The 113,450-nt window shown below is 60.1% G+C and carries 105 protein-coding genes (2 of these 105 running past the window's edge); 52 read left to right on the forward strand and 53 right to left on the reverse strand.

The window, feature by feature from the left end:
* A protein-coding gene (gene blaOXA, locus HYX42_RS03455; RefSeq protein ID WP_293399593.1) for a class D beta-lactamase crosses the window boundary here: on the forward strand, positions 1-366 show its 3' portion. The gene continues 447 nt to the left of window position 1, outside the view; the window shows 366 of its 813 coding nt (coding positions 448-813); its start codon lies beyond the left edge, outside the window; the stop codon is at positions 364-366.
* Between the two features lie 56 nt (positions 367-422).
* Here the strand turns inward: blaOXA and HYX42_RS03460 are convergent, their stop codons facing one another.
* From HYX42_RS03460 to HYX42_RS03485, 6 genes are all read right to left on the reverse strand, one after another.
* The gene (locus HYX42_RS03460) at positions 423-1,124 is read right to left on the reverse strand and encodes a DUF899 family protein (RefSeq protein ID WP_293399596.1); all 702 of its coding nucleotides are present in this window, start codon (positions 1,122-1,124) and stop codon (positions 423-425) included.
* Positions 1,125-1,651: 527 nt separating this feature from the next.
* A complete protein-coding gene (locus tag HYX42_RS03465) occupies positions 1,652-3,391 on the reverse strand; it encodes a bifunctional protein-serine/threonine kinase/phosphatase (protein WP_293399599.1) in 1,740 nt (579 codons plus the stop codon).
* Between the two features lie 67 nt (positions 3,392-3,458).
* A complete protein-coding gene (locus HYX42_RS03470) occupies positions 3,459-4,271 on the reverse strand; it encodes a formate/nitrite transporter family protein (RefSeq protein ID WP_293399602.1) in 813 nt (270 codons plus the stop codon).
* 297 nt (positions 4,272-4,568) lie between these two features.
* A complete protein-coding gene (locus tag HYX42_RS03475) occupies positions 4,569-6,002 on the reverse strand; it encodes a type II toxin-antitoxin system HipA family toxin (RefSeq protein WP_293399604.1) in 1,434 nt (477 codons plus the stop codon).
* Positions 6,002-6,373: a helix-turn-helix transcriptional regulator gene (locus HYX42_RS03480; protein WP_293399607.1), complete on the reverse strand. Its 372-nt coding sequence runs from the start codon at positions 6,371-6,373 to the stop codon at positions 6,002-6,004. The genes HYX42_RS03475 and HYX42_RS03480 overlap by 1 nt, the downstream gene beginning before the upstream one ends.
* A gap of 155 nt (positions 6,374-6,528) precedes the next feature.
* Positions 6,529-7,437 carry a 2-dehydropantoate 2-reductase gene (locus HYX42_RS03485; RefSeq protein WP_293400020.1) on the reverse strand — a complete coding sequence of 303 codons (909 nt, stop codon included), beginning with the start codon at positions 7,435-7,437 and terminating at the stop codon, positions 6,529-6,531.
* Positions 7,438-7,637: 200 nt separating this feature from the next.
* On the opposite strand from HYX42_RS03485, the gene HYX42_RS03490 reads away from it, so the two are divergent.
* Together HYX42_RS03490 and HYX42_RS03495 are read left to right on the forward strand one after the other, a co-directional pair.
* Complete coding sequence (locus HYX42_RS03490; protein ID WP_293399610.1) at positions 7,638-8,582, forward strand: rhodanese-related sulfurtransferase; 945 nt, start codon at positions 7,638-7,640, stop codon at positions 8,580-8,582.
* 8 nt (positions 8,583-8,590) lie between these two features.
* A complete protein-coding gene (locus HYX42_RS03495; RefSeq protein WP_293399613.1) occupies positions 8,591-9,247 on the forward strand; it encodes a glutathione S-transferase in 657 nt (218 codons plus the stop codon).
* A 190-nt stretch (positions 9,248-9,437) separates the two neighbouring features.
* Here HYX42_RS03495 and HYX42_RS03500 read toward each other — a convergent pair whose 3' ends face one another.
* The 6 genes from HYX42_RS03500 to icd form a co-directional block, all read right to left on the reverse strand.
* Positions 9,438-9,707 carry a hypothetical protein gene (locus HYX42_RS03500; RefSeq protein WP_293399616.1) on the reverse strand — a complete coding sequence of 90 codons (270 nt, stop codon included), beginning with the start codon at positions 9,705-9,707 and terminating at the stop codon, positions 9,438-9,440.
* A 321-nt stretch (positions 9,708-10,028) separates the two neighbouring features.
* A complete protein-coding gene (sbcB, locus tag HYX42_RS03505; protein ID WP_293399619.1) occupies positions 10,029-11,495 on the reverse strand; it encodes an exodeoxyribonuclease I in 1,467 nt (488 codons plus the stop codon).
* Between the two features lie 244 nt (positions 11,496-11,739).
* The gene (cls, locus tag HYX42_RS03510) at positions 11,740-13,197 is read right to left on the reverse strand and encodes a cardiolipin synthase (RefSeq protein ID WP_293399622.1); all 1,458 of its coding nucleotides are present in this window, start codon (positions 13,195-13,197) and stop codon (positions 11,740-11,742) included.
* 103 nt (positions 13,198-13,300) lie between these two features.
* On the reverse strand, positions 13,301-15,640 hold the full coding sequence (clpA, locus tag HYX42_RS03515; protein WP_293399624.1) for an ATP-dependent Clp protease ATP-binding subunit ClpA: 2,340 nt from the start codon (positions 15,638-15,640) through the stop codon (positions 13,301-13,303).
* A 76-nt stretch (positions 15,641-15,716) separates the two neighbouring features.
* Complete coding sequence (gene clpS, locus HYX42_RS03520; protein WP_293399626.1) at positions 15,717-16,097, reverse strand: ATP-dependent Clp protease adapter ClpS; 381 nt, start codon at positions 16,095-16,097, stop codon at positions 15,717-15,719.
* 188 nt (positions 16,098-16,285) lie between these two features.
* Positions 16,286-17,539: an NADP-dependent isocitrate dehydrogenase gene (gene icd, locus HYX42_RS03525; protein ID WP_293399629.1), complete on the reverse strand. Its 1,254-nt coding sequence runs from the start codon at positions 17,537-17,539 to the stop codon at positions 16,286-16,288.
* Between the two features lie 209 nt (positions 17,540-17,748).
* Here icd and HYX42_RS03530 point away from each other — a divergent pair, with 209 nt between their 5' ends.
* Both HYX42_RS03530 and HYX42_RS03535 read left to right on the forward strand, forming a co-directional pair.
* Positions 17,749-18,063, forward strand: coding sequence for a cell envelope biogenesis protein TolA (locus HYX42_RS03530; protein WP_293399631.1), 315 nt, complete (start codon positions 17,749-17,751; stop codon positions 18,061-18,063).
* 115 nt (positions 18,064-18,178) lie between these two features.
* On the forward strand, positions 18,179-18,658 hold the full coding sequence (locus tag HYX42_RS03535) for a DUF192 domain-containing protein (RefSeq protein WP_293399634.1): 480 nt from the start codon (positions 18,179-18,181) through the stop codon (positions 18,656-18,658).
* A gap of 112 nt (positions 18,659-18,770) precedes the next feature.
* On the opposite strand, the gene HYX42_RS03540 is transcribed toward HYX42_RS03535, so the two are convergent.
* The 3 genes from HYX42_RS03540 to xseA form a co-directional block, all read right to left on the reverse strand.
* Positions 18,771-21,008 (reverse strand): NADP-dependent isocitrate dehydrogenase, encoded by a 2,238-nt coding sequence (locus HYX42_RS03540; RefSeq protein ID WP_293399636.1) that lies wholly within the window; start codon positions 21,006-21,008, stop codon positions 18,771-18,773.
* 316 nt (positions 21,009-21,324) lie between these two features.
* Complete coding sequence (locus tag HYX42_RS03545; protein WP_293399638.1) at positions 21,325-21,906, reverse strand: Fe-Mn family superoxide dismutase; 582 nt, start codon at positions 21,904-21,906, stop codon at positions 21,325-21,327.
* Positions 21,907-21,951: 45 nt separating this feature from the next.
* Complete coding sequence (gene xseA, locus HYX42_RS03550; RefSeq protein ID WP_293400023.1) at positions 21,952-23,220, reverse strand: exodeoxyribonuclease VII large subunit; 1,269 nt, start codon at positions 23,218-23,220, stop codon at positions 21,952-21,954.
* 391 nt (positions 23,221-23,611) lie between these two features.
* On the opposite strand from xseA, the gene HYX42_RS03555 reads away from it, so the two are divergent.
* The 6 genes from HYX42_RS03555 to adk all read left to right on the forward strand — a co-directional run bounded on the left by HYX42_RS03555 (position 23,612) and on the right by adk (position 27,617).
* Positions 23,612-24,250, forward strand: coding sequence for a MotA/TolQ/ExbB proton channel family protein (locus tag HYX42_RS03555; RefSeq protein WP_293399641.1), 639 nt, complete (start codon positions 23,612-23,614; stop codon positions 24,248-24,250).
* A 70-nt stretch (positions 24,251-24,320) separates the two neighbouring features.
* Positions 24,321-24,749: a biopolymer transporter ExbD gene (locus HYX42_RS03560; RefSeq protein WP_293399644.1), complete on the forward strand. Its 429-nt coding sequence runs from the start codon at positions 24,321-24,323 to the stop codon at positions 24,747-24,749.
* A 28-nt stretch (positions 24,750-24,777) separates the two neighbouring features.
* Positions 24,778-25,803, forward strand: a complete 1,026-nt coding sequence (gene lpxK, locus HYX42_RS03565; protein WP_293399646.1) for a tetraacyldisaccharide 4'-kinase — start codon at positions 24,778-24,780, stop codon at positions 25,801-25,803.
* Positions 25,784-25,966: a Trm112 family protein gene (locus HYX42_RS03570; RefSeq protein WP_293399648.1), complete on the forward strand. Its 183-nt coding sequence runs from the start codon at positions 25,784-25,786 to the stop codon at positions 25,964-25,966. The genes lpxK and HYX42_RS03570 overlap by 20 nt, the downstream gene beginning before the upstream one ends.
* Before the next feature lie 33 nt (positions 25,967-25,999).
* Positions 26,000-26,755: a 3-deoxy-manno-octulosonate cytidylyltransferase gene (gene kdsB / locus HYX42_RS03575; RefSeq protein WP_293399650.1), complete on the forward strand. Its 756-nt coding sequence runs from the start codon at positions 26,000-26,002 to the stop codon at positions 26,753-26,755.
* A 205-nt stretch (positions 26,756-26,960) separates the two neighbouring features.
* Entirely contained in the window at positions 26,961-27,617 is a 657-nt protein-coding gene (gene adk / locus HYX42_RS03580) for an adenylate kinase (RefSeq protein WP_293399652.1), read from the forward strand.
* Positions 27,618-27,646: 29 nt separating this feature from the next.
* Here adk and HYX42_RS03585 read toward each other — a convergent pair whose 3' ends face one another.
* Positions 27,647-28,597 (reverse strand): asparaginase, encoded by a 951-nt coding sequence (locus HYX42_RS03585; RefSeq protein ID WP_293399655.1) that lies wholly within the window; start codon positions 28,595-28,597, stop codon positions 27,647-27,649.
* A gap of 122 nt (positions 28,598-28,719) precedes the next feature.
* Here HYX42_RS03585 and lexA point away from each other — a divergent pair, with 122 nt between their 5' ends.
* The 3 genes from lexA (at position 28,720) to HYX42_RS03600 (ending at position 31,218) form a co-directional block, all read left to right on the forward strand.
* The gene (gene lexA / locus HYX42_RS03590; RefSeq protein WP_293399658.1) at positions 28,720-29,412 is read left to right on the forward strand and encodes a transcriptional repressor LexA; all 693 of its coding nucleotides are present in this window, start codon (positions 28,720-28,722) and stop codon (positions 29,410-29,412) included.
* 43 nt (positions 29,413-29,455) lie between these two features.
* Entirely contained in the window at positions 29,456-29,968 is a 513-nt protein-coding gene (locus tag HYX42_RS03595; protein ID WP_293399660.1) for a hypothetical protein, read from the forward strand.
* 242 nt (positions 29,969-30,210) lie between these two features.
* Positions 30,211-31,218: a D-2-hydroxyacid dehydrogenase family protein gene (locus tag HYX42_RS03600; protein WP_293399663.1), complete on the forward strand. Its 1,008-nt coding sequence runs from the start codon at positions 30,211-30,213 to the stop codon at positions 31,216-31,218.
* 77 nt (positions 31,219-31,295) lie between these two features.
* Here the strand turns inward: HYX42_RS03600 and HYX42_RS03605 are convergent, their stop codons facing one another.
* The 3 genes from HYX42_RS03605 to HYX42_RS03615 form a co-directional block, all read right to left on the reverse strand.
* The gene (locus tag HYX42_RS03605) at positions 31,296-32,660 is read right to left on the reverse strand and encodes a TIGR03862 family flavoprotein (protein ID WP_293400026.1); all 1,365 of its coding nucleotides are present in this window, start codon (positions 32,658-32,660) and stop codon (positions 31,296-31,298) included.
* 536 nt (positions 32,661-33,196) lie between these two features.
* Entirely contained in the window at positions 33,197-36,451 is a 3,255-nt protein-coding gene (locus tag HYX42_RS03610) for an exodeoxyribonuclease V subunit beta (RefSeq protein ID WP_293399666.1), read from the reverse strand.
* A gap of 84 nt (positions 36,452-36,535) precedes the next feature.
* Positions 36,536-39,013, reverse strand: coding sequence for a PD-(D/E)XK nuclease family protein (locus HYX42_RS03615; RefSeq protein WP_293400029.1), 2,478 nt, complete (start codon positions 39,011-39,013; stop codon positions 36,536-36,538).
* Between the two features lie 212 nt (positions 39,014-39,225).
* Here HYX42_RS03615 and trxA point away from each other — a divergent pair, with 212 nt between their 5' ends.
* The 5 genes from trxA (at position 39,226) to HYX42_RS03640 (ending at position 44,978) form a co-directional block, all read left to right on the forward strand.
* Positions 39,226-39,558, forward strand: a complete 333-nt coding sequence (trxA, locus tag HYX42_RS03620) for a thioredoxin TrxA (RefSeq protein ID WP_293399670.1) — start codon at positions 39,226-39,228, stop codon at positions 39,556-39,558.
* A 267-nt stretch (positions 39,559-39,825) separates the two neighbouring features.
* A complete protein-coding gene (rho, locus tag HYX42_RS03625; RefSeq protein ID WP_293399673.1) occupies positions 39,826-41,088 on the forward strand; it encodes a transcription termination factor Rho in 1,263 nt (420 codons plus the stop codon).
* Between the two features lie 213 nt (positions 41,089-41,301).
* A complete protein-coding gene (locus HYX42_RS03630) occupies positions 41,302-41,583 on the forward strand; it encodes a type B 50S ribosomal protein L31 (RefSeq protein ID WP_293399676.1) in 282 nt (93 codons plus the stop codon).
* Positions 41,584-41,838: 255 nt separating this feature from the next.
* Positions 41,839-43,617: a hypothetical protein gene (locus tag HYX42_RS03635; RefSeq protein WP_293399679.1), complete on the forward strand. Its 1,779-nt coding sequence runs from the start codon at positions 41,839-41,841 to the stop codon at positions 43,615-43,617.
* Positions 43,614-44,978 carry an MATE family efflux transporter gene (locus tag HYX42_RS03640; protein WP_293399682.1) on the forward strand — a complete coding sequence of 455 codons (1,365 nt, stop codon included), beginning with the start codon at positions 43,614-43,616 and terminating at the stop codon, positions 44,976-44,978. The genes HYX42_RS03635 and HYX42_RS03640 overlap by 4 nt, the downstream gene beginning before the upstream one ends.
* Here the strand turns inward: HYX42_RS03640 and phoR are convergent.
* From phoR to pstS, 7 genes are all read right to left on the reverse strand, one after another.
* Positions 44,966-46,309 carry a phosphate regulon sensor histidine kinase PhoR gene (gene phoR, locus HYX42_RS03645; RefSeq protein WP_293399685.1) on the reverse strand — a complete coding sequence of 448 codons (1,344 nt, stop codon included), beginning with the start codon at positions 46,307-46,309 and terminating at the stop codon, positions 44,966-44,968. The genes HYX42_RS03640 and phoR overlap by 13 nt on opposite strands.
* Positions 46,306-47,031 (reverse strand): phosphate regulon transcriptional regulator PhoB, encoded by a 726-nt coding sequence (gene phoB, locus HYX42_RS03650; protein ID WP_293399688.1) that lies wholly within the window; start codon positions 47,029-47,031, stop codon positions 46,306-46,308. The genes phoR and phoB overlap by 4 nt, the downstream gene beginning before the upstream one ends.
* 20 nt (positions 47,032-47,051) lie before the next feature.
* Complete coding sequence (gene phoU, locus HYX42_RS03655) at positions 47,052-47,753, reverse strand: phosphate signaling complex protein PhoU (RefSeq protein ID WP_293399691.1); 702 nt, start codon at positions 47,751-47,753, stop codon at positions 47,052-47,054.
* A 19-nt stretch (positions 47,754-47,772) separates the two neighbouring features.
* On the reverse strand, positions 47,773-48,555 hold the full coding sequence (pstB, locus tag HYX42_RS03660) for a phosphate ABC transporter ATP-binding protein PstB (protein WP_293399694.1): 783 nt from the start codon (positions 48,553-48,555) through the stop codon (positions 47,773-47,775).
* Between the two features lie 152 nt (positions 48,556-48,707).
* Positions 48,708-49,589, reverse strand: a complete 882-nt coding sequence (gene pstA, locus HYX42_RS03665; protein ID WP_293399696.1) for a phosphate ABC transporter permease PstA — start codon at positions 49,587-49,589, stop codon at positions 48,708-48,710.
* A complete protein-coding gene (pstC, locus tag HYX42_RS03670; RefSeq protein WP_293400031.1) occupies positions 49,586-50,551 on the reverse strand; it encodes a phosphate ABC transporter permease subunit PstC in 966 nt (321 codons plus the stop codon). The genes pstA and pstC overlap by 4 nt, the downstream gene beginning before the upstream one ends.
* 118 nt (positions 50,552-50,669) lie before the next feature.
* Positions 50,670-51,713, reverse strand: a complete 1,044-nt coding sequence (gene pstS, locus HYX42_RS03675) for a phosphate ABC transporter substrate-binding protein PstS (RefSeq protein ID WP_293399698.1) — start codon at positions 51,711-51,713, stop codon at positions 50,670-50,672.
* 365 nt (positions 51,714-52,078) lie between these two features.
* On the opposite strand from pstS, the gene HYX42_RS03680 reads away from it, so the two are divergent.
* The 3 genes from HYX42_RS03680 (at position 52,079) to HYX42_RS03690 (ending at position 55,275) form a co-directional block, all read left to right on the forward strand.
* On the forward strand, positions 52,079-53,227 hold the full coding sequence (locus tag HYX42_RS03680) for an ABC transporter substrate-binding protein (RefSeq protein WP_293399701.1): 1,149 nt from the start codon (positions 52,079-52,081) through the stop codon (positions 53,225-53,227).
* Between the two features lie 80 nt (positions 53,228-53,307).
* Entirely contained in the window at positions 53,308-54,807 is a 1,500-nt protein-coding gene (gene ppx, locus HYX42_RS03685) for an exopolyphosphatase (RefSeq protein WP_293399703.1), read from the forward strand.
* 114 nt (positions 54,808-54,921) lie between these two features.
* Positions 54,922-55,275: a hypothetical protein gene (locus tag HYX42_RS03690; RefSeq protein ID WP_293399705.1), complete on the forward strand. Its 354-nt coding sequence runs from the start codon at positions 54,922-54,924 to the stop codon at positions 55,273-55,275.
* Positions 55,276-55,380: 105 nt separating this feature from the next.
* Here HYX42_RS03690 and HYX42_RS03695 read toward each other — a convergent pair whose 3' ends face one another.
* The 7 genes from HYX42_RS03695 to HYX42_RS03725 form a co-directional block, all read right to left on the reverse strand.
* Entirely contained in the window at positions 55,381-55,854 is a 474-nt protein-coding gene (locus HYX42_RS03695; protein WP_293399707.1) for a histidine phosphatase family protein, read from the reverse strand.
* A 2-nt stretch (positions 55,855-55,856) separates the two neighbouring features.
* Positions 55,857-57,965 carry a polyphosphate kinase 1 gene (gene ppk1, locus HYX42_RS03700; RefSeq protein WP_293399709.1) on the reverse strand — a complete coding sequence of 703 codons (2,109 nt, stop codon included), beginning with the start codon at positions 57,963-57,965 and terminating at the stop codon, positions 55,857-55,859.
* 52 nt (positions 57,966-58,017) lie between these two features.
* Positions 58,018-59,124: a glycosyltransferase family 1 protein gene (locus tag HYX42_RS03705; protein ID WP_293399711.1), complete on the reverse strand. Its 1,107-nt coding sequence runs from the start codon at positions 59,122-59,124 to the stop codon at positions 58,018-58,020.
* Positions 59,121-60,020 (reverse strand): UDP-2,3-diacylglucosamine diphosphatase, encoded by a 900-nt coding sequence (locus tag HYX42_RS03710; protein WP_293399714.1) that lies wholly within the window; start codon positions 60,018-60,020, stop codon positions 59,121-59,123. Before HYX42_RS03710 ends, HYX42_RS03705 begins: the two co-directional genes overlap by 4 nt.
* The gene (locus tag HYX42_RS03715; RefSeq protein WP_293399716.1) at positions 60,020-60,877 is read right to left on the reverse strand and encodes a GNAT family N-acyltransferase; all 858 of its coding nucleotides are present in this window, start codon (positions 60,875-60,877) and stop codon (positions 60,020-60,022) included. The genes HYX42_RS03710 and HYX42_RS03715 overlap by 1 nt, the downstream gene beginning before the upstream one ends.
* Positions 60,878-60,968: 91 nt before the next feature.
* Positions 60,969-61,205 (reverse strand): hypothetical protein, encoded by a 237-nt coding sequence (locus HYX42_RS03720; RefSeq protein WP_293399719.1) that lies wholly within the window; start codon positions 61,203-61,205, stop codon positions 60,969-60,971.
* A gap of 344 nt (positions 61,206-61,549) precedes the next feature.
* Positions 61,550-62,224 carry an NAD(P)H-binding protein gene (locus HYX42_RS03725; RefSeq protein ID WP_293399722.1) on the reverse strand — a complete coding sequence of 225 codons (675 nt, stop codon included), beginning with the start codon at positions 62,222-62,224 and terminating at the stop codon, positions 61,550-61,552.
* Positions 62,225-62,386: 162 nt separating this feature from the next.
* Here HYX42_RS03725 and HYX42_RS03730 point away from each other — a divergent pair, with 162 nt between their 5' ends.
* The 3 genes from HYX42_RS03730 (at position 62,387) to arsA (ending at position 65,222) form a co-directional block, all read left to right on the forward strand.
* Positions 62,387-62,695, forward strand: coding sequence for a plasmid stabilization protein (locus HYX42_RS03730; protein ID WP_293399724.1), 309 nt, complete (start codon positions 62,387-62,389; stop codon positions 62,693-62,695).
* A 19-nt stretch (positions 62,696-62,714) separates the two neighbouring features.
* Positions 62,715-63,194 (forward strand): SRPBCC domain-containing protein, encoded by a 480-nt coding sequence (locus HYX42_RS03735; protein WP_293399727.1) that lies wholly within the window; start codon positions 62,715-62,717, stop codon positions 63,192-63,194.
* A 255-nt stretch (positions 63,195-63,449) separates the two neighbouring features.
* Positions 63,450-65,222 (forward strand): arsenical pump-driving ATPase, encoded by a 1,773-nt coding sequence (gene arsA, locus HYX42_RS03740; RefSeq protein WP_293400035.1) that lies wholly within the window; start codon positions 63,450-63,452, stop codon positions 65,220-65,222.
* Positions 65,223-65,271: 49 nt separating this feature from the next.
* Here arsA and arsH read toward each other — a convergent pair whose 3' ends face one another.
* Together arsH and arsC are read right to left on the reverse strand one after the other, a co-directional pair.
* The gene (gene arsH, locus HYX42_RS03745) at positions 65,272-65,964 is read right to left on the reverse strand and encodes an arsenical resistance protein ArsH (protein WP_293400037.1); all 693 of its coding nucleotides are present in this window, start codon (positions 65,962-65,964) and stop codon (positions 65,272-65,274) included.
* A gap of 25 nt (positions 65,965-65,989) precedes the next feature.
* The gene (gene arsC, locus HYX42_RS03750) at positions 65,990-66,421 is read right to left on the reverse strand and encodes an arsenate reductase (glutaredoxin) (RefSeq protein WP_293399729.1); all 432 of its coding nucleotides are present in this window, start codon (positions 66,419-66,421) and stop codon (positions 65,990-65,992) included.
* 78 nt (positions 66,422-66,499) lie between these two features.
* On the opposite strand from arsC, the gene HYX42_RS03755 reads away from it, so the two are divergent.
* The 3 genes from HYX42_RS03755 (at position 66,500) to HYX42_RS03765 (ending at position 68,742) form a co-directional block, all read left to right on the forward strand.
* Complete coding sequence (locus HYX42_RS03755; protein ID WP_293400038.1) at positions 66,500-66,826, forward strand: helix-turn-helix transcriptional regulator; 327 nt, start codon at positions 66,500-66,502, stop codon at positions 66,824-66,826.
* Between the two features lie 81 nt (positions 66,827-66,907).
* Complete coding sequence (locus HYX42_RS03760) at positions 66,908-67,408, forward strand: arsenate reductase ArsC (RefSeq protein WP_293399731.1); 501 nt, start codon at positions 66,908-66,910, stop codon at positions 67,406-67,408.
* Positions 67,409-67,452: 44 nt separating this feature from the next.
* Complete coding sequence (locus HYX42_RS03765; RefSeq protein WP_293399734.1) at positions 67,453-68,742, forward strand: arsenic transporter; 1,290 nt, start codon at positions 67,453-67,455, stop codon at positions 68,740-68,742.
* A gap of 11 nt (positions 68,743-68,753) precedes the next feature.
* Here HYX42_RS03765 and HYX42_RS03770 read toward each other — a convergent pair whose 3' ends face one another.
* From HYX42_RS03770 to HYX42_RS03795, 6 genes are all read right to left on the reverse strand, one after another.
* Entirely contained in the window at positions 68,754-69,521 is a 768-nt protein-coding gene (locus tag HYX42_RS03770; RefSeq protein WP_293399737.1) for a hypothetical protein, read from the reverse strand.
* Entirely contained in the window at positions 69,521-70,027 is a 507-nt protein-coding gene (locus tag HYX42_RS03775) for a GNAT family N-acetyltransferase (RefSeq protein WP_293399739.1), read from the reverse strand. The genes HYX42_RS03770 and HYX42_RS03775 overlap by 1 nt, the downstream gene beginning before the upstream one ends.
* A 12-nt stretch (positions 70,028-70,039) precedes the next feature.
* A complete protein-coding gene (glmM, locus tag HYX42_RS03780) occupies positions 70,040-71,371 on the reverse strand; it encodes a phosphoglucosamine mutase (protein WP_293399741.1) in 1,332 nt (443 codons plus the stop codon).
* 92 nt (positions 71,372-71,463) lie between these two features.
* Positions 71,464-72,321: a dihydropteroate synthase gene (folP, locus tag HYX42_RS03785; protein WP_293399744.1), complete on the reverse strand. Its 858-nt coding sequence runs from the start codon at positions 72,319-72,321 to the stop codon at positions 71,464-71,466.
* An 82-nt stretch (positions 72,322-72,403) separates the two neighbouring features.
* Positions 72,404-74,329: an ATP-dependent zinc metalloprotease FtsH gene (gene ftsH, locus HYX42_RS03790; RefSeq protein WP_293399747.1), complete on the reverse strand. Its 1,926-nt coding sequence runs from the start codon at positions 74,327-74,329 to the stop codon at positions 72,404-72,406.
* A 178-nt stretch (positions 74,330-74,507) separates the two neighbouring features.
* Positions 74,508-75,200, reverse strand: a complete 693-nt coding sequence (locus tag HYX42_RS03795; RefSeq protein ID WP_293399750.1) for an RlmE family RNA methyltransferase — start codon at positions 75,198-75,200, stop codon at positions 74,508-74,510.
* Positions 75,201-75,251: 51 nt separating this feature from the next.
* Between HYX42_RS03795 and HYX42_RS03800 the strand changes: the two genes are divergently transcribed.
* The 3 genes from HYX42_RS03800 to HYX42_RS03810 all read left to right on the forward strand — a co-directional run bounded on the left by HYX42_RS03800 (position 75,252) and on the right by HYX42_RS03810 (position 78,623).
* Entirely contained in the window at positions 75,252-75,728 is a 477-nt protein-coding gene (locus tag HYX42_RS03800) for a YhbY family RNA-binding protein (RefSeq protein WP_293399753.1), read from the forward strand.
* A gap of 80 nt (positions 75,729-75,808) precedes the next feature.
* A complete protein-coding gene (locus HYX42_RS03805; RefSeq protein ID WP_293399756.1) occupies positions 75,809-77,860 on the forward strand; it encodes a M3 family metallopeptidase in 2,052 nt (683 codons plus the stop codon).
* Positions 77,861-77,969: 109 nt separating this feature from the next.
* Entirely contained in the window at positions 77,970-78,623 is a 654-nt protein-coding gene (locus tag HYX42_RS03810; protein ID WP_293399758.1) for a glutaredoxin family protein, read from the forward strand.
* Positions 78,624-78,740: 117 nt separating this feature from the next.
* On the opposite strand, the gene HYX42_RS03815 is transcribed toward HYX42_RS03810, so the two are convergent.
* Complete coding sequence (locus HYX42_RS03815; protein WP_293399761.1) at positions 78,741-80,954, reverse strand: hypothetical protein; 2,214 nt, start codon at positions 80,952-80,954, stop codon at positions 78,741-78,743.
* Positions 80,955-81,104: 150 nt separating this feature from the next.
* Here HYX42_RS03815 and HYX42_RS03820 point away from each other — a divergent pair, with 150 nt between their 5' ends.
* The 4 genes from HYX42_RS03820 (at position 81,105) to HYX42_RS03835 (ending at position 85,518) form a co-directional block, all read left to right on the forward strand.
* Complete coding sequence (locus tag HYX42_RS03820) at positions 81,105-82,625, forward strand: 3-hydroxyacyl-CoA dehydrogenase (protein ID WP_293399763.1); 1,521 nt, start codon at positions 81,105-81,107, stop codon at positions 82,623-82,625.
* Between the two features lie 129 nt (positions 82,626-82,754).
* Positions 82,755-83,534, forward strand: a complete 780-nt coding sequence (locus HYX42_RS03825) for an oxepin-CoA hydrolase, alternative type (RefSeq protein WP_293399766.1) — start codon at positions 82,755-82,757, stop codon at positions 83,532-83,534.
* Positions 83,535-83,661: 127 nt separating this feature from the next.
* The gene (locus HYX42_RS03830) at positions 83,662-84,387 is read left to right on the forward strand and encodes a Crp/Fnr family transcriptional regulator (protein WP_293399769.1); all 726 of its coding nucleotides are present in this window, start codon (positions 83,662-83,664) and stop codon (positions 84,385-84,387) included.
* 39 nt (positions 84,388-84,426) lie between these two features.
* Positions 84,427-85,518, forward strand: coding sequence for a phosphotransferase (locus HYX42_RS03835; protein ID WP_293399771.1), 1,092 nt, complete (start codon positions 84,427-84,429; stop codon positions 85,516-85,518).
* 190 nt (positions 85,519-85,708) lie between these two features.
* Here the strand turns inward: HYX42_RS03835 and HYX42_RS03840 are convergent, their stop codons facing one another.
* A complete protein-coding gene (locus HYX42_RS03840) occupies positions 85,709-86,656 on the reverse strand; it encodes a LysR substrate-binding domain-containing protein (protein ID WP_293399773.1) in 948 nt (315 codons plus the stop codon).
* Between the two features lie 119 nt (positions 86,657-86,775).
* On the opposite strand from HYX42_RS03840, the gene HYX42_RS03845 reads away from it, so the two are divergent.
* The 8 genes from HYX42_RS03845 to HYX42_RS03880 all read left to right on the forward strand — a co-directional run bounded on the left by HYX42_RS03845 (position 86,776) and on the right by HYX42_RS03880 (position 94,692).
* The gene (locus HYX42_RS03845; RefSeq protein ID WP_293399776.1) at positions 86,776-87,753 is read left to right on the forward strand and encodes a tripartite tricarboxylate transporter substrate binding protein; all 978 of its coding nucleotides are present in this window, start codon (positions 86,776-86,778) and stop codon (positions 87,751-87,753) included.
* Positions 87,754-87,790: 37 nt separating this feature from the next.
* A complete protein-coding gene (locus HYX42_RS03850; protein ID WP_293399779.1) occupies positions 87,791-89,479 on the forward strand; it encodes an FAD-dependent oxidoreductase in 1,689 nt (562 codons plus the stop codon).
* Positions 89,480-89,513: 34 nt separating this feature from the next.
* The gene (locus HYX42_RS03855; protein ID WP_293399782.1) at positions 89,514-90,512 is read left to right on the forward strand and encodes a tripartite tricarboxylate transporter substrate binding protein; all 999 of its coding nucleotides are present in this window, start codon (positions 89,514-89,516) and stop codon (positions 90,510-90,512) included.
* A gap of 87 nt (positions 90,513-90,599) precedes the next feature.
* Complete coding sequence (locus HYX42_RS03860; RefSeq protein WP_293399785.1) at positions 90,600-91,508, forward strand: LysR family transcriptional regulator; 909 nt, start codon at positions 90,600-90,602, stop codon at positions 91,506-91,508.
* A 120-nt stretch (positions 91,509-91,628) separates the two neighbouring features.
* Positions 91,629-92,642, forward strand: coding sequence for a tripartite tricarboxylate transporter substrate binding protein (locus HYX42_RS03865; RefSeq protein ID WP_293399788.1), 1,014 nt, complete (start codon positions 91,629-91,631; stop codon positions 92,640-92,642).
* Between the two features lie 62 nt (positions 92,643-92,704).
* Positions 92,705-93,442 carry an SDR family oxidoreductase gene (locus tag HYX42_RS03870; RefSeq protein ID WP_293399790.1) on the forward strand — a complete coding sequence of 246 codons (738 nt, stop codon included), beginning with the start codon at positions 92,705-92,707 and terminating at the stop codon, positions 93,440-93,442.
* A 48-nt stretch (positions 93,443-93,490) separates the two neighbouring features.
* Positions 93,491-93,991 carry a hypothetical protein gene (locus HYX42_RS03875; protein WP_293399793.1) on the forward strand — a complete coding sequence of 167 codons (501 nt, stop codon included), beginning with the start codon at positions 93,491-93,493 and terminating at the stop codon, positions 93,989-93,991.
* Complete coding sequence (locus tag HYX42_RS03880) at positions 93,991-94,692, forward strand: dienelactone hydrolase family protein (protein WP_293399796.1); 702 nt, start codon at positions 93,991-93,993, stop codon at positions 94,690-94,692. Before HYX42_RS03875 ends, HYX42_RS03880 begins: the two co-directional genes overlap by 1 nt.
* Positions 94,693-94,791: 99 nt before the next feature.
* Here the strand turns inward: HYX42_RS03880 and HYX42_RS03885 are convergent, their stop codons facing one another.
* The 7 genes from HYX42_RS03885 to HYX42_RS03915 form a co-directional block, all read right to left on the reverse strand.
* Positions 94,792-95,514 carry a class II aldolase/adducin family protein gene (locus HYX42_RS03885; protein WP_293399799.1) on the reverse strand — a complete coding sequence of 241 codons (723 nt, stop codon included), beginning with the start codon at positions 95,512-95,514 and terminating at the stop codon, positions 94,792-94,794.
* On the reverse strand, positions 95,511-95,903 hold the full coding sequence (locus tag HYX42_RS03890) for a nuclear transport factor 2 family protein (RefSeq protein ID WP_293399801.1): 393 nt from the start codon (positions 95,901-95,903) through the stop codon (positions 95,511-95,513). Before HYX42_RS03890 ends, HYX42_RS03885 begins: the two co-directional genes overlap by 4 nt.
* A gap of 3 nt (positions 95,904-95,906) precedes the next feature.
* Positions 95,907-96,752 (reverse strand): fumarylacetoacetate hydrolase family protein, encoded by an 846-nt coding sequence (locus tag HYX42_RS03895; RefSeq protein WP_293399804.1) that lies wholly within the window; start codon positions 96,750-96,752, stop codon positions 95,907-95,909.
* A 32-nt stretch (positions 96,753-96,784) separates the two neighbouring features.
* Positions 96,785-98,452 (reverse strand): bifunctional 3-(3-hydroxy-phenyl)propionate/3-hydroxycinnamic acid hydroxylase, encoded by a 1,668-nt coding sequence (locus HYX42_RS03900; protein ID WP_293399807.1) that lies wholly within the window; start codon positions 98,450-98,452, stop codon positions 96,785-96,787.
* The gene (locus HYX42_RS03905) at positions 98,449-99,231 is read right to left on the reverse strand and encodes an IclR family transcriptional regulator (RefSeq protein WP_293399809.1); all 783 of its coding nucleotides are present in this window, start codon (positions 99,229-99,231) and stop codon (positions 98,449-98,451) included. The genes HYX42_RS03900 and HYX42_RS03905 overlap by 4 nt, the downstream gene beginning before the upstream one ends.
* A 13-nt stretch (positions 99,232-99,244) precedes the next feature.
* Positions 99,245-100,075: a VOC family protein gene (locus HYX42_RS03910; protein WP_293399812.1), complete on the reverse strand. Its 831-nt coding sequence runs from the start codon at positions 100,073-100,075 to the stop codon at positions 99,245-99,247.
* Positions 100,076-100,177: 102 nt separating this feature from the next.
* A complete protein-coding gene (locus HYX42_RS03915; RefSeq protein ID WP_293399815.1) occupies positions 100,178-100,876 on the reverse strand; it encodes a hypothetical protein in 699 nt (232 codons plus the stop codon).
* A 284-nt stretch (positions 100,877-101,160) separates the two neighbouring features.
* Between HYX42_RS03915 and HYX42_RS03920 the strand changes: the two genes are divergently transcribed.
* Positions 101,161-102,015 (forward strand): helix-turn-helix domain-containing protein, encoded by an 855-nt coding sequence (locus HYX42_RS03920; protein WP_293399818.1) that lies wholly within the window; start codon positions 101,161-101,163, stop codon positions 102,013-102,015.
* A gap of 47 nt (positions 102,016-102,062) precedes the next feature.
* Here the strand turns inward: HYX42_RS03920 and HYX42_RS03925 are convergent, their stop codons facing one another.
* Together HYX42_RS03925 and HYX42_RS03930 are read right to left on the reverse strand one after the other, a co-directional pair.
* Positions 102,063-102,977, reverse strand: a complete 915-nt coding sequence (locus tag HYX42_RS03925; protein ID WP_293399821.1) for a hypothetical protein — start codon at positions 102,975-102,977, stop codon at positions 102,063-102,065.
* A 5-nt stretch (positions 102,978-102,982) separates the two neighbouring features.
* A complete protein-coding gene (locus tag HYX42_RS03930) occupies positions 102,983-103,729 on the reverse strand; it encodes a hypothetical protein (RefSeq protein WP_293399824.1) in 747 nt (248 codons plus the stop codon).
* A 228-nt stretch (positions 103,730-103,957) separates the two neighbouring features.
* On the opposite strand from HYX42_RS03930, the gene HYX42_RS03935 reads away from it, so the two are divergent.
* The 5 genes from HYX42_RS03935 to HYX42_RS03955 all read left to right on the forward strand — a co-directional run bounded on the left by HYX42_RS03935 (position 103,958) and on the right by HYX42_RS03955 (position 110,021).
* Positions 103,958-105,157: an FAD-dependent monooxygenase gene (locus tag HYX42_RS03935; protein ID WP_293399827.1), complete on the forward strand. Its 1,200-nt coding sequence runs from the start codon at positions 103,958-103,960 to the stop codon at positions 105,155-105,157.
* 201 nt (positions 105,158-105,358) lie between these two features.
* A complete protein-coding gene (locus tag HYX42_RS03940; protein WP_293399830.1) occupies positions 105,359-106,546 on the forward strand; it encodes an ABC transporter substrate-binding protein in 1,188 nt (395 codons plus the stop codon).
* 59 nt (positions 106,547-106,605) lie between these two features.
* Positions 106,606-107,481: a branched-chain amino acid ABC transporter permease gene (locus HYX42_RS03945; RefSeq protein ID WP_293399833.1), complete on the forward strand. Its 876-nt coding sequence runs from the start codon at positions 106,606-106,608 to the stop codon at positions 107,479-107,481.
* Positions 107,474-109,333, forward strand: coding sequence for a branched-chain amino acid ABC transporter ATP-binding protein/permease (locus HYX42_RS03950; RefSeq protein WP_293399836.1), 1,860 nt, complete (start codon positions 107,474-107,476; stop codon positions 109,331-109,333). Before HYX42_RS03945 ends, HYX42_RS03950 begins: the two co-directional genes overlap by 8 nt.
* Positions 109,326-110,021, forward strand: coding sequence for an ABC transporter ATP-binding protein (locus tag HYX42_RS03955; RefSeq protein WP_293399839.1), 696 nt, complete (start codon positions 109,326-109,328; stop codon positions 110,019-110,021). Before HYX42_RS03950 ends, HYX42_RS03955 begins: the two co-directional genes overlap by 8 nt.
* Before the next feature lie 41 nt (positions 110,022-110,062).
* Here the strand turns inward: HYX42_RS03955 and HYX42_RS03960 are convergent, their stop codons facing one another.
* Positions 110,063-110,989, reverse strand: a complete 927-nt coding sequence (locus HYX42_RS03960; protein WP_293399842.1) for a LysR family transcriptional regulator — start codon at positions 110,987-110,989, stop codon at positions 110,063-110,065.
* A gap of 145 nt (positions 110,990-111,134) precedes the next feature.
* Between HYX42_RS03960 and HYX42_RS03965 the strand changes: the two genes are divergently transcribed.
* The 3 genes in view from HYX42_RS03965 to HYX42_RS03975 are tightly spaced (at most 35 nt apart) and all read left to right on the forward strand, a layout consistent with a single transcriptional unit that may run on beyond the window.
* A complete protein-coding gene (locus HYX42_RS03965) occupies positions 111,135-112,133 on the forward strand; it encodes a tripartite tricarboxylate transporter substrate binding protein (protein WP_293399845.1) in 999 nt (332 codons plus the stop codon).
* A gap of 35 nt (positions 112,134-112,168) precedes the next feature.
* A complete protein-coding gene (locus HYX42_RS03970) occupies positions 112,169-113,206 on the forward strand; it encodes an amidohydrolase family protein (protein ID WP_293399848.1) in 1,038 nt (345 codons plus the stop codon).
* A gap of 18 nt (positions 113,207-113,224) precedes the next feature.
* Positions 113,225-113,450, forward strand: partial view of a glutathione S-transferase family protein gene (locus tag HYX42_RS03975; protein WP_293399851.1) — the start only. Its footprint extends 740 nt past the window's final position; 226 of the gene's 966 nt are visible here — the first part of the coding sequence; the start codon lies at positions 113,225-113,227; its stop codon lies off the right edge, out of view.

Genomic DNA, 113,450 nt, shown 5'->3' on the forward strand with positions numbered 1-113,450 from the left:
ATCTCGTCACTGAAAATTTCACCCATAGAACAGACCGTTTTTCTGCGCAGGCTGGTCAACCGCCAACTGCAGGTCACGCCACGGGCATTTGACATGGTCGGCAGAATCGTTGAAACCCTCCCCGCTGCTGCTGGCGGCTTCACGGTACAAGGCAAAACCGGCATGGCCTACCCCCGCAAGGCCGACGGCGAGTTCGACGAGGCGCGGGCGTATGGCTGGTTTGTGGGTTGGGCAACGCAGGGCAGCCAGAAGGTGGTCTTCGCCAGGCTCGATCAGGACAGCAGGAAAGAAACAACATCAGCCGGCTTGAGGTCGCGTGATGCCTTTCTTGCAGAACTGCCATCGCTCTTGGCGGCGAAGCACTGAACGGCGTCCTCCCAGGCCCTGTCGCGTGCAGACTGTTCGTGATTCAGCGATGGCGCTCAGTGGCCGTAATCCAGCTTGGGGTACCAGTCGCTCCCCCGCCCCGACGGCGTCAAATCCAGAATATTCCACAATGGCGTCGGGTCAGGTGCCCCACGCACATCCTGGCCGGGGTCTTCCGTGCCAGCCAGCTCGGCGGCCCAGAAATGGTGCACCTTGCTGCCGCGCTTGACCCAGACGTCCATGGCAGGCGATTCGTCACCATTAGGGGCCAGACCCCGATAGTCTTTCGGGAAACCGTCACCCAGGCATTGATAAAACTTCAGGTTGCGCCAGCCGCGCTCGCGCGCAAAGGCCAGTTGCCGCTGAATCGGTGAACGACCTATCACGGCAAAGGCCAAGCGCTGCGAAATATCACGAACGGGGATGTCCATCGCGCCCAGCTGTGCCGTACACATGGGGCAAGGCTGCTCGCGCTGGGGCCCATACATCCAGAAATAGGTGATGAGGGTGTCATGCGTGCCGAACAGTTCTCCAAGCGCCAAGGTCTTTCCGGTTTCATCAAGAAATGAATAGCCCGACGCCTCCCCGCCCAAGGGAAGTGTCCGGCGTTGCGCCGCCACCCGCTCCATATGGCGCCGCAATTCGATCTCCTCTTTCAGGAGAGAAGCGCGCGCCTTGCGGTATTCGGGGCTGTCGTGCGGATAAGGTCTGGCCAGTACGCCATTGGCCATGTCGATGGCGGGTCTCAATCGGGGCATGGGTGCTTCCTGTTTGAGTGGGGCAGTCAAATGCACTGCCGGAAAATTCAAACCTTAGCCCCGTGCAACAGGATGGGCAACACACATAGGCGCGTTGTCGCGTAGGCCTGCGCCTGCCCGGGCCTGTCGCCTCAGGCTCCCTCATCACCAGTGCCCCAGGCCCGGAGTTGCTTGCGGCTGTCAATGCTGCATGCAGCAGGCAGCAAACCCTTCAAGGGGACGGCCGGCAGCGGCAGGCAGATGAGATGACTGCTGATCCGGGGCGTGATGGGGAGGGTCAAGGCCCCGGGACACGCCCGTCGCATGTGCAGACGTACAGCCTGTCATGGGTGCACGCCAACCCTCAAAACACTATCAAATCAATAGCTGCTCACGTACGTATTTATTGGTCTGTAGCCCGATTCGATGCCTGAAAATGGCCCTTTTTGCCCATTTTTTGATCTTTTTCGCCTTCGCCAGCCGTCCGAGTCGGTCTGGAGCGAAAAATTGAAACCTGCGTTAAATTTTTAATGTATACGTCAAATTAGCTATTTAAAGGTGCGCAGCGCCAGCAAGGCCACCACTGCCAAGGCCAGCACCAGCGACAAGCCCTTCCAGAAGGCCACAGGGTTGCGGTCCAGCAGCGGCTGGCGCGTCTTGCTCAGGAAGGCTGCGTTGGGGTGGCGCAGGTCATATAAAAAGCCGGAAAGGTCTTCATAACGTTTGGCCGGGTTGGGGTGCACGGCCTTGCGCAGCACGCCGTCTATCCAGGCGGGGATGTCGCGGTCTTCATGCAGCACCGAGTCATAACGCAGGCCGTTCTGCGCGGCGCGGGTGCGGCTTTTGGCGACCTCGGCGCCATAAGGCAGCCGGCCGGTGAGCATCTGGTAAGTGATGACGCCCAGCGAGAACAAATCAGACCGCGTGGTGCCGCCCTCACCCAGGAAATATTCGGGCGCCGAGTATTGCACCGTCCCAAGGATCTGCGACTCCTCGCCTCTGGGTGCGGACTCCAGCAGGCTGGCCACGCTGGCCGAGCCGAAGTCTATGATTTTGACCGTGCCCGTGCTGTCGATCATGATGTTCTCGGGCCGCAGGTCCTGGTGCAGCATCTCCAGCCTGTGGAAGGCGCGAAGCCCCTTGGCGATCTGCTCGACGATGCCGCGCACTGCCTCAAGGCCGGGTTTGGGGTTGTCTATCATCCACTGGCTGAGCGTCTGGCCGTCGATGAACTCGGTGACAACATAAACGAAGTTGCGCTTGCGGTTAGGCAGGCAGGGCCTGAGCACATGGGCGCTGGAAATGCGGCGGGCTATCCATTCCTCCGTCAGGAAACGCTCTATATAGGCCGCGTCACCCTGCAGGTCTATCGAAGGCGTCTTCAGGATGACGAGCGTGCCGGTCTCCACATCTCTCGCCAGATAGATATGGCTGCGGCTGCTGCCATGTACTTCGCGAATGATGGTGTAGCCGTCGAACTCCATGCGCGCCTGAAGAATGGGCGGCAGCGGCAGGCCGGAGAGCTGCTGCACCATCTCGCCGGCGGCACGCTGGGGCAAGGCATCGATGCGTATGACCTGGGCCGTGAGGTTGTCAGTGCTGCCGTGTTTATAGGCCGTGCAGACAATTTCCTTTGCAGCATCGTCAAGATGGCCGCCGCTGTCGTTGCACGCGTGGATGATGCGGGCCAGGGCCTGCTCGCCGATGTGCTCGTACACGCCGTCGGTGGCGAGCAAAAAGACATCGCCCAGCTCTATCTGCTGGGTCTGGTAATCAATCTCCAGTTGCGGCTTGATGCCCAGTGCACGGCCGAGGTAACTCTGGCCTATGGAGATCCAGATGCGGTGATCCGTGGTGAGCTGCTCCAGCGACTTGCCGCGCAGCCTGTAGATGCGTGAATCACCGACATGAAAAATATGCGCCGTCGTCGACTTGATGACCATGGCGCTCAGGGTGCAAACGTAGCCCTTGTCCTTGTCGTAGCGGTACTGGCTTTTTTGGGTCTGGGCGTAAAGCCACGAATTGGTGGCGCTCAAAATGCGCTGGGCCGATGTCTTGACCGTCCACGCGTCCGAGGTGCAGTAGTAGTCTTCCAGAAACCCCGTCACCGCGTACTGGCTGGCCACATCGCTGACCGCACTGCTGCTGATGCCGTCGGCCAGCGCAATCGCAATGCCCTTGGCCGCCAGTTGCGCGCCCTGGGGAACGCAGATGCCGTGGAAATCCTGGTTGGTCTCCTTGCGGCCCTTGTCGGAGTACTGCCCCGCCGATATCTTCAATTCACCCATGCGGTCTCCCCCACCCGGCGCCCGAACCGACGCCGGACCGGGGCTGGTTTCTTATTTTGATGCCATTTCAGCTGAAGTTGCGCTTGGGCGCGGTCCTCACGTGGGTGGCGTACAGCGTCAGGCCGGTGAAGGCCAGGCCGCCGACCAGGTTGCCCAGCACGGTCGGGATTTCGTTCCAGATCAGGTAGTCCATGATGGTGAAGTGCGCGCCCAGCAGCAGGCCGGACGGGAACAGGAACATGTTCACGATGGAGTGCTCGAACACCATGTAGAAGAACAGCATGATGGGCATCCACATGCCGATCACCTTGCCGCTGACCTGGGTGGAAATCATTGCCCCAACCACGCCGGCCGAGACCATCCAGTTGCACAGCATGCCGCGCACGAACAGCGTGAGCATGCCGTTGGCGCCGTACTTCTGGTAACCCAGCGTGCGGTTCTCGCCAACCACGCCTATCGCTTTGCCCACCGCGCTGGGCTCGGTAGAAAAGCCATTCGTGACGTAAATCGCCATCATCACGGCCACCGTGAAAGCGCCCAGGAAATTGCCGGTGAACACCAGGCCCCAGTTGCGCAGCACGCCCTTGAGCGTGACACCCGGGCGCTTGTCGATCAGCGCCAGCGGGCACAGCACGAACACGCCGGTCAGCAGGTCAAAACCAAAGAGGTAAAGCATGACAAAGCCGACCGGGAAGAGCACGGCGCCCAGCAGCGGCTGGCCGGTCTGCACGTTGATGGTGACGGCGAACCAAGCCGCCAGGGCCAGGATGGCGCCCGCCATGTAGGCGCGAATAATCGTGTCGCGCGTGGACATGAATATCTTGGACTCCCCTGCATCCACCATCTTGGTCACAAACTCTGTCGGCACCAAATAAGCCATACAAACCTCTCCTCAAACTTTTCGACAAGCCAAAAAAAAATCCACCTCCAGAAACCTCCCCAAAAAAGGAGGCCCGGAAGTGGACACCGTTATCCGTTCAATTGATCGGGCTATGCCTGAAGCATCGCCCTGTTCAGGCCGTCATTGGCCTGATCTGCGGTAATGCAAGCAGGTTTCATGCCACCAAAATGAGGCATAAAGCGACCTGGCTCGCGTTCTGGAGCACTGAAACTTGCCTTACCTGCCCCAGACTTGGGCGGCAAGCTCCGGGCAGTGGCGCGTTTTGGTGCCCGGTTCCTAGAAACCGGCAAGCCGCGGCTGGTAGACCTCAGGTGAGGCCGGGGTTTGCAGTGCTGCATCCCATGCGGCCGCCAGCACCGGGTTCTTGAGCGCATTGATCGCCTGCCGGATGTGCAGGTGATTGCCCAGCCGCTCCAGCAGCACGCGGCGCTGGCGCGGCGTGATGTCTGCGGACTGGATGGGCTCCAGCCAGGTCGCAGCGGCCTGCCTGGCCACCTCGCGCAGCATTCGGGCGACCTGTTTCTGGGGAATGTCGAGTGCGCTGGTGAAGCGCAGCACGGATTGCGGCGTCAGCAGCGGCTTTCGGTGATCGTCTTTGGCCTTGCGGTCCGGCTTGCCTTCTTCGAGCAGGGCCAGCGCATGCCCCTGGGTGCCAAGGTAGACGTGGGTGCTGAGCAGGTCATAGGCCGGCGCAAGTTCGGCCTGCCGGGCATCACGATAAAGCAGGCCGAGGTTCTTCAGGTGCATGTCTGCATTGCCCAGCAGGTCGTTCACTTCAATTCGGCGCAGCAGCTCATGCACGGCCGGCACACCGCAGCCAGGCAAGTCAAGCAGGGTCTGGGCAATGACCAGGTAACTCTGGCTGTATTTGTTTTCGGGCGAGACGCCCAGTACCTGCGCGAAATCCTCAAAATGCACGCGGCCGGCCGGCCCGCGGTCGAAACGAGTCACAGCCAGAAAGCGGCCCTGCACCTCTTCGCCCAGGTCATAACGGTGGCCGGCGGCCAGCGCCTTCATGTCGGCCAGCTCAAACTCGCAGGTATCCACCCCGGCCAGTTTCGCCAGGCGCATGCAGAGGTCTTCCATCTGCGGCATGCGCGGGTATTCAACCGAGGGGAGCTTGGCAATGATGGCGGTGTCGTGATGTTTTGTGCGCCCGCTGAAGCGGCCGTCTGCGTCGCGATTCACACCCAGCTTGGGCTGCACGCCGGAGATCGAAATGGCGTCCTGAAAGGGCTCGGACCAGACCGTGACCTCCAGCGCATCCTGCCCCTGTGTCACCAGGTCCTGCAGGGCGGCCTTGCCTATGTTCTCCCACTCGGCTGTGACGGCGCCCGGCAAATCCCTGCCGCAGGCGGCCAGCATGCTGAAGTTGTTGGCAGGGTCTATACCTGCCGCATCGGCCACGTGTTTGCGGAAGGTGCCCTCCGGCAGCAGGTTCTGGAAGAACGCAGGCAACTGGATGTCGCCTCTCAGCCCACGGACGGAATTAAAGCCCGGCGAGACGCGGTTCAGCCAGAAGGACTGCTGCTGCGCAGGTTCCGCGGCGCGGAAGGATTCGGACAGTACAGGCTCGGCGCCAAAGGCCTCGCGAGCATAGGCCTCATCGACTGCGAAGCGGATGATGGGCTCGGCATTCTCGGGTGCAAACTCAAACAGCATGCCCACCCGTCGGCCATGCAGCTTGATGACGAGGACGGGAATGTTCATCAGTGGGAGGTCTGAAGCTTGCCTTGCAGCCGGGCAGCACGCGCAGCGACGGCAGACATGGGGCCAGGTGCAGCCTCACGCTGGCGGTTTTTTTCCTGTGCGAGCGTCTTGCGAGTGGCGGCAGATATGCCAGACAGGCCGTCAGCCGTGTCAGGCATGAGCCGGGCCACGTCGGTACGCATGGCCAGCAAATCCAGCCCCAGCAGATCAGTGACAGAGAGCAAAGTCGTGAGCTGCACATCACCGCCCTTGAACAGACGGTAGATGGCGGCCCGGCTCACACCTGTACGTTTGATGACCTCGCTGATGGTGAGCGCCTGACGCTTGCGCTCGTTATCAAGGATGGCGGCCAGTTCAAAGCTTGTGGTCATGAAGTATTTAAATCAATACAAAATGACATTTTATCTTTTTTAAGATACTAATACCAATAAATATAGTATTTTATTAAATACATATTCAAATTTAGTATTTAATAAAATACACACCAATTATTGAGCATTACCCTGGACTGCAGACCTTCTAACGCTCAGGACATGCGTGATTCCAGCAGTTTCACCAGCGCCCAAAGTACGCGGTTGGCAGGCGTCGGAACATTCAGCGCGTGGCCACGCCGCACCACAAAGCCGTTGAGGTAATCAATTTCGCTGTGTTTGCCCCGGGCCAGGTCCTGGGCTGTCGATGAAAACTGGTCGGGCATGGTCTCGGCAATCTTGCGTACCGCTGCTTCCACATCGCCCGGCACAGTGACGCCGTCGGCTTTGGCCACCGCAAGGCATTCGGCGACCACATCCCGCATCACGTCTGTCACGCCCTCGCCCCGTACGGTCTGGCCGTAAGGCATCTGGACAATCGCCGATACCGCGTTGTAGGCGCAGTTCAGGATCAGCTTGGCCCAGAGCGCGCCGCGCACGTTGTCCAAAATCTCAACGGGCACACCCGCCCCCATCAGGGCCAAGGCAGCCGCCGCGCTCGAAAAGCCCTGGCCCCTTGACGGCTCGATGACCAATTCACCCCGTCCGTTGTGTTTGACGTGCCCGGGGCCGGCCATCTCTGTGGCCACGTAAACAACGGCGGCCGCCACCTCATGCCGGGGCAGTACAGCACGCAGGCGGTCGGCGTTGTCCACCCCGTTTTGCAGGCACAGCACCAGCGCGCCGGGTGCCAGGTGTGGGCGAATCAGTTCGCCCGCAGATTCGGTGTCTGTGGACTTGACGCAGAAAAGCACCAGATCAGCGCCCTCAACAGCGCTGGGGGCTGTGCTGGCTGAAAGGCGCACATATTCATCAAACGCGGCCGTCTGCACGCGCAGGCCATCAAGGACTATCGCCTCGACATGCTGCGCCCGGGCGATCAGCACCACCTCGTGACCGGCGCGTGCCAGCATGCCACCGTAATAGCAGCCCACAGCCCCTGCGCCCATCACGGCGACCTTGATGCGGGTTTTGTTCTCGGACTGGGGGCTGGTCATGGTGGTCTTTCGGGCGTGAAGAGCGGGAAAGCATGATATCCGTCAAGCCCGGTAAAGCGCCTCAGCCGATAAAATGGGCCCTCCCCGCCGCAAGAAGCGCCGTCGGCTGTTGATCTGGCTGCGATTTGACAGCGAATTTCCTGCCTCCGTCGGGGGACCACAAACCCATGCCCTTCCTCACCGCCGCCCTGTACAAATTTGTCGAACTGCCCGACCACGCGTCGCTGCAGGCGCCCTTGCTGGCGCGCTGCGAGGCCAATGGCGTCAAGGGCACCCTGCTGCTGGCCGCAGAAGGCATCAACGGCACGATCAGCGGCCCCGAAGCCGGCGTGCGCGCCGTGCTGGCGTACCTGCGCAGCGATGCACGGCTCGCAGCGCTTGAGCACAAGGAAGCCTGGGCTGAACAATTGCCGTTTTACCGCATGAAGGTACGGCTCAAGCGCGAAATCGTCACCCTGGGTGTGCCCGACGTACACCCCGCCCTCAACGCCGGGCAGCATGTCAAACCAGCGGACTGGAACGCGTTGCTGGCCGAACCCGATGTGGTGCTGGTCGACACACGCAATGACTATGAGGTGTCCATAGGCACGTTCGAGGGCGCCATCAACCCCGCGACCTCAAGCTTTTCAGAACTGCCCGGCTGGGTGGAGCGCGAGATGGCCGAAGGCGGCAAACTCGCGCCCGTTGACGGCAAAAAGCCGCGTGTGGCCATGTTCTGTACCGGCGGCATACGCTGTGAAAAATCAACCGCCTTCATGCGCGCCAAGGGTTTTGACGAGGTCTACCACCTCGAAGGCGGCATCCTCAAATACCTGGAAACCGTGCCTGAGGCGCAAAGCACCTGGCAAGGCGAGTGTTTTGTGTTTGACGAACGTGTGTCCGTCGGCCACGGGCTGCAGCCCGGCGCCTTCACCCTGTGCCGCTCCTGCCGCGACCCGCTCAGCGAAGAAGACCGCCAATCGCCCCTGTACGAGCTGGGCGTGAGCTGCGCGCACTGCCACGCCGCCACCACAGAAGAACAAAAAGCAGGTTACCGCGAGCGCCAGCGCCAGGTAGAACTGGCCGAAAAACGCCAGGCTGCACATATCGGCCTGCGCCAGCCCGGCGCGTGAATATGCAAATGACTGGCGCTCTGCCCGTCCTGTATTCCTTCCGCCGCTGCCCCTATGCCATGCGCGCGCGGCTGGCCCTGGCTGTGAGCGGCGTGAAGCATGAACACCGCGAAGTCGTGCTGCGAAACAAACCGGCAGAGATGCTGGCTGCATCTCCCAAAGGCACCGTGCCCGTGCTTGTGTTGCCCGAGGGCAAGGTGATTGATGAAAGCCTGGACATCATGCGCTGGGCGCTGGGTCAAAACGACCCGGCTCACTGGCTGCCCCCGGAAGGCGAAGCACTTGATGACATGCTGGCCCTGATCAGCGTCAACGACGGCGCCTTCAAACGCAATCTGGATCGTTATAAATACCCCAACCGCTATCCGCTGGAGTCAGGATCTGACGCCCATGCATTTGCACTGACGCAAAGGGACTTGGGCGCACGATGGCTTGATGAGCTGGAGTCAAGGCTGGAAGGCGGCTGGCTGTTCGGCGCTTCTGCTTGCCTCGCCGATATGGCCACGCTGCCCTTTGTGCGGCAGTTTGCGCATACCGATGCGGACTGGTTTGAAGCGCAACCGTGGCCCAGGCTACAGGCCTGGCTTGGCAGGTTTGAGGCGAGTGAGCTGTATATGGGCGTGATGGGCAAGTATGAAGCGTGGGAATCGCTCTCAAGAGACTAGACGCTACATATTTGATAGCTGCTCACGTGCGTATCTATTGGCCTTGAGCCCGATTTGATGCCCCCAAAAGGCCTTTTTTGGCCGATTTCAGGCACCTGAATTCGGGTAAACCGGCTTTTGGCACGCAAATGTTAAGTTATATATTAACAATTGCTGTTTCCCCAGCAATGGCCCACTTGACGCCTGAAGCCTAACGCGTCACACGCGAAGCCTGCATCACACGGTTGATCGCCAGCGCGGCCACTTCGCCGGCGGTTTCCAGCTCCATGCTCTGCAGCTTGAGGTTGTATGCCACGCCCAGCATGGTTGCCTTGGTGGTGTCGGGCAACACTTCCCAATTGCGGGCCAGTTCGTCAATGAGCAGGTTGGCAACTATGCCCTCGTCATAGTCCCAGCGGGTGGCCTTCCCCGCGCGGGTAAAGATGCTGAGCATGATCTGGTTTACGCCTTCACGGGTCATGGGGCACTCCTTTTGAACGGTTATGTCCATGGTCGCAATATGCCCGGGCCCGGGCTGTAGGTGGAGTGGCCTACGGGAAGTACGCGGTGGCGCTTTGCGGCTGACAGCCGGGCGCCGGGAACTGGCACTTATCCAGTACAGAGTCAGCGGCCGTGGGCATATACCGTTCGCAACCCGCTCTTTCTGTCATTGCGGACTTGATCCGCAATCCATCTGAAACGAAGCGGGGATGGATCCCGGATCAAGTCCGGGATGACAGAAAAGTACCAAACGGCAACCACCGGTCTGATCTCGAAAGGAAAGTCTTCTTTGTGTGGCTATTCAAACCTCTGGCGTCACAAGCTCGGCATATTCATAAAGCGCCTCAAGCACGGCCTGTCCTTTCTCATCCGCAGCCTCGGCAAGCACATCGATCTCGGCAAACAGTGCATCCACATTGCGCGCCCCGCCCTCACCTTCGAGCAGGCGCGCAGCGCGATGCGCCTCCCAGCGTTCTGCATCTTCGGGCGACAGGGTATCTGCAAAATTCCGGGCACGGTACCTGAACACGATTTCCTCCAGCCGGTCATCGTCAAAACCGATACGCGCATGGGCCAGCTCTGCGGGCGACAGGTCACGCAGCTGGTTGAGCCGCCTGCGGTCGGTGTTGTTGACGAAGCCGCCATAAAGATCTTCATCCACGTCGGGCGTGGCCTCTTTCGGGCGCTGGAAGACCTCAGGCCAGATGGCACTCATGTCCGGCAGGCAAGCGGCCTTTTCTGCGTTGGCCATCGCGGCGTCGATGTCTATGCCCCACTTTGCGGCCATCCCGTCGCTCAGCGTCCTGAGCTTGCGTACGACCATGGGCGACTTGTTCAGGTGGACCGACTTGATCGGCAGCCGCTGCACGCCTTCGGGCAGGTCCGCCGTCTTGCTGAAGAGACGCTGGCGCAGGGTAGCCACGTCGAGCAGTGGCAGTTCGCTGGGGTCATGGGCGAGGTCCCACGCGAGCAGTTCGTTCTTGTTGGTCGGGTGCGTGGCCAGTGGCCACATGATGGCCATGCAGCCGCGCTCGGGGGGAAACATGCCGGAAACATGCAAAAACGGTTGCGCGTTCTGCGCTGTTGCGGGCAGGCCCAGTTCCATCGCGACGCGGTCTTTCTTGTGCAGGCTGAGGCAAAAGTCAAACAGCTTGGGCTGGGTGGTCTTGATGAGCCTGGCCAGTGCGATGGTCGCGCGTACGTCGGACAGCGCATCATGCGCAGCCTCGTGCAGCAGGCCGTTGGCGCGGGCCAGGTCTTCAAGCTTGAAGCTGGGGCGCAATGCCGTGGCGTCCGCACTGCGCTCATCAGGTTTGGTGGGCCAGGTGATGCCTTCTGGCCTGAGTGCATAGGCCATGCGCACGACGTCAAGCAGGTCCCAGCGGCCGCAGTCGTTCTGCCATTCCCGGGCGTAGGGGTCTATGAGGTTGCGCCAGAACATGAAGCGCGTGACTTCATCATCAAAGCGGATGGTGTTGTAACCGACGCCAATGGTGCCGGGCTGGGCCAGCAGTGACTCAATTTTTGCAGCGAAGGCGTGCTCGGGCAGGCCACGCCCCAGGCACAGCTGCGGCGTGATGCCGGTGATGAGGCAGGACTGCGGATCGGGCAGGTAGTCGTTGGCGGGCTGGCAATAAATCATCACCGGCTCGCCGATCTCGTTCAGGTCGGCGTCGGTGCGTATGCCGGCAAACTGGCAGGGCCGGTCGCGGCGGGTATTCAGGCCGAAGGTCTCGTAGTCGTGCCAGAGAAAGGTGTGGGGCAGCATGGAAACCTAGAAACAGTGGTTGGATGGGCCCGAGTGTGCCGCGCGCGTTGTGCCAGGCAAGGCGCGACAACGCTGTGGGCTAATGCCCACAAGGCGGAGCAACGCAGTACGGTGCAGCGTGCGCGGTGCAATCGGGTACATAGCGCTGTCACCCGAACGATAACCATGAACGAAGAAGAGGAGGTGGGTGCTCATGCGGCTTTCTTGAAATTTGCGAGCGGTCAACCGCTGTTTTTAGGTTACATCAAAGTAAGGGAGAAAAAAGGCGTGCCGTGGCGTCCATCAGGCGCATCAAAAACTTTTGCGGCCTGTTAACACGAACCCAGGAAGCACTGTGCAGATCGGTCTCGAATTGTGCGGCCAGGGGGTCCACCAGCGTCGGGCCGTAGACCACCGCCATCACCTCAAAATTCAGGCGGAAACTGCGGTTGTCGAAGTTGGCCGTGCCTATCATGGCGCAGTTGTCATCCACCACCAGGGTCTTGGAGTGCAGCATGCGGGCCTTGTACTCCCAGACCTTGACCCCGGCGGCGATGAGCTCGTCATAGTAGGAACGCGCTGCAGCACTGACGATAAAACTGTCGCTAAGGCGCGGCACAAGAAGGCGCACATCCACCCCACGCAGCGCAGCGCTGGTCAGCGCCATCAATGCCGGCTCGCCCGGCACAAAGTACGGCGTGGTCAGCCACGCGCGCTGGCATGAGGCATTGATGGCTGCCACGTGCATGCGGTGTATGGCTTCGAGCTCACTGTCGGGGCCGCTGCTCACGATCTGTACGGGGATGTCTCCGGCCTCGGCCTCGGGATCAAGGTGCGGCAGCAGGTTGGGCAGCGACTTGTGGGTGTCCTGCGGGGACTCGCCGGTGGCGTAAACCCAATCCTCCAGGAAAGTGGTTTGCAGCCAGCGGACAGCACTGCCCTCGATGCGCAGGTGCACGTCATGGTAGGCATCGGCGCGGGTGCGCATGTCTTCTTCATCCGTGATATTGACGCCGCCCGTGAAGCCGACAACGCCATCGCACACCACGATCTTGCGGTGGGTGCGGTAATTGCTGACCGGTCGCAGTCGCCGGCCTATCCGCGAGTCGTGGAACAGCCCAACCTTGACACCGGCTTCCAGCAACGGAGCCATGAACTTGCTTCCCAGTCGTTTGGAGCCCAGCGCATCAACCAGCAGGCGTACGGCCACTCCCTCCCCGGCCTTTTGCACCAGCAGATCGCGCAATGCGGCACCTATGCGGTCCGGCTCAAATATGTAGTACTCCAGATGAACGTGGTGGCGAGCGCTTCTGATCGCCTCAAAAATACTGTCGAAGGTTTTTGCACCGCCCACGAGAAGTTCGGCAGAAGTGGCACTCGAGACCGGCAGGCCACACGCCGCTGTGCCCAGCGCGGCCATCTGACGCAGGGCTGGAGGGGCTTTTTCGGCAGCACCGCGCAGCAAGGCCATGTCGGCATCGCCGCGCTCACCGGCGCGGCTGCGCAGTCGCCGGAGGCGCTGCTTCTTCAGCCGCTGCGGGCCGAGGAAGTAATAGATCACAAAGCCTGCAAAAGGCAGCAAGGCCATCGACAGTATCCAGCTCATGGTGGACACCGGTGCGCGCTTTTGCAGCACTATCCAGATGGACAGAATGGCGATGTAGGCGCTCCAGGCCAGGGAAAGGCCTGTGCTCCATTCGTCGCTGAGTTGGGGAATCGTCAAGATAGGAGGGAACCTGGTAATTTCAGGCCAAAAGAAAAAGGCCGATAGCGCAATGCTACCGGCCTTTTTGGGAGAGGCTTGTTTAAGCCGCGGCTCCGCTGGATTAACTCGCCTCAGCCTGCTCGGCTTCGGGCTTGGCCTTGCCTTCCTTCTTGGGCAGCGGCGTGATGTCGAGCTGAACTTCACCGGTCTCGACACCTTTCTCATCGGTGGTGACTTTCATGTCCACCGTCAGGCGGCCGCCATCTACCAGCCTGCCGAACAGCAGCTCGTCGGCCAGCGCACGACGGATCGTGTCCTGGATCAGGCGCTGCATCGGGCGTGCACCCATGAGCGGATCGAAGCCCTTCTTGCCGAGGTACTTGCGCAGCGTGTCGGTGAAGGTGACTTCCACCTTCTTCTCGGCCAGTTGCGTCTCGAGCTGCAGCAGGAACTTGTCGACCACACGCAGGATGACGGTTTCATCCAGCGCCTTGAAGCTCACTGTCGCATCCAGGCGGTTGCGGAACTCGGGCGTGAACAGGCGCTTGATGTCTGCCATCTCGTCGCCGGCTTCGCGCGGGTTCGTGAAACCGATGGTCGCCTTGTTCATGGTCTCGGCACCGGCATTCGTGGTCATGACAATGATCACATTGCGAAAATCCGCCTTGCGCCCGTTGTTGTCCGTCAGCGTGCCGTGGTCCATGACCTGCAGCAGCACGTTGAAGATGTCCGGGTGCGCCTTCTCGATTTCGTCGAGCAGCAGCACGCAATGTGGCTTCTTGGTGACAGCTTCGGTCAGCAGGCCACCCTGGTCGAAACCGACATAGCCCGGGGGCGCGCCGATCAGGCGGCTCACGGCGTGCCGTTCCATGTACTCCGACATGTCGAAGCGGATGAGCTCTATGCCCATGATGTAGGCCAGCTGTTTCGCAGCTTCCGTCTTGCCGACGCCCGTGGGGCCGGAGAACAGGAAGGAGCCAATCGGCTTGTCGTCCTTGCCCAGGCCGGAACGCGCCATCTTGACGGCGCCTGCCAGCACTTCGAGGGCCTTGTCCTGGCCGAACACGACACTCTTGAGGTCGCGCTCCAGCGTCTGCAGTTTGCCGCGGTCGTCGTTGGAGACGTTGGCTGGCGGAATGCGGGCGATCTTGGCCACGATCTCTTCGACCTCGGCCTTGGTGATGATCTTCTTGCGCTTGGACGCAGGCAGGATGCGCTGGGCAGCGCCTGCCTCATCAATCACATCGATGGCCTTGTCTGGCAGGTGACGGTCGTTGATGTACTTGGCGCTCAGCTCGGCCGCAGCCTGCAGGGCCGCCACGGCGTACTTGACGCTGTGGTGCTCTTCAAAGCGCGACTTCAGGCCCTTGAGGATGTCGACAGTTTCCTGCACGGTCGGCTCGACCACGTCCACCTTCTGGAAGCGGCGTGAAAGCGCCGCATCTTTCTCGAAGATGCCGCGGTATTCGGTGAAGGTGGTCGCACCAATGCACTTGAGCTGGCCACTGGAGAGCGCAGGCTTGAGCAAATTGGACGCATCCAGCGTGCCGCCCGAGGCCGCACCGGCACCGATCAGGGTGTGGATTTCGTCTATGAACAGGATGCCGTTGGGCTTGTCTTTCAGGGCCTTGAGTACGCCCTTCAGGCGCTGCTCAAAGTCGCCACGGTATTTGGTACCGGCGAGCAAGGCACCCATATCAAGCGAGAACACCTGGGCTTCGGCAAGGATTTCAGGCACGTCCTTCTGCGTGATGCGCCAGGCCAGGCCCTCGGCAATCGCGGTCTTGCCCACACCTGCCTCACCCACCAGCAGCGGGTTGTTCTTGCGGCGGCGGCAGAGGATCTGGATGACGCGCTCGACCTCATAGTGACGGCCGATCAGCGGATCAATCTTGCCGTCCTTGGCGAGCTGGTTCAGGTTGACGGTGTACTGCTCAAGCGGAGAAGCCTTTTCGTTCTTCTCACCGCCGCCCTCTTCGTTCTCGGCTGCGCTCTCGCCTGCCTTGGTAGGCTCGGGCGGGTCGCTCTTCTTGATGCCGTGCGCGATGAAGTTCACCACATCCAGGCGTGTCACGCCCTGCTGGTGGAGGTAATACACCGCATGAGAATCTTTTTCGCCAAAGATGGCGACCAGCACATTGGCGCCGGTAACTTCCTTCTTGCCGTTACCTGTGGACTGCACGTGCATGATGGCGCGCTGGATCACACGCTGAAAACCCAGCGTGGGCTGGGTGTCGACATCGTCGGTACCGGCCACCTGCGGGGTGTTGTCCTTGATGAAGTTGGCCAGCGACTTGCGCAAATCATCCACATTGGCAGAGCATGCGCGCAACACTTCGGCCGCGCTGGGGTTGTCGAGCAGGGCAAGCAGCAGGTGTTCCACGGTGATGAACTCGTGGCGCTGCTGGCGCGCTTCGACAAAGGCCATGTGCAAGCTGACTTCTAGTTCCTGGGCAATCATTGATTTTCCTTTCGGCTTGCTACGTTGGTGGACGGGTATCTGTTTGAACTCATGAATTCAATATTGGCCGCATTTTTCATAATTCAATGGGCTCGCTGACGCACTGAAGCGGGTGGCCATTCTTACGCGCAGCCTCGGTGACCTGGTCGACCTTGGTCGCAGCCACGTCTTTTGAAAACACACCGCATACGCCTTTGCCGTCGAGATGTATCTTCAGCATGATGCCGGTGGCGGTTTCGCGGTCCTTGTTGAAAAACTCCTGGATGACCACCACCACAAACTCCATGGGGGTGTAGTCGTCATTGAGGAGCACCACCTGGTACATCTGCGGCGGTTTGGTTTTCTGCGGCAGGCGCTCCAGTACGACTGAATCGCTGCCCCGCCCGTCTTCAGGCTTGAACGCCGGCGTTTGCGGCTTCACCGGGGTTTTGGGAGTCTTCGGAGGTTGGGTGGCCATGAAAATCATTCTAGCGACTGGAAATCGTCTGTGTGCCCGATAGGGGAATGCAAAAGAAGTGGTGGCGGGAACGCGACATTCAAGCGGCGATCATTGACATTTTTAACGATATGACAAATTCGGGAAAAAATAAAAGCCGCCGGGGATTACCTCCCTCGGCGGCCGACAGGCGCAAGAAAGATGCTGCGTCACATGTGGTCGATCATGACCTGACCAAAACCGGAGCAACTGACCTGGACCGCGCCCTCCATCAGCCGGGCAAAGTCATAGGTGACCTTTTTGGAAGCGATGGATTTTTCCATGGCGCTGATGATCAGGTTTGCGGCTTCTGTCCAGCCCATATGACGAAGCATCATCTCTGCCGACAGGATTTCTGAGCCCGGGTTCACATAGTCCTTGCCGGCATATTTTGGCGAGGTGCCATGAGTGGCTTCAAAACAGGCCACGGTATCAGACATATTGGCGCCCGGCGCGATTCCGATACCACCGACCTGCGCGGCCAGCGCGTCAGAAAGGTAGTCACCGTTCAGGTTGAGCGTGGCGACGACCGAATATTCGGCCGGACGCAGCAGAATCTGCTGCAGGAAGGCATCTGCAATCACATCCTTGATCACAATATCTTTCCCGGTTTTGGGGCTTTTGAGCCTGCACCAGGGGCCCCCGTCAATAAGTTGGGCGCCGAATTCTTTCTGTGCCAGGCCATAAGCCCAGTCACGAAAGGCGCCCTCCGTGAACTTCATGATGTTGCCTTTGTGGACGATGGTCACGCTGGGCTTGTCGTGGTCAATGGCGTACTGGATGGCCTTTCGCATCAGGCGCTCGGTGCCCTCGCTGGACACAGGCTTGACGCCGATACCGGAGGTATCGGGGAAACGGATCTTCCTGATCCCCATGTCGTCCTGAAGGAATTTGATGAGTTTTTTGGCGTTGTCGCTGCCAGCTTCAAATTCGATTCCGGCGTAGATGTCTTCGGAATTTTCACGGAAGATGACCATATTGGTCTTTTCGGGTTCCTTCAACGGCGACGGCACGCCTTTGAAATACTGGATGGGACGCAGGCAGACATAAAGGTCCAGTTCCTGGCGCATGGCTACGTTCAGGCTGCGGATACCGCCACCGACAGGCGTGGTGAGCGGCCCCTTGATCGACAGCACGTATTCCCTGACCGCAGCCAGGGTTTCCTCAGGAAGCCAGACATCAGGGCCGTAAACCCGGGTTGATTTTTCGCCGGCATACACCTCCATCCAGTGAATTTTTTTCTTACCGTCGTAAGCTTTGGCAACCGCAGCATCGACCACCTTCAACATGACCGGTGTGATGTCTTTGCCTGTGCCGTCACCTTCGATGAAAGGAATGATGGGCTCATCGGGCACGTTCAGCGAATTGTCGGCATTGACGGTGATTTTTTGACCCTGAGCGGGCACCTCGATGTGCTTGTACATATGAAAGAAAGTCTCCGACAGGCTTTGATGGCCTGATAAACAAAATCCGTGACGAAACTTAGGTAAAAACCCTGAAATTCTAGCTTCAAACAATTTTTCTGAAGAAAATTTGCAGTCGCTGTCAACCATATGCAAACCGGCGTCGTTACGAGGATGCCTCCGAAATTCGGGGTAATTTTTCCAATAACGTTATTTCAGGAAACTCCCAAATGAACAAAGTCCTCGCTACCCTGATCGCCGGTTTCTTCGCTGCTGGCGTCTACGCACAAGCTCCTGCTGCCAAGCCAGCTGCTTCCGCAGCTCCTGCTGCCGCTGCTGCTCCAGCTGCAAAGGCTGAAGTCAAGGCAGAAGCCAAAGCTGAAGCCAAGCCAGCCAAGCTGACCAAGGAAGAAAAAGCAGCCGCCAAGGCCGCCAAGAAAGAAAAAGCAGCTGCTGCCAAGAAGGAAAAAGCAGAAGCCGCTGCAGCCAAGAAGGCCGCCAAGTCTGCAGCCAAGCCAGCAGCTGCTGCTTCCGCTGCCAAGTAATACTGAAAACGCCGGGAGGCAATTCCCGCGCTTCAGGTAAAGATGCCCGCCCTGTGCGGGCATTTTTTATGCGCCTCGCGTAAGCTTGTCATGTACCGTTCACCGTCCAAAAACCATGATCATCAAATCCACCTCCTTTCCACGCGCCCTTATCACGGCCGTTTTGCCAGCTCTGCTGTGGTTTTCTGTCCCCGTCCATGCACAGGACGAGCCGCAGACGAATTTGCAGCGCGTGAAAATCTCGGCAGGAATGCACCAGATTGACGCCCAGGTCGCCTTGACACCCGAACAGCGGCAAATCGGCCTGATGTTTCGCAAGGAGATGCCGCAGTCGGAGGGCATGATTTTTATCTTTGAACAGGCTGCCCAGCAGTGCTTCTGGATGAAAAATACCATCCTGCCGTTGACTGCAGCTTTTGTGGCGGAAGACGGCACCATCGTTAATCTGGCTGACATGAAGCCCCAGACGACCGATGCGCACTGCTCTGCGAAACCGGTGCGCTATGTGCTGGAAATGAACAAGGGCTGGTTCGCCAAAAAAGGCATCAAGGCGGGCGCCAGGCTGGGAGGCCAGCTTTTCAGCGGGCGCAATTGAATCCGCAAGCGCAGCCATAGCCGCCGGCGTCCGCAAAAAAGGGCGATCAGGACGGCCGTCCTGATCGCCCTTTCAGAGCCGTATGGCCGGTTCTGAATATCTCGCTGCCCTCTCAGGCGTTAAACGATGCCAGCGCAGCATTAAAGGTCTTGCTGGGACGCATCACAGCTTCAAGCTTGGTCATATCGGGCTGATAGTACCCGCCAATATCCACCGGCTTGCCTTGCACCTCCTGCAGCTCCGCCACGATCGCTTTCTCATCCGCAGCGAGTTTCTTGGCAAGCGGCGCAAACCTGGCGGCCAGCTCAGGAATTTCGGTCTGTGCCGCCAATTCCTGCGCCCAGTACATTGCCAGGTAGAACTGGCTGCCGCGATTGTCAAGCTGGCCCGTTTTGGGAGACGGATTCTTGTTGTTGTCCAGCAGCTTGCCGGTCGCCGCGTCCAGCGTCTTCGCAAGTAGTTTGGCCTTGGCATTGCCGGTCTTGATACCGAGGTCCTCGAGCGAGACCGCAAGGGCCAGGAATTCTCCCAGCGAATCCCAGCGAAGATGGTTCTCCTCCACCAGTTGCTGCACGTGTTTGGGCGCTGAACCACCGGCGCCGGTCTCATACATGCCACCGCCGGCCATCAGCGGGACGATGGACAGCATTTTTGCGCTGGTGCCGAGTTCCATGATGGGGAACAGGTCGGTCAGGTAATCGCGGAGAATATTGCCCGTCGCGCTGATGGTGTCCTCGCCACGGATCACACGCTCCAGCGTGTAGCGCATCGCACGCACCTGGCTCATGATCTGGATGTCCAGTCCGGTCGTATCGTGCTCATGCAGGTACATCCTGACCTTGGTAATCATCTGTGCCTCATGCGGCCGATAGGCATCAAGCCAGAACACCACGGGCATGCCGGAGTTGCGGGCGCGATTGACGGCGAGCTTGACCCAGTCGCGAATCGCTGCATCCTTGACCTGGCACATGCGCCAGATGTCGCCTTGCTCCACGTTCTGGCTGAGCAGCACTTCACCAGTGGCCAGGTCGACAATATTGGCGACACCGTCCTCCTGGATTTCAAAGGTCTTGTCGTGCGAGCCGTATTCCTCGGCTTGCTGCGCCATGAGGCCCACGTTGGGTACGGTGCCCATGGTCTTAGGATCGAAGGCGCCATGCCACTTGCAGAAGTTGATGATTTCCTGGTAGATGCGGGCAAAGGTCGATTCCGGCATCACGGCCTTCACGTCCTTGAGGCGGCCATCGGCACCCCACATCTTGCCGCTGTTGCGGATCATCGCCGGCATGGAGGCGTCAACAATGATGTCGTTGGGCGAATGGAAATTGGTGATGCCTTTGGCAGAGTCGACCATGGCCAGTTCGGGGCGGTGCTCATGACAGGCGTGCAGGTCGCGCTTGATTTCGTCCTGCTTGCTCTGCGGCAGCGTGGCGATCTTGTTATACAGGTCAACCATGCCATTGTTGACGTTGACGCCCAGTTCATCGAACAGTTTGCCGTGCTTCTCGAACGCTTCGCGATAGAAGATGCGCACGCAGTGGCCAAACACGATGGGGTGCGACACCTTCATCATGGTGGCCTTGACGTGCAGGGAGAACATCACACCGGTCTTGCGGGCATCCTCGATTTCCTTTTCATAGAACTCGAGCAAGGCTTTCTTGCTCATGAACATGCTGTCAATGATTTCGCGATCCAGCAGAGACACCTTGGGCTTGAGCACGATGGTCTTGCCGGTTTTGGTCACCAATTCCATCTTCACATCGCGTGCACGGTCCAGCGTCATCGACTTTTCACCGTGGTAGAAATCGCCGTGGTGCATGTGCGAAACATGGCTGCGCGATGCCTGGCTCCACTCCCCCATTGAATGGGGGTTCTTGCGGGCGTAATTCTTGACTGCGGCAGGCGCGCGGCGATCCGAGTTGCCTTCGCGCAGCACCGGGTTCACGGCACTGCCAGTACAGCGTGAATAACGGGCGCGAATATCCTTTTCTTCATCCGTCTTCGGGCTCTCCGGATAGTCAGGAATCTTGTAGCCTTTGCCCTGCAATTCCTTGATACAGGCCATGAGCTGCGACACGGATGCGCTGATGTTCGGCAGCTTGATGATGTTGGCTTCCGGACGAAGCGTCAGCTTGCCGAGCTCGGCCAGATTGTCCGGGACACGCTGGTCTTCAGAGAGGTATTCGGGAAAGGAACCCAGCACGCGCGCGGCCACCGAGATGTCGCCCGTATCAACCTTGATGCCCGCAGGCGCCGCGAAGGTGCGGATGATGGGAAGAAACGCGCTGGTCGCCAGTAACGGGGCCTCGTCGGTCAGGGTGTAGATGATGGTGGGTTGCACTGTGCTCATTACATATCTCCAGAAATTGTTATGGCAATGTCACCGGCTGCGCGCAGGGCGGTGGACATGGTTGGATAGAGTCTGACTGACTTTTGGCGAATCTGACAATGACTGCATTTTATGCAACGCAATATCACGATACAAAATAACGGGCATTTGATACCAAATATTTCGCTGCGGAGCAAAACAGGCGTCTTTGAAAACATCTGTCTTCGTTTCCCGGCGCAACATCTGCCTGGCAAAGCCGCTCCTGCGCCCCATGCGTCAACAGCCAAAAAAAAGCCCGAAGATGAATCCTCGGGCTTTTGTTCAGGGCCAATGAACTTCAGGCGAAATTGGCTTCTGCAAAACTCCAGTTCACCAGACTTGCGAGGAAGGTCTCGACAAATTTTGGACGCAGGTTGCGGTAGTCAATGTAGTAGGCGTGCTCCCATACGTCGATGGTCAGCAGGGCTTTGTCGGCTGTCGTCAGAGGGGTACCTGCGGCGCCAGTGTTGACGATATCTACAGACCCATCGGCCTTCTTGACCAGCCAGGTCCATCCGGATCCGAAATTGCCGACAGCGGACTTGACGAACGCTTCCTTGAATGCGGCGTACGAACCAAACTTGGCATTGATGGCTGCGGCCAGCGCGCCAGATGGCTCACCGCCGCCTGCTGGCTTCATGCAGTTCCAGAAGAAAGTATGGTTCCAGATCTGTGCAGAGTTGTTATACACACCACCGCTGGACTTCTTCACGATCTCTTCGAGTGTCATGGACTCGAACTCCGTGCCCTTCTGAAGGTTGTTCAAATTCACAACGTAGGCGTTATGGTGCTTGCCATAGTGGTATTCGAGCGTCTCCTGGCTGTAATGGGGAGCCAGGGCATCCATGGCATAGGGCAGTGGGGGCAGTTTGTGTTCCATAATTTTCCTCGTGGTGGTTAAACAATTATCGGTCGATTCTAAGAACTAAATAAGTCGCCGGGCCGAGACAGTCAAATCGACCTCGCCATCAACGAGGGTAGCCCTCAGTGCCTGGCCCAACACCGGCTGTGTCGCGCTGGTGATGGTCGATCCCTCGGCGTCACTGAGCCACGCATAGCCTCTCTTGAGTACAAGTTTTGGGTTGAGCAACTCGAGATGGCGGCGCGCATTTTCCAGTCTTGCATTTTGCTCATGCACAGCGGCAGAAAATGCCTTTGGAAACCTGTCGCCTGCCTGCGTCAAATCAGCCCTCGCCAGGCTGAGGGCCATGGAGGCCGCGTGTTTTAGCTGTTGAGCCTGCGCACTGAGTCGCGCCTGTTGCCGGGTAATGAAATGCGAGGGACGGCTAAAACGCGCTGCGACGAGGTCAAGCCGCTGGTTCAGGGACTCCAGTTGCCTGTCCACGCCGTTCTGCAGGCGTTCCTGACGGGAATCCAGCAAATTCATCCAGGCATCTCTGGGTTGCACGCACAGCTCTGCGGCCGCCGTCGGTGTGGGAGCGCGAAGGTCGGCACAAAAATCAGCGATGCTGAAGTCGGTTTCATGGCCTACCCCGCTGATTACAGGCATGGGTGCTGCGACGATGACACGCGCCAGTTGTTCATCGTTGAATGCCCACAGGTCTTCCATGGCACCACCGCCGCGAACCAGCAGCAGCACATCCACCTCCCCGCGCTCCGAGGCCCGCGAGATTGCCTGGCATAACTCGGCTGGCGCCTGCGCGCCCTGCACACTCGACGGGTAAACGATGACCGGCATGTAAGGTGCCCGGCGCTGCAATGCAGTCAAAACATCATGCAGGGCCGCAGCCCCAAGTGAGGTCACCACGCCAACGGCGCGAGGCATGACCGGCAGGGGTCGTTTGCGGCTGGCATCAAACAGGCCCTCTGCTTCCAGTCTGGCCTTGAGCTTGAGGAATTGTTCAAAAAGCGTGCCCTGCCCCGCGCGGCGCATCGACTCAACGACCAGCTGCAGCTCTCCGCGAGCGTCGTAAACCCCCAGGCGTCCCCGAAGCTCTACCAACTGACCGTCGCCAGGCGCAAAGTCCAGCAGACCGGCCGCCCGGCGAAACATCGCACAGCGAATCTGGCCCTGCTCATCCTTCAGCGAAAAATAGCAATGACCGCTTGCGGCACGCGAGAACCCGGAAATTTCGCCCTGAACGGAAACAGGATTGAACCGCGCCTCCAGGCTGTCAGCAATGGCCCTGAGGAGAGAGCCAACCCGCCAGAGCGTCACCCTTGAGGCACCCATACCGCCCTGCTCAGCAAGGCCAGAAAACGCAGATTGCAGACCCTCATTCATCACAGAGCCCCTGAATTTCTGCGGGGCAATACTCCACAGAACTCGTCATGGCGTCCGCCGCTCGCACAAGACCACGTCAGAACGACGGAGAATCCGTGTAACTCATTGATTTTTAATAACTTAATTCTGCTCAAAATTTCATCGTTTTGTCATATCGCAGTTCCCGCGCGGCTTTGCGCGGTGCGGCGTGCCACTTACTCACAAAGTTACCCACAGCTTCTGTGAGTTATGGCCTACAGCGATAGCATTTCCCGCGTTTTGCTGCCGCGCACCATGGACAGCCAGAGGCAGCGGCCGGTAAGCCATAATCCACTTCAATTTAGTCGCCGGGAGATGTGCGTTGTTTTCGATCATACAAGCCGCAGGCTGGCCCATCTGGCCTCTGGTTGCCTGCTCTGTCCTGGCTCTGGCACTCGTCATCGAACGGTTCAGCAGCCTCAAAACACGCAAGGTTGTCCCTCCCAGGCTGGTTGACGAGGCCATTACGGTTTCGCGCACGGCAGTCCCATCAACAGATGTCGTTGCCCAACTGGAGCAAAACTCGCTGCTGGGTGAGGTGTTGGCCAGCGGGTTCCGGGCCCTGAATGCCAATCCCAAACTGACAGAAGAAGATCTCCGCTCCTCCCTGGAGGGCGCGGGCAGGCAGGCAGCGCACAAACTGGAACGCTATCTGGCCGCTCTGGCCACCATAGCGTCAGCAGCGCCATTGCTGGGGCTGCTTGGCACCGTCATCGGCATGATAGAAATCTTCGGCTCGCAGGCGGGCACCGGAGGCCTGGGCGCCGCAACTGGCGGTAATCCTGCGCAACTGGCCCAGGGCATTTCCATTGCGCTTTACAACACGGCATTCGGCCTGATTGTGGCCATCCCATCCCTGATCTTCTGGCGCTATTTCAGAGCCAGGGTTGATAGCTACCTGCTGAGCATGGAACTGGCCGCCGAGCGCTTTGTGCGGCATCTCAATACGCTGCGGAAATGACCGCCGCTCGTTTCACTTTAGTGATGGCATTTCCGTCCACGCCCTCAGATAAATCCGGAGGCGGCAGGCCATGAATTTTCGCAAGGGCTCGCGGGATGAACCGGAAATCAACCTGATCCCATTTATCGATGTGCTTCTGGTTGTGCTGATATTCCTGATGCTCTCGACGACCTACAGCAAGTTCACAGAACTCCAGATCAAGCTGCCAATTGCGGACGCCGAGCAGCAACGCGACTACCCCAAGGAAGTCATCGTCGCGGTCGGCAGTGACGGGCGATACATGATCAACAAGACCCCTGTCGAGGGAAGATCACTGGAAATTCTGGGTGCGGCGCTGGTTCAGGCCGCAAAAGCGGGCAAGGAAAGCGTGATCATCATCAGCGCCGATGCAAGCGCCACACATCAGGCGGTCATCACAGTGATGGAAGCTGCGCGCCGCAACGGGTTCAGTCAAATCACATTTGCCACCCAAAGCGCGGCGCAGGCCGGCGTCCGCTAGCCCGCTGCCCGGGGGAGTCACCCAGGACATGAGGCGCGTCATACAGAAAGCATGGATGGGACGCTCAGCGCTGGCCTGTCTTTTGTGGCCCCTGTCCCTGGTTTATCGGGCAGCGACAAGCGCCCACCGCCACCTCTACAAAGCCGGAATACTCAAATCGGCAAGGGTGCCCGTACCCGTCATCGTGGTGGGCAACGTAGTCGCGGGGGGCGGCGGGAAGACGCCCCTGGTGATTGCATTGGTGCAACGCCTGCAAAACGCCGGCATGAAAGCAGGTGTTGTCTCGCGGGGATATGGCAGACAGGGTGCGGCCTGTCAGGAGGTCACCCTTGCTACGCCGGTCCTTGAGTCTGGCGATGAGCCCATGCTCATAAAGCGCCGAACCGGCGCACCCGTATTTGTGGGCGTTAAACGTGGGGCCGCCGCCAGGGCATTGCTGCAGGCCTATCCGGAAACGCAGGTACTTGTTTGTGATGACGGCCTGCAACACTACGCGATGTGTCGCGACATCGAAATTATCGTATTTGATGATCGTGGAACAGGCAATGGCTGGTTGCTGCCCGCGGGGCCACTGCGGGAATCCTGGCCCGCCCTCGGGGATGTAACGCCACGCCTGGTCCTGCATACCGGGAACAAACCTGCTTTTGAGGGATTTACGTCCACAAGACGGCTGGCAGCCAATGCCGTCGCAATGGATGGAACTCTGGTTCCGATGAGTACCTTTGTAGGCAAGCCTGTAGTCGCTTTGGCGGCCATTGCCAATCCGCAGGCTTTTTTCGACATGCTTGGGTTGGGCGGCATTATGCTGAGCCAGACCATCGCCCTGCCAGATCATCACCCTGTCTCCGACGCAGATTTGCAGGGAATATTGGATGCCGCCATCCTTTGCACCGAGAAGGATGCGGTCAAGCTTGTTGCATTGCCGCAGACTGCGAATGTGCTGGCCGTACCATTGGAGTTCGAACCAGAGCCGGCTTTTTTCAAGGCCCTTGACGCCTTGCTGATTCCGCTACTTTCTCAACTACCATTGAGCCATGGAACCCAAACTGCTTGAACTGCTTGTCTGCCCTGTCACGAAAGGGCCTCTGGACTATGACCGGGAGAAACAGGAACTGGTTTCAAAAAGTGCGCGCCTGGCCTATCCTGTTCGTGATGGCCTGCCCATCATGCTGGAGAGCGAAGCGCGCGTTTTGAGCGACGAAGAATTAGGGCTCTGACCCCCATCGGGTCGGCAGCATGAGTAGGCTCCCATGAGATTTACTGTTGTGATTCCGGCGCGGCTGGCGTCCACACGCCTGCCAAACAAGCCGCTTGCCGACATTGGTGGTTTACCAATGGTTGTCAGGGTTGCACATCAGGCCCTGAAAAGCCGCGCCAGCAAGGTTGTGATCGCGACCGACAGCATTGAAGTTGCTGCAAAGTGCGCCGATTTCAGCATTCCCGCAGTCATTACCCGGATAGACCATGCAAGCGGAAGCGACAGGCTGGCGGAGGCCTGCAATATCCTGGGCCTTGATGATGAGGCTCTGGTGGTCAATGTACAGGGGGACGAGCCCTTGATTGACCCGTCGCTGATCGATGCTGTGGCCGACCTCCTTGACACCCGTTCAGACTGCGCAATGAGCACTGCGGCACATGCGATCAGCACATTGCCGGAATACCTGAATCCCAACGTCGTCAAGGTTGTGCTGGACTCCCGCCAGACGGCCCTGTACTTCAGCCGCTCGCCCATACCTGCAGCCCGGGACGTCACGGACAAGGAATGGTGGCACACGAGCGGACTTCCGAAGCCGCTTCGCCACGTTGGCATCTATGGGTATCGCATGGGGTTTCTCAGACAGTTTCCAGACTTGCCGCAAGCCCCCATGGAACGGCTGGAATCACTTGAGCAATTGCGAGCCCTGTGGCACGGCTACCGTATTGCCGTTCACGTCACCGACAATGAACCCGGTGCAGGCGTCGACACACCTGAGGACCTGGCGCGGGTTCGCAAACTTTTTCAGTAGTCCGGCCCTCAGGGCCGGAACAAAAGGCACCTCGCGGACACCTTGCCCGTAAGATTGGGTCAAGGGCTGCATGCTATCCTTGGAAAACAAACGCGGCGTTTTTATGCGGTGCCGATACACCGCATTTCACAGACGTCTTGCCCACGCTCCATCCCCTGAAGGATGAACCGTGCGGTGACCTGATTCAAAAAATACGAGGACATCCATGAGACTGATTTTGTTGGGAGCGCCCGGCGCAGGTAAAGGAACGCAGGCCACCTTCATCTGCCAGAAATACAGCATCCCCCAGATTTCTACAGGCGACATGCTGCGCGCAGCGGTGAAAGCAGGAACCCCTCTGGGCATTGAAGCCAAAAAAATCATGGACTCCGGCGGCTTGGTGAGCGATGACCTGATCATCAACCTGGTCAAGGAACGCATCGCGCAGCCGGACTGCGCAAAGGGATTTCTTTTTGACGGGTTTCCCCGAACCATTCCCCAGGCTGACGCCATGAAAAGTGCCGGCGTCAAGCTGGACTACGTGCTGGAAATCGATGTGCCTTTTGAAGCCATCATCGAACGCATGAGCGGTCGACGCTCCCACACGGCATCAGGCCGTACCTACCATGTCAAATACAACCCGCCCAAGGTTGAAGGCAAGGATGACATCACCGGTGAAGCACTGATTCAGCGCGAGGATGACAAAGAGGAAACCGTACGCAAGCGACTCGAGGTTTACAGTGCCCAGACCCGGCCCCTGGTGGACTACTACTCGAACTGGGCCAAAACTGCGCCGGATGCCGCCCCAAAATACCGGGCCATCAGCGGCATGGGCGGCGTCGAAGAGATCACCGAGAGGGCATTCAAGGCCCTTGGCGGTTAAATACCCTGTCCCGCGCGCGCTCTGCGCTGTCAGCCCATCAGGGAAAGCAGCAGGGACACCCGTGCCTTCACAGGACTCAGTCCCTGCGAGTCCGGCAACAAATCACCCGCCCGGGGCAATACCCGACCATTCAGACAGCGCGTCGAACGGACAACACGGACTCCTTTGGCCTGCGCTTCCAGCAATGCCTTTTCGAGAGCATGGTGCAGGGTCCCATTGCCGGTGCCTGCGACCACAAGCCCGTTAACGCCATCTGCTACCAGCGCCTCAACCACAGACGCCCCCGAACCAGCGTGATTCATCACGATCTCTACCCGTGACCAGGCTGCCGCATCAGCGAGCTTCACAGTGTTTACAGGGCCCCGCGCAGCCTGCTCGCCGGAAAACGGCCAGTTCCTCAGCATGCGCAAGCGCCCTTCCTCGACATATCCCAGAGGCCCTGCATCCCCGGAGCTGAACGCGTCGAGCCGATAGGTATGCACCTTTTGCACATCTTCTGCGCAGTGGATCACGCCCGCGCACACCACCGTCACACCCCGTGCTCCGACATGGGAGGCCACCGCAACGGCATCAACCATGTTTTGGGGTCCGTCTGGTACCAGTGCCGTGGCCGGGCGCATGGCACACGTCAGTACCACCGGCTTTTCCGGATTCAACAAGACCTGCAAAAACCACGCCGTCTCCTCGAGCGTGTCAGTGCCGTGGGTAATGACGATGCCCTGCACATCGGGTTGCCCGAGCCAGTGGGCGACGCGAGCGGCCAACTGGCCCCACACACTGAAATCCATGTCTTTGCTGTCCACCTGCGCCACCTGCTCGCTTACAAGGGCAAAAGGCGCGTTCCCCTGACGGGGTAGTGCGTCCACCAGTTGCTCAATGCCCAGTTGCGCGGCGGTATATCCAAGGTTGTCACCCACCCCGGACGCTGTTCCCGCGATGGTTCCGCCTGTACCCAGGATCACAATTTTTCTATTTTTCATTGCCTGCACTTGCATTTATTAAAAAGCTGGATAAAAATACAGTCACTGGTCATTAAAACAGTTCTCAACCGCTCTTTGACGCCAGCCCCGGATAACGACTTGTGTACGAAGGAATCCATGCCATGAGCAGTCTCCCTGATTTTCCTGAAATGCCCAAACTCACAGCACGCCAGCAACAGATTCTGGAACTCATCCAGAGCGCCATTGCGCGGACTGGCGCCCCACCCACGCGAGCAGAAATCGCATCCGAACTGGGCTTCAGATCCGCAAACGCTGCTGAAGAGCATCTGCAGGCCCTTGCGCGCAAAGGCGTCATTGAGCTGGTCAGTGGAACCTCGCGCGGCATCAGACTGCGTACAGATACCTTGCGTTCACTGAACGAGTCACGAATCAAGCAGTTTTCCCTGCCGTTGCAAAGCCTGGCCCAACTCGCCCTGCCTCTGGTGGGGCGGGTTGCTGCTGGCAATCCCATTCTCGCGCAGGAGAACATCGAGCAGACCTACTATTTTGAAAGCAGCCTGTTTCAAAGGCAGCCCGACTATCTGCTCAAGGTCAAGGGCATGAGCATGCGCGATGTCGGCATCATGGACGGCGACCTGCTCGCCGTCAAGCAGGCCAAGGAAGCAAAGAACGGCCAGATTGTCGTGGCCCGTCTGGGTGAAGAAGTAACCGTCAAACGTTTCCGGCGTACCAAAAACACAATTGAATTGCTGCCAGAGAACCCCGATTTCAAAACCATTGTGGTCGAACCCGGAGAGCCTTTTGAGCTTGAAGGCCTGGCAGTTGGCTTGATTCGAAACACGATGCTCATGTAAATATTCTGGCTGCGCCCCAGGTGGCGGGCGTTTGGTCATGCTGATGACCAACACCCTGGTGCAACAGCCTTCGCGGCCCTGGTCGCATGCAATCCTGCCTGTAAAAGCTGAACAAAAGCCTCTTTATAGGAGTTTCATTATGGGAATGGCCGTTTTTTCACCCACCGTTTCACGCTCGCCAGTGCTGGCACTATTGTTGGCACCATTGCAGGATCTGGTCGCCCTGTTTTCCCCAATTCGTCATGCATCTGCCAGTGCCCCCTCGTGTTCAGGCACAAACAGTAAAGCCATCCGTCCCATTTCCAGCGGGGCAACACGTGCCATGGACAAGGCCTCATGGAGGGCAACAGCATCAGTAGTCGCAGCACAGACTGGCCACGATGCAGAAAAAAGCGCCTTGAGACCCGCTGCACCAAACCGACTGAGGGTCTTACGGGCATTCGATCCTGGCATTGCGCCATCCTGTGCCGGGCGTATGGTTATTTCGGGGCGTATGGCAGATGTATGCGCTGAACTTGATCGAATGACAAAAAAAGAAGCCTCGGCCTGTCGCTAAACCGGTCATGCAGATTCAGGAACCGATACGCAGCATCGAAACACGGAAAACGCGTCACCGCCCCCATCAGGGTGTCCTTTTGGGTGAAGAAAACAGGTATTCATTGCGCTTCGCCTTGATCTGAATGCGAAATCATCACTTTTAATTTGCCCCGCCATTTCCGGCTTGCCATAGCTGGGCAATCTGCCGTTTTACAGCCCCTTCAGCAGGAGAACTGAAAAACTTGCAGGCACAATATCGGCATGAATATTGTGATCCTTGATGATTACCAGGATGCGGTGCGCAAGCTGGACTGCGCTGCAAAACTGGACGCCTATCCCGCGAAGGTTTATACGAATACGGTCAAGGGCATTGGCCAGCTTTCAGTCAGGCTGAAAGACGCGGATGTGATTGTTCTGATCAGGGAACGCACGCAGCTCAACCGCCAGCTGATAGAAAAGCTTCCCAGGCTCAAGATGATTGCCCAGACCGGCCGTGTCGGCTCGCACGTCGATGTGGGCGCATGTACCGAACGTGGGGTGGCTGTGGCTGAAGGCGTAGGCTCTCCCACAGCGCCGGCCGAGCTGGCATGGGCGCTCGTCATGGCTGCCATGCGCCGCATACCGCATTATGTTGCGCACCTGAAGCATGGTGCATGGCAGCAGGCTGGTCTCAAATCTGCGTCCATGCCGGCCAACTTCGGGCTGGGTGTGGTCCTCAAAGGCAAGACGCTGGGCATCTGGAGCTACGGAAAGATCGGGCAATTGATGGCCGGTTATGGCCGCGCCTTCGGGATGCGCGTCGTGATCTGGGGTCGTGCCGCATCGCTTGAACGGGCACAGGCAGACGGCTTTGAGGTCGCCTCAAGCCGGACAGAATTTTTTGAAATGTGCGACGTCCTGAGCCTGCACCTGCGCCTGAACGATGAAACGCGGGGAATGATCACGCTGGAGGATCTTTCACGCATGAAACCAACAGCCTTGCTGGTCAACACATCACGCGCCGAATTGCTTGAGCCGGAATCGCTTATCGCTGCGCTGAACCGGGGGCGCCCCGGCCTGGCTGCTGTTGATGTATTTGAGTCCGAACCCATACTCCAGGGTCATGCGCTGCTGCGGCTCGAAAACTGCATTTGCACACCGCATATTGGCTACGTGGAACAGGACAGCTACGAAATGTATTTCGGTGCCGCATTTGACAACGTGGTCAATTTCATCAGGGGCACACCTACCAACATCGTGAACCCCGGCGCCCTGCAGGTACGTCGCTAGCGGCTCAAGCCAGCAGCGAAGCGTCAAGCCCCCTTTGGAATGATGCCCCCAAGACCTGGCATCGCTCGCCGTGCTGGCTACAAACCAAAGTGTTTCAACACGCCCTGCCCGGCCACGCGGCCGCTGGCCATGCACGCGGTGAGCAGGTAGCCGCCGGTGGGCGCTTCCCAGTCGAGCATTTCACCGGCGCAGAACACGGGCGTGCCGTTGCCGCCAGGCAGTGCCTTGGGCAGGTAAAGCTGCAGGTCGGCGTTCATGCCTTCGAAGGGCACACCGCCGGCCGTGCTGATGGCTTCATCGATGGGCCGGGCGGCGATGACCGTGACCGGCAGGCCCTTGATGGCATGGGCCAGTTTGACGGGGTCGTTGATGTCCTCCTTGCCGAGCTTTTCATGCAGCATGGCGGCCTTGATGCCATCGAGGCTGAGGCGGCTTTTGAGGTGGCTGGACAGCGAGCGCGAGCCGCGCGGGTGGCGCACCTCGACCAGCACCTGCTCGGGGGACTTGCCCGGCAGCAAATCGAGCAGAAACGTGGCGCTGCCTTGGGCGGCGATTTCATCGCGCAACAGGCTGGATGCGGCGTAAATCAGGCTGCCCTCTACGCCGGTGGCTGTGGCGACAAACTCGCCCTTGCGGTTGAAGCTGCGGCCTTGCGAATCGGTGAAACTGATGGCGACGGACTTGAAAGGCTGGCCGGCAAATTTGCTGGCGAAATATTCAGACCAGCCGGTGGCCGACGCGCCCTTGCCGACGAGTTCCCTGAAAAACTCGCGCCGCGTCTCGCCTTGTGGATGAGCTTCAGCCTGGCTTGCCGCGCCGACATCAAAGCCGCAGTTGGATGGCACCAGCGGCGCCACCGGCACGCCACGTTCAGCCAGCAACGGCACCCAGGCGCCGTCAGAGCCAAGGCGGGCCCAGCTGCCGCCCCCAAGTGCGAGCACCACGGCATCGGCCTGGACCAGCACCTCGCCGGACGGCGCGGCAAACCTGAGCGCGCCATCATCAGCCCAGCCCAGCCAGCGGTGGCGCATGAAAAACTGGACGCCAGAGGCGCGCAGGCGGTGCAGCCAGGCGCGCAGCAGCGGCGCGGCCTTCATGTCTTTGGGGAAGACCCGGCCAGAGCTGCCGATAAACGTTTCGACGCCCAGCGCGGCCGCCCAGTCGCGCAGCTGCGGTGGGCCAAAAGCGGCGACCAGCGGCTGCAGCGCGGGCTTGCGCTCACCGTAGCGGGACATGAAAGGCTCGAACTCTTCAGAATGCGTGAGGTTGAGACCGCCCTTGCCTGCCAGCAAAAACTTGCGCCCGACCGAGGGCATGGCGTCATACAACTGCACCGATACGCCGGAACCAGCAGCAGAAAGTGCCTCGGCAGCCATCAGCCCGGCGGGGCCGCCGCCAATGACGACGACACGGCGCGCAGCCCGGGTTGAACCGGGCGCAATGGCGGAAGAAGAGTCGGAAGGGGAAGATGAAATGTTCAAGAAGACCTGACTTTGAATGGCGTGTGCGGGTGCGCACTGTGGCATGAGCGTCTAAATGCTATGTTTTTTATAGCTGCTCACGTGCGTGTTTATTGGTCTGGAGGGCAATTTAAGGCCCTAAAATCGCTATTTTAGGCTTCTGGGTGACCAGTTTTTTAACGTATACGTCAAAAATTGCCATCGCATGCGGTCAAAACACCAAAAGTTAAGTTCCATATTAACTTTTCATACTTTTTGAAGTTCGAGGCGGCGTTTTGAAGGGTTTTTGATGTCATTTGAGGCACTAAATTGCCCTCCAGCCCAATAAACACGTACGTGAGCCGCTATCAAATCAATAGTAAAAAAAGCAGCGACTAATCTTCCGCACTTTCGCATGCGGCGGGCAGACCGATAACGGTTTTCGCCCTCCTTGCAGTTGCGGGTGCAGGTCGCGTCAAACCCGCCCAAACGCCAGAGGCGGAACCAGGAATGGCCGGAGAGTGCAAGCACATTCAGGCTCAGGTGACCTGGATCAATGCGCCTGCACCGGTCAGGAAAGCCGCCTTGACCACCTGCCCGGGGTAAATGGTCTGTAGCGCTGCGCGGTAGGCCGCCATCTGGGCCAGCAACTCCGGGTCTTTTTCGGGCTGGTGGGCCGATTTGTAGTCAATCACCCACCAGTGCCCCTCATGGCCTGCGTCCCTGCGCTGTACAAGGCGGTCGATCCTGCGGCTTTGACCGCCGACCATCAGTTCGATCTCGTTGGCCTGCCAGCACACAACGGCCGGGTCCCAGACCCAGGCGGCTTCACCACTGCGTATGCGGGCGGCCATGGCGATGGCCTCGTCCATCTTTGCGGGCAGCAATCTGAATTGCCGTGCAATTGCATCAACTGCGCGCCTTGCTGCCGGACCGCTGCCCCTCACGTCAAGTTCCAGCAAGCGGTGCATGGCCTGACCGAAGCGTGAGCTGTCGGTATCGTCCTGCTCCAGTGGGGGCGTTGGCGTCAGGGTTTTGTCTGCCGGCAACTCAGGCAGCTCGGCCAGGGTGAATGCCGAGGCATCTGCCGCATCGCCATCCTGCGCGGGGTTCACCGGCCCAGGCGCCGCAGCTTCGCTGGCAAACGGATGCAGGCGCTGCCACCAGCTGCGTGTGGTTTCGCGGTGCGGTGTTATCGACGACACGACCAGCGAGTTTTTGGCGCGGGTCAGGGCCACGTAGAGAGCATTGAGTTCTTCACGCGCCCTCTCCTGTTGCTCTTTCTCGAGCATGGCGACAGCGCAGGCAGGCGGACGGCTTTCGCTGACGAGGAAAACAAACTTCTGCGGTGCAGGTGCTTCACCGGGCCAGTCGATGAGCACGCCCATGCTGTCGGCATTGCGCTCCAGCGTGTCTGTGTCGAGCAGCAGCACGGCCTCAGCCTCCAGGCCCTTGGCGCCGTGAATCGTCAGCAGGCGTACGGCATCGGGGTTGACGGCGGCAGGCGCCTGCAGGCCGCCAGCCTTGAGCGCGCGCACAAAGGCATAGGGCGTGGCGTAGCGCCCGCCATCAAGCTGGAGCGCCACATTGAGCAGCGCCCGCAGGTTGGCCAGCACGGTGCTGCGTGCAGAAGCGGGTGCGGCGGCGGCAAAACGCGCCAGCACATCGCCATCGTGGTAAATCGCCTGCAGGGCATCGTGCGGCGGCAGGCTGTCGAGCCAGCTTTTGTATTTGAGCAATCTGGCGGCAATGCCGTCCAGTTCAGGAATCGCAAGCTCCTGCTTTTGAAGGACGTCAAACCACGCCGCTTTTGCCTCGCCGCGCGCCAGAACGATCTGGACCAGCGCGCCGTCACTCAGGCCGAACAGCGGCGAACGCAGCGCGCGTGCCAGCGAGAGGTCATGCTGGGTGGAGACCAGCACATCGAGCAGCGCAACGATGTCGAGCACTTCGCAGCAGTCGATGAGCTCTGTCTTTTCACCAATCTGGGCGGGGATGCGCAGGGCGCGCAGTTCGTCCTGCAGGGGCAGCAAGCCAGCGCGTTTGCGTGACAAAACCATCACTTCCGACGGAGGCAATCCCTGACCTGTCCTTTCAGCTATCCATGCTGATGCCTGCCGGGCTTCACGCGTCCTGAGTGTCTCTTCAGGCAACTCACGCGGCGTGGTCAGACTGTCGCGCCAGCTCCCCTCCGCAATGTGCCCTGCACCGGTATCCTTGGCCTCACGGGGAATGGGCGGCAATCTGATGGCCATGCCGCTTTCTTCTGACGCGCTGGTGTGGTCACGAAAGCCCGCATAGCCATCGTTCGCCCGCGCATCGCCCATCACGGCATTGACGGTATTGATCACGGCCACGCTGTTGCGCCGCGTGTGGTCACAGGCCAGCAGGTCGCCGCCCAGGCCTTCGCGAATGAACTTCTGCGCGGAGATGAACACCTGCGGCTCGGCGCGGCGGAAGCGGTAAATGCTTTGTTTGGGGTCACCCACGATGAAGACGCTGGGCGCATTGCCTGCGCCGCTGTAACTCCTGAGCCAGGCAGACAGCGCCTGCCACTGCAGCGGGTTGGTGTCCTGGAACTCGTCAATCATGAGATGGCGTATGCGCGCGTCCAGCCGCTCCTGAACCCAGCCCGACAGCACCGTGTCGCCGAGCATGATGCGTGCGACGCGCTCGACATCGTTCATGTCTATCCAGCCACGTTCGCGCTTGAGCGCACCGAACTCGGCCAGCAACAGGCGCGACAGGCGCACCATGCGCTGCTGGTAGTCCCAGGCTTCATGCTGGTGGCGGGCGCCCGCCAGGCGGAGCGCGAGTTCCTGCGCTTCACGGATTGTTTCAATGCCGACGATCTTTTCGCCGAACTTGCGGGCCGTGCCTTTTTCGGTCAGCAAGGCAGACATCGCTGCCTGGAAGTCACCCGCGGTCACCGCTTTCTCAAGCTCAACGCCTTTGGCCGAAAACGTCGGTGCGCTGGCGCGGCCCAGGCTGATGGCCGCGGCGGTCATCAGTGCGCGGCATGGCGCGCTGTTGCTGAAGTGTTCATCGGGGTGGCCCAGGCCTGCACACTCTGGAAACATGACGCCGAAATGCTCGACCGATGAATCGACCACGCCCCTCTCATCTGCCAGCGTGAATTCAGTGCGCTTGTCGAGCGCGACCTGCAATGCCTTGTCGGCCTGGAAGCGGCCGTGCGTCAGCACCACGGCTTCAAAGTCAGCTTTAAGTTCAGGCGCCGCTGCCAGCGCCGCATAAAAACGCCGCCAGACCAACGCCTTTGCCTGCGCATCATCTTCCAGCAATTCATAGTTCACCGGCAAGCCAAGCTGCTGCAGAGTCGCCATGGGCGCGCTGCGCAGCAAGGCGGCAAACCAGCTGTGGAAGGTGCGTATCTGCACCGGGCGGCCATTGGCGAGCACGCGCTGGTAGAGGTTTGAAAGCTGTTCGCGCAGTTCGGCTGGCGCGGTTGGGCTCTTCTGGCTCAAAACGCCGCGAATGACCAGTTCATGCCGCAGCGTCTCATCATCTGCATGGGCAAACTTTTCAAGCCATTCGTAAAGCCGCTCGCGCATCTCGCCCGCGGCTTTTTTGGTGAAGGTGATGGCGAGGATTTCATGCGGCTGCACCTTGCCCTTGTCGTCGAGCAGGGCACGCAGCATGCGCGACACCAGCATCCAGGTCTTGCCCGCGCCGGCGCAGGCCTCAACCGCGACGCTGCGCCGCGGGTCGCAAGCGATGGCGTAGAAGGCCTCGGCTGTGACGGGCTGGCCGTTGTGTTCGTAGGCGGCCGTCATAGCGTGCGCAGCGCCGGGCCGCCCCAAGCAAGCACAGCCCCCTCGGGGGGCAGCGCAGTACACGGAGTGACAAGCGTGGGGGCTCTATTCATTCCAGAAATCCTTGCGGCACAGGCCGCGCGCGGAACAGTACTCGCAAGCCTTACCCTCACCCAATGCAGGCAAAGGCGCCGCACGTTTGATGCGCGCCATGTCGGTGAGCATGCTTTCAACCAGATGGTCGCGCAGCTCCACGATGTCGTCCTGCGCGAAGGTTTTGGTGGCTTCTTTTTCACCAAGATTCACATAGGCGGCAGCCAGCGTGTCGTCTGCCAGCAAGGCGGCATAAAACGCGAGCTGGGTGTCTTCCTGCCCATTCTTGATGCGCTCGCGTGTGACGCCGCTGCCCTCGGTCTTGTAGTCCATCACCAGGCGGCTGCCGTCGGGCATCTGGTCTATGCGGTCTATCTTGCCGATGAGCCGGATGTCGCCGTAGTCCATGTCCTTCCAGACCTCGCCCTCGTCAAATTGCGCGCCGCTGGCTTCATGCCCGGCCAGCCATTCAAGATAGCCCTCGCGCACGCGCGGCCAGATGGCCGTGAAAGGCAAAAACTCGCTGTCGGTCAACCCAAGTTCAATGCCCGCCTGTTCTGCAGCAATGTTCAGCATCGTCAGACGAGCCTGATAGTCAGGCGTGGGCGAATCTTTCAACGCCACGTGAAAGTGGTGCAGCAGCGTATGCAGCCAGTTTCCGAACTCGCGCTTGCCGAGTTCGCTTTCAAGCTCTTCTGACTCCTGCAGCCTGAGCTGGCGCAGCGCAAAAAAGCGATAGGGGCAACGGCGCAGGTCTTCATAGGCGCTGGCAGACAGGCGGTTGATCGGCAATGCCTCGCCGGTTGGCATGGGGTGCGGTGTGGGCAGTGCCTGTAGCGCGCGGGCCGCGCGCGGGTCGGCGGCAGACTTGTCTGTACCTGCCTTGGCGTTGGCCAGCCGGATCTCCTGCACAAAACCGCTGGGCATCAGGCGCTCGCCCGATTCACTGGTTCGCCACACCACCTCGATGAACGGCATGCGCAGCGCATAGTTCCAGGCGGTGCGCTGGGCGTCAGCCATCTCCTCGCGTGACGACAGGCCCAGCAACTCGCGCTGCGCGGGTGTCCACGTGCCGGGCGGCTCGGGCGAAACCGGCAGGCGAACCTCATCGCAACCGGGCAGTACCACGGCCTGCATGGGCCGGCCCAGCAACTGGCTGAGCGGCAGTATGACCACCTGCGCTTCTGGCGGGTGCGTGGGCTGGAAGCTGGCCGCCTCCAGCGCCTGGCTGGCCCACATGCTGAAGTCCTGCTGGCTCATGCGGTCCGGGCCTGTGAAGACAGATTCGCTGCCTTCCTGCAGGCGCAGTGCTTCAAACACTTTCGCCCCGGCTGCATCTGCGGCGAGCGGGTCCCACTGGCCAGAGGCCTGCAGGGCGGCACGCAGGTCACGCAACCAGTGCGCCAGTGGGCGGGCGCGCTGAAGGCTTTCGCGCATGAGTTGGACACGGTCGACCAGTACATGGTTTTCTGCCATCGCTGCAGGCAAACCGCGCCAGTATCGAACGCCCGCCTTGCGCAACTCAACTTCAAGCGCCGTCACGTCCGCAACGCCATACGCAGGCGCATTTTTTAGCCAGTCGAGCACGGCGTCCGCAGGGGCATCCCAGGGCAGCGCACGTAGCAGGCTTACGAGGGCGGCAGCAGCGCGGGTAGTCGACAGCTTCCAGCCGGTTTCATCGCGCAGGGCGACGCCGCGCTCCGCCAGCATGGCGCGTATGCGGCGTGTGAGAACGCGGTCTTGCGCGATAAGGGCAACGGGCGCATGGCCTTGCGCAAGGTGCGCCAGCACGCAGGCTGCAGCACGCAGGGCTTCGTCTTCTGCGTCCTGCGCTTCATGCAGGGCAATCATGCCGGCGATCGCTGGCGTGTCGATCTGCAAGGACACGGCACGCTCGCCAAAGCGGTCTTTTAATGCTTCGGCGAGTGGCTCTGACTGAAAGCCCTCAAGTACCACCAGCAAGTCGGTTTCTGCCGTGAACAGAACGTCGGTAGGGTAGGCAGATGTGGAAGCCCAGACCAGGGCTATGCGGGCCACGGCGAGTTCAAGAGCCAAAGCCGGTGCGTCGAGTCCCGCATCCAGCGCGGCGGCCAGGCGAGTGCCCCATGCCACGCGTTGCGCAGGTGGCTGCGCCGAGGCAACCCGCGCCAGCGATGCCGCAGCATCAACAAGACGCCCCGCCAAGGCGTTCCTGTAGGCCGAAAGGCCCGCGCGCTCCAGGTAGGCGACCGCCGTCAGCGCGTCCATGGCCACATCAAGCTGAATGTCATGGGCCGAGGGTAAAAAGCCGCCCTCACCTGCATGCAGAGCGGTCGCCCAGTTCATCGTGGTCTCGAAACGCGGCACAAAAGAGGCGGTCGCGCCCGACTGCGCAGCATGGGCCGCCCACTCGATGCGCGCCTGCTGCATCAATTGCGCATAGGGCACCAGCACAACAACACGCGAGGGGTGAAGGCCGCGCTGCGTTATCAGCCCTGCCAGTGCCTGCATGAGCTTTTGCCATCCTGGCGCGCCGGGATGCGCCGCATGAGCGGGGTAAGGTGTGCCTTGGGCTTGCAAGAATGCGCTTTCAGTAGATTCAACGGGTTTGGCTATCGTCGGGATAGGAGAACCTGAGGGAGGCCAGCAGACCCTGGCACTTGGTTTCTGCCACAATGCCTTCAACTTTATCCCCTATTCCACCTTCCCCCAAAGGAGACGCCATGGCCAGCGAACTGATCAAACATACCACCGATGCAACCTTTGAAGCCGATGTGCTGAAGTCAACGACGCCAGTGCTGGTCGACTACTGGGCCGAATGGTGCGGCCCCTGCAAGATGATTGCACCCATTCTGGACGAAGTCGCTACGGGCTACGACGGCAAGCTGCAGATCGCCAAGATGAATGTCGATGAAAACCGCGACATTCCCGCCAAGTTCGGCATTCGCGGCATTCCCACGCTGATGCTGTTCAAGGACGGCCAGCTGGCGGCGACCAAAGTCGGCGCCATGAGCAAGGCCCAGCTCACTGCATTCATCGACCAGCAACTGGCCTGATTCACCCCGGGTAGACGGCAAGACCTCGCGCTTGCCGGCTACCCCGAATCTTCACCTGATTCGCCTTTTTCACTGCCCCGTGCAGCGCCGGTTTTTCCTGTCATAATCCCCAACATTCGCTAGCTGGCTATTTGCCAGCATGCCCGAACCCCGGTTTGTGAAGCCGCCGATCTAACTGGCTTCCGTTCAAACCTCCCCCGTTTCCCAGATGTACTCCGCAAGGAGTTCCTTTCTCGCACCCCTCACGCACTTCCAGGCGGTAAATCCATGCACTTAAATGAACTCAAGGCACTGCACGTGTCTGAAGTCCTCAAGCAGGCCGAAGCACTTGAAATCGAAAACGTAGGCCGCATGCGCAAGCAGGAGCTGATGTTTGCCATCATCAAAAAGCGCTCCAAGACCGGTGAAACCATCGTCGCCGACGGCGTACTCGAAGTACTGCCCGACGGCTTCGGCTTTTTGCGCGCACCTGATTCGAGCTACACCGCCTCGACCGACGATATCTACATCAGCCCCAGCCAGATCCGTCGCTTCAACCTGCACACCGGCGACATGATTGAAGGCGAGGTCCGCACACCGAAAGACGGCGAGCGCTACTTTGCACTGAACAAGCTGGACAAGGTCAACGACGGTGCACCTGAAGCCAACAAGCACAAGGTGATGTTCGAGAATCTGACGCCGCTGTTCCCGCGCGAGCAGTTCAAGCTTGAGCGCGACATCAAGGGCGAAGAAAACCTGACCAGCCGCATCATCGACATCATTGCCCCCATCGGCAAAGGCCAGCGCGCCCTGCTGGTTGCACCGCCAAAGTCCGGCAAGACGGTGATGATGCAACATATTGCCCACGCGATTACCGCCAACTATCCCGATGTGGTGATGATGGTTTTGCTGGTTGACGAGCGCCCTGAAGAAGTGACCGAAATGCAGCGCAGCGTGCGCGGTGAAGTTATTTCATCCACCTTTGACGAACCCGCCGCACGCCACGTGCACGTCGCTGAAATGGTGATCGAGCGCGCCAAGCGCCTGGTTGAGCTCGGCAAGGACGTCGTCATCCTGCTGGACTCCATCACCCGCCTGGCCCGCGCCTACAACAATGTGCTGCCGTCATCGGGCAAGGTGCTGACCGGCGGTGTGGATGCCAATGCCCTGCAGCGCCCCAAGCGCTTTTTCGGCGCAGCCCGCAAGATTGAAGAAGGCGGCAGCCTGACCATCATAGGCACCGCGCTGGTCGATACCGGCAGCCGCATGGATGAAGTGATTTTTGAAGAATTCAAGGGTACCGGCAACTGCGAAATCCACCTGGACCGCCGCTTGTACGAAAAACGCGTGTTCCCGGCCATTCACCTGAACCGCAGCGGCACCCGCAAGGAGGAATTGCTCCTGGCCCCCGAAATCCTGCAAAAGTCGCGGATTTTGCGCCAATTCATGTACAACATGGACGAAATCGAATCCATGGAACTGATGCTCAAGAACATGAAAGCGACCAAAAACAACCACGAGTTCTTCGACATGATGCGTAGGGGTGGTTAGCCCCCACGCTCCCCCACTTCGTGTGGTTCGCTGCCCCCCGAGGGGGCGCTGCTTCTGCGGCCCGGCTAAGCCGGTTCCGCGGACCCGGCTGGCCTAAATCCCCAAACTGCCTTAAATCTTGCATAAGTGCTTGATTTCATGGCATAATATGCGGCTTGGCGGAAAGTGTCTGGAACGGTTTCAGATGGCTCCCGCAACGAATAAGGAAAGACCATGAAAGAAGGCATTCACCCCAATTACCGCGAAGTTTGTTTCCAGGACTTGTCCAACAACTTCAAGTTCGTGACCCGCTCATGCGTAAACACGAAAGAGATGATCAAGATGGAAGACGGCCGCGAACTGCCGCTGTACAAGCTTGATACCTCCAGCGAATCGCACCCTTTTTACACCGGCACACAAAAATCCGTGGACAACATGGGCGGCCGCGTAGAAAAATTCCGCAACCGCTTCGGCAAGACTGCAGCCAAGGAAGCCGCACCGGCTGCTGCCGAGTAAGCTGCGAATTAGCGCTCCCAAAAAGCAGCCTGAGTTCCAGGCTGCTTTTTTTTGGCTCATTCCAATTCCCATTAAAAACGATAACTGCGTTGCTTCGTCTTGCCGTGCTACAGCACTGTCCGCGACTTCTCGCCTTGTTCTCGCTTCTGATGGAAATTGGAATAAAAACAGCGTTGACGGCCTGATGGCGTCGCGCAAGAATGACCGCTGCTTCAGGCCCTGAACGCCTGTGCATCCTCCGGACAATTACCTGTTTTGAACAAACCCTCACCCGCCATCATTGCCCAGTCAGCCGTACGCCGCCTCCCACGGCTTGCACTGCTGCTGTTCTGCCTGGCCTATGTGCTGCCCGGTTTCTTTGGCCGGGCACCCTGGAAGGTTGAAGACATCGCCACCTTCGGCGTGACACAGGAACTCGCCTCCGCTGCGGGCAACTGGCTGGCGCCGCAACTGCTGGGCCAGGCCAATGGCTTTGATGCACTGGCGCCTTACTGGCTGGGAGCGGTGGCGATCAAGGCGCTGCCTTTCCTCGACCCCGCGATGGCGATCCGCGTGCCTTTTGGTTTGCTGCTCATCCTGACGCTGCTGGCGACCTGGTATGCGGTTTACTACCTTGCACGCAGCCCGCAGGCCCAGCCTGTAGCGTTTGCCTTTGGCGGGGAGGCCAACCCACTTGACTATGCCCGAGCCATCGCCGATGCCGGCGTGCTGGCCCTGATTGCAAGCCTGGGCCTGGCCCAACTCTCGCATGAAACAACGCCTGCCCTGGCGCAGCTTGGCTTCACGGCGCTGGTTTTTTATGCCATGGCGGCCAGCCCCTATCGCCGGGCGACCAAGGTGTTCGGCCCCTCACTCGGTCTGCTGGTCGGCATGACAGGTCTTGCATTGAGCGGCGCACCCACCCTCGCCCTGCTCTTCGGCATGGGCGGCGCGCTGGTCGAATGGACCCACATGCGATGGGGCAACATATCCCCTTCAGGCGAGATTGATGTGGGCGCGCAGCGGCGCTCCCGGCAATGGGTGCTTGTGATAGTCGGCATGACCGTATTCGTCAGTGCCCTGGCCCATGTTCTGGATTTGTGGCGGTGGCGTATACATTTCCCCGGAAGCAGCGGGCAGGCAGCGTGGACGGACTGGCGCAAGCTGGGGCGTCTCCTGCTCTGGTTCACCTGGCCCACATGGCCGCTGGCCTTGTGGACGCTCTATCGCTGGCGCAGGCAGCTCGCCAGCCGCCACGTGGCCCTGCCGCTGTGGTTTGCAGCCATGGCCATTGGCGCCACCCTCACCACGCCAGCGGCAGACCGGAGTTTGCTGCTGAGCCTGCCGGCTCTGGCGGCGTTGGCCGCATTCGCGCTGCCCACGTTCAAACGCAGTGTGGCCTCATTGATTGACTGGTTCACCCTGCTTTTTTTCACCGGCTGCGCCTTCATCATCTGGGTGGTGTGGATTGCCATGCAGACGGGTGTGCCCCGGCAGCCGGCAGCCAACGTCGCCCGCCTGGCACCTGGTTTTGAGCCCAGCTTTTCATGGCTTGCCTTTCTGGCCGCAGCGCTCGCAACACTCGCCTGGGCCTGGCTGGTGAAGTGGCGTGCCGGCAAGCACCGCGCCGCCGTCTGGAAATCACTTGTGCTGCCTGCGGGGGGTGCCACGCTGTGCTGGCTGCTGCTGATGACCCTCTGGCTGCCGCTGCTGGACTACGCACGCAGCTATGCGCCCATGGCCCGGCAGCTGGCGCGCCTTGTAGACAGGAATGCGTGCGTTGAAATTTATGGCGTCAGCAGCGCACAGGCTGCCGCCCTTCAGTACCACGGCAAACTTGATCTGCGGCAGGCTGCGTCGCAACCGGCCTGCCCCTACCTTGTCGTCAATGCAGACGCACAAGCCAGCCTGAGCAATGCGGTCCACTTGCCGGACTGGGCCTTTCTGGCAACCATCAGGCGACCTACCGACAAAAACGAAACCGTGCTGCTCTACAGGCGCGTGACAGAAGCTACTGCATCTCCCGGTCCAACCCGTACCAAAACCACCCTGTGAGCGAGCTGAAAATCATCAGCCAGCATGCGGGAACCGTGCTGGTCGGGCAGTTGGCCGTGATGGCGTTTGGCGTGGCCGATACCGTGATTGCGGGGCGGTACAGCGACGCAGCGCTCGCGGCTCTTTCAGTGGGCTCGGCCCTCTACATCAGCGTTTATGTTGGCCTGATTGGCATCGTGCAGGCCCTGCTTCCCATTTGGGCCGAAATGCTGGGCGCACGCCGGCACGAGGCCGTCGGCCAGTCACTGCGGCAAAGCCTGTACCTGTGCGTTTTCATCACCATCGCTGGGATGGCAGCCATGCTGTTTCCCGGCCCATTGCTGCGCTGGGCACAGGTCCCCGATGCCATGCGTGACGAGGTGCAGCGATACCTGACGGTGCTGGCATTTGCGTTCGCGCCTTCCCTGCTCTTTCGGGTGTACAGCAGCTTCAACCAGTCGCTGGGCAAACCCTTGTTGGTGACCTGGCTGCAGGTCGGTGCCCTTGCCATCAAGGTTCCACTGTCGATCTGGCTGGTCGCGGGGGGCGGCGGCATTGAACCCATGGGTGCGGTCGGCTGCGCCTGGGCAACACTGATCGTCAATTACCTTTTGCTGATACTGGCCATCGTCATGCTTCGCACGCAGGCCCTCTACAGGCCCTTTCATGTCTGGCAGAGAATGGAACGCCCCGACTGGCGGCAGATCGGCAACTTTGCACGCCTGGGAATTCCCGGCGGCCTGGCTTATCTGGTGGAAGTCACCTCCTTCACATTGATGGCCCTGTTCATCGCCAGGCTCGGGACCACGGCATCCGCCAGCCACCAGATTGCAGCCAGCGTGGCTGCCGTTCTCTACATGATGCCGCTGTCGATGGCCATTGCCTGCAGCGCGCGCGTGTCCTTCTGGCTCGGTGCCGGCAAACCGGTCTATGCAAAGCGGGCGGTGGTGCTGGGACTCAAGCTCACCATGCTGTTGTCAATCGGGCTGGCGGCCACGGTGGCACTGGCTGGCCGCATGCTGGCTGGCTGGTATTCCGTCAATCCTGCAGTCGTGGCACTGGCGTCTGGTTTGCTGGTCTGGGTGGCCCTCTACCACATAGCCGATGCCACGCAGGCCCTGTGCGCGTTCCTCCTCAGGTGTTACCGCATCACCATCACGCCGCTGGCGCTGTATGGTGTGCTGCTGTGGGGGCTGGGCCTGTACGGTGGTTACCAGCTGGCCTATGTGGGTGCGGGCACCCTGGAAGCCACACAGTCGGCTGCAAGCTTCTGGACTGCCAGCACCATGGCCCTGTGGCTGGTGGCGCTTTGCCTGCTGCTGGTGCTAGGGCTGGCTGTTCGCAAAAGCCTGCGCCCGGCGACGAAGCTTCAGCCGGGCTGAATCCTGCGCACCCGCGCCGCCGGAAAGGTCATCACGAAACATGAGCCCTGTCCCAGCCGGCTTTCGATGTGAAGCTCTGCGGAATGGCGCTGCGTGACATGTTTGACAATCGCCAGCCCCAGACCCGTGCCACCCGTTTCGCGTGAGCGGCTGCGGTCAACGCGGTAAAAGCGTTCAGTCAACCTGGGCAGGTGTTCGGGGGCAATGCCAGGGCCGCTGTCCCTGACCTTGAACTCGCCGCGGCCGTCGTCCAGGAGTTTCCAGCTGACTTCAACCTTGCCGCCGTCGGGTGTGTAGCGAACGGCATTGGTCACCAGATTGGACATTGCACTGTAGATTTCCGCCTGAACACCCGCAATCTCGCAGGGTGGCCCGAGGTCGAACGCCAGCTGATGCCCCTGCGGCGCCAGCAACACCGACAGGGCTTTGGCCTCCTGCTCGCATTGCGCAAGCAAGGCACCTGTTGTGATCCACTCATTGATGCCTGGAAACGGGCTGCCTTCCAGCCTCGACAGGGTGAGCAGGTCATTCACCAGCGTCTGCATGCGCTGGGACTGCTGCGCCATCATGGCCAGGTAGCGTGAGCGCTCAGGCTCTGTCAACGGCAAGGTCTGCAGGGTTTCGATGAACCCTGAGAGCACTGTCAGCGGCGTGCGTATCTCGTGCGACACGTTGGCAACAAAATCGCGCCGCATGGCTTCGGCCAGTTCGACAGCAGTGATGTCGCGTGACAGCAGCAGCTTGCGATCCTTGCCATAGGAATGCACATGGACCGACAGCTTCACGGGACGCGTCGGCGTACTGGCACTGCCGGGAATCACCACATCATGCGAAAAATCAGCCAGAGCCATGTAGGCCTTGAAGGCTGGTTCACGAACCAGGTTGGCGATATGCTGCATCACATCACGCTGGGCATCAAATCCAAAATGCTGGGTGGCGATCTGGTTACACCATTCGATGCGGCCCTGCGCATCAAGCAGTACCACGCCACTGGGAGACGCCTGCATTGCTGCCAGAAATTCATCGAGCCGCGCCTGGCTCTCCAGCAAGCGCTGGTCGCGGCTTTTCAGCAGCCTGCGTGTGCGATCGGCGGCTTCTCCCCAGACCCCGGGCATGGCCGGCACCCGGCTGGCCATGGCTACAGGGCCTTCATCGCTCTGCTCGACGCGCAACCACTTCAGCAGGCGGGCAACGTAAAAACTGTCAAGCATCAGCCAGACCAGCGCTCCCAGCACCACGCCCGCAACCAGCCCGTCTTTTGAATACGTCCAGAAGCCCAAGCCGCCCCCTGCAAACATGCAGGCGGCAAACACCAGCCAACGATTGATCATGTGCCGGATTGTGCCGGAGCTACCGCCGGGTTTGAGGCCAGGGCTGTGAGGCGGTAACCGGCTCCGCGAACGGTCTCCACCATCGCGCCGGCTGCGCCCAATGCCTCGCGCAAGCGCTTGACATGCACATCGACCGTCCGCTCTTCAATGAAGACATGGTCGCCCCATACCTTGTCCAGCAGGGAACTACGGCTGTGCACACGTTCGGCATGCTTCATCAGGTAGTGAAGCAGCTTGAACTCGGTTGGGCCGAGTTTCAGTTCCTGCGCCTGATACGAAATACGGTGAGTAGCTGCATCAAGAACCAGCGCACCAACCGTGACGCTGTCGTTGACGGACTCCGGGGACCGCCTGCGCAGCACCGCACGAATACGGGCGAGCAATTCCTGTGTCGAAAAGGGCTTGGTGATGTAGTCATCCGCGCCAGCATCGAGGCCGGCGACCTTGTCCGGCTCATCGCCACGCGCCGTCAACATCAGGATGGGGATGCTCTTGGTGCGAGCCTGCTTGCGCCAGTGGCGCGCCAGGGCGACGCCGCTCTGCCCGGGCAGCATCCAGTCAAGCAGGATGGCATCAGGCAACACGGCATCGAGTTCGCGCTGCGCCGTCACGCTGTCCTGGGCCACCACGGGGTCAAAGCCACCATGCCGCAAGTTAACGGCAATAAGCTCTGCAATCGCAGGCTCGTCTTCAACAATCAGTATGCGTGGCTGGTGCTTCATTCTCTTGCCATGTTCACTGATTACCTGACTGCAGACTCAATCTGGTCCATCGGCGTATGGCGAACGTCGGCGCCCTTGACCACATAGATGATGAATTCTGCAATGTTTTTGGCATGGTCGCCCACCCGCTCAATGGCCTTGGCCACAAACAGCAGGTCCAGGCTGGGCGAGATGGTGCGCGGGTCTTCCATCATGTAGGTGATGAGTTTTCGCACAAAGCCATCGAACTCCTGATCGATCTGGTCGTCCTCCTTGAGGATGGATACAGCCACAGCCGTGTCCAGCCGTGCAAATGCATCGAGGGCCTTGCGCAGCAAGCCGCTGGCAAGCTCTGCGGCCACCCGCAGATCAGACGATGGCAGTGAACGGGCCGAGCCGCTTTCAATGATGGATTTCACCATGCGCGCGATTTTTTCAGCCTCATCCCCGGCACGTTCAAGGTTTGCCGTGGTTTTTGAAATGGCAATCAGCAGGCGCAAATCACGTGCTGTCGGCTGGCGGCGCGCGATGATGGAAGAGAGCTCGCGGTCAATGTCGACTTCCATCGCGTTGACGCGAGACTCCGCCTCTATCACCTGGTTGGCGCTATCGGCGCTGAACTGGGACAGCGCATAGATCGCCAGGCGAATCTGCGCTTCAACCAGCCCGCCAAGCTCCATCACGCGTGAAGAAACGCCATTGAGCTCGCTGTCGAACTGGGTGGACAAGTGTTTATCGGACATGTTGTTTCCTGTTGCCTGATCAGCCGAACCGGCCTGTGATGTAGTCTTCGGTTTCTTTTCGTTTGGGCTTGAAGAAGAGTTCTTCAGTAGCGCCAAATTCCACCAGGTCACCCAGATACATATAGGCTGTGTAGTCGCTGCAACGGGCAGCCTGCTGCATGTTGTGCGTGACGATCACCACGGTGTATTCGTTTTTCAGCTCGGCAATCAGTTCTTCAACCTTCGCTGTCGAGATGGGGTCAAGCGCGGAGCATGGCTCGTCCAGCAGCAGGACCTCGGGCTTGATGGCAATGCCGCGTGCGATGCACAGGCGTTGCTGCTGTCCGCCAGACAGGCTTGAACCGCTCTGGTTAAGCTTGTCTTTCACCTCCGTCCACAAGGCGGCCTTGCGCAAGGCCCATTCGACACGTTCGTCCATGTCGGCCGAGTTCAGGCTTTCAAACAGCTTCACGCCAAAGGCAATGTTGTCGTAAATCGACATCGGGAAAGGCGTAGGTTTCTGGAACACCATGCCGACCTTGGCGCGGATCAGGGCGACGTCCTTTTTCGAGGTCAGCAGGTTCTCGCCGTCAAACATGATCTCGCCTTCAGCACGCTGCTCGGGATAGAGCTCATACATGCGGTTGAAGATGCGGAGCAAGGTGGATTTGCCGCAACCGGACGGGCCAATAAAAGCTGTGACTTTCTTCTCGGGAATCTCTAGGTTGATGCCTTTGAGTGCGTGAAATTTCCCGTAATAAAAATCGAGATTCTTGACCGATATTTTTGAAGCACTGACAGGAGGGGAAAGAGTTGCGACCATGAGTATGTCTTTTTAAGGTTACGCGACACCGCATTCGCGGCAAACTAAACAATGCTTGTTCAACAAACACCGCAGAACCGGCTTTGCCGGGCTGCAGGTGTTGCCCCCTTGAAGGGGGGAAGGTGCCACACGAAGTGGGCAAACGACAGGGGTCATGATTTATTGCGAGTCAGGACTCGCGCCAGGATGTTCAGGCCCAGGACCGCCAGGGTGATAAGGAACACCCCTGCCCATGCCAGTTGCTGCCAGTTCTCATAAGGACTCAATGCAAATTTGAAGATCGTGACCGGCAGGCTGGCCATGGGCTGGCTCAGGTCAGAAGTCCAGAACTGGTTGTTGAGGGCGGTAAAGAGCAGAGGAGCCGTTTCACCTGCAATACGGGCGACGGCCAGCAATACGCCGGTAGTGACGCCTGCACGGGCGGCGCGCAATGTGATGCTTGTGATGACCTTCCACTTGGGTGCACCCAAAGCGTATGCCGCTTCACGCAAACCCGGCGGCACCAGTTGCAGCATGTTTTCAGTCGTACGGATCACCACCGGAATGACGATGAGCGCAAGGGCCAGCACACCTGCCCAGCCTGAATAGGACTTGAACTGCGACACCACAACGGTATACACAAACAGGCCAATCACGATGGACGGCGCTGACAGCAAAATGTCGTTGACGAAGCGCGTTATGGATGCGAGCCAGCCCTTGGTGTTGTATTCGGCGAGGTAAATGCCAGCCATGATGCCTACGGGCGTGCCGACAAATGTCGCCAGCAGCACCATCAGGAAAGATCCGTAAATGGCATTGGCGATGCCGCCCGGGTCGTTGGGCGCTGGCGTCATTTGCGTCAGGGTCGCAATCGACAGGCCGCCAATGCCAAGGCGTATGGTTTCAAACAATATCCACGCCAGCCAGAACAAACCAAAGGCCATGGCCCCCAGCGAAAGGACCAGCGCAATCCTGTTGACCATCTTGCGGCGGGCAAACTTTGCCAGGCGCGCGTCGTTGTGCGCACTGTTTTTGTTTGGCATGACGGCGCTCATGTTTTTGCTCCCTCACTCTTGCGCAACTGGGCCAGCAGCAGCTTGGACAGCGACAGCACAACAAAGGTGATGAAGAACAGCACAAGGCCCAGATAAATCAGCGCTGCCTGGTGCAGGCCTTCTCCCGCTTCAGCGAACTCGTTGGCCAGTGCAGAGGTGATGCTGTTGGCGGCCTGAAACAGGCTCAGGGAATCAAGCTGGTTGAAGTTGCCGATGACAAAGGTCACGGCCATGGTCTCGCCCAACGCACGGCCCAGACCCAGCATGATGCCGCCAATGACGCCCGCCTTGGTGTAGGGCAAAACGACTTTGGAAACAACTTCCCAGGTGGTGGAGCCCAGCCCGTAAGCCGACTCCTTGAGCAGTACCGGCGTGACCTCAAACACATCCCGCATGACAGATGCGATGAAGGGAATGATCATGATGGCCAGGATGATGCCTGCCGACAAAATGCCAATGCCGACAGGTGGTCCGGAAACCAGCGCGCCGAGATAAGGCACGCCCTTGAACAGGCTTTGCAGCGGCTGCTGCACATAGGTCGCCAGGATGGGACCAAACACAAGCAGGCCCCACATGCCGTACACGATGGACGGTACGGCAGCCAGCAATTCAATCGCGGTACCCAGCGGGCGCTTGAGCCAGGCCGGCGACAACTCCGTCAGGAACAACGCGATGCCAAAGCTGACGGGCACGGCAATCACCAGCGCAATGATGGAGGTCGCCAGCGTGCCGTAAATCATCACGAGGCCACCGTACTCGTTCTTGACCGGGTCCCAGGTTGTACTGGTCAGAAAGCCAAGGCCGTATTTGCTGATGGCAGGCCAGGCGCCTATTACCAGCGACACCAGGATGCCGATCAGCAAACCCAGGGTCAGCAGGGCGGCGCCTTGTGCGGCCCAGCCAAACAGCCGGTCTGCAACAGGGCTCCTGCGTACAGGCTTGACGGGAGGAGGAGTGGTCATGGCGCGTCCGGTCACTTTTGCCGGGTGGTCAAAAGCAGCCCGGCTTGCCGGAAGTGTAGAGGACACGTGTGGAAGCCCTGATGTGTTCTAAAAAAACCGGGTTGCCCCGGATTTGTATTTACTTGAACGCAACGGCCTTGCCGGAGGTGTCCTTGATGTCGGCCCATGATTTTTCAACCGTGGTCTTCACCGCTGCAGGCATGGGCACGTAGTCCAGGTCGTCAGCGGTCTTGTCACCGTTCTTGTAGGCCCATTCAAAGAACTTCAGCGAAGCGGTGGCCTGGGCTGGCTTGTCCTGGGCTTTTTGCATCAGGATGAAGGTGGCGCCAGTGATGGGCCACGAATCCTTGCCAGGCTGCTCGGTCAGGATCTGGTAGAAGCTCTTTGCCCAATCGGCGCCAGCGGCGGCTGCCTTGAATGCGGTGTCATCAGGCGCTACAAAATTGCCGGCCGCATTCTTCAGGACGGCGTAGGTCATCTTGTTTTGCTTGACGTAGGCGTACTCAACGTAGCCGATGGAGTTTGGCAGGCGACCCACAAATGCGGCCACGCCTTCATTGCCCTTGCCACCAGCGCCCACTGGCCAGTTCACGGCCGTGCCTTCGCCGACCTTGCTCTTCCATTCAGCGTTGACCTTGCTCAGGTAGTTCGTGAAGATGAAGCTGGTGCCGGAGCCATCAGCACGGCGAACCTGTGCGATGTCAGCATCGGGCAACGCCAGCGTCGGGTTCAGCGCCTTGATGGCCGGGTCAGTCCATTTGGTGATCTTGCCGAGGTAGATGTCGCCCAGCACCTGGCCGCTCAGCTTGAGCTGGCCAGCTGCAATGCCCTTGATATTGACCACAGGCACGACACCGCCAATGACCATGGGGAACTGGACCAGGTTCTTGGCCTTGAGTTCTTCGTCTTTCAGGGGCGCATCGGATGCGCCGAAGTCCACGGTTTTGGCTTCGATCTGCTTGATGCCTGCGCCGGAGCCTACGGACTGGTAGTTGATCTTGACGCCGGTGGCCTTGTTGTAGTCAGCGGCCCATTTCGCATACAGCGGTGCAGGGAAGCTGGCGCCGGCGCCAGTGACGTCCTGTGCAGCCGCAAGGCTGGCAAACGAGAAGGCGGCAAGGCCGAGAACAGCAGTCATGGAAAGTTTGAAACCTGATTTCATCAAAACACCTCGTTGGGTTATGGAAGAACTAAAAAAGAAAGGATGGGGACTGGAACAGGAAAGTACAAATCGATGAGAGATGCCGTGACTGTAGAAAGCTTGTGTGACAGGCATATGACACCCCTGACATGCCATTGAGGGGCAAAACCGCACCTTCTGCGTGCATGTCACAAAAGCTTCAAAAAAGAGTCAAAGTCCGGTCACGGCCCTGTCATGGGAGCGCCCTACTCTTGGGCGTGTCCCGGGCCCCCAGTTGGCACAGACCGCCAGCCAAATGTCCCTGTTGGCGCTTTTTCCGGCTGTCTTGCCCCCGCAAGCCCGATCCCGTCAATTATTTCAGGGCGCCTGCGCCCGAGGAACCCACCATGCCTTTCCAGAACACCCCCATCAAACGCAGGCACTTGCTACAGGGCGCGGGCCTGGCAGCCGCGACGAGCGCCCTGCCCGCCTGGTCGCAACCCGGCAAACCCGCTGCCGCATCCCGCAATGTGGTGGTCGCGCAGATCGTCGACTTTTCACAGGCCCAGCAGGATGTATCCAAAGACTTCCTGATTGGCTCCCGTGCCGCCTGGCAGGACATCAACCAGCGCGGTGGCATCAGGGGCAGGCAGGTCCAGCACCTGGCCATCGAAACTGACGGCACCTCGGCCAGCCTGCGCACCGCCCTCGAATCCATCAAGTCCAACCCCGCCTGCGTGGTCATGTCGGGCAGCGTGGGCGACCAGATGGCCGCCGAAGCCGTCACACAGATACGCAAGGACGGCCTGAACATGGCCCATGCTGCCCCCTGGCTGCAGAACTCCAGCCTGGAGGTCGATGACAACACATTCCCCATCTTTGCCGCCCGGCAGGAGCAGATTGCACATGCGCTGAAGACACTCTCGGTCATGGGCCTCAAGGAGCTGGGCGCGATTTACGGTACTGCGCGCGACCACGCCGCCTACCACGCCGAAGTCGAGCGTATTGCAGCGGGAATGCAGCTCAGGTTGCAGTCCTATCAGGGCGCAGGGCAATTGCGCGGTCTGGGACAGAAACTGACACCGCAAACGCCCGCCGTGCTGCTGTTTGTGGGCGGTACGCCGGAATTGGCGGAGTTCACACAGGGCCTGGACAAACAATCACGGCAGCGATATGTCGTGGCGCTGGCCGATGTCAACCTGCAGATCATGCAGCAGATGGGCGCAGCGAAAAATACACCTGTCATCGCCACACAGCCTGTCCCCATGGTCACCGCCAGCATGCCGGTGGTGCGGAGCTACCGCGAAATCCTGGCGCGCCTGTTTGATGAGCCCCCAACCTCGCTGAGCCTGGCTGGTTTCATCGCCGCCCGCTATACGTTTGAAGTGCTCAACGACGTGGATGGTCCACTCACACGCCAGAGCGCACTGACGGCCTTCCAGCGCCGTACGGCGATGGATGTCGGTGGTTTCCGCGTGAGCTTCAACCCCCAGCGGCGCAGCAGCACATACGTGACCCAAAGCATGATGACGATTGACGGACGCGTCATTGGATAGAAAGCAGGGAACGAGCGGCGCACGACCCCATGCGGATACCGCGCGAATGCTATGCTGAAAGGTCACACAGAAACCCAGACATGCAAAATGGAACGCTACTGGCGGCTGTGGACCTTGGGTCCAACAGCTTTCGCCTCGAAATTGGCCGATTTGACCGTGGCCAGATCAACCGCACCGAATACCTCAAGGAAACTGTCAGGCAGGGCAACGGCCTGGACGCCGACCGCAACCTGACCCAGGATGCCATGCAGCGCGGCTGGGACTGCCTGGCGCGCTTTGGTGAACGCCTTGCAGGTTTCAAAAAAAGCCAGGTACGTGCCGTTGCCACCCAGACCTTGCGCGAAGCCCGCAACCGCGAGGAGTTTCTCGCCAAAGCCAACCGGATTCTCGGCTTCCCGATTGATGTGATCTCCGGCCGCGAAGAAGCCCGGCTGATTTACCAGGGCGTGGCCCACATGCTGCCGCAGTCCGATGAACGCCGTCTGGTGGTGGACATCGGCGGACGCTCCACCGAGATGATTGTCGGCAAAGGCCTTGACGCGCTGAACATGGAGTCTTACCGGGTCGGCAGCGTCGCCTGGTCGATGAAATACTTCCCGGATGGCCAGTTCACCTCACGCGCCTTCAATATGGCCGAAGTGGCCGCCAAAGCCGTGCTGGAAGAAGCCATCAACGCCTACGAGGCAAAAAGCTGGGACGTTGCTTACGGCTCCTCAGGCACGATTGGGGCCGTGAGCGACGTGCTGACGGCGTCTGGCTGGGCTGCGGGCATCGTGACACGCGAGGGCCTGGACTGGCTGCTTGACCGCCTTGTGAAAGCCCAAAGCGCAGACCGCCTGAAGATCGAGGGCATGAAGGACGACAGACGCGCGGTTATCGGCGGCGGCGTCAGCGTGCTGAGGGCGGTTTTCAACCTGCTGGGCATTGAAAAAATGGAAGCAGCACAAGGTGCGCTCCGGCATGGCGTGCTGTATGACCTTCTGGACCGCGAAAAAGACATCGCCGACCTGCGCTCCAGCAGCGTACAGCGCCTGGCTGTGCGTTTTGACACCGATGCAGTCCAGTCCGCACGCGTGAGCAGGGTCGCCAGACAGCTCTTCAAAATGTCCGTCACCGAATTGCAGCCAGCAGAGACAGACCGCCTCCAGCGCAAGCTGGAATGGGCGGCCCAGCTGCATGAAATCGGCAGCCAGATATCACACAGCGACTACCACAAGCATGGGGCTTACATTCTCGACAACGCCGATGCGCCGGGCTTTGCCTTGCCCGAGTTGCACCGGCTGAGCCTGCTGGTGCTGGGCCACCGCGGGAAGCTGCGAAAGCTGGAAGCCGACTTCGAGGACCGCCTGCTCATCCAGCAGCTGATGTGCCTGCGCATGGCTGTCATCTTTTGCCACGCCAGGCGCGACCCCGACCTGAAGGGCCTGCAGCTTGAATGCGCGGTCAGCCCCGGCAAGCTGTTCGTGCTGAACTGCCGTCCAGGCTGGTCGGAAGCCTTTCCGCAATCAGCCTACCTGCTGCAAGAAGAGGTCGTCGCCTGGCAAAAAACCCCCTGGTCGCTGGTGGTTTCGGGGCTTTGACTTGCGCCACAACCAGCCGGCTTTCAACAACGGTATAAACGGTATAAACTGTTTACCCCGTTATCAAAAGAAGGAAGTAAAAATGGCTACCGTAAAAAAGCTGCAAACCCCGTTGTGAAAAAGCCTGCGGCCGCGCCTGCAAAACCCAGGGCAGCTGTCAAAAAGCAGCCCGCCAGGGCGCCGCTCAACAAAACCGTCCAGGCCAGGCCAGTAAAAGCCGTCAAGCCAGTGAAGGTTGAGAAACCCAAGAAGCCAAAGTTGGTACGCGACAGCTTCACCATTCCCAAGGCTGAGTACGTGGTGCTGGATGCGCTCAAGCTGCGTGCGACCAAGCTCACACGTCCTGCGAAGAAGAGTGAGTTGCTGCGGGCTGGTATCAAGGCATTGGCGGCCTTTTCTGATGCTGCGTTTTTGACAGCGCTTGAGCAGGTACCGGCTATCAAGACAGGCCGGCCAAGGCTGGACTAACCCCCTCCCAGTCTCACTGCGTGTAGCCTGTACCCCCTTTCAGGGGACGGCGCTTTTGGGCTGGCGGAGCCAGACCCTCGCGCCCACTGGCCTGGTACCGCAGCCCTACAGCACTTCAGGCGACTGCACAGTCACAACAACAGTCTGACAAGTCCCGTCCCTATCCCGGTTCCGCAGCCACCAGATGGCGCCCTTCTTCACAGGACACTCGCTCTCCTGCAAACCGAGAAGTTGCGCAATCGTCTGGCCCAGCATCGGCTGGTGGCCGACCACCACGACAGGGCCTTTGGCTGACGGCCATTGCACCAGCTCCAGCAACTGGGCGGGCGTGGCATCCGGCCCCAGTTCCTGGCGGATCTTGTATTTGCGGCCCAGGGCCAGCACGGTCTGTTCGCAGCGCCTGGCCGGGCTGACCAGAATGCGGGCGCCGTCGGGCAACTGCCGGTCCAGCCAGCCAGCCATGCGGACCGCCTGCTTTTCGCCGCGTGGAGTGAGAGAACGCTCCAGATCCTGCGCTGCGGTCAAACCGCTGTCGGGCCTTTCTTCAGCCTCTGCGTGACGCCACAGGATCAGGTCCATCGCTACTTCTGCCTTTGCCCCGGTGCGAAGTAGCGTGCCATCAGGGCTGCTTGCGCACCGTGTCCTGTGTTGTCAGATTTTCCGACGCGGACATAAGTTCCGTCGGGCTGCAGGTCCCAGGCATCCCGCCCGTCATGCAGGTAGGCCACCAGGCATTCGTCGATGATGCGCTGGCGGATGGCGGGGTCGGTCACAGGCCAGGCCAGTTCTACCCGGCGCAGCATGTTGCGGTTCATCCAGTCGGCGCTGGAGAGGTACAGCTCTTCCACGCCATCACAGCGGAAATAGAACACCCGCGAATGCTCCAGGAAGCGCCCGATGATGGAGCGCACGCGGATGTTGTCGGTGACGCCCGGCACGCGAGCCGGCAACATGCAGGCGCCGCGCACGATCAGGTCTATCTTCACGCCGCGCTGGCCAGCCCTCACCAGTGCCAGCATCAGGTCTTCGTCGGTCAGCGCATTCATCTTGATGACGATGCGGGCATCCTTGCCCTGCCCTGCGGCTTCTGCGGCGCCGTCAATCTTTTCGACCAGTTTTTTCTGCAACTGGAAAGGCGCCAGCAGCACATGGTGCAGCTTCGGCAGCCTGCTCTGGCTGGCCAGATGCACAAATACGTTGTCGATGTCGGCCGTCAGCTCGGGCGATGCGGTGAGGTAGCTCACATCGGTGTACAAACGCGCCGTCTTCGGGTTGTAGTTGCCGGTTGAGAGGTGTCCGTAGCGCACCAGGTTACGACCTTCGCGGCGTGTTACCAGCAGCATCTTGGCGTGGGTCTTGAGCCCCACCACACCATATACCACCTGGGCGCCAATCGACTCCAGCATTTCGGCCCAGTTGATGTTGGCCTCTTCATCGAAGCGGGCCTTGAGCTCCACCACCACGGTGACTTCCTTGCCACGGCGCACGGCTTCACGCAGCAGCACCATCAGTTCGGAATCGGTCCCCGTGCGGTAAATGGTCTGCTTGATGGCCAGCACCTGCGGGTCATTGACGGCTTCGCGCAGAAAGGTCAGCACACCGTCAAAACTCTCAAACGGCTGATGAATGGACACATCGCCCTGCTTGAGCCGTTCGAAGAACGATTGCCCCTGCACCAGTTGGGTCGGGTAACACGCGCTGTACTGCGGAAACAAAAGATCTGGATCGTTCACCAGGTCAACCAGCTGCGTCAGGCGCACCAGATTGACGGGGCCGTGCACACGGTACAGCGCGGGTTCGGGCAGGTTGAACTGGGTCAGCAAAAAATTGGCAAGGTAATCAGAGCAGCCCGCCGACACCTCAAGGCGCACGGCCTGGCCGTAATGCCGCTGCTCCAGCCCCTGGCGCAGGGCGGTGCGCAGGTTCTTGACGTCGTCTTCATCGACCGCCAGGTCTGAATGCCGGGTGACACGAAACTGCGAGAACTGCCCCACTGAACGGCCGGGGAACAGTTCATTCAGGTGCGCGCGGATGATGCTTGAGAGCGATACAAAAAGCGTGCCCTTGTTGGTACCGCGCGCAGGCATATGGATAAAGCGCGGCAAGACACGCGGCACCTTGACGATGGCGATTTCGTTCTCGCGGCCAAAGGCATCACGACCGCCCAGGCGCACGATGAAGTTGAGTGACTTGTTGGCCACCTGCGGAAACGGATGAGAAGGGTCAAGCCCGACCGGGATCAGCAGCGGGCGCACTTCCCTCTCAAAATATTCTTTCACCCATTTGCGCTGGGCTACATTACGCTCGCCATGCGAGACGATGCGTATGCCGTGCTTGCCGAAAGCAGGCAGCAGCTCATCGTTGTAGACCGCGTATTGCCGCGCCACCATGTCATGCGCGGCATCTGACAATGCCTTGAAGCTCTGGGCGGTGTACTCGCCCTTGGGATCTTCGCCCTGGGCTGCCGTCAGATGAGGCGCAGCCCGCACTTCAAAAAACTCGTCAAGGTTGGACGACACGATACACAGGTAACGAAGGCGCTCCAGCAGCGGTACATCCGCGCGCCTTGCCCAGTCCAGCACCCGCTCATTGAAGGCCAGGATGCTGTGGTCGCGGTCCAGAAACTGCAACACAGGCGCAGGGGTATGCGCCGAGGCATTCAGGACCGGCAACGGGTGGGAATGGGGCATTGACAGACTGTAACTTTGCATCTGAAGGTAAACGGGACAACCACCCCAGTGTTTACCGGTTTGATGACAGTGGTGTGACAGTTGTGGATACTGATGTGACAGCCGGGGCTTTGCAAGCGGTGCTTGTGCTGCCGGGACGGGTGGGCACCAGGTGATCGTGGAAAAGCCTTGACGCCTGCGCCCAGCTGAAATCCAGCGACCTCAGTCGGGCCTGGTGGCGCGGTACGGCCAGCGCCCCATGACAGGCCTGCTGCAGGTCTTCATGCATGACACCCCCGTGACAGCTGCCGTCGGGCTTGCCCAGCACTTCCAGTGGGCCGTCCACCGGGTAGGCCGCGACAGGTGTGCCGCTGGCCATGGCCTCGAGCATCACCAGACCAAAGGTTTCCGACCGGCTCGGAAAGACAAACACGTCTGCGGCGGCATAGACCTTTGCCAGCTCATCGCGCGGCAGTACGCCCATCCAGCGTACCTGCGGGTAACGTTCTTTCAGCGAAGCCTCCAGCGGCCCCACGCCGCAAACCACCTTGGTGCCAGGCATATCGAGCTTGAGGAAGGCGTCTATATTCTTCTCATAAGACACGCGGCCCACAAACAGCGCTACGGGCCGGCTCAGCGCGCCCATGGGTGGATACAGGCGCGCATCGGGCTGGTAAGTAAAAAGGCTGGTGTCGACACCATGCGTCCAGCCGCGCAGATTGCGCAACCCGCGCTGCTCCAGCATGCGCAGCACGCCGTCAGTCGGCACCATCACCCCGGACGAATGTTTGTGAAAGTGCCTGAAGAGTGCATAGCCCCAGGCCAGTGGCACCTTGAGCGCAGCCTTGAGGATTTCAGGGAATTTCGTGTGGAAAGCCGTGGTGAAAGCCAGCCGTCGCTTGAGGCAATAGCTGCGTGCCGCCCAGCCCAGCGGGCCTTCGGTGGCGATGTGTATGGCTTCGGGCTGGAAAGCATCAAGCCTTTCAGTCAGTACCTTTTTTGGCGATACCGCGAGGTCTATGCCTGCATAACCGGGGCACGGCCTCGTCTTGAAGAGGCCGGGGTGAATCACCTCGACCTGGTGGCCCAGCAGTTCAAGCTCACGCACCAGCTCGACCAGCGTGGTGACGACGCCATTGACCTGTGGTTGCCACGCGTCGGTAATCAGTGCGATCTTCATGGGCTGGCCTTTGCGGTAACGGTGGAAGTTGACGTCGCCGCATGGTGGCCCCTGCCCTGTGTTTCATGTGCCGGCGCCCAGTGCACCAGTTCCAGCGAACCGTCGTAGTTTTCTACCAGCGCGCTGCGGCTTTCTACCCAGTCGCCGTCATTGCAATACAGCACCCCGTTGATCTCGCGGATCTCCGCCCGGTGGATGTGCCCACAGACCACGCCCTGATGACCGCGCCGCCGCGCCTCGTTGGCGACCGCCTCTTCAAAGTCGGTGACATAGTTGAGCGCGCTTTTGACCTTTTGCTTCAGGTAGGCCGAAAGTGACCAGTACGGCAGGCCCATGCGTGCGCGCAGGCTGTTGAGGTGGCGGTTGAGCTTGAGCGTGAATTCATACAGGTTATCGCCCACATAGGCCAGCCATTTGGCGCACTGGACGACGGCGTCGAAGTAGTCGCCATGGATGATCCAGAGCTGGCGGCCATCAGCGGTGGTGTGGACGGCTTCTTCCACCACTTCGATACCGCCAAACTGGTGGCCTATAAATTCACGCGCGAACTCATCATGGTTGCCCGGCACATAGATGACGCGGCAGCCCTTGCGCGCGCGCTTGAGCAGCTTTTGCACCACATCGTTGTGCGACTGCGGCCAGTACCACTTGCGGCGCAGCTGCCAGCCGTCGACGATGTCGCCCACCAGGTAAAGGTTGTCGCTGGGGTGGGCTTTCAGAAAGTCGAGCAGCGCTGCTGCCTGGCAACCGGGCGTGCCCAAATGCAGGTCGGATATGAAGATGCTGCGGTAGCGCTTGCGCAGCGAGTCGTCGTCGCTGTCCGGGCCACCATCCGGCCCGACCCCGCCGTTGCCCGACATGCCCATGGGCCCCATGGCGTCAAACATGTTGCGCATCAGGCGGTCGCGGCTTTGTTGAAATGCTTCTGATAACGCGGCGGCAAGTCGGCGATGCGCATCATCATGGGCAGGTCGGCCGAATTGAAGTCCGGGTCCCATGCGGGCGCGCCCAGCACCTTGGCGCCCAGGCGCAGGTAGCCCTTGATCAGCGCGGGAGGTTCGACCGTCATGGAATCATCAAGCTGCTCGACCGGCAGCGCCAGTCTCGGCGTAACACGGTACTCAATCGGCGCCAGATGGGTTTGCCTGACCTGCTTCCATATGCTGGCTGCCGCATGACCACTTGAAACACCGTTGTGCTGCATCGGGATGCTGGCGCAGCCGATCATGGTGTCGAGCTGGTTGCGGCCCATGAATTCGGCCAATGCGCCCCACAGCGCCAGTATCACACCGCCGTGGCGGTGGTCGGCATGTACGCAGCTGCGGCCCAGCTCGACCATGCGCTCGCGCAGGCTGCGCAGGCGCGTGAGGTCGAACTCGGTGTCGCTGTAGGTGCTGCCGGCGCGTTTGGCCTGGGTCGGCGTCAGCACCCGGTAGGTGCCAATGACCGCCTGGCTTTCTTCGTCGCGCACCAGCAGGTGCTCGCAGTAGTCGTCGAACAGGTCGATGTCATGGCCGGGCACCGTGGCAGGCAGGTTGGCGCCCATCTCAAGTGCGAAAACCTCGTACCTCAGGCGCTGCGCCTGCCGGACTTCATCCTGGTGCCTGGCCCAGCTGACCTGGATTTTCCCCACGGCAGGCCTTTGAACAGCGGCTGGAACTGGAGCATGACCGCTTTGACAAAGTGACCCCCGTGAAAACTGGGGTGAGGCCACTGGTGAGAGTGCAAAGGTAGGGTTGGGCAGTTCTTTCATGGCGCGCTCCTGGTTGTCGTGTCTGTGGGTGTGTATAAAAAATTGCTTGCCGAAAAAAAGCCCCGGGAGTCGGGGCTGGGACGGAAGGATTTCATGCGGCGTCACCGATGGTCGGCAGGGCCTGCGTGCCCCGCCCTCTGGTGATGTTTTCAAGGCCCTCCAGCCACGGATGGGTGCCGGCCTTGAAGCGCAGGCCGCCGGGACTGCTGGCCATGGCTCTCGCCGTGCAGCGCAGGATGCGCAGGCACTGCTGGTAAACCGGATGGTGGCTAGCCCCGGCCGTCGTGGCCAGTGGCTGCTCTGCTTGCTGCGTGTCTGTGTTTGCCATGCCGGAATTCTGGAATCCGGCCGTGACGCAGGCGTGTCAGTTCAATGGCAATTGCGTGACAGTGCTTTCAGGCCTTGTTGTTGAGGCCATTCGGGCGTCCGGCCAGGACAGCCAAAAGGCTCGCAGGCCGGGTATTGCTATTAAATATATAGCTGCTCACGTGCGTATTTATTGGTCTGGAGCCCTAAAAGGCAGTCAAAAATGACCCGAAAACGGCATTTCTGACGCCTGAAAACGCCTTCGGAGGCCGCCACAAGCTCGCGATGAAAATAATGCATCATATATAACCCATTAAACAGTTATGGTCTTATTTGTGATGCACTATTTTCTGCAAGCCTCGGAACCTATGCATCAATGCCGGATGCCGCGGCATTGATGTCGCGCACTTCCAGAATCGGCCTCGAATAACCAGCCCTGGCGACGTTCAACATGGCCAGCCCCATGCGCTCGGTCGTGGTGATGCTGTCAGGCCGCAGGCTGCGCATCACGGGAAACAGCGGTTTGAAGATTGCGATCAGCACGCGGTAAGCCACGGTTTTCGATACCTCGCCGTTCATGGGCTGGATGGCGCCCGGCCTGAACATGAAGGCCTTGAGCGGCAGGCGCAGCAGCTCGTTCTCGGTACGGCCCTTGACCCGCGCCCACATGATGCGGCCCTGCCCGGTGCTGTCTGTGCCGGCCCCTGAGACATAAACAAACGTCATGCCGGGCTTGATGCGCGCCAGCGCGGTGCCCGCAGCGACCGGAATGGCGTGGTTGATGGCGGCATATTCGGCTTCGCTGCGGCCCGCAGCCGTCGCGCCCAGGCAGAAAAAGCAGGCGTCGTAACCCGCCAGCTGTTTCTCTACAGCGCTGTAATCCAGCAAATCCTTGTGCACCAACTCTTTCAGCTTCGCGTGCTGAAGACCGGTCAGCGTTCGCCCCACAGACAGAACCTCCGTCACGCCCGCATCCTGCAGGCATTCACGCATAACGCCCTGGCCCACCATGCCGGTGGCGCCGAATAATATGACTTTCATGGTTTGTCTCCTTGTCGTTAGAAGGCTGCTTGCCTGCTTATAGCCTGTTTGAGGGTGCGCCCTGCCGTAGGACATGACCCACCTGTTTTTGAGCGTCCCCGTGCCGTCGTGTACCGACGTACGCATTAGCTTTGGGGTTCCCCGCAACCAAAGGAGAACATCATGCCAAGAGGCGACAAATCTTCATACACCGACAAGCAAAAACGTCAGGCTGAACATATTGAAGAAGGCTACGAGGACCGCGGACTGGGCAAGGAAGAAGCGGAGCGCAGGGCCTGGGCCACCGTCAACAAAGAAACCGGCGGCGGAAAAAAGTCAGGCTCTGGCCGTGGCAAGGGAGAAAATCACGCACCGTCCCGCAAGGGTGGCCGTCTGGGCGGTGCAGCCGCTGCTTCACGTAATTCTGCAGAACGCTCGGCCTCAGCGCGCAAGGGCGCAGCCACACGCAAGCGAAACGCTGCCGCAAAATAACCATCCTGCAAGGAGCGCGATGCCTGCATCATATGAACCCGTGATCGTTACCCTCAAGCAGCGCATGCCCGCCACTGATGAGGCCGTTTTTGATGCATGGGTGACGCCAGAGATGGCCAAACAGTTTTTCTTCACCACCCCAACCGGCGAAATCCTGGTCTATGAGATGAACGCCGTCACTGCGGGCGGTTTCACCATCACCGAGCGACGGCCCAAACCCGATGGACAGCCAGGCACCATGGATGTGAAGCATGTCGGCCACTACATCGAGATTGCGCGCCCGTCCCGGCTGGTGTTCAGCTTCAGCGTGCCGCAGTTCCCGGGCGATGAAACCGTGGCGGCGCTGGATTTGGTCTCGCTGTCGTCAGGCGAATGCGACCTGACGCTGACGCACAGCCTGGGCAGCAGCGACACTGCGCGGCAAGTCAGGGACAAGACAGCGGCGGGATGGAGGGCGGTGCTGGGGCGGCTTGAAAAAGCCTTGGCCAGCCAGGCCTGAGCGCGCGCCCTTGGGCTGCTGTACGGCGAGGGGCAGGCTGTCATTGACATGCATCAAGGCAGCGCAGCGCTGCAAAGCCTAATCTTGACGTTTACTGCGAGGCCCCATGTCCCACCCTTTCCCCAAAATGGAATTTGCCGTCGTGCCCACACCAGGCGCGACCTCAACGCCCGCCATCATCCGCCATCCGTCATGATTGATGACACCATTGTGCAAAGTGGCCAACTGCCTTCCCCGGACGAAAACCAAATCTGGCTGAGGTCCCAAGCGCCCGGCTTTCTCAATCTGCCAACCAGGCACATTTTTTTTACCGGGAAAGGGGGGGTCGGCAAGACGTCGCTGTCTACTGCTACTGCCCTGGCCATGGCGGACGCAGGCAAAAAGGTGCTGCTGGTCAGCACAGATGCGGCGTCCAACCTCGATGAAATGCTGGGCATAGAGTTTGGGAGTCTGCCCGCAGCTGTACCCGGAGCACCCGGCCTGTCGGTATTGAATATCGATCCCGACACCGCCGCGAATGCCTATCGGGAGCGCGTTCTGGCACAGATGGGCGCGGCAGCGAGTGAAACCGATCTGGCTACCGTACGGGAGCAGCTGTCCGGAGCCTGCACCACGGAAATCGCATCCTTCGATGAGTTCGCGGCGCTCTTGTCTGAAGATGAACATCATTTTGATCACATCGTGTTCGACACGGCGCCCACCGGGCACACATTGCGACTGCTGAGCCTGCCCAAGGCATGGAGCGGGTTTCTCGATAACAACGACAAGGGTGCATCCTGCCTGGGTCCACACTCCGGCCTCAAGATGCAGGAGGCCCGCTTCAAGGCCGCGCTTGACGCCCTGAGTGACCCGGCTGTCACGACAGTCATTCTTGTCACCCGCCCGGACAAGGGCGCCATTGCCGAGGCGGCGCACGCATCTGAAGAGCTGTACGCGCTCGGCCTGAAAAACCAGCGTCTTGTGATCAACGGAGATTTTCACGCCAGTGATCACACCGACGCTGTTGCTGTGGCCATTGAGGCACTTGGGCAGCAGGCACTGAAAGAGATGCCGCCTTCACTTCTTGAACTGCCCCAAGACAGGGTACCGCTTCGGGCATTCGACACAGTAGGTTTGCCTGCCCTGCGTGCACTTCTTTCTACTGCGGCTCCACGCATTGAGCCCGGCGAGGCCGTCATGCCCGGACACCTCGAACATCTTAGGGGACTGGATGCTTTGGCAGACGAGCTGTCAGCTACCGGCCACGGGCTGATCATGGTCATGGGCAAAGGCGGGGTTGGCAAAACGACTGTCGCGGCAGCACTCGCGGTTGGATTGGTCCAGCGTGGACACAGCGTGCACCTGAGCACCACCGACCCGGCGGCACATGTGGCAGCCACAGTGAACGGGGATATGCAGGGTTTGCGCGTGGACCGCATCGACCCCAAAGTCGAAACACAGCGCTACATCGACAAGATCATGGCGGCAAAATCGCCAGCACTTGATGCGCAGGCGCAAGCCCTGCTGCTGGAGGACCTTCGCTCCCCCTGCACCGAAGAAGTGGCTGTCTTTCATGCCTTCTCACGTGTCGTCGGTGAGGCGCGCAGTGCATTTGTCGTTCTGGATACCGCGCCCACCGGCCATTCACTTTTGCTGATGGACGCCACAGGTGCCTACCACCGGCAAATGATGCAGGAGTTTGCGAACCACGGCGCGGGACGGGTCATCACGCCCTTAATGAGGTTGCAGGATGCAAATTACACAAAAATCATTCTGGTCGCCCTTCCTGAGGTGACCCCGGTCACCCAGGCCGCAGCCTTGCAGGACGACTTGCGACGCGCTGGTATTGAGCCCTACGCCTGGGTACTGAACAAAAGCGTGATGGCCGCAGGGACACACGACCCGCTGCTGGCGGCGCGCCTCGCAGGGGAAAGCAAACAGATAAATCGTATCTCCGGCGGACTTGCAAAACGTCTTTTCATACTGCCGTGGTTGACACGCCCGCCTATCGGCCTTGTCGAACTGTCCAGACTTGTCGTTCAAAGGTAAAAGGTATTCCCCAACGCTTTACCCTTCGCGCCGGACGCCGTGCGCCTGATCAGATGGACTTCTGGTTCACACGCTTTGACAGGGCCTCCGCGCTTTCAACACGCTCGCTATAGCGGTCGGTCAGCCAGGACGATGCATCGCGCGTGAGCAGTGTGAACTTGACAAGTTCTTCCATCACATCGACCACTCGGTCATAGTAGGCCGAGGGCTTCATGCGCCCTGCTTCGTCAAACTCAAGGAATGCTTTGGCAATCGACGACTGGTTGGGAATGGTCAGCATGCGCATCCAGCGGCCGAGCACGCGCATCTGGTTGACGGCGTTAAAGGACTGCGAGCCGCCCGAGACCTGCATCACCGCAAGCGTCTTGCCCTGCGTGGGCCTGACCGCGCCGCTGGTGAGCGGAATCCAGTCGATCTGCGACTTCATGATGCCCGTCATGGCACCGTGGCGTTCGGGCGAACACCAGACCATGCCTTCAGACCACTCGGCAAGTTGCCGCAACTCCTGCACCTTGGGATGCGACTCGGGCGCGTCGTCGGGCAGCGGCAAACCGCTGGGGTTGAAAGTCCTGGTTTCTGCGCCCATGGCCTGCAGCAAGCGCGCTGCTTCTTCGCTGGCCAGGCGGCTGTAGGAGCGCTCGCGCACCGAGCCATACAGCACAAGGATGCGCGGCGGGTGGGTGGCGCGAGGCGGCAGCGCCTGCAGGCCGGCTACGGGTTGTTTGAACAGATCGTTTGCGATGTTGGGCAGCACATCTGCCGGCGAACTACTGCCCGGCAACACGCTCTCCCCGCTCGTTCACGACCTGCTCGCCATCTTCTTTTGCAAAGGCACCGCGCTGCGGCAACGGCAGAATGTCGAGCACCGCTTCTGACGGGCGGCACAAACGTGTGGCCAGTGGCGTCACAACGACCGGACGGTTCATGAGGATGGGGTGGGCCACGATGGCATCGACCAGCGCGTCGTCACTCAGCGCGGCATCGTCCAGACCCAGTTCGTCATAGGGCGTGCCTTTGCGTCGCAGCAGTTCGCGCACGGGAATCGCCATTCGCGTCAGCAGTTCCACCAGTTTCTCGCGGGTGGGCGGGGTCTTGAGGTATTCAATGACTTCGGGCTCGACACCCGTGTTGCGTATCAGCGCAAGCACGTTGCGCGAGGTGCCGCAGTTGGGGTTGTGGTAGATCGTGATGCTGCTCATGCAGTGCTCCTGGTTGCCTCATTTCAATAATTCAATTATATTTGAAATATGGAAAAATTAGACCACGTAGCCTTTGACATGGACGAGTCCAGTGCCGTCAAAGCCCTCGCAGCGCTGGCGCAGGCGCAGCGACTCCGCGCCTTTCGCGCACTGGTCGTGGCCGGGCCGGATGGCCTGACGCCGGGCGTGATGGCTGATCAACTGGGCTTGGCACCCAGTGCGCTCTCATTTCACCTCAAGGAACTGGCGCACTCAGGTCTGGTCAGCAGCGAAGCGCGCGGCCGCAACCTGATTTACCGGGCCGACTTCGCGCAGATGAACGCCCTGTTGGGCTACCTGACGGAGCATTGCTGCGAAGGTGGTGCCTGCGAGGTCAAGAGCGACCCGGCCTGCAGCGAGTGCTGAGCTCCCGCCCCTGACTGTCTGGGCGCAGACAGGAGCTCCCCACGCCCAACATATTGTTTTTCAAATCACGCACACCACACCATGTCTGACAAACCCATCAACGTCCTGTTTCTATGCACCCACAACTCGGCACGCAGCATATTGGCCGAAGCCACCCTCAACCACATAGGCAGGGGCCGGTTCAAGGCGTTCTCGGCCGGCAGCAGCCCACGTGAGAACCAGCAACCCAACCCGTTGGCCCTCGCCACGCTGCAGACCGCAGGCATCTCCATCGACGGACTGCACAGCAAAAGCTGGGACGAATTCGGCAAGCCGGATGCCCCGCAAATGGACCTGGTGATCACCGTGTGCGACAACGCAGCAGGGGAAGTCTGCCCCTTCTGGCCAGGCCACCCGGCAACGGCGCATTGGGGCTACCCTGACCCGTCTGATGCCGAAGGAAACAGTGAACAAAAAGCCGAAGCGTTTCGCCAGACCCTGCACGCCATCAAAAGACGACTGGAGTTACTGGTCAACCTGCCCGCTGCCGGACTGGACAAACTGATGCTTGAGACGCACGCCCGCGGACTGGCGAAATCCTGAAGTTTTCTTTTTTTTGTTTGATTCTGCTGTTCAAGGAAGCACCTGTGCTCACTGCATCACTGATTTTTCTGTTCACCATCACGCTGGTGATCTGGCAGCCGCGCGGGCTGGGCATTGGCTGGAGCGCCAGCGCAGGCGCCCTGCTGGCGATCGTTTTTGATGTGGTTGAGCTCACCGACATCGCTGCGGTATGGCACATCGTCTGGAACGCCACTGCGACCTTCATCGCCATCATCATCACCAGCCTGCTACTGGACGAAGCCGGTTTTTTTGAATGGTCTGCCCTGCATGTGGCGCGTTGGGGCAATGGTCACGGGCGCTGGCTGTTTGTGCTGATCGTATTGCTGGGCGCGGCGGTGTCGGCCCTGTTTGCCAATGACGGCGCGGCATTGATACTGACACCCATCGTGATGGCCATGCTGCTGGCGCTGGGCTTTGGCCCCGGCGCCACGCTGGCCTTTGTGATGGCGGCGGGTTTTATCGCTGACATCGGCAGCCTGCCACTTGTGGTCTCCAACCTGGTGAACATCGTTTCAGCAGATTTCTTCAAGATCGGCTTTGGCCGCTACGCATCAGTGATGGTGCCGGTGAACGTGGCTGCTGTACTTTCGGCGCTGGTGGTGTTGCTGCTGTACTTTCGCCGCAGCATTCCGCAAGGCTACGAGGTGGCGCAACTCAAACAACCGAAAGAAGCCATTCGTGATGTGGCGACCTTTCGCATGGGCTGGCTGGTGCTGGCTTTGCTGCTGATCGGTTTTTTCTGGCTGGAGCCCAAGGGTGTGCCCATCAGCGTCATTGCCGCAATGGGCTCGCTCCTGCTTATGGCAGTGGCTGCACGCGGGCATGTGATCAGCGTCAGAAAGGTGATGCGCGAGGCACCGTGGCAGATCGTTGTTTTTTCTCTCGGCATGTACCTGGTGGTCTACGGCCTGCGCAACCAGGGCCTGACGGCATACCTTGCAGGCTGGCTGGACTTTTTTGCACGCGGCGGCATCTGGGGCGCGGCATTTGGCACCGGCTTTCTCACGGCGCTGCTGTCTTCAGTGATGAACAACATGCCGACCGTTCTGGTCGGTGCGCTGTCTATTGATGCCACGCAAACCACGGGGGCGGTGCGTGAAGCCATGATCTACGCCAACGTGATCGGCAGCGATCTGGGTCCGAAGATCACGCCGATCGGCTCGCTGGCCACCCTACTCTGGCTGCATGTGCTGGCCCGCAAGGGCATGACCATCACCTGGGGCTATTATTTCAGGGTGGGCATTGTGCTGACGGTGCCCGTGCTGGGCGTGACGCTGGCGGCGCTGGCATTGAGGCTCAGCGCGGGCGGTTAAAGGATTGGTATTTAGAACCTGGTACCGACAGACAGCCTGAACATGTCCTGCAGTGTGAAATTGACCTTCGGGTCCCAGGCGGCACGCACAAAAAACTTCGGCCAGTCATAGGTGGCTGAAAAGCCCACCTCACGCACCCCGACACCTGCGACCAGGCCGGTTTTATAAAGCCCGTCAAGCGTCAGGCGCTGGCCGCCGCTGATGGGCGTGCGGTAGACCAGGTGCACGTTCTGCTGGTCAGGGTTAAGCCTGTTGTCGCGTATCAATGACAGGATGAGCGACCTGCTGTCTGCCCATCTGTAGCCGCCCGCAAGCGTGTATGCATCACCCGGGTCGAAGTTGAGGTTGATGAAATTCTGCAGGTTGGTGCGGCTCAGGCCGACACCTGCAACCCAGGTGCGCCCGGCTTCAAGATAGGCGCTACCGCCCACATAACCGCCCGTTGCAACTTCCAGCGAAGGCGTGAGGCGCACCGCGCCGAAATCGAACTGGCGGTCCCAGCCCAGCCGTGTTTGTGTGATGGACTGTGAAGGTGAGCGGAACTGGCCCACCCATGCGTTGCCAAAGCTGCCGCTGACGCGCAGGTTGAGGTCGAGTGCCCCCGCATTGGGCAGGCCGCCGCCGCGCAACTGGTAAAGGCCGCTGGTGAATTTGAAGGCGACGCCCTGCCCTGCGTCCCCCGCCGCTGCGGGCTCATCAGCGGCCAGGCATGAAAGGGGCGCCAACAAAGCCAGCGCCAGAACGACAGGACGGGTGCAGGATTGAAACATGGCGTGCATCAGGTCGACTCCGGCGTAAGCCATTTTTGTAAAAACTGCGCATGACCCATGGCCGGGTCCAGCTCGTAGCCGGCAAAGCCGATGCGCTGATACAGCTTTATGGCGCTGCTGTTGCCCTGAAGAACTTCAAGCGTCAATTTGCAGGCACCCCGCGCGCGGGCGATCTGCTCGACCAGTGACAGCATCTTTTCACCCACGCGCTGGCCACGGTGGCTGGCAAGCACCACGACATCGTGCACATTGACCAGTGGTTTGCAGGCAAAAGTCGAGAAACCTTCAAAACAGTTGACAAGGCCTACCGCATCAAGACCGTCAAAGGCCAGCACGCTGAAGGCCTGACGGCGCGCGGCGAGTGATGAAGGCAGGTTTGCTTTTGCAAATTCACTCAGCGGCTGGCCGCCGCCTGCAACATCACACGCATACGCATCAAGCAGCTGCACCAGAGCGGCTGCATGCGCGGGGTCTGTGTAGTCGACCCGGCAAACCTGCAACTCCTGCGGTGCCATGACGATTTGCGCTCAGGCCTTGATGGTGCTGGCAATGCGCTCTGCGCACGCCAGCGCCTGGTCGGCATCACGCGCCTCAACCATCACGCGCAGCAGCGGCTCGGTGCCGCTGGCGCGTATCAACACCCTGCCGGTATCGCCCAATTCTGATTCCACCGCGACTGTCTCGACCTTGAGCTTCGCGTTGGACTGCCAGTCAAGACCGGCGCTGATGCGAACGTTCAACAATGTTTGCGGGAACAGCACCACATCGCCCAGCAGCTCCGCAATGGTTTTGCCGCTGCGCACACAGGCCTGCAGCACCTGCAAGGCGCTGATGAGGCCGTCGCCGGTCGAGTGTTTGTCAAGCGCCAGCAGATGGCCGGAGCCCTCACCGCCGAGCAGCCAGCCGCGTTTTTCAAGTTCTTCAAGCACGTAGCGGTCGCCCACCTTGGCGCGTACGAACTCGACGCCCTTCTGTTTGAGGGCTACCTCAACCGCCATATTGGTCATCAATGTACCGACGGCGCCCGGCACGGCTTCGCCGCGCGCCAGACGTTCATCGACCATCAGGTACAGCACTTCGTCGCCGTTGAACAGCCGCCCCTCAGCATCAACGAGCTGCAGCCGGTCGGCATCGCCATCGAGTGCGATGCCGTAATGTGCGCCGTACGCTTTCACCGCCTTGATCAGCGACTCGGGATGCGTGGCACCCACCTCGTGATTGATGTTCAAGCCGTCAGGAGAGCAGCCAATGCAGGTGACATCAGCGCCCAGCTCATGAAACACCTGGGGGGCGATGTGATAGGCCGCGCCATGGGCCGCATCGACCACGATTTTCATGCCCTTGAGCGTGAGGTCATTGGCGAATGTGCTTTTGCAGAATTCGATGTAACGGCCGGCCGCGTCGTCAAGCCGCCGGGTTTTGCCGAGGTTGGCTGAATCGATCCACACCGGCGCCTCCTCCAGCGCGGCTTCTACACTGAGTTCCCAGTCGTCGTCGAGTTTGGCGCCCTGGGCACTGAAAAACTTGATGCCGTTGTCGGCAAAAGGGTTGTGGCTGGCGCTGATGACCACGCCCAGGCTGGCGCGCTGTGTGCGCGTCAGATACGCCACGCCGGGCGTTGGCAGCGGCCCCAGAAGCACGACATCCACGCCCGCGGAATTGAAGCCCGACTCAAGCGCACTTTCCAGCATGTAGCCGGAGATGCGGGTGTCCTTGCCTATCAGTACCACCGGCCGCGATTCAGTGCGCTTGAGCACCCGCCCCACGGCATGCGCCAGCCTCAAGACAAAATCCGGCGTAATCGGCGCCTGGCCCACAGTGCCGCGTATGCCGTCAGTGCCAAAGTATTTTCTGGTCATGTGTTGTTGCCCCTGGGCACCTTGTTATTTTTTGAAAGAACAATATTTTAGGATGCGGCCCTGCCCTCAAGCGTAGGCCGCCTTACCCAGTTTCAACATGCTGCAGACCAGACCTTCAATGCCTGAACGGTTTCGCGGACATCATGTACACGCACCACGCGCGCGCCCCGGTCCACCGCCAGCAGGGCCGCCGCCACGCTGGGAACCATGCGGTCTGTGACATCAAGCGTCGCCACCGACGCCAGCGAGTCATTGACGACGGCGGCCAGCGACGACTTGCGTGACCAGCCTGCAAGTACCGGGTAACCAGCCGCCAACAGCTCACGCTGCCGGGCGAGCAGGGAGAAGTTCTGCGCCACCGTCTTGCCAAAACCTATGCCGGGGTCAAGCACGATGCGCGACCTGTCGACGCCGAGCGCCTCAAGTTGTGCTGCGCTTTTTTTCAGGAAATCCAGCACCTGCTCGGGCACATTGCCGGTCATGGGCGAGACCTGCATGGTTGTCGGCTCACGGTGCATGTGCATCAGGCAGACGCCACAGGTCGGGTGCAGGGAGACCACCTCATGCGCCCCCTCTTGGCGCAGCGCCCAGATGTCATTGATGATGTCTGCGCCAAGATCCAGCACGGCCTGCATGACCTCGGGCTTGTAGGTATCTACCGAGACCGGTACACCAAGCCGCACCGCGTGGCGCACGACCGGCAACACGCGGGCGAGTTCCTCTTCAAGGGGCAATGGCGTGGCGCCAGGGCGGGTCGATTCACCACCTATATCAAGAATGTCAGCGCCCTCGTCGATCAGTTGCGCGCAACGCTCAAAGATGCCCAGCACGCTGCCGTCAGGACGATAAAACTTGCCGCCGTCAGAAAACGAATCAGGCGTGGTGTTGATGATGCCCATGACCCGCGGACGGGTCAGGTCAATCTGAAAGCGTGAGGTTTGCCAGAACACAAAAATCTCTGTAAAAAATCAGCCGAACCAGATAAAAGAAAACCCGGGACCAGCCCGGGTTTGTCAAAGTCTCAAAGCGGCATCAGGCCACCGTGGGCGCAGGGTCTGTACTGACCGCCGGAGTGCCACCCGTCGGGCCGCCGCCACTGCTGTCCACCGACGGGTTACGCGGTGTCCAGTCCTTGGGCGGGCGCGGCTCCTTGCCCGCGATGATGTCATCAAGCTGGTCGCCGTCGATGGTTTCCCATTCGAGCAGGGCCTTGGCCATGGCGTGCATCTTGTCCTTGTTTTCCTCAATCAGCGTACGCGCAACGGTGTACTGCTGGTCGATGATGCGGCGCACTTCGCTGTCCACCTTTTGCAGGGTCGCTTCGCTCATGTTGTTGGTCTTGGTAACCGAACGGCCCAGAAACACTTCGCCTTCATTCTCGGCGTAGACCATGGGGCCCAGGGCTTCGGTCATGCCGTAGCGGGTCACCATGTCGCGGGCCAGTGACGTGGCGCGCTCGAAGTCATTGCTGGCGCCGGTCGTCATCTGGTTCATGAACACTTCTTCAGCGATTCGGCCACCAAAAAGCATGCTGATCTGGCTCAACATGAATTCGCGGTCATAGCTGTAGCGATCCTGCGCGGGCAGGCTCATGGTGACGCCAAGGGCGCGGCCACGTGGAATGATGGTGACCTTGTGCACAGGGTCGCACTTGGGCAGCATCTTGCCGATCAGTGCGTGGCCGGACTCGTGATACGCGGTATTGCGGCGCTCTTCCTCGGGCATGACCATGCTCTTGCGCTCAGGGCCCATGAGGATCTTGTCCTTGGCCTTTTCGAAATCCTGCATTTCCACCGTGCGTGCGCTGCGGCGTGCGGCCATCAGTGCGGCTTCGTTGCAGAGATTGGCCAGGTCGGCACCGGACATGCCGGGTGTGCCACGGGCGATCACGCCAGGGCTGACATCCTGGCCAAGCGGGACCTTGCGCATGTGCACGTTGAGAATCTGTTCGCGGCCGCGAATGTCAGGCAGTGTGACATAGACCTGGCGGTCAAAACGGCCGGGGCGCAGCAAGGCGGCATCAAGAATGTCGGGGCGGTTGGTCGCAGCGACGACGATCACGCCGACGTTGGTTTCAAAACCGTCCATCTCGACCAACATCTGGTTGAGGGTCTGTTCACGCTCGTCGTTACCGCCACCCAGGCCGGCGCCACGCTGGCGTCCGACGGCATCGATTTCATCGATAAAGATGATGCAGGGGGCGTTTTTCTTGGCGTTGTCGAACATGTCGCGAACGCGGGAAGCGCCCACGCCGACAAACATTTCCACGAAGTCGGAACCCGAGATCGAAAAGAAAGGAACCTTGGCTTCACCTGCAATGCTCTTGGCCAACAAAGTCTTGCCGGTGCCCGGCGGGCCGACCAGCAGCAGGCCGCGTGGAATGCGTCCGCCCAGTTTCTGGAATTTTTGCGGGTCTTTCAGGAAGTCGACGACCTCCTTGACCTCTTCCTTGGCCTCGTCGCAACCGGCAACGTCGGCGAAGGTCACGGGATTGGTCGATTCGTCAAGCAGGCGCGCCTTGGATTTGCCGAAGCTGAACGCCCCGCCCTTACCGCCGCCCTGCATCTGGCGCATGAAATAAACCCAGACGCCGATCAACAGCAGCATGGGGCCCCAGCTGACCAGCAGCGTCATGAGCAGGGAGCCTTCTTCACGGGCCTTGACATCGAACTTGACGTCGTTGGCGATCAGGTCGCCGACCAGGCCGCGGTCAAGGTAGGTGGCCGTCGTGCGAACCTTGCGGTCATCAGTGGTGGTGGCGATGATCTCGGTGCCGCCCTGGCCTTCGGCGATGGTGGCCTGCTTGATGCGTTTGCCGCGAACCTCTTCGAGAAATTCGGAGTAACCCAATGAAGTCGCATTGGCACCACCGCGCGTATCAAACTGCTTGAATACGGTGAACAGCACCATGGCGATCACCAGCCAGATTGCAATTTTGGAAAACCACTGATTATTCAAGGATGACTCCGATGACTAAGAACCCAAAGCAGATGGGATGGCACATGCGACTGATTTTAGGCCTTTCAAGGGTCAAAACCGCATAAAACGGCTGTTTCATCCCTTGGCTTGAAGCGGGTTTAGGCTTTTTTGGCATTTATGCCGAATGCCGATGCTGCCATTTGCATCTTTGCAGGAGCTATTTGAGACCCAGGCCGACGAGGAATGTTTCAGACGACCCGGGCCGGGAAGCCTTGGGCTTGAAGCGCTTGAACACCTTGAACGTGTCCTTGAACAGTTTGACCATGGGGTCATAGGCACCGCCATGAAAGAGCTTGACGACCAGCGCGCCGTCAGGCTTGAGGTGGTTGACCGAAAAATCAACAGCCAGTTCCACCAGGTCGCTGATGCGGGCCGCATCTGCCGACTCAATGCCGGACAGATTGGGCGCCATGTCAGAGATCACCACGTCGACCTTGCGGTCACCCGCCGTTGCCGCCAGCGTCTGCTCCAGCGCCTGCAGAACCTCTGTTTCACGGAAATCGCCCTGTATGAAGACAACACCCTCGATCGGCTCCATGGGCAGCAGGTCAAGCGCCACGATTTTGCCGTTGAGGCCGCCCGCAGCGGCCCCTGATGGTGAGAGCTTGCGCCGGGCATACTGGCTCCAGGCGCCCGGCGTACTGCCCAGATCCACCACCACGTAGCCCGGGCGGATCAGGTTAAGGTTCTCGTCGATTTCCTTGAGCTTGTAGGCGGCACGCGCCCGATAGCCCTCTTTTTGCGCCAGTTTTACATAGGGGTCGTTGATGTGCTCGTGCAGCCAGGCCTTGTTGACCTTGCCACCGGTTTTTGCCGGTGTTTTGGCGGCTGGCTTCGTATTTGCTTTCATGCCCCGATTGTCGCCCCTTCAAAAACCTGCGCCAGCGTCGATAATCAGGCCATGGCTCAAATACAACTTACCCCCGCCCAGCGCAAGGACCACCGGTCTGACGCACATCACCTCAACCCCGTGGTGATGATTGGCTCCGACGGCCTTACCCCTGCCGTCCAGAAAGAAATCAATGCGGCCCTGAACGCCCACGGGCTGATCAAGGTTCGTGTGCAATCCGATGACCGCCCCGGACGCGAAGCCATCTTCCAGACGCTGGCAGATGAACTCAATGCCGCGCCCATACAGCACATCGGCAAGCTGCTGGTGCTCTGGCGACCCATGCCCGAGAAGGAAAAGAAGGTCAACGAAGACCGCATGCCCGGCCCGCGCGACATCAAGGTGCTTAAAAACAGCTCACGCTACGGCCAGCGCCCGGAGGTCAAAACCCTGCGTGTTCTGGGCAACCAGCGCCTGACGCCGGGCGGCACAGTCAAACGCGCCAAAAAACGCCTGCAGACCAGCGTCAAGAAACGCGCGCAAGACTAGCGCCTTCTTCGCCTTCATTTTCCTTCGGGAATGTGTTTTTGGCCCTTTTTATTGCGCTGGCAACCCTTAAATAGTCTTTCATGACCAATCCACTTCTTGATTTCTCCGGCCTGCCGCTGTTTGACCGTATCCAGCCCGAGCATGTTGCCCCAGCCATTGATGAGTTGCTGTTGCAGGCCAATGCAGCCCTTGAAAAAGTCACGGCGGCAGACTTTCCGTCTGACTGGAATGCAATTTCTGCGGTGCTGGACGTGGCCACTGAAAAATTGGGAAAGGCGTGGAGCTCGGTCAGCCACCTCAACAGCGTGGCAGACACGCCTGAACTGAGGGCTGCCTACAACGCAGACCTGCCAAAAGTCACGGAATTCTGGACACGCCTGGGTGCCGACGAACGCCTGTACGCGAAGTACAAGGCGATTGACACCAAGACGCTCAATGCCGAACAGCTTCAGGCGCACAAAAACGCCATGCGCAACTTCGTGCTGTCAGGCGCCGAACTGACGGGTGCGGCGAAAGAACGCTTTGCAAAAATCCAGGAACGCCAGGCCGAACTGAGCCAGAAGTTCAGCGAAAACTCGCTGGACGCCACCGACGCGTTTGCGTATTACGCACAGGAAAGCGAGCTTGAAGGTGTTCCGGCCGACACCATCCAGACAGCCCGGGAGCTTGCCAAAGCCGAAGGCAAGGACGGCTACAAGATCACACTGAAAATGCCCAGCTACCTGCCGGTGATGCAGTTCGCGCACAGCAGCGCATTGCGCGAAATCATTTACAGAGCCTACAGCACACGCGCCAGCGACCAGGCACCTGCAGAGTTCAGCAAGTTCGATAACACTGCTGTGATGCAGGAAATCCTCGCGCTGCGGCTCGAAGAAGCGCAGTTGCTGGGCTATAAAAATTTCGGTGAAGTGTCGGTCGTCGCCAAGATGGCCAAGTCGCCAGAAGAAGTCATCACTTTCTTGCGTGATCTTGCTCACCGGGCCAAGCCGTATGGCGAAAAAGATGTTGCAGATCTGCGCGCTTTCGCTGCCGAGCGCATGGGCATCACGGAACCGCAGGCCTGGGACTACGCCTATATCGGCGAAAAACTCAAGGAAGAGCGTTATGCCTTCAGCGAGCAGGAAGTCAAACAGTACTTCACGGCGCCCAAGGTGCTGGCCGGCCTCTTCAAGATTGTTGAAACACTGTTTGAAGTCGCGATCAGCAAGGATTCGGCCCCCGTGTGGAAGCCGGGCGTGGAGTTCTATCGCATTGAGCGCGCGGGGGAACTGGTCGGCCAGTTTTACCTCGACCAGCCCGCCCGTACCGGTAAGCGCGGCGGCGCCTGGATGGACGATGTACGTACCCGCTGGCTGCGCCCGGACAACGGCCAGTTGCAGACGCCGGTGGCACACCTGGTCTGCAACTTTGCCGATGGGGTTGGCGGTAAACCCGCCCTGCTGACACACGATGACGTCACCACGCTGTTCCACGAATTCGGTCACGGCCTGCACCACATGCTGACGCAGATCAACGAGCGCGATGTCTCCGGCATCAGCGGTGTCGAGTGGGACGCAGTCGAGTTGCCCAGCCAGTTCATGGAGAATTTCTGCTGGGAGTGGGATGTGCTCAAGCACATGACTTCGCACGTAGACACCGGCGAGCCCCTGCCACGCGCACTGTTCGACAAGATGCTGGCGGCCAAGAACTTCCAGAGCGGCATGCAGACCCTGCGGCAGGTCGAGTTCTCGCTGTTCGACATGCTGCTGCATACCGGCTACAAGCCCGGCGATGACGTTATGGCCGTACTCAACAAAGTTCGTGACGAGGTTGCCGTCATCAAGTCGCCCGCCTACACCCGTACGCCCAACACCTTCGGCCATATCTTTTCAGGTGGTTATGCCGCGGGTTACTACAGCTACAAATGGGCGGAGGTGCTTTCCGCAGATGCCTATGCGGCGTTTGAGGAAAGCGCAGTGCCTACCGGCGACAGCGAAGGGTCTGCCAGCACGGTGACAGTGGAAACCGGCCGCAAATACCGTCGCGCCATCCTGGAAGCGGGCGGCAGCCGTCCAGCCATGGAGTCATTCAAGGCATTTCGTGGCCGCGAACCGACGATTGATGCACTCCTGCGTCATCAGGGAATGGCCTGAACACGTTAAGGAGCTGGATATAGTGCGCTCTGGACAATGATGGCGCATCCAAACACCCCACACCCATGATGCCGCGCCATGCGCGCAACGATTACCGGGAAGAGACAACATGAAAGCAATCCTTAGCAAACTCATCACCACTGGCGCTGTTGCGGTCGCAGCCGGCCTGCTGATGACGGTCGCCCATGCACAGCAGGTGTATCGCATCGTAGGCCCGGATGGCAAGGTCACTTTTTCCGACAAACCGCCTCCTGCCGCCACCGCAGCCAAAGTTACCTCAGGTGGAGGCGGTTCGCCCGCAGGCTCGGGCAGCTCTGCCCTGCCTTTCGAGTTGCGCCAGATTGCCTCGAAATACCCCGTGACCCTCTACACAAGCGCCGCTTGCGGCCCCTGCGGCTCGGCCCGCAACATGCTCAATGCGCGCGGCATTCCGTTTACCGAAAAAACCGTCAACACCCCCGCAGACGGCCAGGCTCTTCAGCGCATCAGCGGCGACAACGCCCTGCCCTTTGCAACCATAGGCGGCCAGCAGCTCAAGGGCTATTCGGATACGGAGTGGACGCAGTTCCTCAATGCTGCGGGCTACCCGGAAACATCAGCACTGCCTTCAGGCTATCGCCAGGCACCGGCGACGCCACTGGTCGTGGTGGCAACCCCGCCCCCGCCAACGGCAACCGCAGGCCCCGGCAACCCGGAAGCCGAGCGTCCCGCCCCGCCACCGATTCAGCCGCCCCCCAGCAACCCGGCCGGCATCAAGTTCTAGTGGTGGTGGCGTTTCAATAGCTTGTCCCCCGGAGTGGTCCGGGAGACTGGCGTTACCGGGGCTTGAGCACTCGCAGTGGGGTCAAACCTGCGTCCCCGGGTTCCTGCCACTTCATAACTAGCGCTTGGGCGGTTTGGGTTTGCCTGTCGGGTCTATGGACAACTGGTAGGAGTCAAACTCTATCGAGTTGTCCAGGTGCGCTGCGGCTGGCGGCGATGCAGGACTTGCCTGCGCTGGCGGAGGAATGGCAATATCCGCTGCGAACTGCGCAAAGAACCTTGAATCAGACTCTTCTTCCACTGCCGGCGGTGCTGCTGCACTTTCGTTGTCAAAAAGGCTCAGGTCAAGATCAAGCCCGAGGTTTGGTGATGAAGGCGGTATGACGGACTCAAGAAAGGGTTGGCTGTATTCCCGTGCTTCGGGCACGGACACCGATGCCGACAGCGGCTGGATGGACGTAGAAACGAATTTGGTGGTCTTGATTTCATTGTCAAACCCGGAATCCGGCAGATCAAACTTCGGCAAGGCGTTACCGGCATTCGCCTCCGGGTTAATAATCTCCCTGGCAACCGAATAAAGCATCAGCAGCTCACGATAGGCTTCAAGGTCAAAGGCTTCCGCCCCGGCGTCGGGTTTGCGGAAAATCGACTCCTCAATGATGTCGAGCACCTTGGGGGACGGCCACAGTGCTTCAATACGCGACATCGCTATCTGATAGGCCTCCAGGCCGGCCCCTGAATCCTTGTCCGTGTAAAACTGGAAGGCTGGAATCTTGGAATTGAAAAGCTGGTTGAAGGTCTGGCGCAAATCTTCATAATCTTCTTCGCGCCCAAGCTGGTGGTACAGCTTGAACAGGTCCAGATAGACAAGCGCACTGGTCTGAACGTTCTCGCTGATATGCTCACGGAGCACCTCAACGGCCTGCTCGGTCTGGCCCAGGGATACAAAAAAGTCCGCCTGTTGCTGGACGTCAAAGAGCTCTTCCGCCTTTACCGCCCGCGACGGGTGGGTCATGCTCATCGCAAAATCGGACCGATCCCGGCGGGACAGCGGTGGCACCGAATCGGAATTACCCACCTGCGACAGGTGCTTGACTTCAGTGAACCCCGACTCGTTTGCCCCGAGATCCAGGTCGAGGTCAGAAGACGGTTCCGCCGATCCTTTACTGATCTTCCCCGCTTTCAGGGTCTTGACAGCCCTCTTTGCTGCCTGCGCCTGCTCAGCTGGCGTCAGTGCATCAATGTCAGGCGCACTGCTGGCCCAGCCTTTGTCAAGCGGCTCCTTTTTCCGCCACCACGGCAGGTCACCGTCATCACTGCGCTTCAGCAGGAGCCAGCCGCGCACAAAGTAAGCCAGGGCCGCCACCGCAAGCAGTAACAGTGCAGCCAGCGCATACACCAGCACATTGGCATAACGATCGGCCTCGGCCTGCTTGACCTGCCCATTCAGCGTTTCGATAGCGAGCCGGTTCTTCTGGCTTTGGACCCGCAAGGTCTGTACCGATGCTTCCAGGCTCTGGAGCTTTTCAGCATCCCGCAGCATGTCCTGCGGCTGCAGGGTCAGGGCGCGCCAGAGTGCAGCAGCAGCCGAGCGCTCCTGCGGGCTCGATGACGGCGTGCTGAGCATTTCGGTCGAGGCCTTCAGGGACGGATCCCGCTCGATGGTGAGATCCAGCGGTTCAAGCTTGAGGCGGGCACCTGTTTTGGCTGCCGCTTTTGCTTCCCTCGCCTCTTTGGCGCGCTGGCTCCGGCTGATGACAGGTGCGGTGCCTTTTCCTGGCGCAGCCGCAGCGGCAACCACGGGTGGGCGGCTGCTCGCCTGCGGCGCGGTCGCTGCCGAACCTGCTTCAGCCGCAACAGCCCGGTTGCGGGACCGGCGCGTTGCGCTTGCGGCAGAAGGTACGGAACCTGGCGAGGTCGCCGTGGCGGACGCGGCGGGCGCCGCAGGGCCAGGTGCAGCGACCGGCGCGGATATGGCCTGCCGGACAGCAATGCCAGGAGCCTGCATCTGTGGTGCCTGCTCGGACACCAGATCAGCCAGCACAACAAACTTCTTCTCGTTTTTCTGCAGGCAGCCCGCACGCAGATAGATGCTGACGACAGGCTCATCTATCGGTACCGAGGTGCGGACGTGAATCACGGCATCCTGGCCGCTGCCGACTCTTTCAGAGCTGACCTGAACCCGCCCTCTTGACAGCTTGGTGTCCGAATAAAAAACATCGGCGTCAATGCACGCCGTAGCCAGGTCTTCCTGGGCATCAAGCACGGCCTGTATGGAAATGTCCAGAGGACGGCCAATGATGGCGGCGCCGCGGTGTCGTCCAAGCGACATGGCCATGCTGCTGGATGCAGCAAACAACAGCAGACAGGCAAGGACAATCTGGCTCTTTTTCACAGGGGCTTCACAGTCGCTTGGATAAGTTCACTCATACGATTTTGGCACAGCTGTTACAGGTCGGGCGCTGCGTAATAATACTTTTCCATGAAACCCATTTATAAAACAGTAGGCGTTGTTGGCACCGGTGCCATGGGACGCGGAATTGCACAAATCGCCGCCCAGGCCGGCAGCACCGTCAAATTGTTCGATTTGCAGGCTGACGCAGGCGTAAAGGCCAAGGCCGCCCTCCACGACCAGTGGGACAAGCTGGTCGCCAAAGGCAGGCTGGAGGACAGCGTCGCTGCCGGCCACAAATCACGTGTTCTCACCCTTGCCACTCTGGCAGAACTGGCTGACTGCGACCTGATCGTTGAGGCCGTGGTCGAGCGTCTTGACGTCAAACAATCCCTGTTTGCGGAACTCGAAGGGCTGGTGTCACCCGAGGCGGTGCTCGTCACCAATACCTCATCGCTGTCTGTCACGGCCATTGCGGCCAAACTCAAACACCCTGGCCGTTTTGCCGGTTACCATTTTTTCAACCCCGTGCCGCTCATGAAGGTGGTCGAAGTGATCGCCGGTCTCAAAACCAGCGCTGCCGTGTGCACCCAGCTGATGGACTACGCCCGCCAGATGGGCCACACGCCGGTGCTGGCCCAAGACACACCGGGCTTCATCGTGAACCATGCCGGCCGCGGTTACGGCACCGAAGCCCTGCGTATCGTCAGCGAAGGCATTGCCGATTTCGCCACCATTGACCGCATCCTGCGCGACCAGGTCGGGTTCAAGCTCGGCCCTTTCGAACTGATGGACCTGACGGCGCTTGACGTGTCGCACCCGGTCATGGAGTCGGTCTATCGCCAGTATTACGACGAAGCGCGTTACCGCCCGAGCGTGATCACCGCGCAACGCCTGGCCGGCGGCATGCTGGGACGCAAGACCGGTGAAGGCTTTTACAAATACGAAGGTGGTGTCATGCAGACCACACCCGAAGCGCCGGCGCCCGTTGTTGCAGAAATGCCGCCAGTCTGGGTTTCCCCGCGCGCGGCGCGCCGTGCCGAGTTGCTGCAGCTGCTCAAAGATCTGGGCGCAAAAATCGAAACCGGCGCGTCTGCCTCGCCCCAGGCACTGACACTGGTCGCACCGCTGGGTTTTGACATCACCACGGTCGCCGTGGTCGAGCGGCTGGACCCGGCCCGCACCATAGGCATTGACATGCTGATTGACGATGCTGCGACCAAACGCCGCGTGCTGGCGACCAACCCCGCCACCCGCACCGACATGCGCGACGCCGCACACGCCCTCTTCGCCCGCGACGGCAAGGCCGTGAGCGTGATTCGCGACAGCGGCGGTTTTGTCACCCAGCGCGTGGTGGCGACCATCGTCAACATCGCCAGCGACATCTGCCAGCAGGGCATCTGCAGTCCGAAAGACCTTGAGACGGCCGTGACGCTAGGCCTAGGCTACCCCATGGGCCCGCTGGCCATGGGTGACCGCTACGGCCCGACCAATGTGCTGGAGGTGCTGTTCAACATGCAGACGGTGTACGGCGACCAGCGCTACCGCCCCTCTCCATGGCTGCGCAGGCGTGGCGCGATAGGCCTGAGTCTCATGCATGAGGAGAGTTGAACACCCCCTTCGGATGCTCACTTCGTGTAGCACCTTCCCCCCTTGCAGGGGGCGGCGCCTGCAGTCCGGCAAAGCCGGTCCTGCGGCACCCGCTTGCACCGGACCCAACTCAACACTTTGGAAGACTTAATGGCAGGCGCAATCAAAAGTACCAGTGAGGGCCAGACCCTCATCCTGACGATCAGCAACCCCGAGTTCAAAAACGCCCTGGGGCCCGAGATCTACAGCGCAGGGGTTGAAGCGCTCAACGCTGCCGAGAACAACCCGGACATCCGCAGCGTCGTCATCACCGGCGAAGGCAGCATGTTCTGCGCGGGCGGCAACCTGCAGCGCCTGCAGGGCAACCGGCGCGAGCCCAAAGAAGTCCAGGCGCAAAGCATAGACAGCCTGCACAGCTGGATCGACTCCATACGCACCTACCCCAAACCTGTTATCGCGGCGGTCGAGGGGGCTGCCGCTGGCGCGGGTTTCTCGCTGGCCCTGGCCTGCGATTTCTGCGTCGCGGCCGACAACGCGGTATTTGTGATGTCGTACAGCACCGTGGGCCTGTCGCCGGACGGCGGCGGCAGCTGGAGCCTGGCGCGCGCCCTGCCCCGTCCACTGGCGAGCGAGTTGCTGATGGCCGGCGAGCGCATCGGTGCGCAGCGGCTGTTTGATTTTGGCCTCGTCAACCGCGTGACAGGCGCGGGCTCGGCCCTGACGGAGGCCCTCAAGCTGGCAGAACGCCTCAATGCACGTGCGCCCAATGCGCTGTCCAGCATCAAGGAACTGATCAACGATGCCGCCGGCAATACGCTGGGCCAGCAACTGATCAGCGAGCGGGATCATTTTGTCGATAACCTGCACGATTCCAACGGCGGCGAAGGCATCAGCGCCTTCCTCGAGAAGCGTACCCCGCAATACCGCTAGGACCAGCGGTCAGCAGACACGCGACACCCATGCGACAGCCATACGGCTGCCGCATGCTCCGGGCAGTGTGACAGAGGCGACAATGAATGCCCGGCGCTTCATTCCCCAGTCACCCAAAAGACAGCCCATGGACGATCCCATCCTTACGATAGAAGAACGCACAGCGATCAACGAAGGTCGCTGGTTTTCTTCGCTCTCGCCGTCCCTGCGGCACGACATACTCCGATGCGCCTACGTCCAGCGGTACAAGGATGGCGACCTGATCGCCGCGCGCGGCGACCCGCCCGAACAATGGATTGCCTGCGCCAAGGGTGCGGTGCGCATCAGCTCGACCTCGATATCGGGCAAACAGATCACGCTGACCTATGTGGAGCCGGGCATCTGGTTCGGCGATGTGGCGATCTTCGACGGCGACCGGCGCACCCACGATGCCTATGCGCATGGCGAGACCACCATACTCTGCGTGGCCAAGGCCGATTTCAAGAAAATACTGGCGACGCACGTGGAGCTTTACGAGGCCATGCTGCGCCTGCATGCGCGCCGCATACGCCAGCTCTTCGGCCTGGTCGAAGACCTCAACACCTTGCCGCTGCGCGCACGCCTGGCCAAGCAGTTGCTGCACCTGGTGCGCAGCTACGGCGTGCCCAGCCTGTCGGACAACAGCGAGATGCGTATCAGCCTGCAACTGGCGCAGGAAGAACTTGCCCAGTTGCTGGGCGCATCACGTCAGCGCGTGAACCAGGAACTCAAGGCCATGGAGCGCGAAGACGCCATCCGCATAGAGCCTGCCGGACTGGTGGTGCGCGACCGGGACGCCCTGCTGCGCATCTCGGAAACCGATCTTGAAAAATAAACGGCACGCAAGACGCCACACCGCACAAAGCACAGACACATGAGCAACTTTGACCATTTCGCCGGTACCCGTGCAGTGTCAGGCCAGCACCTCTTCGACACGGCAGCCCTCACCCGCTACCTTGAAACCAACCTGCCTGGTTTTGCGGGCCCGCTGACGGTCGAGATGTTCAACGGCGGGCAGTCCAACCCCACCTACAAGCTCCTCACGCCAGGCAAGTCTTATGTGATGCGTGCCAAGCCCGGGCCCGCCGCCAAACTGCTGCCATCAGCGCATGCGGTTGACCGCGAATTCGAGGTCATGAAGGGCCTGTACGGCACTGATGTGCCTGTGGCGCAGATGTACTGCCTGTGCGAGGATGAAGCCATCATTGGCCGCGCCTTCTACGTGATGGAGTTTGTCGCTGGCCGCGTGCTCTGGGACCAGTCCCTGCCCGGCCTGAGCAATACCCAGCGCGGCGGGATCTACAACGAGATGAACCGCGTCATCTCGGCCCTGCACAAGGTCAAATTCGCCGAGCGAGGCCTTGCCGACTACGGCAAGCCCGGCAATTACTTTGAGCGCCAGATTGGCCGCTGGAGCAAGCAGTACGTCGCCTCCATCACCAAACCGATTCCCGAGATGGATCAGCTCATGGCCTGGCTACCCGCCAATATGCCGGCCAGCGCACGCGATGAAAGCATGGTCTCCATCGTGCATGGCGACTACCGCCTCGACAACCTGATGTTCCACCCCACGGAGCCACGCGTGCTGGCGGTGCTGGACTGGGAGTTGTCAACGCTGGGCCACCCGCTGGCCGATTTCAGCTACCACTGCATGGCCTGGCATATCCCGCCGGGCTCCTTCCGAGGCATAGGCGGGCTGGACCTGGCCAGCCTGGGGATACCGAGCGAAGCCGAATACATACGCCTGTACTGCGAACGCACCGGACTGACGACGCCGGAAGCGCTCAAGCCCGACTGGGACTTTTACCTGGCCTACAACCTGTTTCGCATCGCGGCCATCCTGCAGGGCATTGCCAAGCGGGTTGAAGCCGGCACGGCATCGAGCCCGCAGGCCGTTGCATCGGCCGCAGGCGCGCCCTTGCTGGCAAAGATGGCCTGGGACTTTGCCCAAAAGAGCGGCAACTGAGGGCCACCGCCAAAATTTAATGTATACGGCAAATTTTTAATGTGTATGTTAAAAAATTGATCTACAGCCTGAAAACAAGCCAAAACGGCGTCCCAAAACCCTGAAAATGGCCAAAAACACTCATTTTCAGGCATTAAATCGGCTGTAGACCAATAGATACGCGCGTGAGCAGCTATCAATTCAATAGCGATCAGTTTTCCTGAACAGCCTCTTCTGTCGTCGCGGCCCTGATTCTGGGGCTTTTGAACGGCGTTCCGGACGCCCGCTCAAACAGGGTCGCCAGCTTTTCGGCCATGGGCGTGAGGGGCATGGCGCTGCGCCTGATCAGCACAATGTCCGGCCCCTGCAGTTCTTCCTCTACAGGAATCTGTTGAAGCGAATCCCTGAACAGCGCATTGCTGGTCCATTGCGGCGGCAAAAAAGCCAGGGCATCGGTAGAGGTCAGCAGCGCCACGATAGGCAGGGTGGTCAGCGTTTCGGTGACGGACCGGGGTGCAGGCAGGCCATGGACGGCGAACTGCTCCACAAACTCCACATCCACCGGCTGGCGTACGCCCGTCATGATCCACTCCGCGCCAGTCAGCTCGCGCAGGCTGCGCGCCTTGCCCAGCGGGTGCCCCTTGCGGGCCACCACCACACGCGGGTTGTGGAACAGCAGTTCAGCGGTGTAGAAGCGGTCAATATCGCCAACGGGTCGTGGGCCGACATAAAAATCCAGGCTGCCATCCTTGAGTTGCGGCTCCATCGCCGGGAACAGGCCCTCGGTCAGGCTCAGCCGGGCATCGGGGTATTCCTTGCGGAAACTGTCATACACCTGCGGCACCAAGGACAGGAACACGGCGCCGGACAGGCCGGCGCTGACCCTTCCTTCTCCCTTGCCCTTGAGCTGCTCGATTTCCTGCCTGCCCCGCTCGACGTCGTGCAATATCGACCGGGCACGCACCACAAAAGACTGGCCGTAGGCATTGAGCGACACACCCTTGCCATGCCGCTCCAGCAGCGGCACGCCGAGTTCTTTCTCAAGGTCGCGCAGGCCGCGGGTGATGGCCGGCTGGGCCAGGCCCTGTGCACGCGCTGCGCCACGGATGCTGTTGGCGTCGGCCACGGCGACAAGGTTACGCAAATGATGCAACTTCATGTGATGCCTGTTGGGTATCGAAATAATGATTTTGCACTCTTTTGGTTTTTTCCGCTTCAAACTACAGTACGCCAGTCCGGCAGACCGCAGCCGGGCATCACAACAATCTGGAGACAAGCATGAAACAGACATTTGCCGCCCTGACGGCCGCCGCAGGCATGAGCCTTGCCCTGATCGCCGGCCCTTCGCTGGCGCAGACCTTTCCCGCGCAACCCATACGCATCATTTCGCCCTTCCCCGCAGGCAGCGGCCCTGACGCCGTGGCCCGCATCGTTGGTGACAAGCTTGCCGCCAGCCTGAAGCAGCCCATCGTGATCGATCCACGTCCGGGCGCTAATGGTTTCCTGGCTGCCAATGCTGTCAAGGCCGCCGCGCCCACAGGCTACGACCTGTTTCTGGCCGATATCGGCCACCTCACCATCAACCCCTCGCTGTTCAAAAAGCTGCCGTATGACCCCAAGGCCGACTTTGTGCCTGTGAGCGGTGTCTACAGGGCTTCCTTTTTTATTGCCGTGGGCGCCAACAGCCCAATCAAGAACGTGAAGGACCTGATCGCCGCGGCCGCCGTGCCGGGCAGGGTGACCTACGGCTCCAACTCCATCGGCAGCCCCCTGCACCTGGGCGCAGCACAGATCGAGGCGGCCACCAACACAAAGATGGTGCATGTGCCGTACAAGGAAATCTCGCAGCTCTACGCCGCAGTGTCCACCGGTGAAGTCGACTGGGCGCTGGGCAGCATCGCCAGCGCCGGCCCGCTGCTGCGTGCTGGCAAGCTGCGCTTTATTGCCATTGCAGACACCGCCCGTAACGCCACCCTGCCCGATATCCCTACCTTTGACCAGGCCGGCGGCCCACGCCCCCTGTCTGCCAACAGCTGGGTTTCTCTCGTCGCGCCCAAAGGCACACCGCCAGCCGTGGTCACAACACTCAACCGCGCCATCAACGACGCACTGAAGCAGCCTGACGTGGTCGAAAAACTGGCCGGTTTTGGCTTCACGCCGTTTTTGTCCACGCCCGCAGACCTTGCCAAAGTCATAGATACCGACACCGTGTCCAACGCCGCGCTCGTCAAGCGCACCGGCGCCAGTGTGGACTGAACGCAGCGCGACCAGAGAACCAGGAAAGAAACGAATCATGAAAACAACCGACGTTGCCATCATCGGCGGAGGCCCCGCAGGGCTGATGCTGGCCATTGAACTGGGCTGCCGCGGCATTGACTGCGTGGTGCTTGAAGAAGATGTGGCAGCGCCGGATTTCCCCAAGGCCAACGCCACCTCGTCGCGCACCATGGAGCATTACCGGCGACGGGGCTTCTCGAAAAAAATCCGCGCGCTGGGTCTGGAACCCGATCACCCGCAAGACGTTGTCTACTGCACCACGCTTTCGGGCCGGGAACTGACCCGGTTTGCGATTCCCTCGCGCAAGGAAGCACTGAACCGCACATCGTTTGGTGATTACGGCGAAGAGTCCTGGCCGACACCCGAACTGCCGCACCGCAGCCAGCAGATGTTCATCGAACCCATACTGCGCGAGCAGGCGCTGCAACACAAGTCCGTCAAGCTCATGCTGGGCTGGCAGGCCGGCACGATAGACATGGATGCCACGGGAGTGACCATTGCGGCGCACCACACCGTCAACAACGAAGAGATGACCTTGCGCGCCCGCTATGTCGTGGGTTGCGACGGCCCTCGCAGCATGGTGCGCAAGAGCTGCGGCATACGCTACAGCGGCCAGAGCGAAGAGGTGCGCGAATTTTTCGGCGGCCAGATGCTGTCTGTTTTCTTCACATCGAGCTCCCTCTATGATGTGCTCGGCAAGAAGCGAGCGTGGCAATACTGGGCAGTCAATGCGGTCCAGCGCGGCCTGTTGATTGCCATCGACGGCGTGGACAAATTCCTTTTTTGCCTGCAAATGCAGCCAGGCGAGACGCGCGAGTCGGTGGACTATGAAACCGCCATGTTCAAGGCCATAGGCGCAAAGTTCGACTATGAGCTCATCGCCGTCGAGCCGTGGAATGCCGGCTTCACGCTGGTGGCTGATGCTTTCTCCAAAGACCGCGCCTTCATCGCCGGCGATGCGGCCCATCTGTTCACGCCCACAGGCGGCATGGGTTACAACACCAGCGTCGATGACGCTGTCAATCTGGGCTGGAAGCTGGCCGCCGTGGTACAGGGCTGGGGCGGCGAAGGCCTGCTCGACTCGTATCAGGCCGAACGCAAGCCGATTGGCCATCGCAACACCGCATTTGCCCGCTCCATGGCCGACAGCATAGGCGGCATCAAGGTGCCGCCCAATGTCGATGACAACACGCCGGAAGCGGAACAGCTGCGTGAAAAAATGGGCGCAGCGCTATACCAGCATGTCCGCAACGAGTTCAACATTCCCGGCCTGCAACTGGGCCTGCGTTACGAAGGCAGCCCCATCGTGGCGGCAGAGGCCGAGGCGCAGACGCCTGACCAGCCCAACACTTACATACCCACTGCGCGGCCCGGCTCGCGTGCACCGCATATCTGGCTGGGCGATCAGTCCATCTTCGACCTGTTTGGCCGCGACTACACCTTGCTGTGCTTCACCAGCCAGGACAAGGCCTCAGCAGCGCTTGACGCTGCAAACTGGGAAAAAGAAGCCGCCGCGCTCGGCATGCCAATGGAAACCCTCTACTGCGATAACGCCGATGCACGCAAACTCTACGGTGCCGACTGCGTGCTGGTCAGACCCGACCACCATGTGGCCTGGCGCGGTGCCAGGAGTGCAGATGCCCATGCCGTGCTTGCCATGGCTTGCGCGAGACCCGCCAAAGAGCAGCAACGCAAGGCAGCGTGAATCAACAGGACAAGTCATTGACGGAGACAAGGCCATGAGCAAAATTACAAGACGCCAGGCACTGGCAGCCAGCCTGGCCTTCAGCGCCCCCGCATTGACCCCAACAGTTTTTGCCCAGACGTCTGCCAGCAACTTCCCTTCGCGCCCGGTGATGCTGGTCGTGCCGTTTACCCCTGGCAGCGGCAGCGACACCATCTCACGCATCATCGGCCCGCGCCTGGCCGACCGCTGGAAGCAGGCCGTTGTCGTCGAGAACCGCGCCGGTGCCAGCGGCAACCTGGGTGCAGACCGTGTCGCCAAGGCTGCGCCCGACGGCCTGACGCTGCTCATGGCCATCAATACCTTCACCATGACGCCGGCGCTGTACAAGTCGCTGCCCTACAACCCCATCGCAGATTTCACGCCCATCACCAGACTGGCATCGGCAAACTTTGCACTCGTCGTCAACAGCGATGTACCTGCGAAAGACGTCAAGTCACTGGTCGCCTGGGTCAAGAGCCAGCCTGCCGGCAAACTGAATTACGGCTCACCCGGCAACGGCACGCCGCACCACCTGGGCATGGAACTCATGAAGTCCAGCGTCGGCATCGATGTGGTGCATGTGCCGTACAAGGGTATTTCAGGAGCGCTGACCGACCTTCTGGGCGGCCAGGTGCAGATGATGTTTGCCTCTTTCCATTCAGTGTTGCCGCAGGTGCGGGCCGGCAAGCTGCGCATGCTGGGCCTGACCGGCGCCACCCGGTCCACGTTGCTCCCCGATGTCCCCACGTTCCGCGAACAGGGCCTGACGGTGCTGGAGGCCGTTGATGCCTGGTACGCGGTCATGGCACCCGCCGGTGTTGCCCCCGCCCTTGCAGAGCGCCTGCACAGGGATTTTGTCGAGGTCATGCAGGAGGGTGACGTGCGCAGCAAACTTGCCGAGCAGGGGCTCATCGTACAAACAGGTACCCCAGCCGAATTGCGTGACCTGATTGCCAGCGACATTGCCCGCTGGAAAAAGGTGGTGGCCGACGCCCGCATACAGGCCGAATAGGAAAGCAGCAGTGTCTGCTGTGGCAAAGCGTTTTCGATGATGCAGTTGCTGGACTAGCTGCGGGCTCTTTTGCCTCACAATCCGGCCATGAACAAAGCCACCGGACTTGACCGCCTCGACTTTCTTCTGATCTTCGAGGCCATTCTTGAACAGAAAACCATCACCAGGGCGGCTGACAGGCTGGGCATCAGCCAGTCAGCGCTCAGCCATGCACTGACACGCCTGCGCGGCAAATTCAATGACCCGCTGTTTGTGCGGACTGGCACCACCATGCAGCCCACGCCGCTGGTCATCGGCCTGTCCGAGCCACTTCAGCGATCCATGGCCATCGTGCGCAACGAAATCATGTCGGCCGCACAATTTGACCCGGCAACGACAACGCGCACTTTCAAATTGTGTGTCAATGAGGTGGGTGCGTTTCTGCTGGCGCCTAAAGTCATCAGGATGCTGCAGAAAAGCGCGCCGCATGCTTCACTGACACCGCTTGAAATTCCGCGCGCAGATATCTCCGGGGCGCTGGAGTCCGGGCGCGTCGATCTGGCGATTGGCCATTACCCGGAACTGAAAACCGGCATCTACCAGCAGCTGCTGTTCAGGCGCAGCTACGTTGCCATCGTGCGCAGGAACCACCCGTACATAGGGGCCAGCATGACGGACAGGCAGTTCTTCCAGACACCGCTGATCCGGTGCACAGCGACGGTGGCCATCAGCCAGTGGCTGGACCATCGGTTTACCGTCGCCGGGCAGCCCCAGATCATCGCGCTCGAAACGCCCTACGTCATGGCACTGGCCACGCTCGCGGTGGCCACGGACTGGATGGCATTTGTGCCTGAGGAGCTCGTCACCGCGCTGAAAAACATCGCCGCCGTAAAAGTGGTCAATGTGCCGCACAAGCCGCCCGTTCTGGACCTGAAGCAGCACTGGCACAGGCGCTTCAAGGACGACGGCGCCAACAAGTTCCTGAGGCAGATCGTGCATCAGGCGCTGTATGAATAGGTTTACCACGGTATGCACAAATGTCATTTGGCGTATGAATCAAACCTGATTGACGCATAGTTGGGCACTCCATACGATGCAGGCCAGCACCATCGCCTGCATCAAAAAAATGGAGACAACATGTTCAAGCCCCGTAGCCGCGCGCTGATTGCCGCAGCTTTTTTCGCATCCTTCTGCCTGGCATCCGCCCATGCACAGGCACCGCTGACGGCAGCAGCGCCACCGCCAGCGACCTTCCCGACGCAGACCGTACGCATCATTGCGCCCTTCTCGCCCGGCAGCGGGCCTGACACTGCGATGCGCATCGTGGCGGACGAGCTTGCAAAACAGTGGAAGCAGGCGGTCATCATCGACAACCGCACCGGGGCCAGCGGCATCATTGCGGCGACAGCCGCCAAAGCAGCCGCCCCCACGGGTCATGAGCTGCTGCTGGCCGATGTCGGCCACATGTCGGTCAACCCCTCCATGTTTAAAAATCTTTCCTATGATCCCAAGGCGGACTTCTTACCGGTCAGCACGATTTTCACGACCGCGTTTTTTGTGGCGGTCAGTTCCCAAAGCAAAATCCAGAGCATGAAGGAGTTGATAGCGCAGGCCGCCGCCAACCCCGACAAGGTCTCTTACGGTTCGTTTGCAGTCGGCTCAATCGGCCACCTGGGCGGCGCGCAACTGGAAGCGGCCACCGGCACAAAAATGGTCCATGTCGCATTCAAGGAGGCCTCACAGCTGTACACCTCCATTGCGGCGGCCGACGTGACGTGGGGACTGGCCAGCATCGGCTCGGCGGGAGCGCTCTACAAGGCTGACAAACTCAGGTTTATAGCCGTGGCCGACAGCGTTCGATCACCCATTCTTCCCGCGGTGCCCACTATCCGTGAATCCGGCGGACCGGATGGCATCAACGGCAAAACCTGGGTCGCCCTGTTCGCACCCAAAGGCACGCCCACAGCCGTCACCGAGCGTATACAGCGCAGTGTTGCAGCCATCCTCAGGCAGCCTGAGGTGATGGAGAAGTTCCGCGCGGCGGGGCTGCTCGCCAGCAGCAGCACGCAGGCCGAGCTGGCCACCCTGGTTGAACGGGATGCCGGTTACTACGGCGCACTCGTCAAACGCACCGGCGCCAGCGCCAACTAAAAAAACATGCCCGGCATGGTCCCGCATGTCGCGGGCCGGGCCGGGCTGCCTGCAATACATCCATGAACACTTCAAGACCCGCCATTCTCATCACCGGCGCAGGACGCGGCATAGGCGCCGCGACCGCGCTGCTCGCGGCTTCACGTGGCCATCCCGTGTCACTGTTGTACCGGGACCGCAGCGGTGATGCGCAAAACGTCGTCAACACCATTGAAGCAGCTGGTGGCCGCGCACTGGCGTTGCAGGCTGATGTCGGCATTGAAGCGGATATCTGCAACGCTTTCGACAAGAGCATGGCTCACTGGGGCAGCCTGGGCGGGCTGGTCAACAACGCCGGCATGAACGGCGGGCTGTCGGCCGTGTCAGGCGTGAGTGCCGAGCAGCTGGCGCGGCTTTTTGCGGTCAACGTTTCGGGGGCTTTCCTGTGTGTGCGTGAAGCCTGCAAATACATGACGGCGGGCGGCGCCATCGTGAACGTCTCGTCGCGCGCAGCCTGCCTTGGTGCGCCGCATACCTGGGTGCACTACGCGGCGACCAAAGGCGCACTGGACACCATGACCATAGGGCTGGCGAAAGAGCTCGCACCCCGGGGCATACGCGTCAATGGCGTGCGCCCCGGCTTTATCGATACCGAGATACATGCCCAGCGGCCAGAACACACGCTTGACGCGCTGGTCAAAACCGTGCCTCTGGGCCGCATGGGCACACCGGCCGAAGTGGCACAGGCCATTGCATGGCTGCTCTCGAACGAAGCGTCGTATGTGACGGGCGCCACACTGGATGTCGCCGGCGGCGCATGACCACACTTTCCGATTTTTCAATTTCAACAACTCTCCCAAAGGAAAAAAATGGCTACGACCAAAGACTTCAATTTCACGGCAAAACTCGACATCTTCGACTCCGACAAGGCCCGTGCCAACTACCAGATGTTCTGCGACCACGCGGTTGCCGAATGGGGTGGTGACCTGGACGCCACCATGAAGACGGTGTCAAAAGACAACCCCTTCCAGATCTTCCAGACCACCGGCGCCGAGGTCTGGGGCTATGAAAATGTGCGCGAGTTTTACCGCGACCGGCTGGTCACCTTCACCGGCCAGGGCTTTCACGCCAAACAATGGGTTTTTACCGACGATGTAGCCGTAGGCCGCGGCTGGTTCAAAGGCAGTCCCAAAGGGATGTTCTTCGGCACCATGACTTACGGCAAGCCGCTGTTTTTTGCCATGACCTTATGGCTTTACTTTGACGAACACAGCCTGATTCGTGGCGAGACAGCCTATTCGGACGGTGCAGAGCTGCACAGGCAGATCCGCGAAGGTCAGGACGGCGATGTGAGCCGGGAGCTGTATTGATGCCTGCCACACCGTACACCCGCAACACTCCGGCATATCCTGCAGAAGGCTGGATCACGCTGGCAACTGATGATGGACACACGCTGGATGCCTTCCAGGTCGTGCCCACCGCCCCCAAAGGCAGCGTCGTCGTACTGCAGGAGATTTTTGGGGTCAACCCACATATACAGCACGTCGCAAGGCAACTGGCCGCGCTGGGTTACGCCGCGATCGCGCCAGCCATGTTTGACCGCCTGCAAAAAAAAGTGTCGCTGCCTTATGACAAAACCGGCATTGAGCAGGGCAAGACATTGATGGGTGGCATGTCCCTTGATGTCGCAATGCACGATGTTGCTGCTGCCGTGAAGCATTCGGCACCGTTTGGCGCCGTCGCTGTGCTGGGTTTTTGCTGGGGCGGCTCGCTGGCCTGGCTGGCTGCGGGTCGTTTGCCGGTTGCAGGCGCCATTGCCTACTATGGCGGTCAGATAGGCGCACTGCTTGACCATGCGCCCAACAGACCCATGCTGACGCACTTCGGCGAGCTGGACGCCTCCATTCCCAAAGAGGTCGCTGGCGCCGTAACGGAGCGATTCGGCACAGTGGTCAACCACCTCTACCCCGCCGGCCACGGTTTCAATTGCGATGAGCGTGCGAGCTTCGATAAAGCCAGCTCAGCCCTGGCATGGCGCAGGACCAATGGATTCCTCGACGCCATCATCTGACCTGCCAGCTAACGGCAAGACTGAAGGATACCAAGGCCCTTCACGGGGTGTACACCCGGAAGTACGCCACAGGAAAAAGCCGGGAGATTTCCCGGGGCTTCAGCCTTTGGCCAGGCCCAACTCCCGCTCCCACAAGGCCCAGGCGCGGCCTATCTGTGAATCGTTGGCAGCAGCGGCCAGTGCACCTTCGGCTTCAGTCAGGTACTGCACTTCCCCGAGCTTCATGCCTTCTGCCTGCAGTTTGGCATTCAGCTCGGCGTAAACCGCCCGGTACACCGCCTGCTCGATGGAGCCGCCAGCCACCGTGCTGCCATGGCCACGCATTAATACGCAAGCGCAATTACCCATGGCGGCCGCCAGGGCCTTGCCAAGTTCAGGGCTGCGTATAAGCAGGTCGCTTTCACCGGCGGTGTCGCGAATCTCGAAATGCGCAGAGCCGCTGCCCAGAAAACCCGACATGTGAAACACCGGCCGAAGGCGCTGGCCTGTGATGCCAAAGGGAATCACACTGGGTGAGTGGCTATGCACCACTGCGACGACTTCAGGCCTTGCGCGGTAGATTTCGCTGTGGATGAAGCGCTCAAGATAGGGGTTGCCGTCTACCGGCGTGAGCGGCTCGCCGTCAAGGTTGTAGCAACCAATGTCGCTGGCGTCGACCAGCGCAGGCGCGCGGCTGCGCGACAGCAAAAACACATCGGGCGTGCTGTTGTGGCGCACGCTGATGTGGCCAAAACCATCGACCACGCCGCGCGCATACAGGATGCGGTTGGCAAGTGCGAGCTTGCGTACCAGTTCGGCATCCGGAGCGATGACGGTGCTCATGCCGCGGGAGCTGCAGCGGGCGTGCCCTGCAGCATCTGCAGCACCCAGCCGGAAGGACCATGCTCCCACACCGCCAGATAAGTGTTGAACACGCTCCGGCGGTTGCTGCCATCCCTGCCGGTCACGGTCGCGCGCATCGCGGCACTCACGAGACCGACCGTACCAATTACACGGGCCGAGGGCGACACGAATTCAACCGTCTCGTAGCGGAGGTCACCGCTGGAGAGTTTCTTGAGGTAGCTCTGCTTGCTGTCCATACCGCCTGTGGAATGCACGTACGCCAGGCCATCGGCCAGCATGCTTTCCAGCTTGCCAATGTCGTTGTCAAGCATGGCCTGACGGCGGGCTTCTTCTGCGGCCAGCAGGCCTTGTTCATTGTTGGTTGTCATGTTTTAAAACTTTGTGGAATCAGGAGCTATGGAATTTACCAGTATGCCAACCTTGCCGACTTCGATCTCCACGGTGTCACCGGGTTTCATCCACACCGGCGGTACGCGCTTGGCGCCCACGCCGCCCGGCGTCCCTGTCACGATGACATCTCCCGGCTGCAGCGAGGTGAAGGCCGAGATGTATTCAATCAGTACCGGAATGCTGAAGATCATGGAGGCCGTGGTGGTCTTTTGCATGACCTGTCCGTTCAGGCGCGTTTCCAGCGTCAACTCTTCGCCATCTGCAATCTCGTCGCGCGTCACCATCCAGGGACCGAAAGCGCCGGTACCGGTGAAGTTCTTCCCAGCGGTGAACTGCAGCGTGTGCTTTTGCCAGTCGCGCACCGAGCCGTCGTTGTAGGCGCTATAGCCAGCAACGTAATTCCATGCGTCGGCTTCAGCGATGCGGCGCCCTGCCTTGCCGATGATGACTGCAATCTCCCCTTCGTAATCAAGCTGGGTGGACTCTGCAGGCATGAGGATAGGCTGCTGGTGACCTGCCTGCGACTCGCCTACGCGCAGGAAGAGCAGCGGGAATTTGGTCGGGTCGCGTCCGGTTTCAACGCGGTGCTCTTCGTAGTTGTGGCCGACGCAGAAGATCTTTCCGGGTTCTGGAATGACGGGCAGGAAGGTGATGTCGGCCAGCCTGATGGCTGCGCCTGTTGTTCCTGAAGCGGCTTCATCCAGTTTGCCGGCCTGCAATGCGCTGAGCAGCGTGGGGTATTCGCCGCTGGTAGCGGGGTTCACGGCATCGCCGTTGACAACGCCCCAGCCGGGTTTGTTCTGGTGCAGGAAGCTGATAACTTTCATGAGATCTTTCTTTTGTCGTTGTCGATTGAGGTTCAGGAGACAAGGGTTGAGGTGGTGCTGGCGTATTGCGCGAGCAGGCGCTGTATGCGGGCATGACTGTGGGTGGCTGCGTCGGCATAAGCCAGCACGTAGCGGTCTGGCCTCAGCAGCACCGCATCGGCCCCTGCACTGCGCAGTATGTTCTCAAGCGTGCCTGTGAAGTCCTGTACAACCATGTCAGGTACCGCCACATCACCGGGCTGCCTCAGGAAGTCATCGCTTTTGGCAACCACTGCCACGTGTTTGCAGGCAAGACCCGCCGCACGGAACTTATCCAGCAAGCCAGCACCCGTGCTGCCCGCAAGGGTCAGCAGGGCAAAGCCGTCGCCCAGCACGTCGTCAAGCAGCGCATGCGCGCCGCCCGGCAACTCGATCATGGGCTGGGGCAACAACTGGCCGGCAGGCACAGCGGCATCCCGGGCCTCGCCAGCCACGAAGAAGCCTTCGAAAAAGCGCGGCTTGGGCTTGAATTTAAGCTGCAGTACGTAGTCACGAACAGGCTTGTAGATACTGGCAACCCTGAGCGCGCCCTGGGTCAGCATGGCGGCCAGCGTTGATTTGGGCTGCATGAACTGGCCTATGCGCACGGCCATCTGTATCAGTGACCATGCGTGCGGTTTACGCTCCGGCTCATACGTATCGAGCAGTGATTCGGGCATCTGTCCCCTGACCACTGCAGCCAGCTTCCACGCCAGGTTGGCAGCGTCGCGCACGCCGCTGTTCATGCCCTGCCCTGCAAATGGCGGCGTCAGGTGGGCTGCATCGCCGGCCAGAAACACCCTGCCAACCCGCCAGCGTTCCGCCACCCGCGCATGGAAGGCGTAGACCACCTTGCGCGCAATCGCGAGTTGCGCGTCTGCCGGCTCGCGCGCACGGATGAGGCTGCGCACCACATCTTCTTCAATGATTTTTTCAGGGTCTTCACCCTCATGCAGCATGAACTCATAACGCAGCGTGCCCTCGGGCCCCGGCAGGCGGATCGCCGGGCGCACGGGGTCGCAGTAAGTGCGGGTGTGGCGAAATGCCGTACTGCGGTTGAGCAGGTCGACAATGAGCCACTTCTCGTCATAGGTACTGCCGGTGAGCTTGATGCCCAGTTGCTCGCGCACCGGGCTTCTGCCGCCGTCGCATGCAATCAGCCACTGGCAGCTGATATGTTTTGTCTCTTCGCCATGGCGAAGTTCCAGATGTACGGCGTCACCCGCCAGTCCTTCATCACGAAAGCCCACCAGCTCGTGGCCGAACCAGATGCCGGTATGGCCAAAGCGCTGCAGGCCATCACGCAACTGCCCGACCAGTACCTGCTGGCGAAAGGCGTTGCGTTTGGGAAAGCCGTTTTCCATCGAGCTGGGCTCTATGCGCGCAAACTCCCTGTTGCGCCACGAGTAGTAGTGCACCCCATAACCCTGCACGACACTGGGCAGCACGGCGTTGATCAGCCCCGTCGCCTGGACGGTGCGCAGGCTTTCGTCATCAATCGTGACGGCACGCGGCTCGCCCACGGTATTGGTGCTGCGTTCTATCACCAGTGTCTGGATGCCATGCACACCCAGCAGGTTGGCGAGCATGAGGCCGGTAGGCCCGGCGCCAATGATCACGACCGGGAAATGATTCCCGCCAGCGATCTTGAGCAGTGATTCGGCGGACAGGGGGGCGTTCATGTGGTCTCCGTTTTCTTCATCGCGCGGGCTTTCTCGCGCTGGTCCTGCAGGCGGCCTTCGATGCGGCCGGCAGCGCTCTGCAGGCGGCTCAAGGTGCTCTTGCGAAGGGTATCAGTCATCAATGCCACCGGCATGACCACACTCAGGCTGCCGAGCAGATTCTCACCGTCGCGCAGCGGCACGGCAAAGCCCATGGCATCGGGGTCTACCTCGCCTTCGGTGACGTAATAGCCCACATCACGAATGCTGCGAAGCACCTTCACAAGCTGCGCAAAGTCGTCGGGCAAACCTGCGGCAATCAGCGTCTTGCGCTCGGCCGTCCAGAGCTGCTTGAGCTGGGCTTGAGGCAGGCAGGCCAGAATGATTTTGGAAGTCGCACCACGGTACAGCGGCATGGCTCGGCCGCGTTCATAACTCACCGACAGTGCAGGGTTATGACCATTGACCTGCTGTATGCACATGACCTTGTGGCCGTGAAAACGGCAAAGCAAAATAGCGCCGCCGGTCTCGCCGGCAAGCCGGTCCAGCAACTCCCCGGCGGCCTGGATCAGCGGATCGGCCAGGCGGATCTGCCTGTCCAGTTCAACGACCTTGGGGCCCAGCACATAACCCCGGTCAGCCACGCGCTCTATCAAGCCGGCGGCAGCCAGTTCGCCAAGGTCGCGATACACGCTGGCGCGTGACACGGCCAGTTCCCTGATCAGCCATTCTGGCGTGATGACGGGCCTGTCCTGCGAGAACAGACCCAGGATGCTGAGGGCGCGGTTGGTGCCGGGCATGTTGCTGTCCGTTTCAGCTGCGCAGGAAAGCCATGCCCCAGAGGTTGAGCGTGCGCTCTTCATGCGCCCACTGGCCTGCAGGGCGGCCCGGCTCGCAGTGCTCGATTTCTGCTGAAATTTCCGCCAGGTTGCCGTCCGGGTCACGCACCATGAAGAACACATCATTGCCGGGGCCGTGGCGGCCAATGCCCCAGACGATGGGCACCTTGATGGCCGCCATGTGGTCACCCCAGACCCGCATGCTCTGCCAGTCCGGCGCTTCGAAAGACTGGTGGTCAAAGCAGCTGACAGGCGCGAAAAACAGCGCCAGCGAGTGGTGCAGCGCATCGGTCCGCAGGAAGCAGGCGCGCAACACGCCTTCAGGGTCCTTCACCGCATCGGACAACACAAAGCCCAATTGCTCTGTGTAGAAAGCCAGCATGGCCGGCAGGTTGGTCGTGCGCATGCCGAAATGCTGCAGCGTGGCCGGCGGCAGGGCTGCCGAAGCACCCTCAACTTTCACCGGCACTGGTGGCGTGAATACCATGATGTTGCCGTCCGGGTCCTTCAGGGCAATCGCATCCTTGCAGGCCGACATGGCTTCGGGCACAGGGTGGTGCTCAAGGCCCTTTACTCTTTGAGTGAAGGCTTTCCATGCCGCATCAGTCTGCAGGCCGTAGTGTGCGTATTTGAGGCGGCTGGCCTCGCCTTTCGACAGTTGCAGGGTGCGGGCAGGACCACGGCAAATAAAGCCGTCGCCCGCCGGGATTTGTGTCATCCCATAGGTGCCGCTGTAAAAGCGTGCCGCCTGCGCGGGGTCAGGCGAGGTGATGTGAAGACTTTGGAGTGAGGCTTGCAGTTCCATGGATGGCGCTCTGGTGATGAATCAATGTCACCACTGTCGCCGCCCGATCAAACCCTGTCAATCAAAAATCTCACCCAGTGAGAATCCTGGATGTTTGAGGCATCAGATCGTGATGTCTGCGCTCAAGCCGGCAACCGCAGCTTCGCTGGCCGTTGTAAAGACCAGCATTGCGTGTTGAAGGGTGGGCAGATCAGCCGGTGTGTACTGCATGCGCAAATAGGATTTGCCCCGCAGGATCATGAGAATGAAAGGTACCTCGTCAGCCGGTGCGGGCTTTGGCCAGGACATCAGCAGTTCTGCCACCTTGGCGGTCACAAGTTGCTGGGCCTGCTCTTTCTGGTCGGCCAGCACCGAATACCGATCCCAAAACCCCTCAGGCATACCGTCCCACCCGGCTTCGGGGTACATGGCGAGCCAGCGCATCTCTTCGGGCAGGCTGGGGTCAGCTGTGGTCTGCAGGGTGTCGGTGTACATCTCATAAGCCTTTTTCTCAAGTGCTTCCTTGAGTGGCCGGTTCATGATGAGAACGGATGCGTCGTCATTGACCTTGAGCTCGCCGCGCGCCCGGAGTTCTTCGCCGCGGATGTAATCGCGCGAGGACTTGCCGCGCTCAAGCTTGAAGGGTTTGCCAGAGACCCTGCCGCTCAGCGCGAAACCCCTGCCCTCGCCAAAACCTTCATAGGTAAACCCCAATCCGCCAGCCCATTCTGCAACCGGCTCCAGTTGGCCAGCCGGCTGAACCAAAGGCTGCGTTTCGGGTTTACCGGGACTGCCCAGGACTTTCTTGAGCCTATCAAACATGGTTTGGGGGTTTCTCTTGAAGTTCAGCAAACATCATAGTGTTGATGGATTGGGGCGTGTCAACAATTAAACCAGTGATCAAAGTTTCTTCATGGCCCATAACAAATGGCGACAAGATCCAGGTCAGGCTGGAGGAATGCGGCATCAGGCTTGCCCGGACGGCTATTGGCGCGGGATTTGCTTGTAGTGGTAAACACTGCTTTCCGGGTCGCCCGACCTGCGGATCATTGAATTATCCTTGGGCAGCAATTGCCCCGTAAGCCGCACTCTAAAAGGTTTTCATCATGGAGAGAAGTGCTCCCATACGATCCATCTGCCGCAGCATTGCCGTGCTGCAGGCCATCAACCGCGCGGGTTCGCTGACCCTGCAGGAAATCTCACGCAACGCCGATATCCCCTACCCCACCGCCTTTCGCATCATCCAGACGCTGGTGCATGAGGGACTGGTCGAATGCGAGCCTCACCGCAAACGTTACCGGGCTACCGCGCTGACACAGTCGCTGTCACTGGGCTTTCGCGACAGCGGCAAGCTGGTGGAGCATTCGCACTCGCCTATCGTTGCCATGACGAAAAAAATCGGCTGGCCCATGTCACTGACGACGCGTGCGGGCCAGACCATGATGGTCAGGGACTCCACTCACCTGCTGACCTCGCTGACGTTCAATAATTACTACCCCGGCTACACCCTGCCCATTCTGGGATGCTCATCAGGGCACGTGTACCTGGCCTACTGCGATGACGAGGAGCGCACAAGCATCCTCAACGGTATCAAGACCCTGGGCGACGAGTCGCCCATGCTGAAACTGTTCGAGTCGGGCAGCCTTCGTACCGTCATACGTGAAAACGGTTATGCAACCATTGACCGGAACCGGAACAATGCCAACCCTGGCAAGACATCTTCGATTGCCGTGCCGGTGTTTGAAAACGGCCATATTGCAGGCGCGTTGACGCTGATCTTTTTCTCGTCTGCGATGGCACCCACTGAGGCAGTGGCGCGCTACATGGACGACCTCAAGGAAACGGCCCGAAAGATCGGGATGGCCGTCAGCGACCCCGACTTTGACCCGCATGCCGAATTGATTGAGGAAGAAAGCCCCGAACCGGAATTGCAGCCGGAAGCTTTCGCCGAAGCTGACTAACAGCACACTGCTGCAGGCGAGGCGTGGCCCGCCTCCGCTGGTTCCCGTTATTTCAACTGGCCAGGCATGTGGCTTTCATGATTTTCGAGATACCACGCAGCCAGCTCTTCACGCTTGGGCCACCAGACGCCTTTGGTGCCCTTTACATGTTCGATGAACTCGCGCAGCGCGCGAATACGGTGTGCACGGCCGGACACGTGCGGGTGCAGACCCACATTCATCAGGCGTCCGCTTTTGGCGCCTTCTGCATGCAGCACATCAAACTCCTCTATCAGCGCATCACGGAACTCATCTGTCGTGTAGTTCTTGCGGGTGATGAAGGTAAAGTCGTTGATCTCGTTTGAATACGGCGTTGAAACGATGGGGCCGTGCGGCGTCTTCAGCAGGTAGGGCTGGTCATCGTTCATGATGTCGCAGTAAAAGGTGCAACCGTACTCTGCCAGGATGTCCGCAGTCTGGGTTGTGCCGCGCAGGCTGGATGACAGCCAGCCTTTTGACTTGCGCCCGGTGAACTTTTCGAACTGCTCCAGTGATCGCAGCACGATGTCGCGCTCCTTGAGCGGGTCTTTGGCAAAGTCAGACAGCAGTTCGCCCTGCTCCCAGTTATGGCACAGCAATTCCCAGCCGCGTTCAAGCACGGCATCTGTCATGGCCTTGCGGCGCTCAAAGGTCACGGCATTGGTGGTGCACGACGCAGCCACACCCAGTTCATCAAACAGCTCTATCAGGCGCCAGATGCCGACACGCTGGCCGTATTCGCGCCAGCTGAAGTTGGGAAAGTCAGCCGTGTCACCCGGCAGGATGTCAGGCAGTATGGCCGGGCCGCCAGCATAGTAGGGCTTGGTGGTGGGCTTGGTCAGGTCCCAGGTTTCAAGGTTGAATGTCAGGATCAGCGCCAGCTGGGCACCGCCGGGAAACCTCAATGGCTGGCGCTGGGAGATGGGAATGTAGTTGTAATCCATGGTGTTCAGTGTTCCAGAAAGAGTGATCCAAAGTTTTCAAGCTTGTCGTTGATGCCCATGCTGCGCAGGGCATGCCAGTAAGTCGCGGTGTTGATGGCGATGACGGGCTTTTCAAGCCAGAACTCGGCGATACCGGCAACACGGGCAAAAGCGAGATTGGTGCCGCACTGGACGATGGCGTCGGCGCCCTCGCTCAACTCTTCAACTGCACGTTTAAGAGTGCGCGGCGTTTCATGCGCAATCAGCATCGGCGAAGGCGATTTGAGGCCCTTGATCTGCGTGACTTCATAACCCAGGTCTTCAAAAAACTTTTGAACCTGCGCGTCACCCACAGGCATGTAGGGCGTGAGGATGCCTATCTTTTTGATACCGCCATAAGCCTTGAGCGCCGCGTCAACTGCAGTCGACCCCATGACGACAGGCACGCCGCCCGTGCGCTCCAGCATTTTTTTATGCAGGCGGTCAGCGCCGTCAGCACCATCCCAGAACGTCTCCGCCGACATGCCCATGATCAGGCAGCCCGGCGACATGGTCATGGAGACATCCACGGCATCCAGGGTGGCGTTGCGTATGTTGTGGAGCATGACCATAAAGGAGTCATCGTCTGCCACTTTTGTATCGGGAATGGCGATACGGCAGAAATGGTTGGTCACGCCCATGGGCCGCATGCTGTCGTATTCGGGCTGCACGCTGGTGTTGGTGGATGGCGCAATCACTGCAAATTTCGTGCGCCAGCCCAATGTATCAGTCATAAGTTTCCTTTCGCTGGCAGCCATGATGAGACGTCGGTCACTTCATTGGCAAGGCGAATTATGAAAATGTTCGAAGGATGAATATTTCCCGGTTTGACAGCCCACCAGCCTGATTGCTCTCGCAGTGCGAACAATGCCGCGTTTGCCGGTGGCCATGGCCAGGACAAGCGTTTAACGTCCGGCCAGCGCCCATCAACACAGACAAAACCACAGAAAGATTCATCACGCATGGAACACTATCAGGTCATCATTGCCGGAGCCGGCCCCGTTGGTAGCGTCGCAGCCTACCGGCTGGCCGAACGCGGCATCAAGGTGCTGCTGCTGGAAAGCGAGCCAGGCGTCAAGGAGGACATGCGCGCTTCCACCTTCCACGCCAGTACCCTGGAAATGATGGAAGAGCTGGGCGTTCTCGATGACCTGCTGGCCCAGGGGCTCAAAGCCCCGGTTTACCAGTACCTGAACCGCCAGACCGGCAAGGCCCTGACCCTGGACCTGACGGAAGTGGCCGACGTCCTCAAACATCCCTACCGCCTGCAGTGCGAGCAGTTCAAGCTGGCCCGCCTGCTTTACAAAAGACTGGCCGACCACCCCAATGCCACTGTTCTGTATTCCCACCGGGTGGTGCATTTCTCCCAGGACGATAAGGGCGTGACCGTGCATGCCGAAAACCCGTTCGAGATTGCACACTTCACCGGCGACTACCTGATTGCCGCCGATGGGGCCAGCTCGCTGGTGCGCAAATGGCTGGGCGTGAAGTTTGAAGGCTTCACCTACCCGGAAAAATTCCTGACTCTTTCTACGGAATGGCCACTGGAAAAGCACTTCGACAAGCTGCCTTATGTCAGCTACGTCGCCGACCCGACGGAATGGTGCGTGCTGCTGCGCGTTCCCACCTTGTGGCGCGTGCTGGTGCCCGCCGCGGAAAGCCAGAGCGACGAGTACCTGCTCTCAGATGAGAAAAAGAACGCCATATTCCAGGGGCTCATCGGGCATGGCGAGGAAGTCAAGACAAAACACCGCACGATTTACCGGGTTCACCAGCGCGTGGCCACCACCTTCAGGGTTAACCGGGTTCTGCTGGCCGGCGATGCGGCACACCTGAACAATCCTCTGGGTGGCCTGGGCATGAACTCCGGCATCCACGACGTCTGGAACCTCACGGACAAGCTGCTGCAGATCTTCCAGCAGGGCGGCAACGCGGATGCATTGCTGGATCTTTACGACCGCCAGCGGCGCACCATCATGAACGAGTTTGTGCAAACCCAGACCATCAAGAACAAGAAAGCGCTTGAAACCAGCGCCGAAAACCGGCAATCCCAGGCCGAAAGCGAGATGGCCCGCATTGTGGGCGACCGCGAAGCACGCCGCAATTACATGCTGGAGCAATCCATGCACAACAGCCTGAAACGCGCCGAGGCAATTATTTGAAGCCCTTCCGGACCTGGCATAGCCAAAATTCGCAGAGCGAATACTTCCAATTGAATACCCGTAAAAAGAGCGTTTTCAGAGGGGCCGGGGTTAGTATTTATTCAGGCTCACGCCCGCGTGTGATTGATGCATTTCCCGTATTTTTTGCAATAACGCCTTGACCCGATGACCCTTACCTAACCGGACTAACTGGAGATCACCATGAAACTGAAATTTCTCAAGACCCTGCTGGCCTCATCGGCCCTGCTGCTTGCGGGAGTTGCAAGCCCTGCATTCGCCCAGCAAGGCGTGACCGCGCAGGAAATCACCATAGGTGCGCTCGGTCCCCTGACCGGCAGCACGGCTTTTATCGGTGCGCCATCGCGCGACGGCATGCAGATGGCTGTGGACACCATCAACAAACGCGGCGGCATCAACGGCCGCAAGCTCAAGCTCGTGTTCGAACACGCCTTCTCCCCTGCGGAGAGCGTGGCCGCCGCCAAAAAGCTGGTTGAGCAGGACAAGGTTTTTGCACTCGTTCTTGCATCCGGTTCGACCGGCGCTGCTGCGGCCGCAGACTATGTGCGCAGCGCAGGCGTACCGACATACAACCTGTTTGGCTCCACCCCGGTGATTCGTGAACCGTTTGCTGCCAACGTCTTCCACGGTGCCGTTGCCAGCACCGAAGTGACTGCCGGTGCTCTGGTCGCGCAACTGGCCCGTGCCGGCGAGAAGAAACCCCAGCGCGTCGGCGTGCTTGTCGGCAGCTATGCCTATCCCCAGGCCAATCTGGCCGTGCTGAAGCCCCTGCTTGAAAAGCAGGGCGTGGCGCTGACCCTGGAAACCTTTGACCAGAACGCCAAGGACTTCACCGCCCAGCTCGTGAACCTCTCGCGAAACAAGGTTGATGCCGTCGTGGTGCTGGGCAGCTTCACCGAGGCCGGTTTTGCGATCAAGCAGGCGCCGCAGGTCGGCCTGATGAATGTTCGCTGGGTACTGGATGGCTCGGCTGTGAACAACGCCATCATCCCCATCATCGGCAATGCCGACGGCATTCGCGGTTACTACAACGCGCCCTACTACCCCGGCCAGAATGCCAAACCGATGGAAGATTTCGAAGCCCTCTGGAAAACCACCTATGGCACCCCGCCGCAAGGCCGCCCCAACCTGTTTGACATCGTGGGCTACGGCTCGACCTTTGTGCTGGCACAGGCGATACAGGCAGCCGGCAACGACCTCACCTGGAAGGGCCTGATCGGCAAGTGGGACACCCTCAAAGGCGCAGCGCCTTCAAAAATGGGCGGCTTTGACGTGATCTACCCCGAGACCTTCACCCCCAAAGACCACCAGGGCAACAAGCTGCTGGGCGCTACCGAAGTCGTCAAGAACAAGTGGGTGGTGGTGAAGTAAATGCGAGAAGACCCGATACCGAAAGCCAGCACTGCCTTGAGCCATGAGAGCCATCTGTCATGACTGAATTTGCCCTCATCATCCTTGGCGGCTTGAAGTTCGGGTCCATCTACGCCCTGGCCGCGCTCGGCCTGGTCGTAATACACAAGGCCACGCGCACCGTCAACTTTGCGCATGGCGCCTTTGTATTGCTCGGCGCGTTCGGCGCCTTCTACATACAGGTCGACAAAAGCTGGCCGGCCTGGGTCGCCTACCTGATCGTTCCCATCGTGGTCGGCATTTTTTCTTCGGCCATTGAAGTGGTCATACTGCGCCCCCTGCGCCGGGCAGACCTGTTCACGGTGGTCATTGCTACGGTGTTTCTGGGTGTCGTCATTTCCGAAGGTTTCCGCCTGACTTACAAGGCAGAAATCCTCGCTGTACCGTCCACCTTCACAGGTGCCCCCTTCTTTATCGGTCCTGTCATCCTCACTCAGGATGCGCTGTGGACAATCTGCGGCGCCATTGTGGTGAGCGCCGCCTGCATTGCCATCTTCCGCTATGCCAAGGCGGCGCGCGGCATGCGTGCCATGGCCGCCAATTACCGGGGCGCGCAGCTCTGCGGCTTTTCTGTTGACAAAACCTATGCGCTGGCCTGGTTCTTTGGCGGCGCCATTGCCGGTATTGCCGGTGTGTTTGCGGCACCCGCCAAAGGTGTATCGCCAGAGCTGTCCATCATCGTCATCGCATCGGCATTTGTGGCGGCTGTGATCGGCGGCTTCGACAGCCTCAAGGGCGCCATCTACGGCGGCCTGCTGTTGGGCCTGATTGAAACCCTGGCCGCTGCCTATGGATCCAGCGCCCTGAAGAGTGCGATCAGCTTCCTTGTGCTGTTTGCCGTCATGCTGTTCCGGCCCGAAGGCCTTTTCCCTGAAGCGAAGAAACGACATGTCTGAGGACATCACCCTTGCCCATAAAAAGCCGGCCATGACGTCAAAGAGCATTGACAGCAGCCACGATAAAAGCCGGCTGCTTGCCCAGTGGTTCAAATGGTTTGCACCGTCGCTCTGCGTGCTGGGCGTCTTCCTGATTGCGACCCAGGTTGGCACCTATCCGCAATATGTGGCGACGCTCCTGGTGGTGTCCATGCTCATAGGGACCGCCCTGACGGTGCTGGTGGGTTTTGCACGCTGCATCACGCTTGCCAGCGGCGCCATGCTGGCACTGGGCGCTTATGGGTCGACCATCCTGGTCGCCAAATTCGGATTTCCGTTTATTCCGGCACTTCTCATGGGAGCAGTCATAGGCGGAATTGGCGGCTTCATCCTCGGCCTGCCCGCAGTTCGATTCCGGGGACACAACCTGGCCATGGTGACGCTGGTGTTCCAGTCAGTGGTCATCATCGGACTGCGTGAATGGAAATCCATGACCGAAGGCGCAGCCGGCCTGCAGGTGCCGCTGGTCACCATCGCGGGCATACAGCTCAAGAGTGATATCTCCTATCTGGCCTTTGCAGCCATCGTGGCCGCCATCGTCCTGCTGATACCCATAGGCCTGCTGATTGGCCGCTTCGGCAGAAACCTCAAGGCCATTGCCGGCAATGAAGTGGCCGCACAGGCCTTCGGCATCTCGATTGCCCAGCACCTGATTGCGGCATTTGTCATCAGCTCTGCCGTGCTGGCCATTGCAGGTGGCCTGCAGGCGCCGCGCTCACGCATCATCGACCCTGAAAGCTACGGCATCCTCGCCTCCATCGCCACCCTCGCCTACCCCATCGTCGGCGGCATGAGCAGCATCTGGGGCGGTTTGCTGGGCGGCACCACCCTGCGCCTGCTGCCCGAACTGCTCAGGCCGGTGGCCGATTACCAGGAGCTGCTGTTTGCCGGTCTCGTGCTGCTGACCGTGTTGTTTTTTCCTGGCGGTATCGCCGGGCAACTCGCCAAACTGCGCCGGGCAAAACCCGCAGAAGCAAGCGGCCAGGCGCAGCCCGGCAAGGCTCCTGCATTACAAGCACCTGCGCCAACGCGAGTAGACAACTCTGCGCTGCTGCATGTGGGCAATGTCAGCAAGTCTTTTGATGCACTACGCGCCGTGGACAAGCTCACGCTATCGGTACACCCTGGCGAAATCCTGGGCCTGATGGGCCCTAACGGCGCGGGCAAGACCACGCTGTTCAACATGCTCTCGGGCTTTACCAAACCGGATACCGGCAGCATCAGCGCGTTCGGCCTGTCACTTGAAAAGGAAGGCGCCACCAGCCGCATGTCGCACGGCATCACACGCACCTTCCAGCATGTGGCGATCTTCCGTGACCTGAGCTGTTACGACAACGTGGCCATTGGCCTGGGCGGCAACGGCATCATGCGCGTTCTGGGCGGGAGTTTTACCGACCTGGCGGCGCGCGCTGCCGGTGAGTCTGCAAAACAGAAGATCATGGCCGCCCTTGAAGGTGTCGGCCTCGCCGCGCAAAGCAGCGTGATGGCAGGTCAGCTCTCGCTGGGCGACCAGCGCAGGCTGGAGATTGCCCGCGCCATCGTGTCAGGCCCCAAATTGCTGTTGCTGGACGAACCGGTATCCGGCGTCAGTGAAGAAGAGATTCACCGTATTGGCGACCTGCTCAAAAAGATCAACCGCGAAACCGGCATGGCCATGCTGTTGATCGAGCACAACATCGGCTTTCTAGCCCAGATGAGCAGCCGCATCTTCGTGATGGCCGCAGGTGCAGCCATCACTGAAGGCACACCCGAGCAGGTCATGGCCAACGAATCTGTCCAGCAGCTTTATTTTGGGAAGACAGCCGATGCTTGAAGTCAACAATCTGAGCGCAGGTTACGGCTCGGTCATGGCCGCGCAGGGCTTGTCCCTGCAGGTCGGCGCAGGTGAAGCTGTCGCCATCCTTGGTGCCAACGGCGCAGGCAAGACCACGGCCGTGGAAGCCATTGCCGGCCTGATATCGAAAACCGGCGGCACCGTCATGTTCGGCGGCAAGGACATCAGCAAGCACAAGGCAGGTGCCATTGCAAAAGCCGGGCTGTCGCTGGTGCCCCAATGGCGCGAGCTCTTCCCAACCTTCAGCGTGCAGGAGACGCTCGAGATAGGCGCCAACGCTGCAGGCGACCGCAAGCCGCCGGAGCTGGAGGAAATCTTCACCCTCTTCCCGAAACTCAAGGAACGCCGCGCACAGCTGGCGTCATCGCTCTCAGGCGGCGAGCAGCAAATGCTGACCATAGGCCGCTCATTGATGGCCTCGCCCAAAATGATTATTTTTGACGAACCCTCTGCCGGCCTGGCACTGGGCATCGTCAAGACCATGGTCGCCTCCATCAAGGCGATTCAGGAACGGGGCGTATCGATTCTGCTGGTCGAGCAGAACCTGGACATTGCACACGCCATCGCGTCGCGGGCCATCGTGATGTCAGCCGGTCGCGTCGCATGGACGGGTCTGATGGAAGAAGCCAAGGAGTCGGAAGCAGTCAAAGAGGCGTTTTTCGCCTGAGGCCACTGTTGGACGCCTGTCGGGCAGCTATCGGCATTTAGCTAGTTACCGCGCTCTATGGCCTCACCGGTCGCTTTCAGGATGTCGAAGAAAGATTTTTTAAATTCGGTGGGTTCTGCATTCCTCAACCTCAGCACACCTATGCCTGATCGCCTCTGGTAATCCAGTGGCAGCACCGTGACCTGCCCTGCCGCTACAAAATAGTCGGCCATGCGTGCCGACATGGCGGCGACAAAAGTGCCCTCCTGCAACAGGACGGCCACCATGAGCATTGACGAGGTTTCCAGCGTGTAACGGGGCGCGGGTTCGCCGGCCAGCGCAAACTCATGCTCCAGCTCCCGGCGCAGCGGGCTTCCACCGGCAGGCCCCAGCCATTCAACACTGCCGAGATCGCTCCAACCCAGTTTGCGCCTGCTTGCAAGCGGATGTTTGGGCCCGACCACCACGCGCATTTCCTCCTGGTAGAGCACGTCGTAACGAATGCTTTGTTCAAACACCGGCTGTTCAATGCGTACCACGCAGAAGTCCAGGCGCGCCGAACGCAGCTGAGGCAGCAGGGATTCCATCGGGCCTTCAAGAATCTCGATGTGTACACCAGGATGTGAGGCCCGAAACTGGTGGATAGCCCTTGGCAGCAAAAGCGGCGTTGCGGGCGGGGATGTTCCGATAACCAGCGATGAGGATGCGCCATTGGCGATCAGCTTCACCGTCCGTTTTGAACGCTCCATCTCGCCTACAACCGCCCTCGCGTGGACGATAAGCTGCTCGCATACCGGGGTCGGCCTGAAGCCGCGGGTCGTTCTCTCAAAAAGCCTCACGCCCAGTTCGGCTTCGAGTTCTGACAACCACTTGGACAGCGCCGGCTGGCTCATGCCTACCTCGCTCGCGGCCGTCGTCATGTTGCGCGACTCGTACAGCGTGACCAGTACCGACAGCTGCCGTATGCGAATGCGCTGGGTCCAGTCCATTAATAACCTTTTATATATGAATAATCAAAATAATATCATTGGACGGTTAAGTGATGCCTGCCTACCATTCAGAACATCAACGACAGCACAACCTGCAGAATCCTTCAGGCAAAGCTGCTTAAAAGTTCACTGGAGACAACAGACAATGCAGACCAATCGCCGCACATTCGGCAAGACCGCGCTCAAGGCCACACTGCTTGCGCCCGCGCTTGCACTGATCTCGACTTCAAGGGTATTCGGCCAGACGCCCTTGCCGCCCGGCCCCATTCGTTTCATCGTTCCCTACAGCCCCGGCTCCGGCTCCGACACCATTGGGCGCACGGCAGGCCTGAAACTCGGCGAGCGCGTGGACAGGCCCACGGTCGTCGACAACCGCCCCGGCGCTTCCGGCATGCTGGGTACCGAAGCTGTGGTGCGTGCACCTGCCAACGGCTCCACGCTGCTGATCACGGCCAGCACCATCGTGATCAACCGTGCGCTCTACCCCAAGGCGAGTTTTGACCCGCTCAAGGACCTGACGCCCATCGTCAGCGCCGGTTCAACCCAGTTCCTGCTCGTCGCCAGTACCCAGTCGGGTTTCAAAAACATGGCTGACATGCTCAAGGCCGTGCGCAAGTCGCCGGGCAAGGTCAATTACGGCTCGCCCGGCGTCGGCACCGTGCATCACCTGGCCATGGAACTCTTCAAGATCAGGACCCGCACCAGCGTTTATCACATCCCCTACAGCGGCGCCGGCCCGGCAGTGACCGGCCTTCTCGGCGGCCAGGTCGACGTGATGTTCCTGCCGCTCACGTTTGCGATGCCGCACGTCAAAAGCGGCAAGCTGATTGCCCTTGCAATCGGGAGCGACAAACGCCACCCCAGCGCGCCCGATGTGCCCACGCTCACCGAAGCTGGCGTCAAGGATACGAATGTCTCATCCTGGTATGGCATTTATGGCCCACCCGGCATGGCACCAGACCTCGTCGCCAAACTCAATGCCGAGTTCAGGGAAATCCTGGCCACCGACGAGATGCGCCAGAAGTTCTTCGCGCAAGGCATAGACATCGACAGCAGCACGCCCAATGAGTTGAAAGTGCTGGCCGAAAAAGACGCTGCGCGCTGGGCCGCCGTCATCAAGCAGCAAAACATCACCGCCGAATAAGCACCTTTTTTGCACCCCATAACCGAGACCACACCATGAGCCAGCCTTCCGTAATGATCGACATCTTTAACCATGTCATGCCGCCGCCCTACCTCGAAGAGATGAAGAAGCGCAGCAAGGAAGCGGGGATGATCAAACGCATGAGCAGCCTGCCCATGCTGTGGGATTTCGAGGCGAGGGCCCGCATGCTGGACCAGTTTCCCGGCGTGAAGCAGGTGCTGACCCTGTCCGCGCCTTCGCCTGAAATGCTGGCCGGGCCGGACGAGTCACCCGAACTTGCACGCATCGCCAATGACGGCATGGCCGAAGCCTGCGCCCGCTGGCCTGACAAATACGTCGCCTTCGTGGCCAGCCTGCCAATGAACAACCCGGACGCAGCACTCGTCGAGATGGACAGGGCCATAGGCGAGCTGGGGGCCAAAGGCTCGCAGATCCTGACCAATGTCAATGGCCGCTCGCTGGACAACCCCGAATTCTTCCCTGTGTTCGAGCGCATGGCCAACCATTACAAGTTGCCCATCTGGATGCATCCACACCGCCCGGCAACCCACGCCGACTACAGCGACGAGGAAAAATCCCGCTACGAAATCTGGCAGGTGCTGGGCTGGCCTTTCGAGAGCAGCGTGGCGATGTCGCGCATGGTGTTTTCAGGCCTGTTCGACAAGCTGCCCGAGCTCAAGGTCATCACCCACCACTGCGGCGGCATGCTGCCCTACTTCAGCGGCCGCGCAGAGACACTCTGGGCGCAATTGGGTTCGCGCAGCGCCGACGGCAGCGAAGCCAACGTGCTGAAGAACCTCAAGAAAAAGCCCATCGAATACTTCAAGATGTTTTATGGCGACACGGTGCTGGGCGGCTCAACGGCTGCGCTGAAATGCGGACTCGATTTTTTCGGTGCCGATCACGTCGTATTTGCCAGTGATTGCCCATTTGACCCTGAAGGTGGCCCCATGTTCATCCGTGAAGGGCTGCGCTCCATCAAGGAAGCCGGGTTGTCCGACGCCGACTACCAGAAGGTCTGCTGCGGCAACGCGTTTTCATTGATGCGCCTGCTCGACAAACAGCCGTCGTAGCACTGCGGCAAGGCCAGCATGACCATAGCTTTGCAAAAGGCCGTCTCCGATGCGCGCGCAAGCCTGAAACGGCCGGGCGAAAGCATAGGCGCGGCCACCTCGGCATCACCGCGTTTTGAACTCTTCAACGCGCCCAACTCCATCTGCTCGCAAAAAGTGCGGACGGTACTCGCCCATCACCAGATCCCCTACCGCTCGCAACACGTCGATATTTTTGAGGGAGAAACCTACCTGCCCGCCTATG

It is taken from the genome of Polaromonas sp. (assembly GCF_016185115.1).
In the GTDB taxonomy this organism is placed as follows: Bacteria; Pseudomonadota; Gammaproteobacteria; order Burkholderiales; family Burkholderiaceae_C; genus Polaromonas.

Excerpts from the sequence above, each read along its gene's own strand:
- HYX42_RS03925 (WP_293399821.1), bottom strand. The coding sequence starts at position 102,977 with ATGGATTACAACTACATTCCCATCTCCCAGCGCCAGCCATTGAGGTTT.
- HYX42_RS03500 (WP_293399616.1), bottom strand. The coding sequence starts at position 9,707 with ATGACCCGTGAAGGCGTAAACCAGATCATGCTCAGCATCTTTACCCGC.
- trxA (WP_293399670.1), top strand. The coding sequence starts at position 39,226 with ATGGCCAGCGAACTGATCAAACATACCACCGATGCAACCTTTGAAGCC.
- HYX42_RS03695 (WP_293399707.1), bottom strand. The coding sequence starts at position 55,854 with ATGGACCTGATCCTGTGGCGTCACGCAGAGGCTGAAGAAAGGCCCGAC.
- HYX42_RS03725 (WP_293399722.1), bottom strand. The coding sequence starts at position 62,224 with ATGAAAGTCATATTATTCGGCGCCACCGGCATGGTGGGCCAGGGCGTT.
- HYX42_RS03815 (WP_293399761.1), bottom strand. The coding sequence starts at position 80,954 with ATGTCGCTTGGACGACACCGCGGCGCCGCCATCATTGGCCGTCCTCTG.
- HYX42_RS03895 (WP_293399804.1), bottom strand. The coding sequence starts at position 96,752 with ATGAAAGTTATCAGCTTCCTGCACCAGAACAAACCCGGCTGGGGCGTT.
- lexA (WP_293399658.1), top strand. The coding sequence starts at position 28,720 with ATGAGCAGTCTCCCTGATTTTCCTGAAATGCCCAAACTCACAGCACGC.
- HYX42_RS03495 (WP_293399613.1), top strand. The coding sequence starts at position 8,591 with ATGACTGGCGCTCTGCCCGTCCTGTATTCCTTCCGCCGCTGCCCCTAT.
- arsC (WP_293399729.1), bottom strand. The coding sequence starts at position 66,421 with ATGAGCAGCATCACGATCTACCACAACCCCAACTGCGGCACCTCGCGC.
- HYX42_RS03910 (WP_293399812.1), bottom strand. The coding sequence starts at position 100,075 with ATGGAACTGCAAGCCTCACTCCAAAGTCTTCACATCACCTCGCCTGAC.
- pstC (WP_293400031.1), bottom strand. The coding sequence starts at position 50,551 with ATGACCACTCCTCCTCCCGTCAAGCCTGTACGCAGGAGCCCTGTTGCA.
- HYX42_RS03730 (WP_293399724.1), top strand. The coding sequence starts at position 62,387 with ATGCCAAGAGGCGACAAATCTTCATACACCGACAAGCAAAAACGTCAG.
- clpA (WP_293399624.1), bottom strand. The coding sequence starts at position 15,640 with ATGATTGCCCAGGAACTAGAAGTCAGCTTGCACATGGCCTTTGTCGAA.
- HYX42_RS03460 (WP_293399596.1), bottom strand. The coding sequence starts at position 1,124 with ATGCCCCGATTGAGACCCGCCATCGACATGGCCAATGGCGTACTGGCC.
- HYX42_RS03950 (WP_293399836.1), top strand. The coding sequence starts at position 107,474 with ATGTCTGAGGACATCACCCTTGCCCATAAAAAGCCGGCCATGACGTCA.
- HYX42_RS03760 (WP_293399731.1), top strand. The coding sequence starts at position 66,908 with ATGTCTGACAAACCCATCAACGTCCTGTTTCTATGCACCCACAACTCG.
- HYX42_RS03885 (WP_293399799.1), bottom strand. The coding sequence starts at position 95,514 with ATGAGCACCGTCATCGCTCCGGATGCCGAACTGGTACGCAAGCTCGCA.
- HYX42_RS03820 (WP_293399763.1), top strand. The coding sequence starts at position 81,105 with ATGAAACCCATTTATAAAACAGTAGGCGTTGTTGGCACCGGTGCCATG.
- phoU (WP_293399691.1), bottom strand. The coding sequence starts at position 47,753 with ATGTCCGATAAACACTTGTCCACCCAGTTCGACAGCGAGCTCAATGGC.
- HYX42_RS03480 (WP_293399607.1), bottom strand. The coding sequence starts at position 6,373 with ATGACCACAAGCTTTGAACTGGCCGCCATCCTTGATAACGAGCGCAAG.
- HYX42_RS03710 (WP_293399714.1), bottom strand. The coding sequence starts at position 60,020 with ATGCGCAACATGTTTGACGCCATGGGGCCCATGGGCATGTCGGGCAAC.
- HYX42_RS03935 (WP_293399827.1), top strand. The coding sequence starts at position 103,958 with ATGGAACACTATCAGGTCATCATTGCCGGAGCCGGCCCCGTTGGTAGC.
- HYX42_RS03630 (WP_293399676.1), top strand. The coding sequence starts at position 41,302 with ATGAAAGAAGGCATTCACCCCAATTACCGCGAAGTTTGTTTCCAGGAC.
- HYX42_RS03835 (WP_293399771.1), top strand. The coding sequence starts at position 84,427 with ATGAGCAACTTTGACCATTTCGCCGGTACCCGTGCAGTGTCAGGCCAG.
- ppx (WP_293399703.1), top strand. The coding sequence starts at position 53,308 with ATGCAAAATGGAACGCTACTGGCGGCTGTGGACCTTGGGTCCAACAGC.
- icd (WP_293399629.1), bottom strand. The coding sequence starts at position 17,539 with ATGTACAAGCACATCGAGGTGCCCGCTCAGGGTCAAAAAATCACCGTC.
- xseA (WP_293400023.1), bottom strand. The coding sequence starts at position 23,220 with ATGGGTGCCTCAAGGGTGACGCTCTGGCGGGTTGGCTCTCTCCTCAGG.
- HYX42_RS03890 (WP_293399801.1), bottom strand. The coding sequence starts at position 95,903 with ATGACAACCAACAATGAACAAGGCCTGCTGGCCGCAGAAGAAGCCCGC.
- rho (WP_293399673.1), top strand. The coding sequence starts at position 39,826 with ATGCACTTAAATGAACTCAAGGCACTGCACGTGTCTGAAGTCCTCAAG.
- HYX42_RS03705 (WP_293399711.1), bottom strand. The coding sequence starts at position 59,124 with ATGAAGATCGCACTGATTACCGACGCGTGGCAACCACAGGTCAATGGC.
- HYX42_RS03465 (WP_293399599.1), bottom strand. The coding sequence starts at position 3,391 with ATGGGTGAATTGAAGATATCGGCGGGGCAGTACTCCGACAAGGGCCGC.
- HYX42_RS03930 (WP_293399824.1), bottom strand. The coding sequence starts at position 103,729 with ATGACTGATACATTGGGCTGGCGCACGAAATTTGCAGTGATTGCGCCA.
- HYX42_RS03805 (WP_293399756.1), top strand. The coding sequence starts at position 75,809 with ATGACCAATCCACTTCTTGATTTCTCCGGCCTGCCGCTGTTTGACCGT.
- HYX42_RS03560 (WP_293399644.1), top strand. The coding sequence starts at position 24,321 with ATGAATTTTCGCAAGGGCTCGCGGGATGAACCGGAAATCAACCTGATC.
- sbcB (WP_293399619.1), bottom strand. The coding sequence starts at position 11,495 with ATGCTGCCCCACACCTTTCTCTGGCACGACTACGAGACCTTCGGCCTG.
- HYX42_RS03840 (WP_293399773.1), bottom strand. The coding sequence starts at position 86,656 with ATGAAGTTGCATCATTTGCGTAACCTTGTCGCCGTGGCCGACGCCAAC.
- HYX42_RS03770 (WP_293399737.1), bottom strand. The coding sequence starts at position 69,521 with ATGCACGCCATGTTTCAATCCTGCACCCGTCCTGTCGTTCTGGCGCTG.
- HYX42_RS03735 (WP_293399727.1), top strand. The coding sequence starts at position 62,715 with ATGCCTGCATCATATGAACCCGTGATCGTTACCCTCAAGCAGCGCATG.
- HYX42_RS03905 (WP_293399809.1), bottom strand. The coding sequence starts at position 99,231 with ATGCCCGGCACCAACCGCGCCCTCAGCATCCTGGGTCTGTTCTCGCAG.
- HYX42_RS03830 (WP_293399769.1), top strand. The coding sequence starts at position 83,662 with ATGGACGATCCCATCCTTACGATAGAAGAACGCACAGCGATCAACGAA.
- HYX42_RS03850 (WP_293399779.1), top strand. The coding sequence starts at position 87,791 with ATGAAAACAACCGACGTTGCCATCATCGGCGGAGGCCCCGCAGGGCTG.
- pstS (WP_293399698.1), bottom strand. The coding sequence starts at position 51,713 with ATGAAATCAGGTTTCAAACTTTCCATGACTGCTGTTCTCGGCCTTGCC.
- HYX42_RS03860 (WP_293399785.1), top strand. The coding sequence starts at position 90,600 with ATGAACAAAGCCACCGGACTTGACCGCCTCGACTTTCTTCTGATCTTC.
- HYX42_RS03855 (WP_293399782.1), top strand. The coding sequence starts at position 89,514 with ATGAGCAAAATTACAAGACGCCAGGCACTGGCAGCCAGCCTGGCCTTC.
- glmM (WP_293399741.1), bottom strand. The coding sequence starts at position 71,371 with ATGACCAGAAAATACTTTGGCACTGACGGCATACGCGGCACTGTGGGC.
- HYX42_RS03865 (WP_293399788.1), top strand. The coding sequence starts at position 91,629 with ATGTTCAAGCCCCGTAGCCGCGCGCTGATTGCCGCAGCTTTTTTCGCA.
- HYX42_RS03755 (WP_293400038.1), top strand. The coding sequence starts at position 66,500 with ATGGACGAGTCCAGTGCCGTCAAAGCCCTCGCAGCGCTGGCGCAGGCG.
- HYX42_RS03970 (WP_293399848.1), top strand. The coding sequence starts at position 112,169 with ATGAGCCAGCCTTCCGTAATGATCGACATCTTTAACCATGTCATGCCG.
- HYX42_RS03540 (WP_293399636.1), bottom strand. The coding sequence starts at position 21,008 with ATGAGCACAGTGCAACCCACCATCATCTACACCCTGACCGACGAGGCC.
- HYX42_RS03920 (WP_293399818.1), top strand. The coding sequence starts at position 101,161 with ATGGAGAGAAGTGCTCCCATACGATCCATCTGCCGCAGCATTGCCGTG.
- HYX42_RS03530 (WP_293399631.1), top strand. The coding sequence starts at position 17,749 with ATGAACAAAGTCCTCGCTACCCTGATCGCCGGTTTCTTCGCTGCTGGC.
- HYX42_RS03870 (WP_293399790.1), top strand. The coding sequence starts at position 92,705 with ATGAACACTTCAAGACCCGCCATTCTCATCACCGGCGCAGGACGCGGC.
- HYX42_RS03535 (WP_293399634.1), top strand. The coding sequence starts at position 18,179 with ATGATCATCAAATCCACCTCCTTTCCACGCGCCCTTATCACGGCCGTT.
- HYX42_RS03680 (WP_293399701.1), top strand. The coding sequence starts at position 52,079 with ATGCCTTTCCAGAACACCCCCATCAAACGCAGGCACTTGCTACAGGGC.
- clpS (WP_293399626.1), bottom strand. The coding sequence starts at position 16,097 with ATGGCCACCCAACCTCCGAAGACTCCCAAAACCCCGGTGAAGCCGCAA.
- HYX42_RS03600 (WP_293399663.1), top strand. The coding sequence starts at position 30,211 with ATGAATATTGTGATCCTTGATGATTACCAGGATGCGGTGCGCAAGCTG.
- HYX42_RS03845 (WP_293399776.1), top strand. The coding sequence starts at position 86,776 with ATGAAACAGACATTTGCCGCCCTGACGGCCGCCGCAGGCATGAGCCTT.
- HYX42_RS03880 (WP_293399796.1), top strand. The coding sequence starts at position 93,991 with ATGCCTGCCACACCGTACACCCGCAACACTCCGGCATATCCTGCAGAA.
- HYX42_RS03595 (WP_293399660.1), top strand. The coding sequence starts at position 29,456 with ATGACCAACACCCTGGTGCAACAGCCTTCGCGGCCCTGGTCGCATGCA.
- HYX42_RS03720 (WP_293399719.1), bottom strand. The coding sequence starts at position 61,205 with ATGGCAAACACAGACACGCAGCAAGCAGAGCAGCCACTGGCCACGACG.
- HYX42_RS03585 (WP_293399655.1), bottom strand. The coding sequence starts at position 28,597 with ATGAAAAATAGAAAAATTGTGATCCTGGGTACAGGCGGAACCATCGCG.
- HYX42_RS03610 (WP_293399666.1), bottom strand. The coding sequence starts at position 36,451 with ATGACGGCCGCCTACGAACACAACGGCCAGCCCGTCACAGCCGAGGCC.
- pstA (WP_293399696.1), bottom strand. The coding sequence starts at position 49,589 with ATGAGCGCCGTCATGCCAAACAAAAACAGTGCGCACAACGACGCGCGC.
- HYX42_RS03825 (WP_293399766.1), top strand. The coding sequence starts at position 82,755 with ATGGCAGGCGCAATCAAAAGTACCAGTGAGGGCCAGACCCTCATCCTG.
- HYX42_RS03810 (WP_293399758.1), top strand. The coding sequence starts at position 77,970 with ATGAAAGCAATCCTTAGCAAACTCATCACCACTGGCGCTGTTGCGGTC.
- HYX42_RS03875 (WP_293399793.1), top strand. The coding sequence starts at position 93,491 with ATGGCTACGACCAAAGACTTCAATTTCACGGCAAAACTCGACATCTTC.
- adk (WP_293399652.1), top strand. The coding sequence starts at position 26,961 with ATGAGACTGATTTTGTTGGGAGCGCCCGGCGCAGGTAAAGGAACGCAG.
- HYX42_RS03915 (WP_293399815.1), bottom strand. The coding sequence starts at position 100,876 with ATGTTTGATAGGCTCAAGAAAGTCCTGGGCAGTCCCGGTAAACCCGAA.
- HYX42_RS03470 (WP_293399602.1), bottom strand. The coding sequence starts at position 4,271 with ATGGCTTATTTGGTGCCGACAGAGTTTGTGACCAAGATGGTGGATGCA.
- ppk1 (WP_293399709.1), bottom strand. The coding sequence starts at position 57,965 with ATGCCCCATTCCCACCCGTTGCCGGTCCTGAATGCCTCGGCGCATACC.
- HYX42_RS03800 (WP_293399753.1), top strand. The coding sequence starts at position 75,252 with ATGGCTCAAATACAACTTACCCCCGCCCAGCGCAAGGACCACCGGTCT.
- phoB (WP_293399688.1), bottom strand. The coding sequence starts at position 47,031 with ATGAAGCACCAGCCACGCATACTGATTGTTGAAGACGAGCCTGCGATT.
- HYX42_RS03775 (WP_293399739.1), bottom strand. The coding sequence starts at position 70,027 with ATGGCACCGCAGGAGTTGCAGGTTTGCCGGGTCGACTACACAGACCCC.
- HYX42_RS03715 (WP_293399716.1), bottom strand. The coding sequence starts at position 60,877 with ATGAAAGAACTGCCCAACCCTACCTTTGCACTCTCACCAGTGGCCTCA.
- HYX42_RS03570 (WP_293399648.1), top strand. The coding sequence starts at position 25,784 with ATGGAACCCAAACTGCTTGAACTGCTTGTCTGCCCTGTCACGAAAGGG.
- HYX42_RS03545 (WP_293399638.1), bottom strand. The coding sequence starts at position 21,906 with ATGGAACACAAACTGCCCCCACTGCCCTATGCCATGGATGCCCTGGCT.
- HYX42_RS03955 (WP_293399839.1), top strand. The coding sequence starts at position 109,326 with ATGCTTGAAGTCAACAATCTGAGCGCAGGTTACGGCTCGGTCATGGCC.
- phoR (WP_293399685.1), bottom strand. The coding sequence starts at position 46,309 with ATGATCAATCGTTGGCTGGTGTTTGCCGCCTGCATGTTTGCAGGGGGC.
- HYX42_RS03945 (WP_293399833.1), top strand. The coding sequence starts at position 106,606 with ATGACTGAATTTGCCCTCATCATCCTTGGCGGCTTGAAGTTCGGGTCC.
- kdsB (WP_293399650.1), top strand. The coding sequence starts at position 26,000 with ATGAGATTTACTGTTGTGATTCCGGCGCGGCTGGCGTCCACACGCCTG.
- HYX42_RS03475 (WP_293399604.1), bottom strand. The coding sequence starts at position 6,002 with ATGAACATTCCCGTCCTCGTCATCAAGCTGCATGGCCGACGGGTGGGC.
- HYX42_RS03615 (WP_293400029.1), bottom strand. The coding sequence starts at position 39,013 with ATGCAGGCACTGGCAGGGCTGATAACGCAGCGCGGCCTTCACCCCTCG.
- HYX42_RS03965 (WP_293399845.1), top strand. The coding sequence starts at position 111,135 with ATGCAGACCAATCGCCGCACATTCGGCAAGACCGCGCTCAAGGCCACA.
- lpxK (WP_293399646.1), top strand. The coding sequence starts at position 24,778 with ATGAGGCGCGTCATACAGAAAGCATGGATGGGACGCTCAGCGCTGGCC.
- HYX42_RS03900 (WP_293399807.1), bottom strand. The coding sequence starts at position 98,452 with ATGAACGCCCCCCTGTCCGCCGAATCACTGCTCAAGATCGCTGGCGGG.
- HYX42_RS03795 (WP_293399750.1), bottom strand. The coding sequence starts at position 75,200 with ATGAAAGCAAATACGAAGCCAGCCGCCAAAACACCGGCAAAAACCGGT.
- HYX42_RS03940 (WP_293399830.1), top strand. The coding sequence starts at position 105,359 with ATGAAACTGAAATTTCTCAAGACCCTGCTGGCCTCATCGGCCCTGCTG.
- HYX42_RS03490 (WP_293399610.1), top strand. The coding sequence starts at position 7,638 with ATGCCCTTCCTCACCGCCGCCCTGTACAAATTTGTCGAACTGCCCGAC.
- pstB (WP_293399694.1), bottom strand. The coding sequence starts at position 48,555 with ATGGTCGCAACTCTTTCCCCTCCTGTCAGTGCTTCAAAAATATCGGTC.
- HYX42_RS03960 (WP_293399842.1), bottom strand. The coding sequence starts at position 110,989 with ATGGACTGGACCCAGCGCATTCGCATACGGCAGCTGTCGGTACTGGTC.